This window comes from Enterobacter sp. SST3, assembly GCF_000286655.1.
GTDB classification, from domain to species: Bacteria; Pseudomonadota; Gammaproteobacteria; order Enterobacterales; family Enterobacteriaceae; genus Enterobacter; species Enterobacter roggenkampii.
Genome location: NZ_ALNS01000012.1, coordinates 225,774 through 330,471, shown reverse-complemented (window position 1 = coordinate 330,471; position 104,698 = coordinate 225,774). Strand labels below are relative to the sequence as shown.

The 104,698-nt window shown below is 55.0% G+C and carries 108 protein-coding genes and 1 tRNA gene (1 of these 109 running past the window's edge); 67 read left to right on the top strand and 42 right to left on the bottom strand.

Annotated features, from left to right (window positions below):
- Positions 1–53 precede the first annotated feature (53 nt).
- Positions 54–141 (bottom strand) — tRNA-Ser (locus B498_RS13620).
- Between the two features lie 232 nt (positions 142–373).
- On the opposite strand from B498_RS13620, the gene ghrA reads away from it, so the two are divergent.
- The 4 genes from ghrA to B498_RS13640 all read left to right on the top strand — a co-directional run bounded on the left by ghrA (position 374) and on the right by B498_RS13640 (position 3,289).
- The gene (ghrA, locus tag B498_RS13625; protein ID WP_008500851.1) at positions 374–1,312 is read left to right on the top strand and encodes a glyoxylate/hydroxypyruvate reductase GhrA; all 939 of its coding nucleotides are present in this window, start codon (positions 374–376) and stop codon (positions 1,310–1,312) included.
- Between the two features lie 84 nt (positions 1,313–1,396).
- Positions 1,397–2,134, top strand: coding sequence for a phosphatase (locus tag B498_RS13630; RefSeq protein WP_008500850.1), 738 nt, complete (start codon positions 1,397–1,399; stop codon positions 2,132–2,134).
- 21 nt (positions 2,135–2,155) lie between these two features.
- Entirely contained in the window at positions 2,156–2,710 is a 555-nt protein-coding gene (locus tag B498_RS13635; protein ID WP_008500849.1) for a molecular chaperone, read from the top strand.
- A 96-nt stretch (positions 2,711–2,806) separates the two neighbouring features.
- Positions 2,807–3,289: a DUF1097 domain-containing protein gene (locus B498_RS13640; protein WP_072205916.1), complete on the top strand. Its 483-nt coding sequence runs from the start codon at positions 2,807–2,809 to the stop codon at positions 3,287–3,289.
- Positions 3,290–3,332: 43 nt separating this feature from the next.
- Here B498_RS13640 and csgG read toward each other — a convergent pair whose 3' ends face one another.
- The 4 genes from csgG to csgD are packed head-to-tail and all read right to left on the bottom strand — an operon-like array spanning position 3,333 to position 5,674.
- Positions 3,333–4,166 carry a curli production assembly/transport protein CsgG gene (gene csgG, locus B498_RS13645; protein WP_008500847.1) on the bottom strand — a complete coding sequence of 278 codons (834 nt, stop codon included), beginning with the start codon at positions 4,164–4,166 and terminating at the stop codon, positions 3,333–3,335.
- 26 nt (positions 4,167–4,192) lie between these two features.
- The gene (csgF, locus tag B498_RS13650) at positions 4,193–4,606 is read right to left on the bottom strand and encodes a curli production assembly/transport protein CsgF (protein ID WP_008500846.1); all 414 of its coding nucleotides are present in this window, start codon (positions 4,604–4,606) and stop codon (positions 4,193–4,195) included.
- Between the two features lie 23 nt (positions 4,607–4,629).
- Positions 4,630–5,019, bottom strand: a complete 390-nt coding sequence (csgE, locus tag B498_RS13655; protein ID WP_008500845.1) for a curli production assembly/transport protein CsgE — start codon at positions 5,017–5,019, stop codon at positions 4,630–4,632.
- A 4-nt stretch (positions 5,020–5,023) separates the two neighbouring features.
- Positions 5,024–5,674, bottom strand: a complete 651-nt coding sequence (gene csgD, locus B498_RS13660) for a biofilm master transcriptional regulator CsgD (protein ID WP_021240790.1) — start codon at positions 5,672–5,674, stop codon at positions 5,024–5,026.
- Positions 5,675–6,438: 764 nt separating this feature from the next.
- Here csgD and csgB point away from each other — a divergent pair.
- The 5 genes from csgB to ymdB all read left to right on the top strand — a co-directional run bounded on the left by csgB (position 6,439) and on the right by ymdB (position 8,911).
- Complete coding sequence (gene csgB, locus B498_RS13665) at positions 6,439–6,894, top strand: curli minor subunit CsgB (RefSeq protein WP_008500843.1); 456 nt, start codon at positions 6,439–6,441, stop codon at positions 6,892–6,894.
- Positions 6,895–6,935: 41 nt separating this feature from the next.
- The gene (gene csgA / locus B498_RS13670) at positions 6,936–7,388 is read left to right on the top strand and encodes a curli major subunit CsgA (RefSeq protein WP_008500842.1); all 453 of its coding nucleotides are present in this window, start codon (positions 6,936–6,938) and stop codon (positions 7,386–7,388) included.
- A 61-nt stretch (positions 7,389–7,449) separates the two neighbouring features.
- Positions 7,450–7,782, top strand: coding sequence for a curli assembly chaperone CsgC (gene csgC / locus B498_RS13675; RefSeq protein WP_008500841.1), 333 nt, complete (start codon positions 7,450–7,452; stop codon positions 7,780–7,782).
- Between the two features lie 160 nt (positions 7,783–7,942).
- Positions 7,943–8,263: a type 1 fimbrial protein gene (locus tag B498_RS13680; protein ID WP_008500840.1), complete on the top strand. Its 321-nt coding sequence runs from the start codon at positions 7,943–7,945 to the stop codon at positions 8,261–8,263.
- 105 nt (positions 8,264–8,368) lie between these two features.
- Positions 8,369–8,911 (top strand): O-acetyl-ADP-ribose deacetylase, encoded by a 543-nt coding sequence (gene ymdB, locus B498_RS13685; protein WP_008500839.1) that lies wholly within the window; start codon positions 8,369–8,371, stop codon positions 8,909–8,911.
- Between the two features lie 35 nt (positions 8,912–8,946).
- On the opposite strand, the gene mdoC is transcribed toward ymdB, so the two are convergent.
- A complete protein-coding gene (gene mdoC, locus B498_RS13690) occupies positions 8,947–10,086 on the bottom strand; it encodes a glucans biosynthesis protein MdoC (protein WP_008500838.1) in 1,140 nt (379 codons plus the stop codon).
- Positions 10,087–10,340: 254 nt separating this feature from the next.
- Between mdoC and mdoG the strand changes: the two genes are divergently transcribed.
- From mdoG to B498_RS13705, 3 genes are all read left to right on the top strand, one after another.
- Positions 10,341–11,894, top strand: a complete 1,554-nt coding sequence (gene mdoG, locus B498_RS13695) for a glucans biosynthesis protein MdoG (RefSeq protein ID WP_021240787.1) — start codon at positions 10,341–10,343, stop codon at positions 11,892–11,894.
- Complete coding sequence (gene mdoH / locus B498_RS13700; RefSeq protein ID WP_008500836.1) at positions 11,887–14,415, top strand: glucans biosynthesis glucosyltransferase MdoH; 2,529 nt, start codon at positions 11,887–11,889, stop codon at positions 14,413–14,415. The genes mdoG and mdoH overlap by 8 nt, the downstream gene beginning before the upstream one ends.
- 84 nt (positions 14,416–14,499) lie before the next feature.
- Positions 14,500–14,727, top strand: coding sequence for a YceK/YidQ family lipoprotein (locus tag B498_RS13705; RefSeq protein WP_008500835.1), 228 nt, complete (start codon positions 14,500–14,502; stop codon positions 14,725–14,727).
- A 6-nt stretch (positions 14,728–14,733) separates the two neighbouring features.
- Here B498_RS13705 and B498_RS13710 read toward each other — a convergent pair whose 3' ends face one another.
- The 3 genes from B498_RS13710 to B498_RS13720 all read right to left on the bottom strand — a co-directional run bounded on the left by B498_RS13710 (position 14,734) and on the right by B498_RS13720 (position 17,492).
- Positions 14,734–15,108 carry a MysB family protein gene (locus B498_RS13710; RefSeq protein WP_008500834.1) on the bottom strand — a complete coding sequence of 125 codons (375 nt, stop codon included), beginning with the start codon at positions 15,106–15,108 and terminating at the stop codon, positions 14,734–14,736.
- 96 nt (positions 15,109–15,204) lie between these two features.
- On the bottom strand, positions 15,205–16,422 hold the full coding sequence (gene mdtG, locus B498_RS13715; protein WP_008500833.1) for a multidrug efflux MFS transporter MdtG: 1,218 nt from the start codon (positions 16,420–16,422) through the stop codon (positions 15,205–15,207).
- 143 nt (positions 16,423–16,565) lie between these two features.
- Complete coding sequence (locus B498_RS13720; RefSeq protein WP_008500832.1) at positions 16,566–17,492, bottom strand: Kdo(2)-lipid IV(A) acyltransferase; 927 nt, start codon at positions 17,490–17,492, stop codon at positions 16,566–16,568.
- A 221-nt stretch (positions 17,493–17,713) separates the two neighbouring features.
- On the opposite strand from B498_RS13720, the gene B498_RS13725 reads away from it, so the two are divergent.
- Positions 17,714–18,763 (top strand): rhodanese-related sulfurtransferase, encoded by a 1,050-nt coding sequence (locus B498_RS13725; protein ID WP_008500831.1) that lies wholly within the window; start codon positions 17,714–17,716, stop codon positions 18,761–18,763.
- A gap of 41 nt (positions 18,764–18,804) precedes the next feature.
- Here the strand turns inward: B498_RS13725 and B498_RS13730 are convergent, their stop codons facing one another.
- The 9 genes from B498_RS13730 to mdtH all read right to left on the bottom strand — a co-directional run bounded on the left by B498_RS13730 (position 18,805) and on the right by mdtH (position 25,484).
- Positions 18,805–19,383, bottom strand: a complete 579-nt coding sequence (locus tag B498_RS13730) for a YceI family protein (RefSeq protein WP_008500830.1) — start codon at positions 19,381–19,383, stop codon at positions 18,805–18,807.
- A gap of 1 nt (position 19,384) precedes the next feature.
- Positions 19,385–19,951: a cytochrome b gene (locus B498_RS13735; RefSeq protein WP_008500829.1), complete on the bottom strand. Its 567-nt coding sequence runs from the start codon at positions 19,949–19,951 to the stop codon at positions 19,385–19,387.
- Positions 19,952–20,159: 208 nt separating this feature from the next.
- Positions 20,160–20,273 carry a DUF2770 family protein gene (locus B498_RS0121380; protein WP_021240776.1) on the bottom strand — a complete coding sequence of 38 codons (114 nt, stop codon included), beginning with the start codon at positions 20,271–20,273 and terminating at the stop codon, positions 20,160–20,162.
- Between the two features lie 59 nt (positions 20,274–20,332).
- Positions 20,333–21,451: an N-methyl-L-tryptophan oxidase gene (gene solA / locus B498_RS13740; RefSeq protein ID WP_008500828.1), complete on the bottom strand. Its 1,119-nt coding sequence runs from the start codon at positions 21,449–21,451 to the stop codon at positions 20,333–20,335.
- Between the two features lie 117 nt (positions 21,452–21,568).
- Positions 21,569–21,823 carry a biofilm formation regulator BssS gene (gene bssS, locus B498_RS13745; protein WP_008500827.1) on the bottom strand — a complete coding sequence of 85 codons (255 nt, stop codon included), beginning with the start codon at positions 21,821–21,823 and terminating at the stop codon, positions 21,569–21,571.
- A 274-nt stretch (positions 21,824–22,097) separates the two neighbouring features.
- Positions 22,098–22,343, bottom strand: coding sequence for a DNA damage-inducible protein I (gene dinI / locus B498_RS13750; protein WP_008500826.1), 246 nt, complete (start codon positions 22,341–22,343; stop codon positions 22,098–22,100).
- 74 nt (positions 22,344–22,417) lie between these two features.
- Complete coding sequence (gene pyrC / locus B498_RS13755; RefSeq protein ID WP_008500825.1) at positions 22,418–23,464, bottom strand: dihydroorotase; 1,047 nt, start codon at positions 23,462–23,464, stop codon at positions 22,418–22,420.
- 127 nt (positions 23,465–23,591) lie between these two features.
- On the bottom strand, positions 23,592–24,152 hold the full coding sequence (locus tag B498_RS13760) for a lipoprotein (RefSeq protein ID WP_008500824.1): 561 nt from the start codon (positions 24,150–24,152) through the stop codon (positions 23,592–23,594).
- A gap of 123 nt (positions 24,153–24,275) precedes the next feature.
- Complete coding sequence (mdtH, locus tag B498_RS13765; RefSeq protein ID WP_008500823.1) at positions 24,276–25,484, bottom strand: multidrug efflux MFS transporter MdtH; 1,209 nt, start codon at positions 25,482–25,484, stop codon at positions 24,276–24,278.
- A gap of 236 nt (positions 25,485–25,720) precedes the next feature.
- Here mdtH and rimJ point away from each other — a divergent pair, with 236 nt between their 5' ends.
- From rimJ to murJ, 4 genes are all read left to right on the top strand, one after another.
- Complete coding sequence (gene rimJ / locus B498_RS13770) at positions 25,721–26,305, top strand: ribosomal protein S5-alanine N-acetyltransferase (RefSeq protein WP_008500822.1); 585 nt, start codon at positions 25,721–25,723, stop codon at positions 26,303–26,305.
- 9 nt (positions 26,306–26,314) lie between these two features.
- Positions 26,315–26,965: a YceH family protein gene (locus B498_RS13775; protein WP_008500821.1), complete on the top strand. Its 651-nt coding sequence runs from the start codon at positions 26,315–26,317 to the stop codon at positions 26,963–26,965.
- A 2-nt stretch (positions 26,966–26,967) separates the two neighbouring features.
- On the top strand, positions 26,968–27,891 hold the full coding sequence (locus B498_RS13780) for a Gfo/Idh/MocA family protein (protein ID WP_008500820.1): 924 nt from the start codon (positions 26,968–26,970) through the stop codon (positions 27,889–27,891).
- A 129-nt stretch (positions 27,892–28,020) separates the two neighbouring features.
- The gene (gene murJ / locus B498_RS13785; protein WP_008500819.1) at positions 28,021–29,556 is read left to right on the top strand and encodes a murein biosynthesis integral membrane protein MurJ; all 1,536 of its coding nucleotides are present in this window, start codon (positions 28,021–28,023) and stop codon (positions 29,554–29,556) included.
- Positions 29,557–29,615: 59 nt separating this feature from the next.
- Here murJ and flgN read toward each other — a convergent pair whose 3' ends face one another.
- The 3 genes from flgN to flgA all read right to left on the bottom strand — a co-directional run bounded on the left by flgN (position 29,616) and on the right by flgA (position 31,092).
- Complete coding sequence (gene flgN / locus B498_RS13790) at positions 29,616–30,041, bottom strand: flagella biosynthesis chaperone FlgN (RefSeq protein ID WP_008500818.1); 426 nt, start codon at positions 30,039–30,041, stop codon at positions 29,616–29,618.
- Between the two features lie 4 nt (positions 30,042–30,045).
- A complete protein-coding gene (gene flgM / locus B498_RS13795; RefSeq protein ID WP_008500817.1) occupies positions 30,046–30,339 on the bottom strand; it encodes a flagellar biosynthesis anti-sigma factor FlgM in 294 nt (97 codons plus the stop codon).
- A gap of 93 nt (positions 30,340–30,432) precedes the next feature.
- Positions 30,433–31,092, bottom strand: a complete 660-nt coding sequence (flgA, locus tag B498_RS13800) for a flagellar basal body P-ring formation chaperone FlgA (RefSeq protein WP_008500816.1) — start codon at positions 31,090–31,092, stop codon at positions 30,433–30,435.
- 157 nt (positions 31,093–31,249) lie between these two features.
- On the opposite strand from flgA, the gene flgB reads away from it, so the two are divergent.
- The 11 genes from flgB (at position 31,250) to flgL (ending at position 41,104) form a co-directional block, all read left to right on the top strand.
- The gene (flgB, locus tag B498_RS13805) at positions 31,250–31,666 is read left to right on the top strand and encodes a flagellar basal body rod protein FlgB (protein ID WP_008500815.1); all 417 of its coding nucleotides are present in this window, start codon (positions 31,250–31,252) and stop codon (positions 31,664–31,666) included.
- 3 nt (positions 31,667–31,669) lie between these two features.
- Positions 31,670–32,074, top strand: a complete 405-nt coding sequence (gene flgC, locus B498_RS13810; RefSeq protein ID WP_008500814.1) for a flagellar basal body rod protein FlgC — start codon at positions 31,670–31,672, stop codon at positions 32,072–32,074.
- Positions 32,075–32,085: 11 nt separating this feature from the next.
- The gene (gene flgD / locus B498_RS13815; protein ID WP_008500813.1) at positions 32,086–32,796 is read left to right on the top strand and encodes a flagellar hook assembly protein FlgD; all 711 of its coding nucleotides are present in this window, start codon (positions 32,086–32,088) and stop codon (positions 32,794–32,796) included.
- 26 nt (positions 32,797–32,822) lie between these two features.
- Positions 32,823–34,031, top strand: a complete 1,209-nt coding sequence (flgE, locus tag B498_RS13820; protein ID WP_008500812.1) for a flagellar hook protein FlgE — start codon at positions 32,823–32,825, stop codon at positions 34,029–34,031.
- A 20-nt stretch (positions 34,032–34,051) separates the two neighbouring features.
- Complete coding sequence (locus B498_RS13825) at positions 34,052–34,807, top strand: flagellar basal body rod protein FlgF (protein WP_008500811.1); 756 nt, start codon at positions 34,052–34,054, stop codon at positions 34,805–34,807.
- 11 nt (positions 34,808–34,818) lie between these two features.
- Complete coding sequence (flgG, locus tag B498_RS13830) at positions 34,819–35,601, top strand: flagellar basal-body rod protein FlgG (protein ID WP_008500810.1); 783 nt, start codon at positions 34,819–34,821, stop codon at positions 35,599–35,601.
- Between the two features lie 57 nt (positions 35,602–35,658).
- Entirely contained in the window at positions 35,659–36,357 is a 699-nt protein-coding gene (gene flgH / locus B498_RS13835) for a flagellar basal body L-ring protein FlgH (protein WP_008500809.1), read from the top strand.
- 12 nt (positions 36,358–36,369) lie between these two features.
- Complete coding sequence (locus B498_RS13840) at positions 36,370–37,467, top strand: flagellar basal body P-ring protein FlgI (RefSeq protein WP_008500808.1); 1,098 nt, start codon at positions 36,370–36,372, stop codon at positions 37,465–37,467.
- Positions 37,467–38,420, top strand: coding sequence for a flagellar assembly peptidoglycan hydrolase FlgJ (flgJ, locus tag B498_RS13845; RefSeq protein ID WP_008500807.1), 954 nt, complete (start codon positions 37,467–37,469; stop codon positions 38,418–38,420). The genes B498_RS13840 and flgJ overlap by 1 nt, the downstream gene beginning before the upstream one ends.
- Before the next feature lie 75 nt (positions 38,421–38,495).
- A complete protein-coding gene (gene flgK, locus B498_RS13850) occupies positions 38,496–40,136 on the top strand; it encodes a flagellar hook-associated protein FlgK (protein WP_008500806.1) in 1,641 nt (546 codons plus the stop codon).
- A gap of 14 nt (positions 40,137–40,150) precedes the next feature.
- On the top strand, positions 40,151–41,104 hold the full coding sequence (gene flgL / locus B498_RS13855) for a flagellar hook-associated protein FlgL (RefSeq protein WP_008500805.1): 954 nt from the start codon (positions 40,151–40,153) through the stop codon (positions 41,102–41,104).
- Positions 41,105–41,179: 75 nt separating this feature from the next.
- Here flgL and B498_RS13860 read toward each other — a convergent pair whose 3' ends face one another.
- Positions 41,180–42,394 carry an MFS transporter gene (locus B498_RS13860; protein ID WP_008500804.1) on the bottom strand — a complete coding sequence of 405 codons (1,215 nt, stop codon included), beginning with the start codon at positions 42,392–42,394 and terminating at the stop codon, positions 41,180–41,182.
- A 145-nt stretch (positions 42,395–42,539) separates the two neighbouring features.
- Here B498_RS13860 and B498_RS13865 point away from each other — a divergent pair, with 145 nt between their 5' ends.
- Complete coding sequence (locus B498_RS13865) at positions 42,540–43,442, top strand: LysR family transcriptional regulator (protein WP_008500803.1); 903 nt, start codon at positions 42,540–42,542, stop codon at positions 43,440–43,442.
- Between the two features lie 46 nt (positions 43,443–43,488).
- On the opposite strand, the gene rne is transcribed toward B498_RS13865, so the two are convergent.
- A complete protein-coding gene (gene rne / locus B498_RS13870; RefSeq protein ID WP_008500802.1) occupies positions 43,489–46,599 on the bottom strand; it encodes a ribonuclease E in 3,111 nt (1,036 codons plus the stop codon).
- A 572-nt stretch (positions 46,600–47,171) separates the two neighbouring features.
- Here rne and rluC point away from each other — a divergent pair.
- The gene (rluC, locus tag B498_RS13875) at positions 47,172–48,119 is read left to right on the top strand and encodes a 23S rRNA pseudouridine(955/2504/2580) synthase RluC (RefSeq protein WP_074166955.1); all 948 of its coding nucleotides are present in this window, start codon (positions 47,172–47,174) and stop codon (positions 48,117–48,119) included.
- A 76-nt stretch (positions 48,120–48,195) separates the two neighbouring features.
- On the opposite strand, the gene B498_RS13880 is transcribed toward rluC, so the two are convergent.
- Positions 48,196–48,780 carry a Maf family protein gene (locus B498_RS13880; RefSeq protein ID WP_032622831.1) on the bottom strand — a complete coding sequence of 195 codons (585 nt, stop codon included), beginning with the start codon at positions 48,778–48,780 and terminating at the stop codon, positions 48,196–48,198.
- Between the two features lie 140 nt (positions 48,781–48,920).
- On the opposite strand from B498_RS13880, the gene yceD reads away from it, so the two are divergent.
- The 22 genes from yceD (at position 48,921) to B498_RS13990 (ending at position 67,581) form a co-directional block, all read left to right on the top strand.
- Complete coding sequence (yceD, locus tag B498_RS13885) at positions 48,921–49,442, top strand: 23S rRNA accumulation protein YceD (RefSeq protein WP_008500799.1); 522 nt, start codon at positions 48,921–48,923, stop codon at positions 49,440–49,442.
- Positions 49,443–49,458: 16 nt separating this feature from the next.
- Entirely contained in the window at positions 49,459–49,632 is a 174-nt protein-coding gene (gene rpmF / locus B498_RS13890; protein ID WP_003857964.1) for a 50S ribosomal protein L32, read from the top strand.
- Positions 49,633–49,712: 80 nt separating this feature from the next.
- On the top strand, positions 49,713–50,747 hold the full coding sequence (gene plsX, locus B498_RS13895) for a phosphate acyltransferase PlsX (protein ID WP_021240758.1): 1,035 nt from the start codon (positions 49,713–49,715) through the stop codon (positions 50,745–50,747).
- Positions 50,748–50,753: 6 nt separating this feature from the next.
- On the top strand, positions 50,754–51,707 hold the full coding sequence (locus tag B498_RS13900) for a beta-ketoacyl-ACP synthase III (RefSeq protein WP_008500797.1): 954 nt from the start codon (positions 50,754–50,756) through the stop codon (positions 51,705–51,707).
- A 15-nt stretch (positions 51,708–51,722) separates the two neighbouring features.
- The gene (gene fabD, locus B498_RS13905; protein WP_008500796.1) at positions 51,723–52,652 is read left to right on the top strand and encodes an ACP S-malonyltransferase; all 930 of its coding nucleotides are present in this window, start codon (positions 51,723–51,725) and stop codon (positions 52,650–52,652) included.
- A 12-nt stretch (positions 52,653–52,664) separates the two neighbouring features.
- A complete protein-coding gene (gene fabG, locus B498_RS13910; protein ID WP_008500795.1) occupies positions 52,665–53,399 on the top strand; it encodes a 3-oxoacyl-ACP reductase FabG in 735 nt (244 codons plus the stop codon).
- A 154-nt stretch (positions 53,400–53,553) separates the two neighbouring features.
- Positions 53,554–53,790 (top strand): acyl carrier protein, encoded by a 237-nt coding sequence (acpP, locus tag B498_RS13915; protein ID WP_003857954.1) that lies wholly within the window; start codon positions 53,554–53,556, stop codon positions 53,788–53,790.
- A 91-nt stretch (positions 53,791–53,881) separates the two neighbouring features.
- Positions 53,882–55,123, top strand: a complete 1,242-nt coding sequence (gene fabF, locus B498_RS13920) for a beta-ketoacyl-ACP synthase II (protein ID WP_008500794.1) — start codon at positions 53,882–53,884, stop codon at positions 55,121–55,123.
- Positions 55,124–55,244: 121 nt separating this feature from the next.
- Positions 55,245–56,054, top strand: coding sequence for an aminodeoxychorismate lyase (pabC, locus tag B498_RS13925; protein WP_008500793.1), 810 nt, complete (start codon positions 55,245–55,247; stop codon positions 56,052–56,054).
- Positions 56,055–56,056: 2 nt separating this feature from the next.
- Positions 56,057–57,079, top strand: a complete 1,023-nt coding sequence (yceG, locus tag B498_RS13930) for a cell division protein YceG (RefSeq protein WP_008500792.1) — start codon at positions 56,057–56,059, stop codon at positions 57,077–57,079.
- Positions 57,069–57,710, top strand: a complete 642-nt coding sequence (gene tmk, locus B498_RS13935) for a dTMP kinase (RefSeq protein ID WP_008500791.1) — start codon at positions 57,069–57,071, stop codon at positions 57,708–57,710. Before yceG ends, tmk begins: the two co-directional genes overlap by 11 nt.
- On the top strand, positions 57,707–58,711 hold the full coding sequence (holB, locus tag B498_RS13940; RefSeq protein WP_008500790.1) for a DNA polymerase III subunit delta': 1,005 nt from the start codon (positions 57,707–57,709) through the stop codon (positions 58,709–58,711). The genes tmk and holB overlap by 4 nt, the downstream gene beginning before the upstream one ends.
- 10 nt (positions 58,712–58,721) lie before the next feature.
- Complete coding sequence (locus B498_RS13945) at positions 58,722–59,516, top strand: metal-dependent hydrolase (protein ID WP_008500789.1); 795 nt, start codon at positions 58,722–58,724, stop codon at positions 59,514–59,516.
- Between the two features lie 297 nt (positions 59,517–59,813).
- A complete protein-coding gene (gene ptsG / locus B498_RS13950) occupies positions 59,814–61,247 on the top strand; it encodes a PTS glucose transporter subunit IIBC (protein ID WP_008500788.1) in 1,434 nt (477 codons plus the stop codon).
- Between the two features lie 246 nt (positions 61,248–61,493).
- The gene (hinT, locus tag B498_RS13955) at positions 61,494–61,853 is read left to right on the top strand and encodes a purine nucleoside phosphoramidase (protein WP_008500786.1); all 360 of its coding nucleotides are present in this window, start codon (positions 61,494–61,496) and stop codon (positions 61,851–61,853) included.
- A gap of 1 nt (position 61,854) precedes the next feature.
- A complete protein-coding gene (locus B498_RS13960) occupies positions 61,855–62,229 on the top strand; it encodes a YcfL family protein (protein ID WP_008500785.1) in 375 nt (124 codons plus the stop codon).
- A gap of 10 nt (positions 62,230–62,239) precedes the next feature.
- Positions 62,240–62,887, top strand: a complete 648-nt coding sequence (gene lpoB / locus B498_RS13965) for a penicillin-binding protein activator LpoB (protein ID WP_008500784.1) — start codon at positions 62,240–62,242, stop codon at positions 62,885–62,887.
- A complete protein-coding gene (gene thiK, locus B498_RS13970; RefSeq protein ID WP_008500783.1) occupies positions 62,868–63,680 on the top strand; it encodes a thiamine kinase in 813 nt (270 codons plus the stop codon). Before lpoB ends, thiK begins: the two co-directional genes overlap by 20 nt.
- Before the next feature lie 23 nt (positions 63,681–63,703).
- Positions 63,704–64,729 carry a beta-N-acetylhexosaminidase gene (gene nagZ, locus B498_RS13975; RefSeq protein ID WP_032622858.1) on the top strand — a complete coding sequence of 342 codons (1,026 nt, stop codon included), beginning with the start codon at positions 63,704–63,706 and terminating at the stop codon, positions 64,727–64,729.
- A 34-nt stretch (positions 64,730–64,763) separates the two neighbouring features.
- Positions 64,764–65,306: an alpha/beta hydrolase YcfP gene (ycfP, locus tag B498_RS13980; RefSeq protein ID WP_008500781.1), complete on the top strand. Its 543-nt coding sequence runs from the start codon at positions 64,764–64,766 to the stop codon at positions 65,304–65,306.
- A 237-nt stretch (positions 65,307–65,543) separates the two neighbouring features.
- Complete coding sequence (locus tag B498_RS13985; protein ID WP_008500780.1) at positions 65,544–66,848, top strand: NAD(P)/FAD-dependent oxidoreductase; 1,305 nt, start codon at positions 65,544–65,546, stop codon at positions 66,846–66,848.
- A 193-nt stretch (positions 66,849–67,041) separates the two neighbouring features.
- Positions 67,042–67,581, top strand: coding sequence for a glycine zipper 2TM domain-containing protein (locus B498_RS13990; protein WP_008500779.1), 540 nt, complete (start codon positions 67,042–67,044; stop codon positions 67,579–67,581).
- Between the two features lie 60 nt (positions 67,582–67,641).
- On the opposite strand, the gene comR is transcribed toward B498_RS13990, so the two are convergent.
- Complete coding sequence (gene comR / locus B498_RS13995) at positions 67,642–68,277, bottom strand: TetR family copper-responsive transcriptional repressor ComR (RefSeq protein ID WP_008500778.1); 636 nt, start codon at positions 68,275–68,277, stop codon at positions 67,642–67,644.
- 244 nt (positions 68,278–68,521) lie between these two features.
- On the opposite strand from comR, the gene bhsA reads away from it, so the two are divergent.
- Positions 68,522–68,779: a multiple stress resistance protein BhsA gene (bhsA, locus tag B498_RS14000; RefSeq protein WP_008500777.1), complete on the top strand. Its 258-nt coding sequence runs from the start codon at positions 68,522–68,524 to the stop codon at positions 68,777–68,779.
- A 74-nt stretch (positions 68,780–68,853) separates the two neighbouring features.
- Here bhsA and ldtC read toward each other — a convergent pair whose 3' ends face one another.
- The 3 genes from ldtC to B498_RS14015 form a co-directional block, all read right to left on the bottom strand.
- Entirely contained in the window at positions 68,854–69,819 is a 966-nt protein-coding gene (ldtC, locus tag B498_RS14005) for a L,D-transpeptidase LdtC (RefSeq protein ID WP_025911795.1), read from the bottom strand.
- Between the two features lie 144 nt (positions 69,820–69,963).
- A complete protein-coding gene (mfd, locus tag B498_RS14010; protein ID WP_008500775.1) occupies positions 69,964–73,410 on the bottom strand; it encodes a transcription-repair coupling factor in 3,447 nt (1,148 codons plus the stop codon).
- 148 nt (positions 73,411–73,558) lie between these two features.
- Positions 73,559–74,632 carry an acyltransferase family protein gene (locus tag B498_RS14015; protein ID WP_008500774.1) on the bottom strand — a complete coding sequence of 358 codons (1,074 nt, stop codon included), beginning with the start codon at positions 74,630–74,632 and terminating at the stop codon, positions 73,559–73,561.
- 256 nt (positions 74,633–74,888) lie between these two features.
- Between B498_RS14015 and lolC the strand changes: the two genes are divergently transcribed.
- Genes lolC through cobB form a run of 5 tightly spaced genes read left to right on the top strand, consistent with a single transcriptional unit; the run spans position 74,889 to position 79,827 of the window.
- Positions 74,889–76,088 carry a lipoprotein-releasing ABC transporter permease subunit LolC gene (gene lolC / locus B498_RS14020; protein ID WP_025911790.1) on the top strand — a complete coding sequence of 400 codons (1,200 nt, stop codon included), beginning with the start codon at positions 74,889–74,891 and terminating at the stop codon, positions 76,086–76,088.
- Positions 76,081–76,782 (top strand): lipoprotein-releasing ABC transporter ATP-binding protein LolD, encoded by a 702-nt coding sequence (lolD, locus tag B498_RS14025; protein ID WP_008500772.1) that lies wholly within the window; start codon positions 76,081–76,083, stop codon positions 76,780–76,782. Before lolC ends, lolD begins: the two co-directional genes overlap by 8 nt.
- Positions 76,782–78,026: a lipoprotein-releasing ABC transporter permease subunit LolE gene (lolE, locus tag B498_RS14030; RefSeq protein WP_008500771.1), complete on the top strand. Its 1,245-nt coding sequence runs from the start codon at positions 76,782–76,784 to the stop codon at positions 78,024–78,026. The genes lolD and lolE overlap by 1 nt, the downstream gene beginning before the upstream one ends.
- Before the next feature lie 53 nt (positions 78,027–78,079).
- Complete coding sequence (gene nagK, locus B498_RS14035; RefSeq protein ID WP_008500770.1) at positions 78,080–78,991, top strand: N-acetylglucosamine kinase; 912 nt, start codon at positions 78,080–78,082, stop codon at positions 78,989–78,991.
- Positions 78,992–79,005: 14 nt separating this feature from the next.
- Positions 79,006–79,827, top strand: coding sequence for a Sir2 family NAD+-dependent deacetylase (gene cobB / locus B498_RS14040; RefSeq protein WP_008500769.1), 822 nt, complete (start codon positions 79,006–79,008; stop codon positions 79,825–79,827).
- Between the two features lie 45 nt (positions 79,828–79,872).
- On the opposite strand, the gene B498_RS14045 is transcribed toward cobB, so the two are convergent.
- A complete protein-coding gene (locus B498_RS14045; protein WP_008500768.1) occupies positions 79,873–81,804 on the bottom strand; it encodes a methyl-accepting chemotaxis protein in 1,932 nt (643 codons plus the stop codon).
- Positions 81,805–82,040: 236 nt separating this feature from the next.
- Here B498_RS14045 and B498_RS14050 point away from each other — a divergent pair, with 236 nt between their 5' ends.
- On the top strand, positions 82,041–83,270 hold the full coding sequence (locus tag B498_RS14050; protein WP_008500767.1) for an EAL and HDOD domain-containing protein: 1,230 nt from the start codon (positions 82,041–82,043) through the stop codon (positions 83,268–83,270).
- Positions 83,271–83,317: 47 nt separating this feature from the next.
- Here B498_RS14050 and potD read toward each other — a convergent pair whose 3' ends face one another.
- Genes potD through potA form a run of 4 tightly spaced genes read right to left on the bottom strand, consistent with a single transcriptional unit; the run spans position 83,318 to position 87,126 of the window.
- The gene (potD, locus tag B498_RS14055) at positions 83,318–84,352 is read right to left on the bottom strand and encodes a spermidine/putrescine ABC transporter substrate-binding protein PotD (RefSeq protein ID WP_008500766.1); all 1,035 of its coding nucleotides are present in this window, start codon (positions 84,350–84,352) and stop codon (positions 83,318–83,320) included.
- Complete coding sequence (potC, locus tag B498_RS14060; RefSeq protein ID WP_008500765.1) at positions 84,349–85,140, bottom strand: spermidine/putrescine ABC transporter permease PotC; 792 nt, start codon at positions 85,138–85,140, stop codon at positions 84,349–84,351. The genes potD and potC overlap by 4 nt, the downstream gene beginning before the upstream one ends.
- Positions 85,137–85,994 (bottom strand): spermidine/putrescine ABC transporter permease PotB, encoded by an 858-nt coding sequence (gene potB, locus B498_RS14065; RefSeq protein WP_008500764.1) that lies wholly within the window; start codon positions 85,992–85,994, stop codon positions 85,137–85,139. Before potB ends, potC begins: the two co-directional genes overlap by 4 nt.
- Positions 85,978–87,126, bottom strand: coding sequence for a spermidine/putrescine ABC transporter ATP-binding protein PotA (gene potA, locus B498_RS14070; RefSeq protein ID WP_192812204.1), 1,149 nt, complete (start codon positions 87,124–87,126; stop codon positions 85,978–85,980). The genes potB and potA overlap by 17 nt, the downstream gene beginning before the upstream one ends.
- A 237-nt stretch (positions 87,127–87,363) precedes the next feature.
- Here potA and pepT point away from each other — a divergent pair, with 237 nt between their 5' ends.
- Together pepT and B498_RS14080 are read left to right on the top strand one after the other, a co-directional pair.
- Complete coding sequence (gene pepT, locus B498_RS14075) at positions 87,364–88,587, top strand: peptidase T (protein ID WP_008500762.1); 1,224 nt, start codon at positions 87,364–87,366, stop codon at positions 88,585–88,587.
- A 50-nt stretch (positions 88,588–88,637) separates the two neighbouring features.
- On the top strand, positions 88,638–89,129 hold the full coding sequence (locus tag B498_RS14080) for an REP-associated tyrosine transposase (protein ID WP_008500761.1): 492 nt from the start codon (positions 88,638–88,640) through the stop codon (positions 89,127–89,129).
- A gap of 90 nt (positions 89,130–89,219) precedes the next feature.
- Here B498_RS14080 and B498_RS14085 read toward each other — a convergent pair whose 3' ends face one another.
- The 8 genes from B498_RS14085 to rluE form a co-directional block, all read right to left on the bottom strand.
- Positions 89,220–90,341 (bottom strand): cupin domain-containing protein, encoded by a 1,122-nt coding sequence (locus B498_RS14085; RefSeq protein ID WP_008500760.1) that lies wholly within the window; start codon positions 90,339–90,341, stop codon positions 89,220–89,222.
- Positions 90,342–90,432: 91 nt separating this feature from the next.
- Positions 90,433–91,896 carry a two-component system sensor histidine kinase PhoQ gene (gene phoQ / locus B498_RS14090; protein ID WP_008500759.1) on the bottom strand — a complete coding sequence of 488 codons (1,464 nt, stop codon included), beginning with the start codon at positions 91,894–91,896 and terminating at the stop codon, positions 90,433–90,435.
- Complete coding sequence (gene phoP / locus B498_RS14095; RefSeq protein ID WP_025911763.1) at positions 91,897–92,568, bottom strand: two-component system response regulator PhoP; 672 nt, start codon at positions 92,566–92,568, stop codon at positions 91,897–91,899.
- Between the two features lie 122 nt (positions 92,569–92,690).
- Entirely contained in the window at positions 92,691–94,061 is a 1,371-nt protein-coding gene (gene purB, locus B498_RS14100) for an adenylosuccinate lyase (RefSeq protein ID WP_008500757.1), read from the bottom strand.
- A gap of 19 nt (positions 94,062–94,080) precedes the next feature.
- Complete coding sequence (gene hflD, locus B498_RS14105) at positions 94,081–94,710, bottom strand: high frequency lysogenization protein HflD (RefSeq protein WP_008500756.1); 630 nt, start codon at positions 94,708–94,710, stop codon at positions 94,081–94,083.
- A 28-nt stretch (positions 94,711–94,738) separates the two neighbouring features.
- Positions 94,739–95,851: a tRNA 2-thiouridine(34) synthase MnmA gene (gene mnmA, locus B498_RS14110; RefSeq protein WP_021241033.1), complete on the bottom strand. Its 1,113-nt coding sequence runs from the start codon at positions 95,849–95,851 to the stop codon at positions 94,739–94,741.
- A 40-nt stretch (positions 95,852–95,891) separates the two neighbouring features.
- Complete coding sequence (locus B498_RS14115; protein ID WP_008500754.1) at positions 95,892–96,365, bottom strand: NUDIX hydrolase; 474 nt, start codon at positions 96,363–96,365, stop codon at positions 95,892–95,894.
- A gap of 9 nt (positions 96,366–96,374) precedes the next feature.
- Positions 96,375–97,028, bottom strand: coding sequence for a 23S rRNA pseudouridine(2457) synthase RluE (rluE, locus tag B498_RS14120; protein WP_008500753.1), 654 nt, complete (start codon positions 97,026–97,028; stop codon positions 96,375–96,377).
- Positions 97,029–97,145: 117 nt separating this feature from the next.
- Here rluE and icd point away from each other — a divergent pair, with 117 nt between their 5' ends.
- From icd to B498_RS14135, 3 genes are all read left to right on the top strand, one after another.
- Positions 97,146–98,396: an NADP-dependent isocitrate dehydrogenase gene (gene icd / locus B498_RS14125; protein WP_008500752.1), complete on the top strand. Its 1,251-nt coding sequence runs from the start codon at positions 97,146–97,148 to the stop codon at positions 98,394–98,396.
- Positions 98,397–98,473: 77 nt separating this feature from the next.
- Positions 98,474–98,821, top strand: coding sequence for a DUF1304 domain-containing protein (locus tag B498_RS14130; protein ID WP_008500751.1), 348 nt, complete (start codon positions 98,474–98,476; stop codon positions 98,819–98,821).
- Positions 98,822–98,895: 74 nt separating this feature from the next.
- Complete coding sequence (locus tag B498_RS14135; RefSeq protein ID WP_008500750.1) at positions 98,896–99,141, top strand: DUF2543 family protein; 246 nt, start codon at positions 98,896–98,898, stop codon at positions 99,139–99,141.
- Between the two features lie 290 nt (positions 99,142–99,431).
- Here the strand turns inward: B498_RS14135 and B498_RS14140 are convergent, their stop codons facing one another.
- Complete coding sequence (locus tag B498_RS14140) at positions 99,432–100,931, bottom strand: cyclic diguanylate phosphodiesterase (RefSeq protein WP_008500749.1); 1,500 nt, start codon at positions 100,929–100,931, stop codon at positions 99,432–99,434.
- A 236-nt stretch (positions 100,932–101,167) separates the two neighbouring features.
- Here B498_RS14140 and B498_RS14145 point away from each other — a divergent pair, with 236 nt between their 5' ends.
- The 3 genes from B498_RS14145 to B498_RS14155 all read left to right on the top strand — a co-directional run.
- Positions 101,168–102,688 carry a cyclic diguanylate phosphodiesterase gene (locus B498_RS14145; protein WP_008500748.1) on the top strand — a complete coding sequence of 507 codons (1,521 nt, stop codon included), beginning with the start codon at positions 101,168–101,170 and terminating at the stop codon, positions 102,686–102,688.
- Between the two features lie 168 nt (positions 102,689–102,856).
- Positions 102,857–104,341, top strand: coding sequence for a sensor domain-containing diguanylate cyclase (locus B498_RS14150; protein ID WP_232928408.1), 1,485 nt, complete (start codon positions 102,857–102,859; stop codon positions 104,339–104,341).
- Positions 104,342–104,624: 283 nt separating this feature from the next.
- On the top strand, positions 104,625–104,698 hold the 5' portion of the coding sequence (locus tag B498_RS14155; protein ID WP_008500746.1) for a GlsB/YeaQ/YmgE family stress response membrane protein. The gene runs 175 nt beyond the window's last position; 74 of the gene's 249 nt are visible here — the first part of the coding sequence; the start codon lies at positions 104,625–104,627; its stop codon lies beyond the right edge, outside the window.

Genomic DNA, 104,698 nt, shown 5'->3' with positions numbered 1-104,698 from the left:
CGTGCAATATGCGAAAAAAAGCCCGCATTTTCATGCGAGCTCTTCTTTAAATATGGCGGTGAGGGGGGGATTCGAACCCCCGATACGTTGCCGTATACACACTTTCCAGGCGTGCTCCTTCAGCCACTCGGACACCTCACCATATTGTCATCCCGTTGTTGACGGGACGGGCGCTAATGTAAGGAAAAGCCGAACTGCCGTCAACTCACTTTTTCAGTAAATTAGCGCGTTTAGACAAACTTCAGGCAACATGATTCTTAATTGTGCTGAAAGCGTCTTTTTTATCAGCAACACAGCCGCGCAATAAATTTGTTATGCTGACAACCTCGTTAAAAAGCAAAATAAATCAGCGTAATAAAAGGCAGGAATGACTATGGATATACTTTTCTATCACCCCACGTTTGAAACGGCCTACTGGATCGAGGCGCTCACGGCAGCTTTACCCGGCGCACGCGTTCGCGAGTGGAAGCGTGGAGATAACGAACATGCTGACTATGCGCTGGTCTGGCATCCGCCGGTAGAAATGCTCCAGGGCCGTAAGCTGAAGGCCGTTTTTGCCCTGGGGGCGGGCGTGGATTCCATTCTGAGCAAGCTGAAGGCGCACCCTGACATGCTGCCGGAAGCGATTCCCCTGTTCCGCCTGGAAGATACCGGCATGGGCCAGCAGATGCAGGAATATGCCGTCAGCCAGGTGCTGCACTGGTTCCGCCGCTTTGATGACTATCAGGCCTTTAAACAGCAGGCCCACTGGGAGCCGCTGCCGGATTACCGTCGCGAAGACTTTACCATCGGCATCCTCGGTGCGGGCGTGCTGGGCTCAAAAGTGGCTGAAGCTCTCGCTCCGTGGGGCTTCCCGCTGCGCTGCTGGAGCCGCAGCCGTAAGGACTATCCGGGCGTAGAGAGCTTTGCCGGAACGGATGAGCTTCCGGCCTTTCTGAACGGCACGCGCGTGCTGATCAACCTGCTGCCCAACACGGCGGAAACGGTAGGGATCATCAATGAAACCTTGCTCAACCAGTTAGCCGATCAGAGCTACCTGATGAACCTGGCGCGCGGGGTGCATCTGGTCGAGCCCGATCTGCTGAAGGCGCTGGACAGTGGAAAGCTAAAAGGCGCCATGCTGGATGTCTACAGCCGTGAGCCGCTGCCGGTGGAAAGCCCGCTGTGGGCACATCCGCGCGTGGCGATGACCCCGCACGTGGCCGCCGTGACGCGTCCGGCAGAAGCGGTGGCGTACATATCCCATACCATCAGCGAAATGGAGAAGGGTAACGCGGTCACCGGCCAGGTTGACAGACAGCGCGGCTACTGAGAGAAACCCGGCGTTCGCCGGGTTTTTGCTAATATTCGCCGCTGATAACTGCTATCCTTTGGAAAAACCGCAGAGGAGAGAGAGATGTATCCCGTTGACCTGCATATGCACACCGTCGCCAGTACCCACGCGTATAGCAACCTCCATGATTATATCGCCCAGGCGAAGCTGAAAGGCATTAAGCTGTTCGCGATCACCGATCATGGTCCGGACATGGCGGATGCGCCGCACTACTGGCATTTTGTGAATATGCGGATCTGGCCACGTCTGGTGGACGGCATTGGGATACTGCGCGGCATCGAGGCGAATATCAAAAATACCGACGGTGAGATCGACTGCACCGGGCCGATGCTGACGTCTCTGGATCTTATCCTCGCCGGTTTCCACGAGCCGGTTTTTGCACCTCAGGATAAAGAGACCAACACCGCGGCGATGATTGCCACCATTGCCAGCGGCAATGTGCACATTATCAGCCACCCCGGCAACCCGAAGTACCCGATTGATATTCAGGCTGTCGCGCAGGCGGCAGCGAAGCACCGCGTGGCGCTGGAGATTAACAACTCCTCCTTTGTTCACTCGCGCAAGGGCAGTGAAGCCAACTGCCGCGAAGTGGCCGCCGCCGTACGCGATGCGGGCGGCATGGTGGCGTTGGGTTCGGATTCCCATACCGCCTTTACGCTGGGTGATTTCAGCGAGTGCCTGAAAGTGCTCAATGACGTTAACTTCCCGGAAGCGCAAATCCTGAACGTGACTCCGCGCCGCATGCTCGATTTCCTCGAATCGCGCGGCATGGAGCCGATTGCCGAATTTGCCGATCTTTAATTGTGTAATGGAATAATAAAAATGAACGAGTTTTCCATCCTTTGCCGCGTGCTGGGTACGCTCTATTATCGCCAGCCGCAAGACCCGCTGTTGGTTCCGCTCTTTACGTTAATTCGTGAAGGTAAGCTGGCGGAGAACTGGCCGCTGGAACAGGATGATTTACTGGCGCGTCTGCAAAAAAGCTGCGACATGCAGCAGATTGCGACCGATTACAATGCGCTGTTCGTCGGCGATGAGTGCCGCGTTTCGCCATACCGTTCTGCCTGGCAGGAAGGGGCGACGGAAGCGGAAGTCCGTGCTTTCCTCTCCACGCGCGGTATGCCGCTGAGCGATACGCCTGCGGACCATATCGGTACGCTGCTGCTGGCCGCTTCCTGGATTGAAGATAACGCCGGGGATGATGAGAACGAAGCTATCGAAACGCTTTTCGAAACGTACCTGCTGCCGTGGGTCGGAACATTCCTTGGGAAAGTAGAAGCCCACGCCGCCTCGCCATTCTGGAGAACGCTGGCACCGCTGACCCGCGACGCAATTGCGGCGATGTGGGATGAGCTGGAAGAAGAGAACGGAGAGTGATTTAGATCACATAAATTCTGCAACGCCGCATTTCAATTTGCACATAATGTGCTTCTGATCGCATTTCCATGGTGCGCTTCTGCTAAGATGCGCGCCATGAACATATTACTTTGTATCGCAATAACAACGGGCATTCTCTCCGGGCTCTGGGGATGGGTGGCCGTGTCTCTCGGATTGCTCAGCTGGGCTGGATTCCTTGGCTGTACGGCCTATTTCGCCTGCCCGCAGGGGGGCGTCAAAGGGCTCTTTATCTCAGGCTGCACGCTGATGAGCGGGGTGATCTGGGCGCTGGTGATCATGAAAGGCAGCGCGCTGGCGCCGCATCTGGAGATGCTGGGGTACATCATGACGGGCGTTGTTGCCTTCCTGATGTGTATTCAGGCTAAGCATCTCCTGCTTTCGTTTGTGCCGGGCACCTTTATTGGGGCGTGCGCGACCTTTGCAGGGCAGGGTGACTGGAAGCTGGTCGTTCCTTCTCTGGCGCTGGGATTGCTGTTTGGCTATGCCATGAAAAACAGCGGTCTTTGGCTGGCGTCGCGGCGGGAAAAAGCGCAAGGCATCACGGCGGTGAGCGAATAAAAAAAGGCGAGATAATCATCTCGCCTTTTTTATGCGCTTCCTGTCAGGATTCCGGAGGGACTGACATATCGCGGTATTTCACCAGTATCGGGTTCTGCACGTCTGCTTTGTTTTGCAGATCCCACAGCCCGCGGTCAATACCGTCGTTGATTAAGAAGATCACGCCGGTTTCAATGGCCGACATCAGACACATCATGACCGGCTCGTTAGAGGTGTAGCCAATTTCACCCTCCAGCAAACGCTGGTAATCGATGAAGCGGAATACCCCTGCCTGAACTTCATAAGACAGGATGGTTTTGCTGGTGTTCACCGAAGAGAGCACTTCGCCTGTACTGACGTTGACCACACGCAGGTTAACGGCGATTTGGTCGAGCTGGTACTGGGTATCCGCACCGATACCGAAGTACCGCGCGCCCGCACCACCCGATTTAACGTTACTTTCGTAACCAATAATCGATCCTTCAATCATCACGTTCGCTGCCGCCAGAGATTCCAGAGGCGTGCGGTTATTGGCCGCGACGGTACCATTCTCCTGTGCGGCACGAATGATTTTCCGTTCATTCAACAGGTTCTGAAGACCCTGACGTTCCAGCGGAATAAACCAGCGCGAATCCTTGAGCGCGGTAACCAGCATCGCGGTGGCGCTTTGCGGCACGGCCGTGGAGAAGTTACTTGCCGGGTAAGGCTTAAATTGCCCGGTTTCATCCTGAATGTTGTATACGGAGACAAATATTTTCCCCGTTGGAGCAGGTAAATGCGTTAAATCACGATAACTCTGGGCCCGAGGCATTAATGTTGGTTTTGCAGCTTCTTTAGGTGGAGCAGTTAAACAACCGCTCAATAAGCACACTGCAACAAATATCAGGAAGCGCTGCATGATCGTTGTCCTTATTTAGCTATTGTTTAAAAGTCAGTTGAATTACTTTGTAGACCGGAAACCTGAATAGTGGAGATCCTTCCGGTTTTACGATCGGTCACGTTCAGCTGAAGCTGTCCATCGGTGTTGGCGATATCAACGATAAAATCGTTGGTCACCATCCGGCCAGGTTTGCCGGTATTAATGTTGGTCAGTAACCCGCCTAAAATCTGCGACTGGATAGCCTGAGTGAAGTTGTCCAGTGCGGATGGGGTATCAACGCTAAAATCCTTTAAGCTTGGGTCCTTATAGGAGTTTTGCGCCTGCGCTTCATTCAGCAGAAAGGCACCGTTGTTAGGGTTACCGCCAAAGTTAGGGTTACGGAACTGAAACGTCATATTTCCGGCCCAGCTTATAGGTGTTATTAGCATTATCGAAACAACTGCATATGCAATACGCATGACAGCCTCCGCATATCGGTTCGCTAGAACTCGTCTTTAGCTAAATCGCTGGTGCTTAATAGGGCTTTATCTATTTGCAGGCGATTAATAGCGTCTTCTGATTGGGCCAGTGCCAGGGCTACGTTTTTATCGAAGTCCATTTTAGTGGGGAATAAAAACGTTTGATAAATAACGTACTGATTGGCCGTTATTGTTATCCAACTTCCCCATCGTGCACTGGGCCGCTCGTTGATTGTTATATTTCCGGTATAAGTACTGTCCCATTTGTCACTGAAGGCTCGGTAAAAACTGTGCCCGACCGATGAGACAGTGTGGTCTGTTAACAATCCGGGAACTTCGACCTCGACGGCCTTCAGATTCCCGGCAGCGAGCAGGAAACTCGCTGCGGCGATCCAACTCAACGTGCGCTTCATGTGATTAACGCCTGAGGTTATCGTTTGCCCACGAAACCGCCTGAGTTCGGTTTTTTACAGCTATCTTCTTGAAAAGATTATAAAGGTGCGTCTTTACCGTATTTTCGCTGATAAATAACGAACGGGCGATTTCAATATTTGAAGCACCAATGCGTAACTTATTCAGGATCTCTTTCTCACGGTGCGTGAGCAGTGCTGACTCTGAGCTGTTATAGCGATAATTTCCAGAGTGCGTGATGAGGTAGCTGGCCAGCTTTTGCGAAAAATAGCACTCTCCGCGCAATATGCCTTGCAGACCCTCAACTACCCGGTCTTCTTCTTCCGTGACGTAGAACACGCCATTGATATGCGGCCAGCTTTCAATATCCCTGAAAGGATATTCATCAGGCGTATTCAATAATAGCACGCGGATATTATTGTTTTTTCTGCTTAAAATATCTTGCCAGTAATGGATGAGCTTTTTATCAGCTTCCATCATATCGAACAGAATGATGCTGCCAGGTGCAATATCATCAAAAGAACGTTGAATATTATGCAATTTCCCGTTCAGTGATAAAGATTGCTTTAAATGTTGTAATAACGCTGTCGCTTGCAAAGAAGGTTTTGTGATCAACAGTAATGTATGACCATGTAAACTATGGACTTCATTATACATGATGAAACCCCACTTTTTTTTTGGCACCTGGCAGCTGTCCTCCTGTTTAATAGAGGACACCAGAAGTACTGACAGATGTTGCACTGCTGTGTGTAGAATCAGACCATAACCTCCACGGGGAGGTAAATATAAAACCAATTTCGTACATCTAATTTCAATCTAGCTTTTACGAAGTTTAAAGCAAGTGTTAAACATGTAACCGAATGTAAAAATCAATATTAATTTGTGAAAATCACTTGTGATGAATGGCGGGAAATGATGAGAAAGTTGTACATCTAAATAGAGATGCACAGTTTTTAAAAATCATACAAATATTTATATGCTGTTGATTTTTAATTGTTTTTGATATTTTCCGCTAACGATAAAACAGTATGAGATACAGATTATTTCTAAGCCCATAAATGCGCGGTTGTCTGACTTAAGAAAACGGGCTTCGTGTCACGACTGTGAAAAAGTGTCCTTCTGCCGTTACGTTTAAACAACGCGAGAAGACGCGTGGACAGCCTTCGCCTCGTTGTACAACCTGATTGTTGGACAGGGGAAATAAAAAATATAAGCTGGCCTGAGTAAAGTGATTTTTGTCGTAAATTACGACTTTGTGGTGATCCGAAAAATAAAAATAAGCCGCGCGGGTGAGATATTTAAAATGTTTCAGCGGACATACTCTTCACCGTAACGACGCGTTAACACAATACGCATCGTTTTTACAAGTAACACGGTTATAGGTTATGGCGTGATTAAATAACCAGGTCCAGGGTGACAACATGAAATACACATCGTTATTTATGGTGTTTACATTACTGGGTGCGCCTGGATTTGTAACCGCAGCGAATTCAGATTTAGCCAATGCTGAATATAACTTTGCGGTTAACGAATTAAGTCTTTCATCACTCAATCAGGCAGCCATTATTGGTCAACAGGGTGTTTTTAATGACGCTCAGGTTCGCCAGGAAGGTTCAAAACTCTTGTCCATTGTTTCACAGGATGGGGCGGGCAACAGAGCAAGAGTTGATCAATCAGGGAGTTACAATATAGCCTGGATCGATCAGAGCGGTACCGCGAATGATGCAGGTATTACGCAAGAGGGATACGGTAATAGCGCGAAAATTATCCAGAAAGGGTCGGGTAATAGAGCAAATATTACGCAGTACGGTACGCAGAAAACCGCAGTTGTAGTGCAGAAACAGTCGCAAATGGCGATTAACGTTATTCAACATTAGCGCATTCGCGACGATTTTAATCAATCCGATGGGGGTTTACCATGAAATTTCTCAAAGTGGCAGCGCTTGCAGCAATCGTAGTTTCTGGTAGTGCTATGGCGGGTTCTATTAATCAGGGCGGCTGGGGTCATGGGCATGGTCATGGCGGATACAGTGGCCCAAATTCAACCCTGAATATTTATCAGGACGGTGGCGGTAACTCCGCGGTTGCTCTGCAGACAGACGCCAGAAATTCCGTGCTGAATATTACCCAGAAAGGTGGCGGTAACGGCGCTGACGTTGGTCAGGGTTCTGATGACAGTAAAATCAACCTGACCCAGAAAGGATTTGGCAACAGTGCAACACTGGATCAGTGGAACAGCAAAAAATCTGTTATGAACGTTAGCCAGTCCGGCGGCTTTAACGGCGCCCTCGTCGACCAGACTGCCTCTAACTCTACTGTCAACGTTACCCAGATTGGTTTTGGTAACCACGCGACAGCTCATCAGTACTGATACTGAAATCTGTGCTACAAAAAAACAGGGCTGATGCCCTGTTTTTTTTCGGGAGTTCATCATGAATACCTTAATTCTTCTTGCCGCGCTTTCCAGCCAGATAACTTTCAAAACGTCGCAGCAGGAAAATATGACCACCATTATTCCTCAGGTCACCCTGGCGCAGCCGTGTGATTGTCAGGTTCAGATTGTTTCCGTTCGGGAAGGGCAGGGGGGAAAAAGTTCGTCCCGACAGCAAAATACCCTTTTTATACCCGCTAATCAGACGATTGATTTAATGCGCCTGAGTTTAAATATTAATGCGGGAGACACGGTAAAAATCGTTGTCACCGTTTCAGACGGTAAATCGCTTCATTTATCACAGCAGTGGTCGCCAGCGGAACGTTCGCTTTAATCATTCATGAAATCAATGTGTTGCGAATGTGGCGGGTCTGTGCCGTTGAGCTATGCTGATATCAGGGATCAGGTCATTATGTTCCTTAACGTGAGACTTCGTTTGTCATAATGAAGTGCGTTTACCCCTCAAGGACGATTTTCATTGAGGAGTACCGATAATGAACCACTCTTTCGCTCGACTCGTGACGGGTCTGGGCCTGATTGTTTCTGTTTTTAGCCTCCCGGTTTATTCGGCTACCATTGTGAACGGTGGCGTTATTCATTTTCGCGGTGCCATTGTTGCAGACCCCTGTGAAGTTACGCCGCAGCAAAGACAGTTTGCTATGTCCTGTCCGGATAATAATCGTATGCAAACGCGCATGGTCAGTTATGAAGAGGCGCTTAATGGCAAAGTGTCCGATTCAGATCTGGTGTCGCTCCGCATGAAATACCTTAACCCTGAAAAAACGCTCGCGGTTGTCGAAATCCAGTATCGATAGCGTTCTCTCTTCCGCTTTGTGCGGAAGAGGATTTTTTCTGATAGTTTTTTCTCCCGGGCAGCCCTGCGATACACTTAATAAAAAGGCGGGTTGCAGAGGGGCTTTATGAAACCGCAAATTGAAGTTATTCATGGTGATATTACGACCATGCACGTCGACGTCATCGTCAATGCGGCCAATCCCTCCCTGATGGGGGGAGGCGGTGTGGACGGGGCTATCCACCGGGCTGCAGGACCGCAGCTGTTGGAAGCCTGCAAAACCGTACGGCAACAGCAGGGCGAATGTCCTCCCGGCCATGCGGTCATTACGCTTGCGGGCGATCTGCCTGCCAAAGCGGTGATCCACGCCGTAGGGCCTGTCTGGCACGGTGGCGATCGGCACGAGGCGAGTATTCTGGAAGAGGCTTACCGGAACTGTCTGCGGCTGGCTGCCGACAACGGCTATAAAACAATGGCATTCCCGGCCATCAGTACCGGGGTGTATGGCTATCCTAAGGCGGCTGCCGCTACGATCGCCGTCGACACCGTTTACCGCTATCTGTCGCTAAAGCCGATGCCTGAGAAAGTTATCTTTGTCTGTTTCGATGAAGAAACCACCCACCTTTATCAACGGTTGCTGACCCAGCGCGGGCAGGAACTGGACACCTGAAGCAAAACGCGGCGCACTGAGTGCGCCGCGGTTGTTTATGAGGCTTTTACCTGAGGTTTTCCTGAGAAGAGGAAACGGAGAAGCGGGATCCGCAGGTGGATTTCATAGAGCACGATCGCAATCCCCACGACAAACACCAGACCGGTAAAGAAACCCAGCGTGTTAGAGGCGATATGCGGGGTGATGTAAGCCCCGAAGAAGAGCGTGAGCGGGTGATGCACCAGATAAATAAACAGCGACGCATTCACGAAGTAGGTCACGCGGCTGGACTTAAAGTTCAGCAGGCGGTGGCCGAGCGCGAATACTACGTTCACCATCCATAAACCCAGCAGCATGGTGATCACGCTTTCCGTTTCGTACATCCAGGCGTCACCGCTCCCGTAGCGCTGGTTCAGCAGATAGGCCGCGAACGCGATGGCCGCACCTACAGCACACCACGGTGACGGGGTAGTAAACAGCGCTTTCAGCTTCGGGTAAATAAACGCCAGCGCGCCAATTAAAAAGAACGGAATGTAGAAAAGGGACTGCATCACCACAAAATTAAACAGGCCGTCGCTCAGTATCGGTGGATAGACGATAAACAGGATGCGTCTCACCGCGGCGTAAGCGATACCCAACAGCAAGAAGAGCACCGACAGCTTGCCCAGCGTAACGGTAGCGAAAAAGGCGTCAGCTCTCGAACTCAGGTGGTGACGCAGGCGGCTGAAAATGAACAGGCTCACCGTAGTGAGCACCACCAGGACCAGCAGGAACCACAGGTGAGACACCAGCTCCCAGACCAGCGTGTTGTACTTTTCATACAGCGACAGATTCGGCCAGTTTTCCGCTTTGCCTTTGACGTACTGCAGCATAATGAACTGAGGCAGCGTCAGCAGCGGAATCGCGGTCAGCATGGGGATCCCCACGCGCTCGACGCGCACCTTCCACCAGCGTTTAAGCGGGTATCGCAGAAACAGCATGTAAGAGAAATAGCCGGAGATGACAAAAAACACCTGCATACGGAAGGCGTGAATAAAGTCATTAAACAGCGTCAGCCACCAGGAGGGCATCTGGCTATTCACATGCCAGGTGTGGCTGGAGTAAATCAGTGATATGTGAAAAGGGATCCCCAATAGCATCAGCCATGCCCGGATCGAGTCGAGGAAATATTCACGTTCTGTTGGTGTTGTGCTCATATAACGTTGTGCATTCTCAGACTTTTCGTCTTATCCCTAAGACTCATAATGGTTACATTCGAAAGCAACCCTACACCAAGACCGACACCCTGTCTCCAGGATAAGCACGCAAAGTGAATAATGGGTTCTTTCATTTGCTTAATCCATGAGCCAGCAGCTGAACAAAGCAGTGATAATGTTGTCGGATTGCCTGAGTTTCCATTAAAATGGATCGGATCGATATAAGCACACAAAGGGGGAAGTGCTTACTTATTATGAAACATAAACCACAGATGATGAAAATGCGTTGGTTAGGTGCTGCAGTGGTGTTATCACTGTATACCTCATCGGCACTGGCCTTTAACATCGATGATGTCGCAAAACAGGCAAAATCGATGGCTGGCAAGAGCTACGAAGCGCCGAAAAGTAACTTGCCCTCCGTTTTCCGCGATATGAAATATGCGGACTATCAGCAGATCCAGTTCAATCACGACAAAGCCTACTGGAGCAACATCAAGACCCCGTTCAAGCTTGAGTTTTATCATCAGGGTATGTATTTCGACACGCCTGTTGCCATCAACGAAGTGACGGCCACAGCGGTACGTAAGATCAAATACAGCCCGGATTACTTCAATTTTGGCAATGTGCAACACGATAAAGATACGGTGAAAGACCTGGGCTTCGCAGGCTTTAAGGTGCTTTACCCGATCAACAGCAAAGATAAAAACGACGAAATCGTCAGCATGCTTGGTGCCAGCTATTTCCGCGTGATTGGCGCGGGGCAGGTATACGGGCTTTCTGCGCGCGGACTGGCGATTGATACCGCGCTGCCATCAGGTGAAGAATTCCCACGTTTCCGTGAGTTCTGGATTGAACGTCCAAAACCAACGGATAAACGTCTGACCATTTACGCGCTGCTGGATTCACCGCGTGCGACCGGCGCCTATCGCTTTGTGATTATGCCGGGTCGTGACACCGTGGTTGACGTGCAGTCCAAGGTTTACCTGCGTGATAAAGTGGGCAAACTGGGCGTTGCACCACTGACCAGCATGTTCCTGTTTGGGCCGAACCAGCCGTCTCCGGCCACTAACTTCCGCCCGGAACTGCACGACTCCAACGGTCTGTCTATTCATGCCGGTAACGGAGAGTGGATCTGGCGTCCGCTTAACAACCCGAAACATCTGGCGGTGAGCAGCTTCGCGATGGAAAACCCGCAAGGTTTTGGCCTGCTGCAGCGTGGCCGTCAGTTCTCCCGCTTTGAAGATTTGGACGACCGCTATGACCAGCGTCCAAGCGCCTGGGTCACGCCAAACGGTGACTGGGGTAAAGGTAAGGTTGAGCTGGTTGAGATTCCAACCAACGACGAAACCAACGATAACATCGTGGCTTACTGGACGCCGGATCAGCTGCCGGAAGCCGGTAAAGAGATGAACTTCAAGTACACCATCACCTTCAGCCGCGACGAAGATAAGCTGCATGCGCCGGATAACGCGTATGTGATGCAGACTCGCCGTTCAACGGGTGATGTGAAGCAGTCTAATCTTATCCGTCAGCCTGACGGTACCGTGGCCTTTGTCGTGGACTTTACAGGCCAGGATATGAAGAAACTGTCACCGGACACCGCCGTTGCCGCTCAGGCCAGCATCGGTGATAACGGTGAAATCGTTGAGAATACCGTGCGTTACAACCCGGTAACCAAAGGCTGGCGTCTGACCCTGCGCGTGAAAGTGAAAGATCCGAAACAGACCACTGAAATGCGTGCTGCGCTGGTCAGTAACGATCAGCCGCTGAGTGAAACCTGGAGCTATCAGCTACCTGCCAATGAATAATACATCTGAATATATTGATGCCATGCCGCTGACGGATATCGAAAAAGCGGCACTGCCTAAGAGCGACATCCGCGCGGTTCACACCGCGCTGGATGGTGAACATCGTCAGTTTTCCCGTGATGATGATACGCCGCTGGGGTCAGTAAAGGCACGTCTGGAGCAGGCCTGGCCGGACTCGCTGGCAGAAGGGCAGTTGATTAAAGACGACGAAGGGCGCGATCAGCTTCAGGCGATGCCGAAGGCCACGCGTTCCTCAATGTTCCCCGATCCGTGGCGCACCAACCCGGTGGGCCGCTTCTGGGATCGCCTGCGCGGGCGTGATGTGACGCCGCGCTATCTGTCACGCCTGACGAAAGAAGAGCAGGCTTCCGAACAGAAATGGCGTACCGTGGGGACCATCCGTCGCTACATCCTGCTGCTGTTGACGCTGGCGCAGACGGTCGTCGCGACCTGGTATATGAAAACCATCCTGCCGTATCAGGGCTGGGCGTTCATCAACCCGATGGACATGATGGGCCAGGATCTCTGGGTCTCCTTCATGCAGCTGCTGCCGTATATCCTGCAGAGCGGCATCCTTCTGCTGTTCGCGGTTCTCTTCTGCTGGGTCTCGGCCGGTTTCTGGACCGCGCTGATGGGCTTCCTGCAGCTGCTGATGGGGCGTGACAAATACAGCATTTCGGCGTCAACGGTCGGGGATGAACCCTTCAATCCTGAGCACCGTACCGCGCTGATTATGCCTATCTGTAACGAAGACGTTGACCGCGTGTTTGCGGGCCTGCGTGCCACCTGGGAGTCCGTGAAGGCGACCGGCAACGCGGAGCATTTTGACGTTTACATCCTGAGCGACAGTTACAACCCGGATATCTGCGTGGCAGAGCAAAAAGCGTGGATGGAGCTGATTGCAGAAGTGCAGGGCGAAGGGCAGATCTTCTACCGTCGCCGCCGCCGTCGTGTGAAGCGTAAAAGCGGTAACATCGATGACTTCTGCCGTCGCTGGGGTAACCAGTACAGCTACATGGTGGTGCTGGATGCTGACTCCGTCATGAGCGGTGACTGCCTGAGCGGTCTGGTGCGTCTGATGGAAGCCAACCCGAACGCGGGTATCATTCAGTCTTCGCCAAAAGCGTCGGGAATGGACACGCTCTATGCGCGCTGTCAGCAGTTCGCCACCCGTGTTTACGGGCCGCTGTTCACGGCAGGTCTGCACTTCTGGCAGCTGGGTGAATCCCACTACTGGGGTCACAACGCCATCATCCGCGTGAAGCCGTTCATTGAGCACTGTGCGCTGGCGCCGCTGCCGGGCGAGGGTTCGTTTGCCGGTTCTATTCTGTCACATGACTTCGTGGAAGCGGCGCTGATGCGTCGTGCTGGCTGGGGCGTCTGGATTGCCTACGACCTGCCGGGATCGTACGAAGAGCTGCCGCCGAACCTGCTGGACGAGCTCAAGCGTGACCGCCGCTGGTGTCACGGTAACCTGATGAACTTCCGCCTGTTCCTGGTGAAAGGGATGCACCCGGTTCACCGCGCGGTGTTCCTGACGGGCGTGATGTCTTATCTCTCCGCACCGCTGTGGTTTATGTTCCTTGCGCTCTCCACAGCGCTGCAGGTCGTCCATGCCCTGACGGAGCCGCAATACTTCCTGCAGCCGCGCCAGCTGTTCCCGGTGTGGCCGCAGTGGCGTCCGGAGCTGGCGATTGCGCTGTTTGCCTCCACCATGGTGCTGCTGTTCCTGCCTAAGCTGCTCAGCATTATCCTGATCTGGTGCAAAGGCTCGAAAGAGTACGGCGGTTTCTTCCGCGTGACCCTTTCACTGCTGCTGGAAGTGCTGTTCTCCGTGCTGCTGGCACCGGTGCGTATGCTGTTCCACACCGTTTTCGTGGTCAGTGCGTTCCTGGGCTGGGAAGTGGTCTGGAACTCACCGCAGCGTGATGACGACTCCACGCCGTGGAGCGAAGCCTTTATGCGCCATGGTTCTCAGCTGCTGCTGGGTCTGGTGTGGGCGGCCGGGATGGCGTGGCTGGATCTGCGCTTCCTGTTCTGGCTGGCGCCGATTGTCTTCTCGCTGATCCTGTCGCCGTTTGTCTCCGTGATCTCCAGCCGTTCGACGGTGGGGCTGCGGACCAAACGCTGGAAGCTGTTCCTGATCCCGGAAGAGTATTCCCCGCCGCAGGTGCTGGTGGATACCGATCGCTATCTCGAGCAGAACCGCAATCGCACCCTGGATGATGGCTTTATGCACGCCGTGTTTAACCCGTCATTCAACGCCCTGGCAACGGCAATGGCGACGGCGCGTCACCGCGCCAGCCAGGTGCTGGAGATTGCCCGCGATCGTCACGTTGAGCAGGCGCTGAACGAGACTCCGGAAAAACTCAACCGTGACCGTCGTCTGGTCCTGTTGAGCGACCCGGTTACGATGGCGCGTCTTCACTACCGCGTATGGTCCGCTCCGGAGAGATACTCTTCGTGGGTAAACTACTATAAAGAACTGAAGCTGAACCCGCTGGCGTTGAAGGCGAAGTAAGTGGTTAAGTAGAGCGGGTAAGCGAAGCGCCTCCCGCCAACTAAAATACCGGCATAATCGCCGGTATTTTTTTAGAGGTTACTCATGAGAATCATCATCGTCGTTCTGATGGCATGCCTGCTCAGCGGCTGCGGCAGTATCATCAGCCGCACCATTCCAGGGCAGGGCCACGGGAATCAGTATTACCCGGGCGTGAAATGGGATCTCCGTGACTCCGCATGGCGCTACCTCACCGTGCTGGATCTGCCATTCTCGCTAATTTTCGACACGCTGCTGCTGCCGATCGATGCCAGCCACGGCCCTTACGAGTAGCGTAAATTAACGCTCGTCCCACTCATCGGCTGCGGTTTGACCTTCTTCCGTATCCAGCGGTGGCTCGAGCTGAAATTCGCCCTCATCCCACTCGTGCAATGTGTTCTCTTCCAGCCATTCCTGCCGCAGTTCGATTTCATCATAGTCGCCATCAAAGACGGCCTGCGCACCTTCACCGCTCAGGACCGGCAGGCATTCCCCTTCTTCACCTTCATCGGCAAAGAATTCGGCCTGCCACATAATATCCCCATCCTGCAGAACGTATTTCTGGATATTAAGTTGTTGCACGTCAGCATCTTCTTCTTCAACGCCGGGGTTGTCGGCGAGGAACTCTTCACGAGCGGCATCAATAGCTTCTTCCAGCGTGGCGTACATGGTCATTGGTGTCTCCCTGTTTTCCAGAAGGTTTCAGGGAAAGAATAGCTTAATATCCGATTCTGCAAGTATGAATGCGAAAATAAGCGTCAGGCGTTCGTCTTATTCCGCCACTGGCCGTAGCGCGCGGGATAAACTGAACCACGAATAAATTGCATTAAACAGTACCACGCCCGCCGTCACGATAAAGACGGCGCGAAAACCGAAGCTGGCGGAGATGCTCGCCCCGAGAAGCGGTCCGGTGACGTTACCGATGTCGCGAAATGACTGGTTATAGCTGAAGACCCGCCCGGCAATCTGGTTCGTGGAGTTGTAAACCAGCAGGGTCTGTACGGCGGGCAGCAAGGCCCCGTCTGCGGCACCAAGCAAAAAGCGAAGTAAGCCCAGCTGCCACGGAGAGTGCACCATCGACATGGGGATCAGCAGCAGGACGGAGATCACCAGCGCACAGATCAGAATTTTTTCCGGACCGACGCGGTCCCCCAGTTTCCCCAGCCTCGGCGCGCTAAGCAGCGCCGCCACCCCGGGCACGGACGCAATCAGCCCGCTAATAAACGCGATATTGCTGACGTTGCCCGCCAGATCGCGAACGTACAGCGTGAGGATAGGGGCAATCGATCCGGTTGCGACCTGAATAATCAGGGTCGTCACGAACAGGCTCAGCACCAGTCTGGGATTTTTAAGCGAGGTCAGCACCTCCCTGGCGTGGAGCATCTCTTTCTTCGCAACGGGCGTGAAGTTTTCCCGTATACAGAGCAGGGTGACAACAAAGCACAGGAACAGCACGCAGGCGGTGATAAAGAACACCGGACGCAGGCCATAGCTATCGGCCATGAGTCCGCCGGCCAGTGGCCCCAACAGGGCACCGCTTACGCCGCCGGTTGAGAGTGTGCCCAGCGCCCAGCCGCTCTTATGGCGAGGAATTTGCGTGGCAATCAGGGCATTGGCATTGGGAATAAATCCTCCCAGCAAACCCAGCAACGCGCGCAAAATCAGGAACTGCCAGACGTTCTGCGCCACGCCCATCAGCGCCATGATAATGGCCATCCCCAGCGCCGAGCGCAGCAGCATGATTTTACGGCCCTTGCGGTCGGCAAGGCCGCCCCAGAAGGGCGAGGCTATCGCGGAGAACAGGAACGTGATGCTGAATACCAAGCCGGACCACATATTGAGCGCGCTATGGCCCGTCACGCCCAGCTGTTCGACGTAAAGCGGCAGAAAAGGCATGACCAGGCTAAACGCCGCGCCGGTGAGAAAACAGCCAAGCCACGCAATCGTGAGGTTACGCTTCCAGTTTATGGGGGCATCTGAAGGTGACATAACAATCCGCATAATGAGGTGCTGAGCACCTGAGGCAAGAAGTAATAAGCCTGCTAATTATGCGCCTGGGTTATGATTGCCGCAATGAGGGGGAGCTTTTAAAGCTAAAACAGGATGCGACCCTGGGGATCGCATCCTGAAAATCAATAGCGGGACGGCGTGCCTTTTGGCCGTGTTTTAAAGCGGCGGTGCAACCACATGTACTGCTCGGGTGCGAGCATGATGCATTTCTCTACGATACCGTTCATCCAGCGCGCGGTGGTTTCTGCATCGTCAAGCGGCGGCGCGAGTTCCGGTTCTAGCATCATCAACTCGTAGCCCGAACCGTCAGGCTTGCGGCGGGGAACAAAGGGTACGATGGCGGCTTTGGACATGCGCGCCAGCATCCAGGTGCCGGTGGTTGTGGCGGCCTCTTCAACGGCGAAGAAGGGGACAAAAACGCTGGCCTGTGGGCCATAGTCGTGGTCGGGGGCATACCAGACCACTTCGCCGGATTTCAGCGCACGGATCATTCCCTTCAGATCTTTACGGTCGATCATGCTTTTGTTGGAGCGCATGCGGCCATTGGTCTGGATTAAATCGATGACCGGGTTATCGTTAGGGCGATAAACGCCAATGCCGGGCGCCTGCATGCCGAACATACGCGCCCCGATTTCCAGCGTCAGAAAATGGACGCCGATCAGCAGAACGCCCGTCTGGTTGGCCTGAAGCGTATGTACAGGATCCATGCCGGTTCCCGTTACCTCGCTCCAGCGGGCCATGCGTTTGTCCGGCCAGAACCACGCCATGCCGGTTTCCATAAGGCCCATCCCAACGGATTCGAAGTTCTTCGCGACCATATTGTGACGCTCTGAGTCGCTCATCTGCGGAAAACACAGCTCAAGGTTGCGGTACGCGATTCTGGCGCGACGCTTCATGAATAGTTGTGCGAAACGGCCCAGAAATTTACCCAACCGAAAAATAACAGGGTAGGGAAGCTGTACCAGAAGCCATAAAAAGCCGATGCCAAGCCAGGTCAACCAATAGCGGGGATGCAAAAGGGCGGCAGTAAATTTTGGTAACTGGGTCATGTCTTTCCTGTGTTCAAACGTCCTGTTTCGCTAGTGTCTCATTTTTTGAGGCGTAGCCAAAATATCTGCTTTCGAAGCGTGCACGAATACAGCAATTGTTAATCCTGATTAATCAGGGTGTGTGAAATGTAGCGTAAATTGTGTGGATGTAAATTGGTTTTGTTTGCTATATGATGCCGACCGATTTTTCATTCTCTCTAACGACTCCAGGACTGTACACCATGCCAGTGTTACACAACCGCGTTTCGAACGAGATGTTAAAAGCGCGTATGTTGGCTGAAACCGAACCGCGCACAACCATCTCATTCTATAAATACTTCACGATCGACGATCCGCAGGCGACCCGAGATGCGCTTTATCAGGCGTTCACGGCGCTGAACGTCTTCGGCCGCGTCTACCTTGCCCGTGAAGGCATCAACGCGCAGATTAGCGTACCGGAAAGCAAAGTCAGCGCCTTCCGCGACGTACTTTATCAATTTGACCCGGCCCTTAACGGCTTACGCCTGAACATTGCCCTGGATGATGACGGGAAATCCTTCTGGGTGCTGCGCATGAAGGTGCGTGAACGCATCGTGGCGGACGGTATCGACGATCCTGAGTTTAACCCGGCGGACGTCGGTGAATACCTGAAGGCGGCGGAAGTGAATGCGATGCTGGACGATCCGGATGCCGTGTTCATCGATATGCGTAACCACTATGAGTATGAAGTGGGGCATTTCGAGAATGCGATGGAGATTCCGGCGGATACCTTCCGCGAGCAGCTGCCGAAAGCGGTTGAGATGATGCAGGAGCATAAAGATAAAAAGATCGTTATGTACTGCACCGGCGGTATCCGCTGTGAGAAAGCCAGCGCGTGGATGAAGCACAACGGCTTCAATAAAGTCTGGCACATTGAAGGCGGCATTATTGAGTACGCTCGCCGCGCTCGTGAACAGGGGTTGCCGGTACGCTTTATCGGGAAAAACTTTGTCTTTGACGAGCGTATGGGTGAACGTATTTCGGATGACGTCATCGCCCAGTGCCACCAGTGCGGCGCGCCGTGCGATACCCACACCAACTGCAAAAACGACGGTTGTCATCTGCTGTTCATTCAGTGCCCGGCCTGTGCCGAGAAGTTTAACGGTTGCTGTAGCGAGCTGTGCAGTGAAGAGAGCATCCTGCCGGAAGAAGAGCAGCGTCGCCGTCGCGCAGGACGTGAAAACGGCAACAAGATTTTCAATAAATCTCGCGGTCGTCTGAATACCAAACTGGGTATCCCTGACCCGGAATGATAATAACGCCCGGCACGGCAAAAGCCTGCCGGGCGACGTTATTATGATTTCTGCTGTACACCTTCAACGGAAATAATCAGCTCCACGTCCTGAGACGCCGGGCCTAAATCCGTTGTGATGTTAAAATCTTTCAGGTGAATTTTCCCTGCCGCTTCGAAGCCTGCGCGTTTACCGCCCCACGGATCGTCACCCTGGCCCAGTAATTTCGCATCAAGCGTGACCGGTTTGGTTACGCCGTTAAGCGTCAGGTTGCCGGTAATATTCAGCTTATCACCCTCTTTCTTCACCTCAGTAGAAGTGAAGGTCGCCTGCGGGAATTTCGCGACGTTGAGGAATTCCCCACTGCGCAGGTGTTTATCGCGCTCTGCGTGGTTCGTGTCGACGCTGTTTGTATTAATGGTCACATTGACTTTATCGGCTGCGGGATTTTTTTCGTCAAAGGTGAATGTGCCGTCAAAATCCTTAAAGGTGCCGTACAGCCAGCTATATCCCAGGTGCTGAATACGGAAATTAACGAAAGCGTGCTGGCCCTCTTTATCAATTTTATAATCCGCCGCCACGGCGGAGCCGGCGGTGAATAACAGAGAACCCAGTGCGATACCCAGCAGGTGTTTTTTCATTTTATGCTCCAGAGTCAACTGACGAGCGGCCAAGCATGCGCTTTAGCGTATCGTCTTTATCAATAAAATGGTGTTTGAGGGCGGCAAGCCCGTGCAGCACGGACAGAATCACCACGCTCCAGGCGAGCCAGAGGTGAACAACCCCCGCCGTGTCGGCCTGAGCGCCGGCATCGCTAAGGGTTGCCGGAACCTCGAACAGGCCAAAAACGTTAATCGGCTTACCGTCAGCCGTCGAAATGAGATAGCCGCTAATCAGGATGGCAAACAGCAGCGCATAAAGGGCAATATGCGCGGCGACTGCACTGATGCGGGTAAATTTGCTGTGAGTCTTTTGCGCGCCGGGCGGTGGGGAAATGTGCCGCCAGATAACGCGGAAAACCAGACCCAGCATCAGCAGGACACCAATGCTTTTATGCAATTCCGGCGCCTGGTGATACCAGCCATCGTAATAGCTGAGCGTGACCATCCAGAGTCCAAGTCCAAACATACCGTAGACGGCAAGAGCAAATATCCAGTGCAAACCTATGGATATTATTCCGTAGCGCCGGGAGGAGTTACGCCATTGCATCAGAATGTCCATTTTCAAATTAACCGGAAAGTAAAAATGAACGGGAAGGCGGGATATTGCAACTGAAATAATTGGCTATTGATTTTTATTTTATTTATTTCAGCAATTTTGAAAAGGATCGCTAACGCTAATTCAATCTCTTCGTGCAAGATGAAATTATAAGTTTCAATAAAGATAAAGTAATGTCAATTATTGTCAGTCTGGGTTTTCAGTAAAATACAATGTAAACAAAATCAATAATGGCCAGCAGCGCCCACAATAAGAGATAGAGCATAAAATGCTCGCGAATATTATTCATCAGAAAGCTAACGATCTTGCGCATAACGCCCCAACATGCGGTGTGAATGAAGCGGGCCCCGTGACCTCCGGAGCCCGTGCGGATTATCCGTTAAAACGCGAGAGGGAGAAGGGCGTCAGATCAAACTGCGGCGCAATGCCCTGGGCAAACTGCGCGGCGATTTCACCCAGCACGGAAGCAAACTTAAAGCCGTGGCCGCTCAGTCCGGTGATGAGCAGGGTGTTGTCATGCCCCGGCAGTGTATCAATGATAAAGTCTTCATCCGGCGTATTGTCGTAGGTACAGGCCGCGCCATACAGCAAGCCGCCAATGCCCGGAAGAATAGTGCGCAGGAACGAGAAGGCCTCTGAACCATCCTGTGGGAAGGCGCCGAAAGGTTTACGCTCTTCAGGGGAGGAGATCGCCTGGCCGCCGTTGTGTTTACCGATTTTCAGCGCGTCTTTTTCTGACGGGAAGCCGTAGAACTGGTCGCCGTTGGGTAATTCGCCGGTGAAGGCCGGGAATTTATTCTGGGCGCTGTAACGGCCATCCGACTGGAACCAGGAGAAGACCTTGCGCACCGGCTGGATCGGCAGATCGGGCAGCAGGCGGGTAACCCAGGTACCTGCGCTGACCAGCAGGCGGGACGCTGAATAATCGCCGTCAATAGTGGTGACCGTGACGCCATTATCATCATGGGTGATGGCCTCTACCGGACAGTTGAACAGCTGCGCGCAGCCTGCCTTCGCAGCAAGCTCGATCCAGGTTTTGATCGCCGTTTCGCAATGGAGCACCCCGGAGTGGGCTTCAAAGAGGCCAATATAATCGTCCGGGACGGTAATTTCGGGCCAGCGTGCGGTAATGCCCGTCGCGTCCAGCTTCTCAACGTCCAGATTAAACGCTTTCGCGCTGCGTTCGACGCCAGCGAGAAACGCAGAATGTGCCGGACCCAGGTTGATGACGCCCGTACGTTCGAAAATACGATCTTCGGTCTGTTTCGCCAGTTCATCCCACAGCGTCTGGGCGCGAAGCACCAGCGGAACGTAGCGTTCACCTTCACCGTACGCATGGCGGATGAGGCGGGTATCGCCGTGATGGCTGCCTTCCGCATGAGGAGGCAGATGGCTATCGATCATCAGAACCTTCAGACCAGCCTGTGTTGCGTAATAGCCTGCGGCAGATCCTACGGAGCCGCTGCCAATAATGATTAAGTCGTATCTCATATGCATCTCATAAACTGATGTTTTGTTAGCAGAGTAATTAACAACGCGGGGTTAGACAAGGGAGAAATAAATAAGGCACCGCGAGGGTGCCTGTAGAGAGAAAAGTGGGGCATAAGCTTAGTGCCGTTTATACTCATTTTCCTGGTAGTCGCCAGATTCTATTTTTGCAATACCTGCTTCTAAAATAGAAATAAACTGACGGGCGACGTCTGTTGTTAGCCACAGCGTCTGTCCAACTTCCGCTTCTTCACGGTTGAGTTGATTTGGGGTCTGGTAGTGCAAACGCAGCATCAGCGCATCGTAGCTATCTACGGTACTGATATCCCAGCCAACGAGTGGGTGGGTCTGGATGACTTCACTATTCTTTTCCATTATAACCCCCTTAATGCGTGTTAGAAGACAACGGCTTTGAGGTTCAATGCATGTTTTTCTGAAAGCAACTTCAGTATACCAAGTAATAAGGGTTCCGAAGGGAAAAATAAACAGGTGGCAACACATTTTTCTGCTTTTTAGGATTGTTCGAACAATAAAACACCATCTCGTTCACGATTTTTAAAGAAGATGCCGAATTATTTTGAACTTACAGGATTATGAGGCAATAAAAAGCCGGGGCGACCCGGCAAAAAAACACAATGAGGGAGCAGTGTTAATCCGTGATGAACCAGTCGTCAGCGCTTTCCCACGTTTCCTGGAGGATTTCGCTGATGCGATCTTTATCTTCTTTTGCGGCGCCAATGACGGAGAGGTTGTTCGCCGCGGCGTAACGTACCGTGACGGCACCCGCGTTGTCGGGAAAGGTGTTGTTAATACGACGGGATAATTCGCCTGCCAGTGCATCAAGCGCGCCGGCAGGCAGAACGGTAGTTTTGGCTATGGTGACTTCAATACGCATAAATGCCCCCTGTGTAATATACTGTTTATTTATACAGGTATATTATCAGTTTGACAACAAGGGGCACTGATTTTTTAACGTTTTACCGTCCAGCTTACGGTTTCACCCGCCAGGAAGGGAATCAGCGTGTCGTCCGTCAGGGCAATGGACTCCTCAACGTGGCTCGCTTTACGCTCCAGTTCGATGAAGGTGTCGTTGACCGGCAGGCCGTAGAAGCGCGGGCCGTTAAGGGAGCAGAATGCTTCGAAATGTTCCAGCCCGTTCATCTCTTCAAACACGGTTGCGTAGCTGGCAAGCGCCGTTGGGGCGTTGAAGCAGCCCGCGCAGCCGCAGCTCGCCTCTTTACGATGGCGGGCGTGAGGCGCGGAATCAGTACCGAGGAACGCGCGGGAGAACCCGCTGGCGACCAGCTCGCGCAGCGCCTGCTGGTGGATGTTGCGCTTAAGAATAGGCAGGCAGTAGAGGTGAGGGCGCACCCCGCCCACCAGCATGTGGTTACGGTTAAACATCAGGTGCTGTGGCGTAATGGTGGCGGCGATAAGATCGTTGCCGTCACGCACGTACTCTGCCGCGTCTTTGGTGGTGATATGCTCGAAGACCACCTTCAGCGCGGGCAGGCGCTGGCGCAAAGGCTCCATCACTGTCTCGATAAAACGAGCTTCGCGGTCGAAAATGTCAATCTCGGCATGCGTTACTTCGCCGTGAACCAGCAGCGGCATACCCAGTTTCTGCATGCGTTCCAGCACCGGCATAATGGCATCAATGCTGGTGACGCCGTGGCTGGAGTTGGTGGTGGCATTCGCCGGGTAGAGTTTCGCTGCCGTAAAGACGCCTTCGTTAAACCCGCGCTCCACTTCGTTCGGATCCAGTGAATCGGTCAGATAGCAGGTCATCAACGGGGTAAAATCGTGTCCCGCAGGAACGGCGTCGAGAATGCGCTGGCGATAGGCTATCGCGGCATCGACGGTGGTGACTGGTGGCACCAGGTTAGGCATGACAATCGCGCGGCCATAAATTTCGCTGGTATAAGGCACGACGGTTTTCAGCATATCGCCATCACGCAGATGGATATGCCAGTCGTCAGGGCGGCGGATTTTAAGAACCTGGGGTTGTGCAGTCATGGAAGCTCCGGCTTGTCAGGAATCAGTCATAAGGATGGCTGTTTTTGCCGGACACAAATCATAAGCGGAAACGTTTTCGTTTGCACACTTTTCCGTGAAAAAAAAGGGCGCCGCAGCGCCCGTCAGGTTAATCGGTGAAAGGAATGATAATTTCGCCCGGTTTCACCTCTATGCCTTTTGCGTATTTTTTCGCCAGAGCTTCACCCTTGCTTTTGTCTTCGCTTAAGACGTACGCGGGCTGCTGGTTAAAGTAATTCCGCAGCGACTGATTCAGATAGGGCATCAGGGTTTGCAGAACCGGCGCCATCTTGTCCGGAGACACCTTCGCGTCGACCACTTCCATCTCCTGCAGGAAAATCGCCCCTTTCTCTTTGTTGAAAACAGGCAGTGCCTTCAGCTTGAGCTTGATGTTGGCTTTCTGATTGCCAAAGAGGGAGGACATATCGAGGTCCGCATCACCGGCCAGGGTGACTTTGTTTGGCTCTTCACGTCCGATTTGACTGGTGAGGTTTGTGAGCACGATATGCGCATCGGCAAGACCCGGTACGCCAATGTCTTTCGAGAAATTGTTATGTTTTTCCAGCGCCTGATTAATTTCCTGTTCACTGACGGTGTATTGCGTGAGCTGGTTACAGCCAACCAGCAGGCCGCTGACAATCAATGCCGCGGCTAAGACAATTTTCTTCATAGTGTTCCTCAACGAAAAATCGGCGCTTCTGTCCTGTTACGCCAGTATGTCAGCGTGAATGGGCAGAAACCAGCAGAAAAAACTGAGAAGTGGGGCGGGAAGGGCTCCCGCCCGAGGGAAAGGCTACGCGCCGGGCTCGAGCATGCCGCTCGCGCTGCGTTTCTGGCTGAACTGCCACCACAGGGCGAGTAGCGTCATAAAGCCCACCACGCCCAGCATCATCCACGGAAGTTCAGGTTGATTTAACGCTTTGCCAGCATCAAACAACCAGCCGCCGCCGGCGTAACCTAATGCCCCGCCAAGCGCCAGCCCCAGTCGGCTGAACCCCATATAGCTGCCGCGTGCACGCGCATCCGCAAGCGAGGCGCTTAGCGTTTCGCGGGCAGGCTCGGCGATGATCGAGCCAATATAGAACGTGCAAATCAACGTAAACAGCTGCTGGAGCGTGTTCACCAGGCCGATCGGCATCATGCTCAGCGTCATCAGGAACAGTCCGGCCATCAGGCGATGCTCCAGGCGAAAACGCCGCTCGCTCCAGCGGGCAATCGGATAGAGGAGCGTTAACGACAGGCAGGCTTCGATGGCGTACATCCATTTCACCGCCGCAGGGGTACCTGCAATGTCGTTAACCATGATCGGCAGCATCAGCATGACCTGCACGGCCAGCATGTAATATCCCGTCAGGGTCAACACATAGGTGACAAAACGTTTGTCGCGCAGAACGCGGCCCAGCCCTTCCCGAACCGGCGCTTTCACCGTTGACAGTTTCCACGCCGGCAGGAACAGGCCATTAAACAGCGCGCACAGCATAAAGAGCACCGCCCCAGCCGCGCAGACCAGACGGAAGTCATACTGCAGCAGCCAGCTTCCCAGCAGGGCGCCGATAACCGCCCCGGCACTGTCCTGCATCATCAGAATCGAGAAGAAACGGCCGCGGTGCTGCGGGCGAATCAGCTTTACCACCAGCGCGGTGCGGGGCGGATCGAACAGCGTGCCCCCGATACCGGAGAGGAAACAGGAGAACCAGAGCAGCCAGGGCTCCTGGGCGACCGCCATCGTGGCAAACCCTGCCGCGCGCAGCAGCATACCGGTGACGATCATCGGTTTCGCGCCAAAGCGGTCGGCGATAGCCCCGCCAAAGACGCCCAGGCCCTGCTGGACAAACTGGCGTAGCCCCAGGGCAATGCCGACCATTAATGCCGCCCAGCCCATCTGATCGACAAAGCGGATCGAAATAAGCGGAAAAACGACAAAAAAGCCGAGCACGACCAGCATGTTATCGACGAGCAGGAAATATTTACCCAGGCTCCTGGCCTGTGATACGCGGGACATTTTCCCTCCAGGGAAAATAAGATGGTGAGCACGCTAACATTCTGCGGTGTCGCCGCGTTTTTTCCCACCCCTGCACGTGACAATATTTTTTTATCAAAAGGGTGCTTTGATAGAGAGTTCTCATCGAAAAATGTGAAAAGAGGTGAAAATGGTATGTCACTGTTTTCACAGACGGCGCAGGCGCAGGTATAGTAAAGCTAATGGGCAAGCTGAAGTGACGGGAAGGAGTGGTATCGATGTTTGGCTATCGCAGTAATGTGCCAAAAGTGCGTCTGACAACGGACAGGCTGGTCGTTCGTCTGGTGCATGAGCGTGATGCCTGGCGTCTGGCGGATTATTACGCCGAGAATCGCCAGTTTTTAAAACCCTGGGAACCCGTTCGGGATGAGAGCCATTGTTACCCTTCCGGCTGGCAGGCGCGCCTCAGCATGATTACGGAATTTCACAAGCAGGGCAGCGCGTTTTATTTCGCGCTGCTGGATCCTGAAGAGAAAGAGATTATCGGGATCGCCAATTTTTCAAACGTGGTGCGGGGATCGTTTCACGCCTGCTACCTGGGCTACTCCATCGGCCAGAAGTGGCAGGGGCAGGGGCTGATGTACGAGGCGCTGACGGTAGCGATCCGCTATATGCAACGCACCCAGCACATTCATCGCATTATGGCGAACTATATGCCGCATAACCAGCGCAGCGGAAATCTGCTGGCGCGTTTAGGGTTCGAGAAAGAGGGTTACGCCAAAGACTATCTGCTGATAGACGGAGAGTGGCGCGACCACGTTCTGACGGCATTAACCACCCGGGACTGGACTGCAGGTCGTTAAGGAGAAAAGATGAAGTATCAGCTAAACGGTACAGAAGCGCGCGTGATTGGGTGCTTACTCGAAAAACAGGTCACCACGCCGGAGCAGTATCCGCTGTCCGTCAACGCCGTGACCATGGCCTGCAACCAGAAAACCAACCGCGAGCCGGTGATGAACCTCAGCGAGCATGAGGTTCAGGACGTGCTGGATGCGCTGGTCAAACGCCACTATCTGCGCACCGTCAGCGGCTTCGGCAACCGCGTGACCAAATACGAACAGCGCTTCTGTAACTCTGAATTCGGTGACCTGAAGCTGAGCAGTGCGGAAGTGGCGGTCATCACCACGCTGTTGCTGCGCGGGGCGCAAACGCCGGGAGAACTGCGAACCCGCGCTTCCCGCATGCATGAGTTTAGCGACATGCAGGAGGTCGAGCAAACTCTGGAAGGGCTGGCCGCGCGTGAAGACGGTCCTTACGTGGTGCGTCTGGCGCGCGAGCCGGGCAAGCGTGAAAGCCGCTATATGCACCTGTTCAGCGGTGAAGTTGATAGTTCAGTTAAATCCAGCGCAACCGACATAACGGCCGTAGATGATGATTTGGTTGCCCGCGTAGCGGCGCTGGAAGAAGAGGTTGCCGGGCTGAAACAGCGTCTGGATGCCCTGCTGGCACATTTGGGAGACTGACGGTGAAAAAATTACGCATTGGCGTAGTAGGGCTGGGCGGTATTGCACAAAAAGCCTGGCTGCCGGTTCTGGGGGCAGCGACGGACTGGACGCTGCAAGGGGCATGGTCACCCACGCGCGAGAAGGCCGAGCGGATCTGCGAAGCCTGGCGTATGCCGTATGCGGCGTCGCTTCAGGATCTGGCCCGCGAGTGCGATGCGGTCTTTGTGCATACCTCAACGTCTACCCACTATCAGGTCGTGAGCGAGCTGCTCAATGCGGGCGTTCACGTTTGCGTGGATAAACCGCTGGCGGAAAATGTTCCGGACGCGGAACGCCTGATTGAGCTGGCGGCGCGTAAAAAACTGACGCTGATGGTCGGCTTCAACCGCCGCTTCGCGCCCCTTTACCAGCAGCTTAAGGCACAGTCGGGCACGTTTGCCTCGCTGCGGATGGATAAGCACCGCACGGACAGCATCGGGCCGAACGATTTGCGCTTCACGCTGCTGGATGATTATCTCCACGTTGTGGATACGGCGCTGTGGCTCGCCGGCAGCAACGCGCAGCTGCAAAGTGGCACGCTGCTCACGAACGAGCAGGGTGAAATGGTCTACGCAGAACACCATTTCGCGATTGACCATCTGCAGATCACGACCAGCATGCATCGTCGTGCCGGCAGCCAGCGAGAATGCGTCCAGGCCGTCACCGACGGGGCGTTGTACGACATTACCGACATGCGTGAATGGCGGGAAGAGAAGGGCAGCGGCGTGGTGACGCTCCCCGCGCCTGGCTGGCAGAGCACGCTTGAACAGCGCGGTTTTGCCGGTTGCGCCCGCCACTTCATCACCTGCGTGCAAAATCAGACGGTTCCTGAAACGTCCGGTGAGCAGGCCATCATCGCGCAGCGCATTGTGGAAAGGCTCTGGCGCGAGGCCATGAGTGAATAACTCGCTGTAACATCTGCGGATAGTAATTCGTTGAAATCCGGGTAGACTAAGCGCCGCTTGTAGGCTTTGCCGGGTGGCGCTTACGCTTGCCCGTCCTGGAAATCCGTATGGTTCTGGAAATTCACGTTAATGAACTTATTAAAATCGCTGGCGGCCGTCAGCTCGATGACCATGTTTTCCCGCGTGCTGGGTTTTGCGCGCGACGCCATTGTGGCAAGGGTATTTGGTGCAGGGATGGCCACGGACGCCTTTTTCGTCGCGTTCAAATTACCGAACCTGCTGCGTCGTATTTTTGCGGAGGGGGCGTTTTCTCAGGCATTCGTCCCGATCCTGGCGGAATATAAAAGCAAGCAGGGCGAGGACGCCACGCGCGTCTTTGTGTCTTATGTCTCCGGCCTGCTGACGCTGGCGCTGGCGGTGGTGACCGTCCTCGGGATGCTGGCCGCGCCCTGGGTCATTATGGTGACCGCGCCCGGCTTTGCCGATACGGCCGACAAGTTTGCTCTGACCTCGCAGCTTTTGCGCATTACCTTTCCCTATATTCTGCTGATCTCGCTGGCTTCGCTGGTGGGGGCGATCCTCAATACCTGGAACCGCTTCTCCGTTCCGGCGTTTGCGCCGACGTTTCTTAACGTCAGCATGATCGGCTTTGCCCTGTTCGCCGCCCCGCACTTCAACCCGCCGGTGCTGGCGCTGGCCTGGGCGGTCACCGTCGGCGGCGTGCTGCAGCTGGCGTATCAGCTGCCGCACCTGAAAAAAATCGGCATGCTGGTGCTGCCGCGCATCAACTTCAAAGATGCCGGGGCGATGCGCGTCATCAAGCAGATGGGGCCCGCCATTCTCGGCGTCTCCGTCAGCCAGATCTCGCTGATTATCAACACCATCTTTGCCTCGTTCCTGGTGTCCGGCTCGGTTTCCTGGATGTACTATGCCGACCGCCTGATGGAGTTTCCGTCCGGGGTGCTGGGCGTGGCGCTGGGGACCATCCTGCTGCCGTCGCTGTCGAAAAGTTTTGCCAGCGGCAATCATGATGAGTATTGCCGCCTGATGGACTGGGGCCTGCGTCTCTGCTTCCTGCTGGCCCTGCCAAGCGCGGTGGCGCTGGGTATTCTGGCCAAACCGCTGACGGTGTCGCTCTTCCAGTACGGGAAATTCACTGCCTTCGATGCCGCCATGACCCAGCGCGCGCTGATTGCCTACTCGGTGGGGCTGATGGGGCTGATCGTGGTGAAAGTGCTGGCGCCGGGCTTTTACTCGCGTCAGGACATTAAAACGCCGGTAAAAATTGCCATCGTGACGCTGATTATGACGCAGCTGATGAACCTGGCGTTTATTGGTCCGCTGAAACATGCCGGCCTGTCATTATCGATTGGTCTGGCGGCCTGTCTGAATGCCGGGCTGCTGTACTGGCAGCTGCGCAAGCAGGATATTTTCACGCCGCAGCCGGGTTGGGGCAGTTTCCTGGTGCGTCTGATCGTTGCGGTACTGGTGATGTCTGCCGCGCTGCTTGGCATGATGCACGTGATGCCGGAGTGGTCCCTGGGCACGATGCCTTATCGTCTGATGCGCCTGATGGCCGTGGTGTGCGTTGGTGTGGTGGCGTACTTTGCCACGCTCGCGGTGCTGGGTTTCAAAGTCAAAGAGTTTGCCCGCCGGACGGCATAAACGCCAAAAGGGGAGTTCACCTCATGGTGCTCCCCACTGCATGATGAGTCGCTTATGCGTCAAATCGAAATCTTTTTCACACCTGCAATACGCGCCGTCGCCGTCTGACCATCCGCACCGTACAGACCGGTTTCTTTATGCGGTTTCAACACCTCAAGCGCCTGCTGATTACGCTCAATCTGCCCTTCCAGTAGCCAGCCGTTATGCTGGTTAAGATCGCGCAGGTGCTGAGTTTTTTCGGTAATGGTCTGCCAGCGCTCAATAATATCGTCATTGGCGCTGCGCTTAGGATCTTGCTCAGCGCGTCGCTGTTGTTCCAGATAATCCAGCGTTGCCAGAAGCGAACTTTTGTCTTCAGTAATACGCTGCAGCGCGCTGCCGTTGATGTGACCGGAAGAGAGATGCTGCTGTTCAGCGTCCATTACCGTTTTCAGGTCGTTCAGGACAACCGTCATTTGATCCAGTATTTCTGACAGTCGACTCATACGGTTAGTTACTCTGTAAGAAACTCTGTGCTTCCTGAATCAGGGCGTCAGCGATTTTGCTGGTGTCCATTTTCAGCTCACCGTTACGAATAGCCGTTTTCAGCGCTTCAACACGTTCCATATTGATATCGTTGCTGCCCGGCTGCATCAGTTTTGCCTGCGCGTCGCTCAGGGTCACGCTGGTGCTGTTGGACGTTGACGGTTTCTCCAGACGCGTTTTCTGCGCCGTTGCGTCATTCGTTTCGCGAGGTTGTACAGCGCTTACCGGCTTCAGGGCTGATGTACGATCAATGCTCATAGTGTTGTCCTCATCGAGGGTTCGCGGCGTTTGCGCCTGACATCATCATTAGTGGAATATTTATCGGCACGCGCCGCGAAATCTTTAAAAAGATTATAGGTTAATCAGAATATTCCCATCAGCATCGACGGTTCCGCTCACCACCTGGCCTGAGGACATTCTGACGCGGGCGTTTTGCGCCACCGCGGCATTGTTCAACGCTTTCCCTTCACTGTTGATGCTAAAGCCATCTCCGTTGGCCACCACCATCACCTGTTGGCCTGCTTTTACCCGCCATGCCTGACGCAGCATGGAGAGCTGTATCGGCTGGCCTGGCGCGACGTCGCGCAGGCTGACGGCGTCCTGTGCCTGGTTAATATCCAGCATGGTGCGTGGCGGCAGCTGATCCAGACGGCCGCGCTTCAAGGTCACGCTGTTTGTCTGCAGTACGCTGCCGCGCGCAATGGGCACGGCGGCGACAACATAATTGCCCGTCGCCTGAACGGCAACCTGTAAATAGCGTTTTTCGTTGGCGCAGCGTGCCAGCACGTTCACATTCCCCCAGAGCTTTGTGAACCCTACCACGCTGAAGGACGGCTGGTCGCACGTCGGGTACAGATTCGGTGGCGTGCGCACGGTAACGGTCACGTCATCGCTAAAGCCTGCCAGTTTTTCGGCAAAAAAAGCCGTTAGCCGATCCTGTAACCCTTCAGCCTGCGCCAGAGGGCTTAACAGCAAGAGAGCCGCCACCAGACCACGTTTTAACGTTTGCATCGCAAGTTCCACCGTTTCCAGAGTTGAACGAATTCTACCTGTAGTGGTTTTGCATCAACGGAATAAATAGCGACGCATTTTGCGCTTATTCCGTCGATAGGGGAGACCGGGTGAGATTTAAGCTGTGAACTGAAATTTTGCCATCAGCGGAGGAGACATGCTCGATAAACTCGACGCCGCGTTACGTTTTCAGCAGGAAGCGCTCAACTTACGCGCCCAGCGGCAGGAGATTTTAGCCGCCAATATCGCTAACGCCGATACCCCGGGGTATCAGGCGCGCGATATTGATTTTTCCAGTGAACTCAAAAAGGTGATGGAGCGTGGACGTGCCGAAGGAACGGGTGTTGCACTTGCCATGACATCCTCTCGCCATATTCCTGCTCAGGCGATGACCGCGCCAGCGACCGATTTACTTTATCGCATTCCCGATCAGCCCTCACTCGACGGTAACACCGTGGATATGGACCGGGAGCGTACCCAGTTTGCCGACAACAGCCTGAAATACCAGACGGGCCTGACCGTTCTCGGCGGACAAATCAAAGGCATGATGAACGTCCTGCAGGGGGGGAACTGATAGATGGCCTTGCTGAATATTTTTGATATCGCCGGTTCGGCGTTAACCGCACAGTCCAAGCGCCTGAACGTGGCCGCCAGTAACCTCGCAAACGCCGACAGCGTCACCGGACCCGACGGCCAGCCTTATCGTGCCAAACAGGTTGTCTTTCAGGTCGATGCTGCGCCAGGCGCGGCGACGGGCGGCGTGAAGGTCTCGGATGTAGTGGAGAGCCAGGCCCCGGACAGACTGGTGTATGAGCCGGGTAACCCACTGGCGGATGCCAGCGGATACGTGAAGATGCCAAACGTGGATGTGGTGGGTGAGATGGTGAACTCCATGTCGGCTTCCCGTAGCTACCAGGCCAACGTCGAAGTGCTTAATACCGTGAAGAGCATGATGCTCAAAACACTCACTCTCGGCCAGTAAAGGAGACATGCATGTCCATCGCCGTAAATGTGAATGATCCGACGAACTCGGGTGTTAACAACACAAAGAGTACGACGGGTTCTAACTCCCTGACGGGGAGTAACGCCGCCGATCTTCAGGGCAGCTTTCTGACGCTGCTGGTGGCGCAGCTTAAGAACCAGGATCCCACTAACCCGATGCAGAACAACGAACTGACCACGCAGCTTGCGCAGATCAGCACCGTTAGCGGCATTGAGAAACTCAACACCACCCTTGGTTCCGTCTCTGGACAGATTAATAGCGCCCAGTCTCTGCAGGCGGCAAGCCTGATTGGCCACGGGGTGATGATCCCGGGAACCACGATTCTGGCAGGCACCAGCACTACCGAAGGCAACACCACAACGACCACAACGCCGTTTGGCGTTGAGCTGCAGCAGGCGGCTGACAAAGTGACGGCGACGATCACCGACTCAACCGGCGCCGTGGTTCGCACCATCGACATCGGCGAGCTGAAGGCGGGCGTTCACACCTTTACGTGGGATGGCAGCCTGACCGACGGCACGAAAGCGCCAAACGGTGCTTACAAAGTAGCGATCAGCGCCAGCAACGGGACGACCCAGCTGGTGGCGCAGCCGCTGCAGTTCGCGCTGGTCCAGGGCGTGATTAAAGGAAGCGACGGCAACAAACTGGATTTGGGAACCTCTGGTTCCACCACACTCGACGAAGTTCGGCAGATTATCTAAGCCTTAACACTTATCAGGAGTAAGTCATGGCCTTTTCTCAAGCGGTCAGCGGCCTGAATGCTGCGGCCACCAACCTGGACGTCATTGGCAACAACATCGCCAACTCCGCGACCTATGGTTTTAAATCCGGTTCTGCTTCCTTTGCAGACATGTTTGCCGGTTCCAAAGTCGGCCTGGGCGTGAAAGTTGCGGGCATCACTCAGGACTTTAGCGACGGCACCACCACCAACACCGGTCGCGGTCTGGACGTTGCCATCAGCCAGAACGGTTTCTTCCGTATGGTCGACTCCAACGGTTCTGTGTTCTACAGCCGTAACGGCCAGTTCAAGCTGGATGAAAACCGTAACCTGGTGAACATGCAGGGGATGCAGTTAACCGGGTATCCGGTTGCCGGGACGCCATCAACGGTTCAGACCGGGGCGAACCCACAGGTCATTAATATCCCAACCACGTTGATGGCCGCGAAGTCCACCACCACGGCTTCCCAGCAGATTAACCTGAATTCCACCGATACCGCGCCGACCACCGCCTTTGATCCGGCTAACCCGGACACGTACAACAAAAAAGGTACGGTGACCGTCTTTGATAGCCAGGGTAATGCGCACAACATGAACCTGTTTTATGTCAAAGATGCGACCCCGGCTAACTCCTGGAAAGTGTATGCCCAGGACGGTAGCGTCGCAGGCAGCACGGCGGCACTGGCCACCACGCTGACCTTCGATAATAACGGTACGCTGACCGGTGGTGGAAATATCAACATCACTACCGCGACCATCCCAGGTGCGACGCCAGCGACCTTCGCCATGAGTTTTGCTAACTCCATGCAGCAGAACACCGGTGCGAACAATATCGTCGCGACCAGCCAGAATGGTTTTAAACCAGGCGACCTGGTGAGCTACCAAATCAATGACGACGGCACTGTGGTCGGTAACTATTCCAACGAACAGACCCAGGTTCTGGGCCAGATCGTGCTGGCAAACTTCGCCAACAACGAAGGTCTGAAATCGGAAGGCGACAACGTCTGGTCTGCCACCCAGTCCTCCGGCGTGGCGCTGCTGGGTACTGCCGGAAGCGGTAACTTCGGCACGCTGACCAACGGTGCGCTGGAAGCCTCTAACGTCGATCTGAGCAAAGAGCTGGTGAACATGATCGTCGCGCAGCGTAACTATCAGTCGAACGCGCAGACCATCAAAACCCAGGACCAGATCCTCAACACGCTGGTTAACCTGCGTTAAGCGGCTAACAGGAAAGCGCAATGGATCACGCAATATATACCGCGATGGGCGCGGCAAGTCAGACGCTCAATCAGCAGGCCGTTACCGCCAGCAACCTGGCAAACGCCTCAACGCCGGGCTTTCGCGCGCAGCTTAATGCGCTGCGCGCGGTGCCGGTAGAAGGGCTTTCCCTGCCGACCCGTACGCTGGTGACGGCATCAACCCCTGGCGCCGATATGACGCCAGGGCAGATGGATTACACCTCACGCCCGCTGGACGTGGCTCTGCAGCAGGACGGCTGGCTGGCGGTGCAAACGGCGGACGGTAGCGAAGGCTATACCCGTAACGGGAACATCCAGGTGAGCGCGACGGGCCAGCTGACGATTCAGGGGCATCCGGTGATGGGGGAAGCGGGTCCGCTGACCGTACCGGAAGGCTCTGAGCTGACTATCGCTGCGGACGGCACCATTTCGGCGCTCAACCCTGGCGACCCGGCCAATACCGTTGCGCCCGTCGGTCGTCTGAAGCTGGTTAAGGCGGAAGGCAAAGAAGTGCAGCGTGGCGACGACGGTATGTTCCGTCTGACCCAGGCGGCGCAGGCGACGCGGGGTGCCACCTTACAGGCCGATCCGAGCATCCGCGTGATGTCCGGTGTTCTGGAAGGCAGTAACGTCAAGCCGGTCGAAGCCATGACCGACATGATCGCCAGCGCCCGTCGTTTTGAAATGCAGATGAAGATCATCAGCAGCGTCGATGAAAACGCGGGCAAGGCTAACCAACTTCTGGCTATGAGCTAACAGGATTCCTTATGATCAGTTCTTTATGGATCGCGAAAACTGGCCTGGACGCCCAGCAAACCAATATGGACGTGATTGCCAACAACCTGGCAAACGTGAGCACCAATGGTTTCAAGCGTCAACGCGCCGTTTTCGAAGATTTGCTTTATCAAACCATCCGCCAGCCGGGCGCGCAGTCTTCTGAACAGACGACGCTGCCATCGGGCCTGCAGATCGGTACTGGTGTTCGTCCGGTGGCGACTGAGCGTCTGCACAGCCAGGGCAACCTGTCTCAGACCAACAACAGCAAAGACGTGGCGATCAAAGGCCAGGGCTTCTTCCAGGTGCAGCTGCCTGACGGGACTTCTGCCTACACTCGCGACGGCTCGTTCCAGGTCGATCAGAACGGCCAGCTGGTGACGGCGGGCGGTTTCCAGGTTCAGCCTGCGATTACCATCCCGGCGAACGCCCTGAGCATTACCATCGGACGTGACGGTGTGGTCAGCGTAACCCAGCAGGGGCAGGCTGCGCCGGTTCAGGTTGGGCAGCTCAACCTGACCACCTTCATGAACGATACCGGTCTGGAAAGCATTGGTGAGAACCTCTACACCGAGACGCAATCCTCCGGTACGCCAAATGAGAGCACCCCGGGCCTGAACGGCGCGGGCCTGCTGTATCAGGGCTATGTTGAAACCTCCAACGTGAACGTGGCGGAAGAGCTGGTGAATATGATCCAGGTTCAGCGCGCGTATGAAATTAACAGTAAAGCAGTGTCGACGACCGACCAGATGCTGCAGAAACTGACGCAACTCTAAGGTGCAGCCCGGTGCGGTAAACGCCGCGCCGGCTCCCTGTTTTCGAAGATGAAGGCAATGCAAAAAAACGCGGCGTTTCGTTATCCGATACTGACTGTTCTGGCCGTCACCCTCAGCGGGTGTGCCTGGATCCCGTCTAAACCTTTGGTCCAGGGTGCGACGACTGCCCAACCCGTTCCTGGCCCTGCGCCAGTAGTCAACGGCTCCATTTTCCAGACCGCGCAGCCGATTAATTACGGCTATCAGCCGCTGTTTGAAGATCGCCGCCCGCGTAACGTCGGCGATACATTGACCATTGTGCTGCAGGAAAACGTCAGCGCGAGCAAGAGCTCGTCGGCGAACGCCAGCCGCGATGGCAAAACGAATTTTGGCTTCGATACCGTCCCGCGCTACCTGCAGGGACTGTTCGGCAACGCGCGTGCTGATGTCGATGCCTCTGGCGGCAACACCTTTAACGGTAAAGGTGGCGCGAACGCCAGCAACACCTTCAGCGGCACGCTGACGGTCACGGTTGACCAGGTACTGGTTAACGGCAACTTACACGTGGTGGGTGAAAAACAGATCGCCATCAACCAGGGCACTGAATTCATTCGCTTCTCGGGCGTGGTTAACCCTCGCACCATCAGCGGCACCAACACCGTTCCGTCCACCCAGGTGGCGGATGCGCGCATTGAGTACGTCGGTAACGGCTACATTAATGAAGCGCAGAATATGGGTTGGCTGCAGCGCTTCTTCCTTAACTTATCGCCGATGTAAGCGAGGTGACCCATGTTTAAATCGATCTTCGCCGTGGCGCTCGCGCTGGTGGCTACCTTTGCCCAGGCTGACCGTATTCGCGATCTCACCAGCGTACAGGGCGTGCGTGAAAACTCGCTGATTGGCTATGGCCTGGTGGTGGGGCTGGACGGTACCGGTGACCAGACGACCCAGACCCCCTTTACCACCCAAAGTCTGAACAACATGCTTTCCCAGCTCGGCATTACCGTGCCGGCGGGAACTAACATGCAGCTGAAAAACGTGGCGGCAGTAATGGTCACCGCGTCCTACCCGGCGTTTGCGCGTCAGGGACAGACCATTGACGTGGTGGTCTCCTCAATGGGTAACGCCAAAAGCCTGCGCGGCGGTACGCTGCTGATGACCCCGCTGAAAGGCGTCGACAGCCAGGTTTATGCGCTGGCGCAGGGGAACATTCTGGTCGGCGGTGCGGGTGCATCCGCAGGCGGAAGCAGCGTGCAGGTGAACCAGCTCAACGGCGGACGGATTACCAACGGGGCGATCATTGAGCGTGAACTGCCGACCCAGTTTGGCGCGGGCAACACCATCAACCTGCAGCTCAATAATGAAGACTTCACGATGGCGCAGCAGATTGCCGATACCATCAACCGCAGCCGCGGCTACGGTAATGCCACGGCACTCGATGCGCGCACCGTGCAGATCCGTACCTCTACCGGCAGCAGCAATCAGGTGCGCATGCTGGCCGATATCCAGAATATGGAAGTGAACGTTCCGGTCCAGGATGCGAAGGTGATCATCAACTCCCGTACCGGCTCGGTGGTGATGAACCGGGAAGTGTCGCTCGACAGCTGTGCCGTGGCGCAGGGGAACCTGTCGGTGACGGTGAACCGCTCCGCTAACGTCAGCCAGCCGGACACGCCGTTTGGCGGTGGTCAGACGGTGGTAACTCCGCAAACGCAGATTGATTTACGTCAGAGCGGTGGGTCTTTACAGAGCGTGCGCTCCAGCGCCAACCTGAACAGCGTGGTGCGCGCCCTGAACGCCCTGGGCGCAACGCCAATGGATCTGATGTCCATTCTGCAATCCATGCAAAGCGCGGGCTGCCTGCGCGCCAAACTGGAAATCATCTAATGCTGACCGATAGCAAACTGTTGACCAGTGCAGCCTGGGACGCCCAGTCGCTCAACGAACTGAAAACCAAAGCAGGCAAAGACCCGGCGGCGAATATCCGCCCGGTCGCCCGCCAGGTGGAAGGAATGTTTGTACAGATGATGCTGAAGAGCATGCGCGAAACCCTGCCGAAAGACGGGATGTTCAGCAGTGATTCAACGCGTCTCTACACCAGCATGTATGACCAGCAGATTGCGCAGCAGATGACCGCCGGGAAAGGCCTCGGTCTGGCTGACATGATTGTCAAGCAGACCGAAGCCGCGCAGGGCATTCAGCCTCAGGATCAGGCGCAGCAGGTGCCGATGAAGTTCGACCTGGAAACGGTGACCAGCTATCAGAACCAGGCTCTGACGCAAATGGTGCGTAAAGCCATGCCGAAAGCCACGGGCAGCGGCGATGAGCCGCTCTCCGGTGACAGCAAAGACTTCCTGGCGCAGCTTTCTCTGCCTGCGCGCCTTGCCAGCGAACAGAGCGGCGTGCCGCATCACCTGATTCTGGCGCAGGCCGCGCTGGAGTCGGGCTGGGGTCAGCGCCAGATCCGCAAGGAAAACGGCGAACCGAGCTTCAACATCTTCGGCGTGAAAGCCACCTCCAGCTGGAAGGGGCCAACTACGGAGATCACAACCACCGAATACGAGAACGGTGCGGCGGTGAAGGTCAAAGCCAAATTCCGCGTCTACAGCTCGTATCTGGAAGCCTTGTCCGATTATGTTGGCCTGCTGAGCCGAAATCCGCGCTATACCGCCGTGACGCAGGCGGCAACGGCGGAGCAGGGCGCTCAGGCGCTGCAAAACGCGGGCTACGCGACCGACCCGAACTATGCACGCAAGCTCACCAGCATGATCCAGCAGCTGAAATCCATGGGCGAGAAGGTCAGCAAAGCCTATAGCACAGATATTGAAAATCTGTTCTGAAAGTTCTCAAGTCCCGGTGGAGGTTGCCGATAACCTTCATCAGGACTCGTGTCTGAACGTATAAAAGGAACCCCCATGTCCAGTTTGATTAACAGCGCCATGAGTGGCCTCAGTGCTGCGCAGTCGGCACTCAATACCGTCAGTAATAATATTTCAAGCTATAACGTGGCAGGCTATACCCGCCAGACCACGGTGCTGGGCGCATCTAACAGCACGCTGACCGGCGGTGGCTGGGTGGGTAACGGGGTGTATGTCTCCGGTGTCCAGCGTGAGTATGACGCCTTCATCACCAATCAGCTGCGCGCCGCGCAGACGCAGAGCAGCGGCCTGACGACGCGCTATCAGCAGATGTCAAAAATCGACGATGTGCTCTCCGATACCACCAACTCGCTCTCCACCACGCTGCAGGACTTCTTCAAAAGCCTGCAAACGCTGGTGAGCAACGCGGAAGATCCGGCGGCGCGTCAGACGGTGCTGGGTAAAGCGGGCGGTCTGGTCAATCAGTTCAAAACCAACGATCAGTATCTTCGTGACCAGGATACGCAGGTGAATACCGCGATTAGCACCAGCGTTTCTCAGATCAACAACTATGCCAAACAGATTGCCAACCTGAACGATCAGATTTCCCGTCTGACCGGCGTCGGTGCGGGCGCATCGCCTAACGATCTGCTTGACCAGCGCGATCAGCTCGTCAATGAGCTGAACAAAATCGTCGGCGTGGAAGTGTCTGTTCAGGATAGCGGCACGTATAACATCTCTTTCGGCAACGGTTACAGCCTGGTACAGGGCAGCAAAGCCAACCAGCTGGCTGCCGTGAAGTCGAGTGCCGATCCGGCTCGTACTACCGTAGCCTATGTCGATGACGTGGCCGGGAACGTAGAGATCCCGGAAAAGATGATCACCACCGGTTCTTTGGGCGGTTTACTGACCTTCCGCACGGAAGATCTGGATAAAGCTCGTAACACCCTGAACCAGATGGCGCTGGCCTTTGCCGATTCGATGAACACGCAGCATGAAGCCGGCTTTGACGCTAACGGTGATGCGGGCGGTAAGCTGTTCAACTTTGGTTCTCCGGCGGTGCTGTCCAACAGCAAGAACGGCGGATCGGCGGTTGTTACGGCCTCTGTGACCGACAGCAAACAGGTCCAGGCGACAGACTATAAGCTGCAGTTCAACGGCACTGACTGGACGATCACCCGTACATCAGACAAAACCAGCTTTACGATGAGCCCGGATGCCAGCGGCAACCTGTCGTTTGATGGTCTTAACGTCAACGTGAGCGGCACGGCAAATACCAAAGACAGCTTTACCGTGAAGCCGGTTTCCGACGTCATCATGAACATGGATCTGGCGATCAGTGACGAGTCCAAACTGGCGATGGCGTCCGTGCAGAACGGCGGCGAAAGTGATAACCGTAATGGCCAGAAACTGCTTGATCTTCAAAACGCGAAAGTTGTGGGTGGGAATAAAACCTTTAACGATGCGTATGCCTCTCTCGTCAGTACAGTCGGTAGCTCAACGGCGTCACTGAAGGTGAGCAGCCAGACGAAAGCGAATGTGGAAACGCAGTTAATCAAGCAGCAGCAGACCATCTCTGGGGTAAACCTCGACGAAGAGTATGGCAATTTGCAGCGTTATCAGCAGTATTACCTGGCAAACGCCCAGGTTCTCCAGACTGCCAGTACGCTCTTCGATGCAATTATCAACATTCGTTAAGGTTGAGGTGAATAATGCGTATTAGCACCCAGATGATGTATGAGCAGAACATGCGCGGGATCACCGATTCCCAGAGCAGATGGCTGAGCTACGGTGAGCAGATGTCCACCGGTAAGCGCGTTAACCGTCCTTCGGACGATCCTATCGCCGCGTCGCAGGCCATCGTTCTGTCACAATCGCAGTCGCAAAACAGCCAGTTCGCGCTTGCACGTACCTTCGCCACGCAAAAAGTCTCGCTGGAAGATAACGTGTTAACGCAGGTGAACACCGCGCTCTCAAGCGTGCGCGAGAAGCTCGTTTATGCGTCGAACGGCACATTAAGCGATGACGACCGCCTTTCTCTGGCGACCGATATTCAGGGGATCCGCGATCAGCTTATGAACCTGGCCAACACGACGGATGGTAATGGTCGCTTTATCTTTGCGGGATACAAAACCGAGAGCGCACCGTTTGATGCGGCGACCGGGGATTATAACGGCGGCGCAGAAGCCATCACGCAGCAGGTTGATACGGCGCGAAATATGACCATTAGCCATACCGGGCAGCAGATTTTCGAAAGCATTACCAGTAATGCGGAAGAGCTGCCGGGCGGTGGATATGGCCAGACGAACATGTTCAAAATCCTGGATTCTGCCATCGCGTCGCTGAAGACGCCGATTGAGAACGATCCGGCTGCTGCAACGGCGCAAAGCCAGGTGATTGCCAATGCGCAAATCGGCATCAAAAACTCCCAGAACAATATCCTGACGGTCGTCGCGGATGTGGGCACCAAGATGAACGAGCTGGAAAAACTCGATACGCTGGGCGATGACCGCGCGCTGGGCCAGACCAAGCAGATGAGCGATCTGGTGGATGTCGACTGGAACGAAGCGATTTCTTCTTACACCATGCAGCAGGCGGCCTTGCAGGCGTCTTATAAAGCGTTTAGCGATATGCAGGGCATGTCTCTGTTCCAGCTGAACAAATAACATCTTGACCTCTTAGAACATGTCTTGAAACTGGGCATGTTTTGCTGCCCAATCCGTCTGGATTGGGCATTTTTTTTATGCGACTTCTGCCGTTACTGAGGCGACACGCGCGCTTTCTATCAGACGGATGACCAACGCAATGACGCCACAGACGGTGGCCAGTGCGACCACACCCGTCCAGCCAGCCAGCGAGTAGATATTGCTGCCTAACGCGGACCCCAGCGCCATCCCGATAAAGACGACCGTAAAGAGCAGGGCGTTGAGACGACCACGCGCCTGCGGTTCAAGGCTGTACACCAGGTTCTGATGGGCGACCAGGCTGGACTGCAGGCCCAGGTCGAACCCGACGGCAGAGATGGCGATCAGCATCAGCTGCCCATGAACGCCCAGCGCGGGCATCAGGAACATCAGGGCGAAAGAGACGGTCACAAGAACGGCACCAAGCTGCGTGACTTTTCCTGCCCCCAGTTTGTCCGCCAGACCCCCCGCCAGTGGGGCAGCTAACGCACCCGCGGCACCGGCAATACCAAAACCACCTGCGACGGCACTACCCAGGTGATAGCGTTCCAGCAGCATGACCGCAAGCGTTGACCAGAAGGCGCTAAAGGCAATCGACAGGAAACCCTGAGCCAGCGCCGCGCGGCGCAGCGCCGGGTAGCGACGCCACAGGTGTTCCATCGAGCGCATCAGCGCGGGGTAGCTCAGCGTGGAGTGAATGGCAAAACGGGGAAGTACAAACCACATCATTACCCCGATGAACGCAATGCTCGCCGCTGCCAGCTGGTACATGACGCGCCAGCCAAACGCTTCGCCCACCACGCCGCTCACGGTTCTGGATAATAAGATACCCATCAGCAGCCCGGTCATTACTGTACCTACGGTTTTTCCCTGTTTGCCTTCCGGCGCAAGAATGGCCGCGGCAGGGACGATATCCTGTGCCATGGTGGCGGCCATGCCGATAAGCAGGCTTGCCAGCAGCAGGGAATGGATCTGCCCGGTCAGGCTACAGCCGAGAAGAAACAGCGCCAGCGCCGCGCTTTTGATCAAAATTAACGTCCTGCGGTCGTGGCGATCGCCCAGAGGAAGCAGGAACAGGATGCCAAGCGCGTAGCCTGCCTGCGTTAATGTTGGCACCAGGCCCATACCTTCAATACTCAAATGCAGGTCGGCACCCATCAGCGGCAGCAGGGGCTGCGCGTAATAGATTGATGCCACGCTGAAGCCAGCCCCCAGAGCCAGCATAAAGATCACCCAGCGGCTTACAGCATGGGGAGTCGTTGTTGTGTTCATAAGTTGTTCCTCATTCATCGTGTGCGGCTATTTTTTATCAGTACGCCTTGCGACGGTAGCGGGCCCGGTGGTAAAACGCTTATACGTTGAACGTATAAATGAAAATGCGATGAAAAGAGCTGAGCGTATAGACAGGGTAGAGTTAATGCGGACGTTTGTCCGCATTGTCGAGGCGGGTTCGCTCTCAGCGGCGGCGCGGCAGCTGGCAACAACCCAGGCCACGGTAAGCCGACGGTTGCAGTCGCTTGAAACCATGCTGGGCGTGCGCCTGTTGTTGCGCACTACCCACACGACGCGGCTAACGGATGACGGCGAGCGCTGCTATCAGCACGCCCGTCGGGTGATTGACAGCTGGCTGGCGCTGGAGGATGAGGTGGGGCAGACGGAAGATGAGCCTGTAGGCGTGCTGCGGGTGCGGGCACCGCACGCGTTTGGTCAGGATCAGCTTCTGAAACCCGTAACCGAATTTTTGCAACGCTATCCGCAGCTTTCGATTGAGTGGATGCTCAACGATCGGTCGGCGGATTTCCTCGGCGACAACCTTGACTGTGCTATTCGGGTGGGCGTGGAGGTCGATCCGGCAACCGTATCCGTACTGCTGGCGGAGGTGCCGCGCTCGGTGGTGGCTTCTCCGGCACTGCTGGCCCGCTTTCCGGCGGTGAATACGCCGGAGGATTTGCAGCAGTTTCCCTGGATAGCCATCAGCTCTTTCTACCAGCGCCACGTGGAGCTTTTTCACGATGCCTCGTCCGCCACCGCGCGGATTGCTATTACGCCACGGCTCAGCACCGACAGCTTGTATGTCGCACGCAATACGGCACTTACCGGCCTTGGCGTGGCCGTGGTATCCAGCTGGACGGTACAGGACGATATTCGGGAAGGGCGGCTGGTGCATTTGCTGCCCGAGTGGCAGCCCGCGGCGCTACCGGTACATCTGGTTTATCCCTGGTCCCGTTATTATCCGGCACGCTTGCGGCGATTTCTGGAGTTGATGCGGCAGGTCATGCCGGAGGTGACCGGGATGAGAAAGCCTGTTCAGCAGCCATAAAAAAGCCGACCCAAGGGTCGGCTTTTTACTTCAGTGTCGTTTGTCGTTATTCGACAGACTGTGGACGCGTTGCCGGTGCAGTCGCCTGATGCGTTGCACTGTGACCACCGGCTGCGCCTTTACCTTCGAAGCTGAAGGCCGGGCGAACCCAGTCGCTGTGACGCGGCGCTTCAGGCACGTAATCCGGCGCCGGGGCGCGGGTCATTGGTGCTGTCGCTACGTGGGCAGCGGCTGGCGCAGAAACAACCGGCTCAGGCTTCACTTCTGGCGCTTTCGGCTCTTCAACAACCGGTTCAACCTGAATCTCAACGTCCTGAACGACCTCTTCAGCGGTGGTTTCGACGAGGGTTTCAGCGGCTTCTTCTACCGCGGCTACAGGTTCAGCCTCTTCAGCGATTTCCTCAGCCACCACGACATCTTCTTCAGCAATAAGCTGCGGTGCGGCATCAACCGGCGCGGCAATCACTTCCGGATGCGTGGTTTCGACGTCCGCGGCCTGAGGTGCTTCAGTTTCAACAACCTGAGGTTCAACCACGGTTGCCGTTTCAGTCACGACCTCTTCTACCGCTGCTACAGGTGCAATGACCTCTTCCGTTACCGGCTGTTCTTCAACAACCTGCTCCGGGCGAGCAACAGGGTAGCGGATCCAGACTTTGCCGGAAGCCATTTCTGGTGAAGCACAGGCAACGGTCAGCGGCATTGGAGACTGAGTCGGGTACCGCTCGTCACGATAGCGACGACGGCGCTGACCGCTGACGCGCAGATGACGTGGGGAACGACGTGAACGGCGCGGCATACCGGCGTTATCACGGTTTTCACCGTTTTCATCCTGCTCAATGTTGTTATCAACGACCGCTGGCAGGTCAACTTTTGCCAGCTGCGTACCGGTTGCGCTCTCGCGAGTTTCAACCGCAACGTTTGCTGTCTCTCCGGTTGCTTCAGAGGCGAAGCGGACTTTCTGAGCAAGCTGGCGCTGCTTACGGCGCGGCATGACCTGAGTACGTTCTTCCTGCTCGCCGTCCTGCTGCTCAACAGGCTCTTCGCGGTTCAGGTTTTTGACTTCCTGCTGTGCCTGACGCTTCTCGTCGTTACGACGACGGTTGCGTTCACGGCGCGGCTGCTGGTCGTCACGCTGTTTGCTCTTCTCAGACTCATCGCCCGCCTGCTGGCGAATTTCACGATCTTCAACATTCTGCTGCTGTTTCTCGCGACGGTTGCGACGGTTGTCTTCGCGTTGCTCACGGCCTTCGTTATTGTCAGAGCGGTTGTCACGACGCTCGTTGCGCTCATTACGATCGCTACGGTCATTACGGTCGCGGCGGTTGTTCTGACGCTTACGGCGGTCCTGCTGACGTTCAGGCTTGGCCGCTTTTGGCTCTTCTTTCGGCTGCTCTGGCTGAACTTCCTCGCCGGCAAACATCTTCTTCAGCGCGCCGAAGAAGCGGCTCAGCAGACCCGGCTGCGCTGGCTGTGCTTTCGCTGCCGTCGCTTCTGGTTTCTGCGCCGCAGGTTTGGCCGCTGGTTTTTCCAGGGCGGCTTCCGGTGGGGCTTCTGGCATGATGAAGGTCGCTAACGCAGGCTGCTCTGGCAGCTTACGCTCTGCTGGCTCGTCATCAGATGGCAGGGCCATCTCTTCTTCGTGCAGCTTCGGCAGCAGGTAGCTGAGCGTTGACGTCTCTTCACCTTTACGGACACGCAGCACGTGGTAGTGCGGGGTTTCCATCTGATCGTTTGGCACGATGATGCAGCGAACGCCGCCCTGACGCGCTTCAATGGCACTGACCGCAGCACGTTTTTCGTTCAACAGGTAGGACGCAATTGGCACAGGCACAATCGCGTGAACCTCTTTGGTATTCTCTTTCAGCGCTTCTTCTTCAATCAGACGCAGGATAGAGAGGGACAGCGACTCGTTATCACGCACGGTGCCGGTGCCGGAGCAGCGTGGGCAGACGTGATGGCTGGACTCACCCAGCGATGGGCTCAGACGCTGACGGGACATCTCCAGCAGGCCAAAGCGTGAGATATGGCTAATCTGAATACGCGCACGATCCTGACGCACCGCTTCGCGCAGACGGTTTTCTACCGCACGCTGGTGACGTACAGGGGTCATGTCGATGAAGTCGATAACAATCAGACCACCCAGGTCGCGCAGGCGGAGCTGGCGGGCGATTTCATCAGCGGCTTCAAGGTTGGTGTTGAAGGCTGTCTCTTCGATGTCGCCGCCGCGGGTTGCACGCGCGGAGTTGATGTCGATAGCGGTCAGCGCTTCAGTGGTATCGATAACGATAGAACCGCCGGATGGCAGACGCACTTCACGCTGGAAGGCGGACTCAATCTGGGATTCGATCTGATAGTGGCTGAACAGCGGGATTTCACCGGTGTAGAGCTTAATTTTGCTGGTGAAATCCGGACGGCCCAGCGCGGCGATGTGCTGGCGCGCCAGCTCAAGCACTTTCGGGTTATCGATCAGAATCTCACCGATGTCCTGACGCAGGTAGTCACGGAAGGCACGCACGATCACGTTGCTTTCCTGGTGGATCAGGAACGGAGCAGGGCGGCTTTCCGCTGCTTTCTGGATGGCTTCCCAGTGCTTCAGACGGAAGCTCAGGTCCCACTGCAGCGCTTCGGCGGATTTCCCGACGCCTGCGGTACGCACGATAAGCCCCATGCCGTCAGGCAGTTCAAGGCTTGCCAGCGCTTCTTTCAGCTCGGTACGGTCATCACCTTCGATACGGCGAGAGATACCACCCGCACGCGGGTTGTTTGGCATCAGCACCAGATAGCTCCCCGCCAGGCTGATAAAGGTTGTCAGTGCGGCACCTTTGTTGCCACGCTCTTCTTTATCAATCTGAACGATAACTTCCTGACCTTCACGCAGAACATCTTTGATGTTTGGGCGGCCATGTGCGTTGTAGTTTGCAGGGAAATATTCGCGGGCGATTTCTTTCAGAGGGAGGAAACCATGACGCTCAGCACCGTAATCGACAAATGCAGCTTCAAGGCTTGGTTCAATGCGGGTGATTTTGCCTTTGTAAATGTTCGCTTTTTTCTGTTCGTGTCCAGGACTTTCGATATCCAGATCGTACAGGCGCTGCCCATCCACAAGGGCGACACGCAACTCTTCTTGCTGAGTTGCGTTGATTAACATTCTTTTCATCGTAACTTACTCGTTATTCTTACATTGACGACAAAGCTGCGGGCAAGGTGACGCTTTCCGGGGTATGAACCGATGGCCTCGTGTCTGTTCACGTCGCCAACCTCACGGTTGTCGCTCGCTTAAGAGGCGCAGAGTGTCGGTTGCCTGTGTTTCATACGGAAACACAGCGCAATTATCAGGGGAATTGCCTGGGTAGAACTCTCCAGAGAACAATCCTTATACCGGGAAGTACTGCAACCCGCAGCCCGCTAACTGCCTGAAAGATCAATACGTCTTACGCCATTGCTGCGTGGATGATCGGTCAGACAAAATTGGTCATTCCGTCGACATCCTTACAAAACCCGGATTTAACGCGGAAAACGACCTCATTATTCCACTGCTCGCCGGGTTATAGCAAGATGACTTTTACCAATTATCACCCGGTTACTCACAGTTTCTTCACCTCAAGGTGGTGATTGGTTTAATAACCACCAAATCGATTGCGTGAAACGGGGCGCAGGCCGGATAAAAGTAAATATAAGCATAGAAAAATGAGTGGCGCTAATGGCAGACGATATTTAGAATCGCCAACCATGAAAACAGAGACTCCAGCCGTAAAAATGGTTGCCATCGCCGAAGATGAAGCGGGGCAACGTATCGATAACTTCTTGCGCACCCAGTTGAAAGGGGTGCCAAAGAGCATGATTTACCGCATCCTGCGTAAGGGCGAAGTGCGGGTGAACAAAAAACGCGTGAAGCCCGAGTACAAACTCGAGGCGGGCGATGAAGTGCGTATTCCGCCGGTGCGCGTGGCAGAGCGTGAAGAAGAGGCCGTTTCACCGAAGCTACAGAAAGTGGCGGCCCTGAGCGATGTCATCCTTTACGAAGATGACCACATTCTGGTGCTGAATAAACCGTCAGGAACGGCAGTCCATGGCGGTAGCGGCCTGAGCTTCGGCGTGATTGAAGGGCTCCGCGCCCTGCGCCCGGAAGCGCGCTTCCTTGAGCTGGTGCACCGTCTTGACCGTGACACTTCAGGCGTACTGCTGGTAGCGAAAAAACGTTCTGCGCTGCGTTCCCTGCATGAACAGCTGCGTGAAAAAGGGATGCAGAAAGACTACCTGGCGCTGGTTCGCGGCCAGTGGCAGTCCCATGTAAAAGTGGTGCAGGCGCCGCTGCTGAAGAACATTCTGCAAAGCGGCGAGCGTATTGTCCGCGTCAGCCAGGAAGGGAAACCCTCTGAGACGCGGTTTAAGGTTGAAGAGCGCTATGAGTTTGCCACGCTGGTGCGCTGCAGTCCGGTGACCGGTCGTACCCACCAGATCCGCGTACATACGCAGTTTGCAGGGCACCCCATCGCGTTTGATGACCGCTATGGCGACCGCGAGTTTGATAAGCAGCTGACGGGGACGGGGCTATCGCGTCTGTTCCTGCATGCGGCAGCGCTGAAATTTACCCACCCAAATACCGGTGAAGTCATCCGTATTGAAGCGCCGCTGGATGAGCAGTTGAAACGCTGCCTGAAGGTTCTGCGCGGCTGATTTTGCCCGGCGGCGCTGCGCTTGCACGGGCCTACGGTTTTGTAGGCCGGGTAAGCGCAGCGCCACCCGGCGAAGGTCACATCGTCAGCGGATTACACTCTTCTCGCCGTAACATCTGACACAAGGCAATCAGCGGTAACCCCACCAGGGTGTTCGGATCCCGACCGTCCAGCTTGTCGAACAGCGCAATCCCCAGCCCCTCACTTTTAAAGCTCCCCGCGCAGTTCAGCGGACGCTCACGACGCACATAATCCATAATCTCTTGCTCGCTGAGATGGCGGAAGTGTACGTCGAACGGCTCGCACTCCGTTTGCAGATGGCCTGACGCGGCGTTATAGAGGGCGAGGCCCGTATAGAAGGTCACGATAGTACCGCGCGCGCGCAGAAGCTGCTGGCAGGCATTTTCCTCTGTATGCGGCTTGCCGGTGATTTCGCCGTCCAGCACGCAAACCTGATCGGAGCCTATAATCAAATGCGAAGGATAGCGTGCGGCCAGCGACTGCGCCTTCTCCTTAGCAAGACGCGTCACCAGATGGCGCGGTGACTCGCCCGGCTGTGGCGTCTCATCCACGTCTGGTGCAGCGCATTCAAACGGGATCCCGAGCTTTTCCAGCAGCATTCGGCGGTAGGGAGACGTGGAAGCAAGGACGAGATTTGGCATATTTTTATCACCAGATATAGCGTATCGATGCCAGCCATTTTAAACTACAGGCCGCAATGTGTGCGAATAATTGGCAAAAGGCAGCTCTGGTTGCCTTTTTCTTTGACTCTATGACGTTACAAAGTTAATATGCGCGCCCTATGCAAAAGGTAAAATTACCCCTGACTCTTGATCCGGTACGTACGGCTCAAAAACGCCTCGATTACGAAGGTATCTATACTTCCGATCAGGCTAAGCGTATTGCCGAATCCGTAGTCAGTGTGGACAGTGATGTAGAATGCTCCATGTCGTTCGCTATCGACAACCAGCGCCTCGCCGTGTTAACCGGTGATGCAAAGGTGACGGTAACGCTCGAGTGTCAGCGTTGCGGGAAACCGTTTGTACAGCATGTTCACACAACGTATTGTTTCAGTCCGGTTCGTTCTGACGAACAGGCTGAAGCACTCCCGGAAGCGTATGAGCCGATTGAGGTTAACGAATTCGGTGAAATCGATCTTCTGGCTCTGGTTGAAGATGAAATCATCCTCTCCTTGCCAGTCGTTCCGGTGCATGATTCTGAACACTGTGAAGTGTCCGAGGCGGACATGGTCTTTGGGGAACTGCCTGATGAAGCGCAAAAACCAAACCCATTTGCCGTATTAGCCAGCTTAAAGCGTAAGTAATTGAGGAGTAAGGTCCATGGCCGTACAACAGAATAAACCAACCCGTTCCAAACGTGGCATGCGTCGTTCCCATGACGCGCTGACTGCAGTTACCAGCCTGTCTGTAGACAAGACTTCTGGTGAGAAACACCTGCGTCACCACATCACCGCTGACGGTTTCTACCGCGGCCGCAAGGTTATCACTAAGTAATCACGCGTCAGCGTGATTAGGCTTAGTGAGGAGCTCCCCGTGCAAACGGGGAACTTACCGAACCAGGCTGCGACGATACCTTGACACGTCTAACCCTGGCGTTAGATGTCATGGGGGGAGATTTTGGCCCTTCCGTGACAGTGCCTGCAGCATTGCAGGCACTGAATTCTAATTCGCAACTCACTCTTCTTTTAGTCGGCAATCCCGACGCAATCACGCCATTACTTGCAAAAGCTGACTTTGAACAACGTTCACGTCTGCAGATTATTCCTGCGCAGTCAGTTATTGCCAGTGATGCCCGACCCTCGCAGGCGATTCGCAATAGCCGCGGCAGCTCGATGCGGATAGCGCTGGAGCTGGTGAAAGAAGGACGAGCCCAGGCTTGCGTCAGCGCGGGTAATACCGGCGCGCTGATGGGGCTGGCGAAATTGTTGCTCAAACCGATTGACGGTATTGAGCGCCCGGCGCTGGTGACGGTGTTGCCGCATCAGCAGAAGGGCAAGACGGTGGTGCTTGATTTGGGCGCGAACGTCGATTGTGATAGTACAATGCTGGCTCAGTTTGCCGTAATGGGATCGGTGCTGGCAGAAGAAGTGGTCGGGATCAACACTCCCCGTGTTGCGTTACTGAACATTGGTGAAGAAGAGACCAAAGGCCTGGACAGCATTCGCGAAGCAGCTGAATTGCTCAAACAGGTTCCCTCCATCAACTATATTGGTTATCTCGAAGCCAATGAGTTGTTGACGGGTAAAACGGATGTTCTGGTCTGCGATGGCTTCACCGGAAACGTAACGTTGAAGACCATGGAAGGGGTCGTGCGGATGTTTCTTTCTCTGCTGAAATCACAGGGAGAGGGCAAAAAAAGCGCCTGGTGGCTGATTTTATTGAAGCGTTGGTTACAAAAGAGCCTGACGCGGCGATTCAGTCACCTCAACCCCGACCAGTATAATGGCGCCTGTCTGTTAGGATTGCGCGGCATCGTGATTAAGAGTCATGGCGCCGCCAATCAGCGAGCATTTTCTGTCGCCATTGAACAGGCAGTGCAGGCGGTGCAGCGACAAGTCCCTCAGCGGATTGCCGCTCGCCTGGAATCTGTATTAGCTAAAAGTGACTGAGCGTACATGTATACGAAGATTTTAGGTACCGGCAGCTACCTGCCAAAACAAGTGCGTACCAACGCCGATCTGGAAAAAATGGTAGATACGTCTGACGAGTGGATTGTCACGCGCACAGGTATCCGTGAACGTCGTATCGCCGCGCCAGACGAAACCGTGTCCACCATGGGTTACGAAGCCGCACAGCGTGCTATCGAGATGGCGGGCATTGATAAAGAACAGATCGGTTTGATCGTGGTGGCCACGACGTCTGCTACACATGCTTTCCCAAGCGCGGCATGCCAGGTGCAGAATATGCTCGGCATTAAAGGTTGCCCGGCGTTTGACGTTGCCGCTGCGTGCGCAGGTTTTACCTATGCGCTGAGCGTTGCCGATCAGTACGTGAAGTCCGGAGCCGTCAAATATGCGCTGGTGATCGGTGCTGACGTGCTGGCGCGTACCTGCGATCCAACCGATCGCGGAACGATCATTATTTTTGGTGATGGTGCGGGCGCGGTGCTGCTGGGGCAGTCCGAAGAGCCGGGTATCATCTCTACGCATCTGCATGCTGATGGCAGCTACGGTGAGCTTTTGACCCTGCCTAACGCCGATCGCGTTAATCCGGACAACTCGATTTACCTGACCATGGCAGGGAACGAGGTGTTCAAGGTGGCGGTGACTGAGCTTGCGCACATTGTTGATGAAACGCTGGAAGCGAATAACCTTGAGCGCTCCGCGCTCGACTGGCTGGTGCCGCATCAGGCGAACCTGCGTATCATCAGCGCGACCGCGAAAAAGCTGGGCATGTCGATGGATAACGTTGTGGTGACGCTGGATCGTCACGGCAACACCTCTGCGGCGTCAGTACCGTGCGCATTTGATGAAGCGGTACGCGACGGGCGAATCAAACGGGGCCAGCTGGTCTTGCTTGAAGCCTTCGGTGGCGGGTTCACCTGGGGTTCCGCGCTGGTTCGTTTCTAGGATAAGGAATAAAAAATGACGCAATTTGCTTTTGTGTTCCCGGGGCAGGGCTCTCAAACCGTTGGGATGTTGTCTGAAATGGCAGCACACTATCCGGTCATTGAAGAGACTTTCCGTGAAGCTTCTGATGCACTGGGTTATGATTTATGGGCGCTGACCCAGCAGGGCCCGGCCGAAGAACTGAACAAAACCTGGCAGACACAGCCAGCGCTGCTGACAGCGTCCGTTGCGCTGTGGCGTGTCTGGCAGCAGCAGGGCGGTAAAGCGCCAGCGCTGCTCGCGGGCCATAGTCTGGGTGAATACTCAGCGCTGGTCTGTGCCGGTGTGATCGCGTTTGCTGACGCCGTACGTCTGGTGGAACTGCGCGGTAAATTCATGCAGGAAGCGGTGCCAGAAGGCACAGGTGGCATGTCTGCTATCATCGGTCTGGATGATGCTGCGATTGCAAAAGCGTGTGAAGAATCTGCTGAAGGGCAGGTGGTTTCACCGGTTAACTTCAACTCGCCGGGCCAGGTGGTTATCGCTGGTCATAAAGAAGCGGTTGAGCGTGCTGGTGCTGCCTGTAAAGCTGCTGGCGCGAAACGCGCGCTGCCGCTGCCGGTCAGCGTGCCGTCCCACTGTGCGTTAATGAAGCCAGCCGCCGAGAAACTGGCGGTTGAGCTGGAAAAAATTACGTTTAACGCACCGACGATTGCCGTTGTGAACAACGTCGATGTGAAATGCGAAACCGCGCCGGAAGCTATCCGCGACGCACTGGTTCGCCAGCTCTACAGCCCGGTACAGTGGACCAAAACCGTTGAGTTTATGGCCGCTCAGGGCGTTGAGCATCTGTATGAAGTTGGCCCAGGGAAAGTCCTCACCGGTCTGACGAAACGTATTGTTGACACCCTGACAGCCTCGGCGATTAACGAGCCGGAAGCGATGTCAGCGGCACTCTCGCAATAAAAGAGGAATACCATGAGTTTTGAAGGAAAAATCGCCCTGGTGACTGGCGCAAGCCGCGGTATTGGGCGTGCAATTGCTGAAACACTGGTTGCGCGCGGCGCGAAGGTGATTGGTACAGCAACCAGCGAGAATGGCGCGCAGGCCATCAGCGAGTATCTGGGTGCGAACGGTAAAGGTCTGGTACTGAATGTGACCGAACCAGCATCTATCGAATCTGTTCTGGAAAATATTCGCGCAGAGTTTGGTGAAGTGGATATTCTGGTCAATAATGCCGGGATCACTCGCGACAACCTTCTGATGCGAATGAAAGATGACGAGTGGAACGATATTATCGAAACCAACCTGTCATCTGTATTCCGTCTGTCAAAAGCGGTAATGCGCGCTATGATGAAAAAGCGTCATGGTCGTATTATCACTGTTGGTTCTGTGGTTGGTACCATGGGAAATGCTGGTCAGGCTAACTACGCTGCGGCGAAAGCAGGTCTGATCGGTTTCAGTAAATCGCTGGCGCGTGAAGTCGCGTCCCGCGGGATTACTGTAAACGTTGTTGCTCCGGGCTTTATTGAAACGGACATGACGCGTGCGCTGACCGATGAGCAGCGTGCGGGTACACTGGCGGCAGTTCCGGCGGGTCGTCTTGGCGACCCTAAAGAAATCGCCAGTGCGGTTGCATTTTTAGCCTCTGACGAAGCGGGTTACATCACTGGTGAGACCCTCCACGTCAACGGCGGGATGTACATGGTTTAATCACGATCGAAAATATTTGCGTTATTAGGGCAAATGGCCTCAAAATAACGTAAAATCGTGGTAAGACCTGCCGGGATTTAGTTGCAAATTTTTCAACATTTTATACACTACGAAAACCATCGCGAAAGCGAGTTTTGATAGGAAATTTAAGAGTATGAGCACTATCGAAGAACGCGTTAAGAAAATTATCGGCGAACAGCTGGGCGTTAAGCAGGAAGAAGTTGTGAACTCCGCTTCCTTCGTTGAAGACCTGGGCGCAGATTCTCTTGACACCGTTGAGCTGGTAATGGCTCTGGAAGAAGAGTTTGATACTGAGATTCCGGACGAAGAAGCTGAGAAAATCACCACCGTTCAGGCTGCCATTGATTACATCAACGGCCACCAGGCGTAAGTGAACATCTCCAGGCGGTCATTCGACCGCCTGAGTTTTATCTTTTTTAGTCCCACGAATCTCTTTTTTTATCCCTCCCTGGAGGACAAACGTGTCTAAGCGTCGTGTAGTTGTGACCGGACTTGGCATGTTGTCTCCTGTCGGCAATACCGTAGAGTCCACCTGGAAAGCTCTCCTTGCCGGTCAGAGCGGCATCAGCCTAATCGACCATTTCGATACTAGCGCCTATGCAACGAAATTTGCTGGCTTAGTAAAGGATTTTAACTGTGAAGAGATCATCTCGCGCAAAGAACAGCGCAAGATGGATGCCTTCATTCAATATGGAATTGTCGCTGGCGTTCAGGCCATGCAGGATTCTGGCCTTGAGATTACGGAAGAGAACGCAACCCGTATCGGCGCTGCTATCGGCTCCGGGATTGGCGGTCTTGGCCTGATCGAGGAAAACCATACATCGCTGATGAATGGCGGACCGCGTAAGATCAGCCCGTTCTTCGTTCCGTCCACGATTGTTAACATGGTGGCAGGTCACCTGACCATTATGTTCGGCCTGCGTGGGCCAAGCATTTCTATCGCTACCGCGTGTACGTCTGGCGTGCATAACATCGGCCAGGCCGCGCGTATCATTGCGTACGGCGATGCAGATGCTATGGTTGCGGGCGGTGCTGAAAAAGCCAGTACCCCATTGGGTGTCGGTGGCTTTGGTGCAGCGCGTGCGCTTTCTACCCGTAACGATAATCCTCAGGCGGCGAGCCGTCCGTGGGATAAAGACCGCGATGGTTTCGTGTTGGGTGACGGCGCAGGTATGCTCGTGCTGGAAGAGTACGAACATGCGAAAAAACGCGGTGCGAAAATTTATGCTGAAGTCGTTGGCTTCGGTATGAGCAGCGATGCTTATCACATGACCTCTCCTCCGGAGAACGGTGCGGGTGCTGCGCTGGCGATGGAAAACGCGATCCGTGATGCGGGTATTACCCCAGCGCAGATTGGCTACGTTAACGCTCACGGTACCTCTACGCCAGCAGGCGACAAAGCTGAAGCGCAGGCTGTGAAGTCTATCTTCGGCGAGTCTGCCAGCCGCGTACTGGTTAGCTCCACGAAATCTATGACCGGTCACCTGCTGGGTGCTGCGGGTGCAGTAGAGTCCATCTACTCTATCCTTGCGCTGCGCGATCAGGCTGTTCCGCCAACCATCAACCTGGATAACCCGGATGAAGGTTGCGATCTGGACTTCGTTCCTCATGAAGCGCGCCAGGTTAGCGGTATGGAGTACACCCTGTGTAACTCCTTCGGCTTTGGCGGCACGAATGGTTCTCTGATCTTCAAAAAGGTTTGAGCCTGACGGCCCGAAAGCTATAAAAAAAGGTCCGCTTGCCGGGCCTTTTTTATTAAGCCTAATCTTCTTGTCGGTTGCATGGCATCCTGCCAGACTAAACGCCCACGCATAAGGAGCCACCATGTTTTTAATTAATGGCCTTGAGCAAGACACGCTGCCGGCAAGCGACAGGGCGACGCAGTTTGGTGATGGCTGCTTTACGACTGCGCGTATTCTGGAAGGCGACGTGTGCTTGCTTGATGCACACCTCCGCCGGTTACAAGACGCCTGCCAGACGTTACTGATCCCTTTTACGCAGTGGGAAATTCTAGAACATGAGATGCGTCAGCTGGCGTCAGGTAAAACCAGCGGTGTCTTAAAGGTTATCATTAGCCGAGGCAGCGGTGGGCGGGGGTACAGCGGTGCCGCCTGTCAGCATCCAACACGTATTCTCTCTGTTTCAGCTTATCCTGCTCACTATGCGCGCTGGCGTGAAGAGGGCGTGACGTTGACGCTGAGCCCGGTGCGGCTGGGGCGAAACCCGATGCTTGCCGGACTAAAACATCTTAACCGCCTTGAACAGGTGCTTATTCGTACTCATCTTGAACAGACGGACGCCGATGAGGCGCTAGTCCTTGACAGCGAAGGGTTCATTACGGAATGCTGTGCGGCTAATTTACTCTGGCGGAAGGGCCGTGAGGTCTTCACCCCTTCGCTGGCGCAGGCTGGCGTTAACGGCATCATGCGCCAGTTTTGTTTACAGCAGCTCGCACGTTCAGACTTTCGCATTGTCGAAGTTTGCGCAGGAGAAGACGCGCTACATACCGCCGATGAAGTCGTTATCTGCAATGCGTTGATGCCTGTTATCGCCGTCCGTGCGTATGACCAACAGCGCTGGTCTTCGCGCGAGCTGTTCCAGTTTTTAGCCCCGATATGTGAGCAAACCAGATAGTCATGAAGAAAATGTTGCGTTTTGTCCTTCTCCTTATTATTGCGCTGGGCATTGCTGGCGGAGCGGGAGTATGGAAAGTCCGCCAGCTGGCGAACAGTAAAATCTTGATTAAAGACGAGACGATTTTTACCCTGAAAGCCGGTACCGGGCGGATGGCGCTGGGCGAGCAGCTTTACGGGGATAAAATCATTAACCGTCCTCGTGTGTTCCAGTGGTTATTGCGTATTGAGCCTGACCTGTCTCACTTCAAGGCTGGTACCTACCGCTTTACGCCCGGCATGACAGTCAGAGAGATGCTGCAACTGCTGGAAAGCGGTAAAGAAGCCCAGTTCCCGCTGCGTTTTGTCGAAGGGATGCGCCTGAGCGATTACCTTAAACAGCTGCGCGATGCGCCGTATATCAAACATACCCTGAAAGATGACAGCTATCAGACGGTGGCCGACGTGCTTAAGTTTGAGCATCCTGAATGGGTGGAAGGCTGGTTCTGGCCGGATACCTGGATGTACACCGCAGGCACGACCGATGCGGCGATTCTGAAGCGGGCGCACAAAAAAATGGTCGCCGCCGTGGATGCCGCCTGGGAAGGGCGAATGGATGGTTTACCTTATAAAGATCAAAATCAGTTTGTTACCATGGCCTCGATTATCGAGAAAGAGACCGCCGTTGCTGCTGAACGCGATCGGGTGGCGTCAGTATTTATCAATCGTCTGCGCATTGGTATGCGCCTGCAAACCGACCCTACCGTCATATACGGCATGGGAGAGAACTATACGGGCAAGATTTCCAGAAAAGATCTGGAAACGCCAACGGCGTATAATACCTACGTGATTAGCGGTTTACCGCCTGGCCCGATTGCCACGCCGAGCGAGGCTTCTCTCAAAGCCGCCGCGCACCCGGCGAAAACACCGTATCTCTATTTTGTGGCTGATGGAAAAGGGGGGCATACCTTTAACACCAACCTTGCCAGCCACAATCGCTCCGTTCAGGATTATCTGAAGGCACTTAAGGAAAAAAATGCGCAGTAAATACATTGTCATTGAGGGACTCGAAGGGGCGGGTAAAACCACTGCCCGCAACGTAGTGGTGGACACGCTGAAATCGCTTGGCGTCGCCGACATGGTCTTCACCCGCGAGCCGGGCGGTACGCAACTTGCGGAGAAACTGCGCAGCCTGGTGCTGGATATTAAATCCGTTGGCGACGAAGTTATCACTGACAAAGCCGAAGTGTTGATGTTCTACGCGGCGCGCGTACAGCTGGTTGAGACGGTGATCAAACCCGCGTTGGCCGAGGGTAAATGGGTGATCGGCGATCGCCACGATCTGTCGACTCAGGCCTACCAGGGCGGGGGACGCGGTATTGACCAGACGATGCTGGCAACGCTGCGCGATGCCGTACTGGGTGATTTTCGCCCCGACCTGACGCTCTATCTGGATGTTACGCCGGAAGTGGGCCTCAAACGCGCCCGCGCGCGCGGCGAGCTGGACCGCATTGAACAAGAGTCCTTTGATTTCTTTAACCGCACCCGTGCGCGCTATCTTGAGCTGGCGGCACAGGATAGCGCTATTCGTACCATCGATGCGACGCAGTCGCTGGATGACGTCACGCACAACATCCAGCAGACCGTTACGCAGTGGGTACAGGAGCAGCAGGCATGAAGTGGTATCCATGGTTGCGTCCGCACTTTGAGCAGCTGATCGGCAGCTATCAGGCGGGGCGGGGGCATCATGCGTTACTGATTCAGGCATTGCCAGGGATGGGGGATGAGGCGCTAATTTATGCCCTCACCCGTTTTCTGATGTGCCAGCAGCCGGAAGGGCACAAAAGCTGTGGTAAGTGCCGCGGCTGCCAGCTGATGCAGGCGGGCACACATCCTGACTACTACACCCTTGAGCCTGAGAAGGGCAAGAGCGCGCTGGGTATTGATGCCGTGCGTGAAGTTAGTGAAAAATTGTACGAACATGCGCGTCTGGGTGGCGCTAAGGTCGTCTTGCTCAAAGACGCCACCCTGCTGACCGAGGCGGCGGCTAACGCCCTGCTTAAGACTCTTGAAGAGCCGCCGGAAAAAACGTGGTTTTTCCTCTCGTGCCGCGATCCGGGACGATTGCTGGCGACGTTGCGCAGCCGCTGCCGTCTTCATCACCTTGCGGTGCCTCAGGAATCATGGGCGCTGAGCTGGCTGGAGCGAGAGGTGACAACGTCACCTGAAAGTGCGCTGTCCGCCTTGCGCCTGAGTAGCGGCGCGCCCGCGGCGGCGCTGGCCTTGCTGCAACCTGACGTCTGGTCACAGCGAGAAGCGCTCTGCCGGGCCGTTGAAGCGGCGCTGAATAACAACGACTGGCTAAGCTTACTCCCGACACTTAACAGCGATAGTGCCGTTGAGCGTCTGCACTGGCTGGCCGCGTTGCTGCTGGATGCCCTTAAAATTCAGCAAGGGGCAACGCTGCTGACTAACCCTGACGCGTGGCCACTGGTGAGTACGCTGGCGAACCGCCTCTCCGGCGCGATTCTTCATGCGATGCTTCATGAAGTTTGCCAGAGCCGCGAACAGCTTTTAACCGTGACGGGTCTTAATCGCGAGCTTTTACTGACCGACCAGTTACTGCGTATTGAACATTACCTGCAACCCGGCGTCACACCGCCAGTTTCCCATCTCTGAGAGAGACATTATGTTTTTAGTCGACTCACACTGCCATCTTGATGGCCTGGATTATCAATCCCTGCATAAAAACGTGGATGACGTGCTGGAAAAAGCCGCTGCCCGCGATGTGAAATTCTGCCTTGCGGTGGCGACGACGCTGCCGGGTTATCGCACCATGCGTGAGCTGGTGGGCGTTCGCGACAACGTGGTGTTCTCCTGCGGCGTGCATCCGCTGAATCAGGACGAGGCGTATGACGTTGAGGAACTGCGCCGACTGGCAGCAGAAGAGGGCGTGGTGGCGATGGGGGAGACGGGCCTGGACTATTTTTACACGCCGGAAACGAAACCGCGGCAGCAGGAGTCCTTCCGCCATCATATCCGCATTGGCCGCGAACTGAACAAGCCGGTCATTGTGCATACCCGTGATGCGCGTGCCGATACCCTGGCGATCCTTCGGGAAGAAAACGTGACGGATTGCGGTGGCGTACTACACTGTTTCACAGAAGACAGAGAAACGGCGGGTAAACTGCTTGATTTAGGGTTTTATATTTCGTTTTCCGGGATCGTGACGTTCCGTAACGCTGAGCAGCTCCGGGATGCCGCGCGTTATGTTCCGCTCGATCGCATTCTGGTGGAGACAGACTCTCCGTATCTGGCCCCGGTACCGCATCGCGGTAAAGAGAACCAACCGGCGATGACGCGAGACGTGGCTGAGTACATGGCCGTACTGAAGGGGGTCAGCATCGAAGAGCTGGCCCGCGTGACCACGGAAAACTTCTCAACGCTGTTCCATATTGACCCCGCCCGCCTGCAATCTGTCTGATACACTTGTTTTTTTTAGGCTCGTAATTAATAAATAAAACGAGTAAAGTTCACCGCCTCATTTGGGGCGGTGAGGGTGTTTTTAGACACATCCGGACATGCTTTTTGTAAATAACTGAAAGTTTTTCGACCGCCTTAAGCTGAAACGTGATAGCCGTCAAACAAACTCAGAGGGAATTATTTTACTCTGTGTAATAAATAAAGGGCGCTTAGATGTCCTGTCCACGGCACGGTACTCCCCCCGGGCCAATGCGTGAAAGCGTAAAAAAAGCACAAATACTCAGGAGCACTCTCAATTATGTTTAAGAATGCATTTGCTAACCTGCAAAAGGTCGGTAAATCGCTGATGCTGCCAGTATCCGTACTGCCCATCGCAGGTATCCTGCTGGGTGTCGGTTCTGCTAACTTCAGCTGGCTGCCAGCCGTAGTGTCCCATGTGATGGCCGAAGCAGGCGGTTCTGTCTTTGCTAACATGCCACTGATCTTCGCGATCGGTGTGGCTCTGGGCTTCACCAATAACGACGGCGTATCTGCGCTGGCTGCAGTGGTTGCTTACGGCATCATGGTGAAAACCATGGCTGTGGTTGCGCCGCTGGTTCTGCATTTACCGGCAGAAGAGATCGCCGCGAAACACCTGGCGGACACCGGTGTTCTGGGCGGTATCATTTCCGGTGCGATTGCAGCGTACATGTTCAACCGCTTCTATCGCATCAAGCTGCCTGAGTACCTGGGCTTCTTCGCGGGCAAGCGTTTCGTTCCGATCATCTCTGGTCTGGCAGCGATTTTCACTGGCGTGATCCTGTCCTTCATCTGGCCACCAATCGGCTCCGCTATCCAGACCTTCTCTCAGTGGGCTGCTTACCAGAACCCGGTCGTGGCGTTTGGTATCTACGGCTTCATCGAGCGTTGCCTGGTGCCATTCGGTCTGCACCACATCTGGAACGTTCCATTCCAGATGCAGATTGGTGAATTCACCAACGCAGCAGGCCAGGTATTCCACGGCGATATCCCACGTTACATGGCGGGTGACCCAACTGCAGGTAAACTGTCTGGTGGCTTCCTGTTCAAAATGTACGGTCTGCCAGCAGCGGCGATTGCTATCTGGCACTCTGCTAAGCCAGAGAACCGTGCAAAAGTGGGCGGTATCATGATCTCCGCAGCGCTGACCTCGTTCCTGACCGGTATCACCGAGCCGATCGAGTTCTCCTTCATGTTCGTTGCGCCGATCCTGTACGTTATCCACGCGATTCTGGCGGGCCTGGCGTTCCCAATCTGTATTCTGCTGGGTATGCGTGACGGTACGTCCTTCTCTCACGGTCTGATCGACTTCATCGTTCTGTCCGGTAACAGCAGCAAACTGTGGCTGTTCCCAATCGTGGGTGCGTGCTATGCCGTTGTTTACTACACCATCTTCCGCGTGCTGATTAAAGCACTGGACCTGAAAACCCCAGGCCGTGAAGATGCGACAGAAGACAGCAAAGCGGGCGCGACCAGCGAAATGGCTCCGGCACTGGTTGCCGCGTTCGGCGGTAAAGAGAACATCACTAACCTGGACGCGTGTATCACTCGTCTGCGTGTGAGCGTTGCCGACGTCGCGAAAGTAGACCAGCCGGGTCTGAAAAAACTGGGCGCAGCGGGCGTGGTTGTTGCAGGTTCTGGTGTACAGGCAATTTTCGGTACGAAATCCGATAACCTGAAAACTGAAATGGATGAATACATCCGCAACAACTAAGCTGTGACCTGGGGAGACTAAGGCAGCCGAATGGCTGCCTTTTTTATTTCTGTCTTAAAAAAATGCAGCAGCACGCTTTAACGGTCACTCTTCGTTCAGCTGATGAACATTCAGGAAAGAAATCGAGGGAGGAGGTTGAAAGGACAGGAGAAACTCGCTCATACTCTTGAATTGTGTCACGCACTCAACCAGAGCGTGTGTTAACAGCAATTGCTCGCGCCAGATTAAACAAAAAAGGAAAAGGTCATGGCTGAAGAAACGATTTTCAGTAAAATTATCCGTCGCGAAATCCCGTCGGATATCGTCTATCAGGATGAACTGGTAACGGCTTTCCGGGATATTTCCCCTCAGGCCCCGACGCACGTCCTTATCATTCCCAATATTCTGATTCCGACCGTAAACGACGTAAAAACCGAGCATGAAGTGGCGTTAGGTCGTATGCTGACGGTGGCCGCGAAAATCGCTGAACAGGAAGGCATTGCAGAAGACGGTTACCGTCTGATCATGAACTGCAACCGTCATGGTGGCCAGGAAGTTTATCATATTCACATGCATCTGCTGGGTGGACGTCCTCTGGGGCCGATGCTGGCTCATAAAGGTCTTTGATATGCGTAAAGGGCGTATTGCAGCGCTGGTATTGACGATGATGATTGTGGGGTGCAGCTCGCGCCCGGCGATCCCCGTGAACGATGAACAGACGCTGGTGATGGAATCCTCCGTGCTTGCCGCGGGCATCACGGCGCAACAACCCGTGCTGACCATCAGTGAAATCAATTCCTCTGCCTCCTCTACGCTCTTTAATGAAAGACATGAACCCGTGACGGTCCACTACCGTTTTTTCTGGTATGACGTAAGAGGTCTTGAAATGCATCCGCTGGAGGCGCCGCGCAGCGTCACCATTCCGGCCAGATCGTCGGTAACGCTCTATGGCAGCGCCAACTATCTGGGTGCGCATAAGGTGAGACTTTATCTTTATCTCTAAGGGGTGAACCTTGATTAAAAACTTGAGCCGCTATGCGCTCGTGACAGCTTTCGCGCTGTTCCTGGCGGGGTGTGTGACCCGAACTGAACAGCCAGCGCCTGTGGAAGAGGCGAAACCGGGCACTGAACAGCCGACACAGCCAACGCAGCCGCAGCCAACCGTGCCGTCTGTGCCGTCTATTCCGTCACAGCCTGGCCCGATTGAGCATCCGGACCAGACGTCACAGCCCACGCCGCGCGTGCGCCATTACGACTGGAACGGCGCAATGCAGCCCATGGTCGGCAAAATGCTGCAGGCACAGGGCGTGACGGCAGGCAGCGTGTTGCTGGTTGATAGCGTGAACAACCGTACCAACGGTTCGCTGAACGCGGGCGAAGCGACGGAAACGCTGCGCAATGCGCTGGCAAACAACGGTAAGTTTACGCTGGTCTCGGCTCAGCAGCTCGCGGTAGCCAAACAGCAGCTGGGCCTGTCGCCGCAGGATAGTCTCGGCACACGCAGCAAGGCGATCGGCATTGCCCGTAACGTTGGCGCACAGTATGTGCTGTACTCTAACGCCACCGGTAACGTGAATACACCGGCCCTGCAGATGCAGCTGATGCTGGTTCAGACAGGCGAAATTATCTGGTCAGGTAAAGGTGCGGTTACGCAACAATGACAGCACGCGTGAAGAGATTCTGACGCGCTATTTTCCTCAGTACCGCCTTATCGCGCCGCAGGCCCACTCCGGGCTTGGCGGCGCGAGTTGCATTATTGCGCAGGGTGAGCAACGCCTGGTCTTGCGGCAACATCACGACCCCTATGCGCCTGCCTCCCATTTCCGTCGTCAGTTTCGCGCCCTGAGGCGTCTTCCGTCAGATCTCGTGCCTGCCCCCCGTTTTTTCAGAGAGAGCTGGATGGCCGTCGACTATCTGGACGGTGACGTGAAAAGCGCGCTGCCGGACACGCCGGCGCTCGTGGCAATGCTGTATCATCTGCACCGGCAGCCACGTCTGGGATGGCGAATCACGCTATACCCGCTGCTTGAACGCTACTGGCAGCAGGCCGCGCCTGACAGACGCACTCCAGTGTGGCTGGCACATCTCAAGCGGTTGCGTAAAGCAGGCGAGCCGCAGCCGATTCGGCTATCGCCGCTGCACATGGATGTTCATGCCGGAAATATTGTGCATACGGCAGAGGGCATCAGGCTCATCGACTGGGAATACGCCGGAGATGGCGATGTGGCGCTGGAGCTGGCAGCAGTCTGGACGGAGAGTGACGACGCGCGGCAGACGCTTATCAGGGACTACGCCGAGGTGGCGCACATTGACGCCGACGCGCTCAGGCGTCAGGTCAAACGCTGGCGGCCATGGGTTGTCATGTTAATGGCTGGCTGGTTTGAAATGCGCTATCAACGGTCAAGAGACAAACATTTTATTGCGCTGGCAGACGATGCCTGGCGTCAGTTATAAACGAAAGGATAAGAGAGGTGGATGTGGGTCCAGTCATGTTGGATGTAGAAGGGTTTGAACTGGATGCGGAGGAGCGTGAAATTCTGGCGCATCCGCTGGTGGGGGGCCTGATCCTGTTTACCCGCAACTATCACGATCCGGCGCAGCTGCGCGAGCTGGTGCGTCAGATCCGCGCCGCGTCGCGCAACCATCTGGTGGTCGCCGTCGATCAGGAAGGCGGACGCGTGCAGCGTTTTCGCGAAGGGTTTACCCGCCTGCCGGCGGCCCAGTCTTTTGCCGCGCTGCTCGGCACGGAAGAGGGCGGGAAACTGGCGCAGGAGGCCGGCTGGCTGATGGCCAGTGAAATGATTGCCATGGATATCGACATCAGTTTTGCCCCGGTTCTGGACGTGGGGCATATCAGCGCCGCCATTGGCGAGCGCTCGTACCATGACGATCCGCGCATTGCGCTGGCCATGGCGACCCACTTCATTGACGGCATGCACGATGCCGGGATGAAAACCACCGGGAAACACTTCCCTGGACACGGGGCGGTAACGGCGGACTCGCATAAAGAGACCCCGCGCGATCCGCGCCCGGAAGCGGAAATTCGCGCCAAAGATATGTCGGTGTTCAGGTCGCTTATCACCGACAACAAGCTGGATGCCATCATGCCTGCGCACGTGATTTACAGCGACGTTGATCCGCGTCCTGCCAGCGGCTCTCCGCACTGGCTGAAAACCGTTCTGCGTCAGGAGCTGGGCTTCAATGGCGTGATTTTCTCTGACGATCTATCAATGGAAGGGGCGGCGATTATGGGCAGTTACGCTGAACGCGGTCAGGCGTCGCTGGATGCAGGTTGCGATATGATCCTGGTCTGCAATAATCGTAAAGGTGCCGTTAGCGTGCTGGATAACCTGTCGCCGATCAATGCAGAGCGTGTTACACAATTGTATCATAAAGGTTCATTTAGCCGTCAGGAGCTGATGGATTCGGCGCGCTGGAAGACGGTCAACGCCCGGCTTGAAGACCTGAATGAGCGCTGGCAGGCACATAAAGCCAGCCTGTAAACCCCCCCGGAAGGCGTAGCGTGGTGAGAAGACGATGATCATCTATTTACACGGTTTTGACTCAAACAGTCCTGGTAATCATGAGAAGGTGCTGCAGCTGCAGTTTATCGATCCGGATGTCCGGTTGATCAGCTACAGCACGCGCCATCCGAAGCATGATATGCAGCACCTGCTCAAAGAGGTGGACAAGATGTTGCAGCTCAACGTCGACGATCGGCCGTTGATTTGCGGCGTGGGGCTGGGCGGCTACTGGGCAGAGCGGATTGGCTTCCTGTGTGACATCCGTCAGGTGGTATTCAATCCCAACCTTTTCCCGAACGAAAACATGGAAGGCAAAATCGACCGCCCGGAAGAGTATGTCGATATTGCGACCAAGTGCGTCAGCAATTTTCGGGAGAAAAACCGTGACCGCTGCCTGGTGATCCTGTCGCGTAACGATGAGGCGCTCAACAGCCACCGGGCAGCAGAACTGCTGCATCATTACTATGAAATTGTCTGGGACGAAGAACAGACCCACAAGTTTAAGAATATCTCCCCGCACCTCCAGCGCATCAAAGCCTTTAAAACGCTGGGCTAAACCACAGCCTGCCGCTTCAGAAACCCGGTCGCGAACGCGCACCGGGTTTCTTTTTGTCCAGAATTGTCTACTTTTAAGCCATCAAAACTTGATGCATATCAATTTTGGTATGACCAATGCGCCTGACGTGGTATTCTCAATGCACCTGAATGGTTTCAGTGCTGTAACCTGTTGTTAATTAAGGGTTATTTTTATAACTTTTAATTAACAATTGGTTAATAATTTGAGGGGGTCACGTTGACTACGCCATTGAAAAAGATAGTGATTGTAGGCGGTGGTGCTGGCGGGCTGGAGCTGGCGACACAGTTGGGTAAGAAGCTGGGGCGCGGTAAAAAAGCCAAAATCACGCTGGTGGATCGTAACCACAGCCACCTGTGGAAACCGCTGCTGCACGAAGTAGCGACCGGCTCTCTGGACGAGGGCGTGGACGCGCTCAGCTATCTGGCACACGCGCGCAACCATCATTTCCAGTTCCAGCTGGGCTCGGTGGTGGACATCAACCGTGAAAGCAAAACCATCACTCTGGCAGAACTGCGTGATGAAAAAGGGGAGCTGTTGGTTCCTGAGCGCAAGCTGCCGTACGACACCCTGGTCATGGCGCTGGGCAGTACCTCCAACGACTTCAACACGCCGGGTGTGAAAGAGCACTGTATCTTCCTCGATAACCCGCACCAGGCGCGTCGTTTCCATCAGGAAATGCTGAACCTGTTCCTGAAGTACACCAGCAATATGGGTGCGAACGGTAAGGTCAATATCGCCATTGTCGGCGGCGGTGCGACGGGCGTTGAGCTGTCCGCTGAGCTGCACAATGCTGTGAAGCAGCTGCACAGCTACGGTTACAAAGGGTTAACGAACGAAGCGCTGAACGTCACGCTGGTCGAAGCCGGTGAACGCATTCTGCCTGCGCTGCCTCCGCGTATTTCCGGTGCGGCGCACAATGAACTCACCAAGCTGGGCGTGCGGGTGCTGACGCAGACCATGGTGACCAGCGCCGACGAAGGCGGCCTGCACACCAAAGACGGCGAGTATATCAAAGCGGATCTGATGGTCTGGGCGGCAGGTATCAAAGCGCCTGACTTTATGAAAGATATCGGCGGCCTGGAAACCAACCGCATTAATCAGCTGGTCACGGAGCCAACGCTGCAAACCACGCGTGACCCTGAAATCTTTGCTATCGGTGACTGTGCCTCCTGCGCCCGTCCTGAAGGTGGATTCGTGCCGCCGCGCGCCCAGGCTGCACACCAGATGGCAAGCCTGGTCCTGCACAACATTCTGGCGCAGTACAAAGGTAAGCCAATGAAGGCCTATGTTTACAAAGACCACGGTTCTCTTGTGTCTCTGTCAAACTTCTCAACCGTCGGCAGCCTGATGGGCAACCTGATGCGCGGCTCGATGATGGTAGAAGGGCGCATTGCCCGCTTCGTGTACATCTCCCTGTACCGTATGCACCAGATTGCGCTGCACGGCTACTTCAAAACCGGGCTGATGATGCTGGTGGGCAGAATCAACCGCGTGATCCGTCCGCGTCTGAAGCTGCACTAATCTTTCACTCCCTCCGGGCTCTCCGGAGGGAGTTTTTAGCATTTCATGCTGTAGATCACAGTTTGACTGCTTAAGAGTTCTCCTAAATAGAATATATCTCCTCGCTATGCCCCTTTTTTGATCCTTTATCTGATTGGCGAAGCCGTGCCTCCATTGCAAAATTGTTACCAATAGCAACAAAGGAGGAAGTCCCGTGAATAAATCAATGTTGGCGGGTATAGGGATTGGCGTCGCGGCTGCGTTAGGTGTGGCTGCCGTTGCCAGTCTCAACGTATTAGACCGCGGCCCGCAGTATGCGCAGGTGGTTTCTGCTACACCGATTAAAGAAACGGTAAAAACGCCTCGTCAGGAGTGCCGCAATGTCTCCGTGACGCATCGTCGTCCGGTGCAGGATGAAAACCGTATCGCCGGTTCTGTTCTGGGTGCGGTAGCGGGTGGCGTGATTGGTCACCAGTTTGGCGGCGGCCGGGGTAAAGATGTGGCGACCGTGGTCGGCGCGCTGGGTGGCGGCTATGCCGGTAACCAGGTGCAGGGCGCGATGCAGGATAATGATACCTACACCACGACTCAGCAACGCTGCAAAACCGTCTATGACAAGTCGGAAAAAATGCTGGGTTATGACGTGACGTACAAAATTGGCGATCAGCAGGGCAAAATCCGCATGGATAAAGACCCGGGCACGCAAATTCCGCTCGATGGAAATGGCCAGCTGGTTCTGAATAACAAAGTGTAAAAAAGATGTTCTCTGAATTTAGCTCCTCATGCGCTCAGGCTGAGGAGCTTTTTTTTTGCTTCAGATTTTGAGTAGCTCAGGCCACAGCCGCAGCGTGGTGTCGCTAATATTCTGCAGTTTTTCCAGCGTTGCCCCTTCACGGGCGCTGATCGACATCCCCTGCAAAATACAGCTCAGGTATTGCGCCAGCAGCTGAGGGTTGCACTGTGCAGGGATTTCACCGCGCTGCTGCCGCTGAGCCAGAAAGGCGCTCAGCGTCTCCTCCTGCATGGCATGACGCGATTTCACCGTATTGGCAATCTCTTTCGAGGACGCCGCCAGGGTGGCAGAGGTGTTAATCATAAAGCAGCCCGCAGGCGTGTCCTTACTGGTGAAGCAGGTCGCGACGGCGGTGAAGTAATCCCGAAGCGCCTGTTCGACGCTTTTCTCTTCACAAAACAGCTGGGCTTCGTGTTTCGCCGCAAAGCGCGAAATGTATCTGTCCAGCACCGCCCTGAACAGCCCCTCTTTATTGGTAAATTCGGCATAGAGCGTCGGCGCTTTGGCGCCGGTGGCTTCTACCAGATCGGAAAGCGAGGTTGCTTCATACCCATGTTGCCAGAAGAGAGTCATGGCCTTATCAAGCGCTGCATCCCTGTCAAACACTTTTGGTCGGCCACGGCTTTTCTTTGCACAACTCGTGACGTCGGTTGTCATGTGCCGTTGGTCCTCTGTTGGTTTGTTGAATGACCATTATAAAAATAAACGCAAGTCACCACCAGCGCTGAATGCTTAAAAATAAATTAATCATATGAGTATGAAAAATAACGACTTTAAAATTAAGTTAACGACCATTATAAAATTATGTTGACGTGTGAGATGGATCACACTTATGATTTACCTATCGATCGTTAACTAAATAGCTAACGACCTCCAAATTCATCTGCTAAAGGTAAACATCATGAAAAACGTAAAAACCCTCATCGCTGCTGCTGTCCTGAGTTCACTCTCTTTCGCAAGCTTTGCGGCTGTACAGGTACAGTCCACCCCGGTCGATCAGCATAAAGTCGGGACGATCTCTGCCTCTGCCGGGACTAACCTGGGTTCACTGGAAGATCAGCTGGCGCAAAAAGCGCAAGAGATGGGTGCAAAATCTTACCGCATCACCTCTGTGACCGGTCCTAACACCCTGCACGGCACCGCCGTCATCTACAAATAAGCCGGGCATAAACCCTCATTTATGCCACTGCAATAAAAAACGCCCTGCTTAGCAGGGCGTTTTTTATTTATGATTTACATCGATTGCTGGATGACATCGTGATGCCGGGTGACATCGGTCGGCATGCCTGAGCGGGCCTCCATTGCGCGCTCCATCACCTCGCTGTTGGTATTCGCATTCGTTTTAAAGCTTACCATCGCGGCATTCAGGTTAATGGGCAGCGTCTGCGGGTCATCGCCAATGTTTTTCGATAGCGGCTGATGAATTTCAACCAGCCGCACGCCGCCCGGCTCCTCAGAAACCTTGATCGGCGTATTGATGATATTGACTTTGGTACCCGGCGTAACGACGTTAAACAGCGTTTTGATATCGTCATCGCGCAGACGAATGCAGCCGGAGCTGACGCGCATGCCGATGCCAAAGTCCGCATTCGTTCCGTGCAGCAGGTAAACGCCGCCGTAGGCCGCCAGACGGATCGCGTGGTGACCCATCGGGTTATCCGGGCCTGCTGGCACCACGGCTGGAAGATCGATGCCCTGAGCTTTATACCGGGCACGAATATTGGCCGTTGGTGTCCAGGTTGGATTCGCGCGTTTATCCGAGACGGTGGTGACCATCGTCGGCGTCAGGGTGTCGCCGCCCAGCTGACCAATACCAATCGGGTAGACGGTCACCTCATTTTTACCCGGCGGGTAATAGTACAGACGCAGCTCCGCCAGATTTATGACGATCCCCTCACGCGGAGCGTCCGGCAGGATAGTCTGTAACGGGATAGTCAATACGCTGCCCGCGCGCGGGACGTAGGGGTCGACGCCAGGGTTCGCCTGCAGCAGGGCCAGAAAACCAACGTTATATTTTTTGGCAATGGCTTCCAGCGAACCGCCATTATTTTCAACCACATGAAAGCGGTTTTCCCCCACCACCTTGCTGCCGGGCGGAGGAAGGGGCCAGGTATTTGCGCGAGCGGGAAGCGCAACCGCAACGGTGGCTGCCAGCGCAAACAGGGTTAACCAGCGAGTCATACGCGAAGAGATCATCACCATAGTCCATGTAAATGATAAGGTTATTGTTTTATAAGGCGTTAACGATAATTATGGCGAATGGGTGTGTCGGGAAGATCGGGTGAAGTGCAAAGAGTTTGTAAATTGTCCCCCGTTAGCGCTGGGCTAACGGGGGAAGGAGGGTCAGGCGATCGCGTTCTCTTCCAGCTGGCGCATAAAGTTACGCACCCAGTCCATGCGGGTTTTGCGCTCCGTCAGCTCCTGGGTAAATTTCAGACGCGTTGGGCCATCCAGACGGAAATGCTGCGGCTGTTTTTGCAGCAGACCGATGAGCCACATCGGGTTGACGTGGTTCTTCTCGGCGAACTCAATCACGCCGCCTTTTTCGTTGCCTTCAAGCTTGCGAATGCCCAGCTTCTGCGCCTGCTGGCGCAGGCGCGCGATATCCAGCAGATTTCGCGCCGCATCGGGCAGCAGACCAAAGCGGTCGATCAGCTCAACCTTAATCTCTTCCAGCTCGCTTTCCGTCTTCGCGCTGGCGATGCGCTTGTAGAACGACAGTCGGGTATTCACGTCCGGAATGAAATCATCCGGCAGCAGGGAAGGCATACGCAACTCGACCTCGGTCTGCTGGCTGGTGAGATCTTCCAGCGACGGCTCGCGCCCGGCCTTCAGGGCATCAACCGCGTTTTCCAGCAGTTCCATATAGAGCGAGAAGCCGATGGTCTCCATCGAGCCGCTCTGGTCCTCACCCAGCAGTTCACCGGCACCGCGGATCTCGAGATCGTGCGTGGCCAGCGCGAAGCCTGCGCCGAGGTCTTCCAGCGAGGCGATGGCTTCCAGACGCTTTTGCGCGTCGGTGGTCATCGCTTTTGGATGCGGCGTCAGCAGCCAGGCGTAGGCCTGATGGTGCGAACGCCCGACGCGGCCGCGCAGCTGGTGAAGCTGCGCCAGGCCAAAGTGATCCGCACGTTCAATGATGATGGTGTTCGCCGTCGGAATGTCGATCCCGGTTTCGATGATGGTGGTACACACCAGCACGTTAAAGCGCTGATGGTGGAAGTCGTTCATCACCCGTTCCAGCTCGCGCTCGCGCATCTGCCCGTGACCGATAGCAATGCGCGCTTCCGGCACCAGCTCCGCCAGCCTGTCGGCCGCTTTCTGGATGTTTTCCACGTCGTTGTACAGGTAATAGACCTGACCCCCGCGCAGCACTTCACGCAGAATGGCCTCACGCACCACCAGATTATCGTATTCGCGGACGAAGGTTTTTACCGCCAGACGGCGCGCCGGCGGCGTGGCAATAATCGACAGATCGCGCATGCCGCTCATCGCCATGTTCAGGGTTCTCGGGATTGGCGTCGCGGTCAGGGTCAGGATATCGACGTCGGCGCGCATCGCTTTGATGCGTTCCTTATGACGCACCCCGAAGCGGTGCTCTTCGTCGACGATCAGCAGCCCCAGATCTTTCCACTTCACGTCGCTTTGCAGCAGCTTGTGGGTACCGATCAGAATGTCAATTTTGCCTTCGCTTGCCTGCTCCAGGATCTGCGTCTGCTCTTTGGTGCTGCGAAAACGTGACAGCATCTCGATGCGTACCGGCCAGTTGGCGAAGCGGTCGCGGAAGTTGTCGAAATGCTGCTGAGCGAGCAGGGTGGTTGGCACCAGCACCGCCACCTGCTTGTTGTTTTCCACCGCAAGGAAGGCGGCGCGCATCGCCACTTCGGTTTTGCCGAAGCCGACGTCGCCGCACACTAAACGGTCCATCGCCAGCGGCTGGCACATGTCGCTCAGCACGGCGTTAATAGCCTGAGCCTGATCCGGCGTGGTTTCAAACGGGAAGCTGTCGCAGAAGAGCTGATACTGTTCCTTATCATGCTTAAAGGCGAAGCCCTCTTTGGCCGCGCGCTGGGCGTAGATATCCAGCAGCTCGGCGGCCACGTCACGCACTTTTTCCGCGGCCTTCTGGCGCGCGCGCGCCCAGGCATCGCCGCCCAGCTTGTGCAGCGGCGCGTTCTCTTCGGCACCGCCCGCGTAGCGGCTGATCAGATGCAGGGACGACACCGGGACATAGAGTTTGGCGTCGTTGGCGTAGGTCAGCATCAGGTATTCACCTTTAATGCCGCCCGCTTCCAGCGTGGTCATCCCCTGATAGCGTCCAACGCCATGCTCCAGGTGAACAATCGGCTGGCCCGGATGCAGTTCGGCCAGGTTGCGGATCAGCGTGTCCGGGTTGATGGTTCGACGGCTGTCCTGACGACGGCGCGCGACGCGCTCGCCCAGCAGGTCGCTTTCGCAAATCAGCGCCAGGTTGTTGAGCGTGTCGATGAACCCGTGCTCGGCGGCGCCAATCATCAGGTAACGGCCGTTTCCGGTCGCCTCGCTCAGGCGCAGGATGCGCTTCGGCGCCACCTTAATACGTCCCAGCAGCTCACCTAACGCTTCGCGACGGCCTTCACTCTCAACGGAGAACACCACCGGGCCGGTAAAGGACTCCAGGAACTTGCGCAGATTATCCAGCGGGGATTTCTGCTGCGCCTGGACGGCCAGGTCCGGCAGCGTCCGGAAGGCGAGGTTGGTGTTGGCGGCCCTATCGGCAAGCGAATCGGTTTTCAGCTGCATGCGCGGCCAGCGCTTCAGCTCGGCGTTGAGCTCGTCGGTACGCAGCCACAGCGCCTCCGGCGGCAGCAGCGGACGCATCGGGTCAACGCCCCGGTTTTCGAAGCGAGCACGGGTTTCGCTTTCAAAGCGGCTGGCGCTGGCGTCGATATCCCCGGTGTTAACAATCAGCGTATTCGCCGGGAAGTAGCTGAACAGGGCAGGCAACGGCTCGCTGAAGAACAGCGGCTGCCAGTATTCAATCCCGGCAGGCAGCGTGCCTTTGCTGACCTGTTGATAAATATGTTCCGCGTCGCGCTTCACCTCGAACTTATCGCGCCACTGGCTGCGGAACAGTTCGATAGCGGTTTTGTCCGTCGGGAACTCATGCGCGGGCAGTAAATTGATGGACTCCACTTCCTCCAGCGTGCGCTGCGTATCGGCGTCGAAGACGCGCAGGCTGTCGATTTCATCATCGAAAAAGTCCAGACGATACGGCTGGTCGCTGCCCATCGGGTAAAGGTCGAGCAGCGCGCCGCGGGTCGCATATTCCCCGTGCTCCATCACCTGATCGACGTGGCGATACCCGGCGCCGTCAAGCTGCGCCCGCAGGGCATCACGGGACAGGCGCTGACCTTTTTTCATTACCAGCGCGTGACCGTGCAGGTAGCTGTGCGGACAGACGCGTTGCATCAGGGTGTTTACCGGCACAATCAGCACGCCGCGCTGCATGGTCGGGAGTTGATACAGCGTCGACAGGCGCGAGGAGATGATCTCCTGGTGCGGAGAGAAGCTGTCATAGGGCAGCGTTTCCCAGTCGGCCAGGCTGAACACCAGATTATCGGTGAACTGGCGAATTTCATCGTGCAGGCGCAGGGCGTTTTGCATATCCGGGGCAACCAGGATCACCGGGCCAGGATGACGCTCAGCAATTTCCGCCACCAGCGTGGCGCACGCTGCGCCCGTGAGTTCACCCAGCTGGCGCTGGTCGCCCGCTTTGACAGGCAAGGAATAACGATAGTGTTCAGGCATGGCTATGTCAGAGTCTCTTATGGATATACCAACAGTATTGGGGCATATCACTGATACGCAATGTCTTTATTATCCTCGATCGTTTTACATAAGCAAATCGTAACCGCACGGCGGGGTTATACGCCCCCGAAAGGGGGCGGAGAGGGCATTAACGGGTGGTCGGCGAGAGCGTAAGCGTCGAAGGCGGAGAAAAGAAAATGTCCCCGAACAGCGCGGTGGAGAGTTTACGCACCCCCAGCCCGGCCAGGGTACAGATAAGCAGGCTGGCAAACGGGTAGACCAGAATTAAGGTGAGTTCAGCCCAGAGCGGCCAGTACGCGGCATTCATCTCGCCAATCAGGAACAGGCTAAAGGCCTCAATGAGGATGCGGTGGGTGGTATAAATCGCAATGGTATTGGAGCCAATCACGTTCAGCAGGTTGTCAGGGTGAACGGCATAGCGCTGCTCAACGCTGTAGAACAGCTTCATGATCAGCACAATCGACAGCAAGGAGAGCAGCAGCGGAACGTTAGCAAACAACAGCACCACGGAGACGGCGGCGAAAGCGCCCGTTGCCAGCCAGGTGCGGCGCAGGTTTAGATTTTTCATCCATGCCATCAGCTCAGCGCCATACCACGCCCCGAGGCTGTAGTAGATCATGTTGCGGACCACGCTGTTCATTCCCCACCACGGCAGCGGCAGGAAGTTGATCGCGATGCTTGCCAGCGCCAGCAGTCCCAGCATCGGCAGCTTCCAGCGGCTCAGCAGTTTACACAACGTGAAGTAGACCACCAGGGCATACAGATACCACAGGCTGGTGCTGGCGGTGAGCATCCCTTGCACAAATCCCAGGAGCGAATCGGCGTAGGCCGCGTTCGACGAGGTGGTAACCTCGCGATCGGGCGCCAGCCAGGCGTTCAGGTGGGTCAGCGCCTGCCATTGCAGAATCCCCCACAGCGCCAGAACCCAGACAATGCTCCAGATTCGCTTGTCGAGGCTGGTTCGCCAGTCCACCTCGTCAATATAACGACGGATCAGATAGCCGGAGATAAAGAAAAAGACCGGCATACGGAAGGGGGCGAGATAGAGATTAAAATAGATCCAGCATTTGGCGAGAAGGCCAGAGAGCGGGTGTTGCAGCCCGATCAGGTGCGGATAAAACGTGATAACTGAATGGTAGATAACCACCAGGCAGATACACAGCCCTTTTATCTGGTTAATCCATAATGCTTTTTGCTTCATTGTTCGCAACTACCTTATTGCCATAGACGAACGAGCAATTGTTGTTAAACGAAACCGGGCTGTAATGGGTAACAGTCTGTATCAGGAGGTTTTTCGGAAAAGGTGGAGGTTACGAGGTGCGGTTTCAGATATTAGTACCCTGATTTATCTGAATTTTTCGGAAAAATGATTACCAAAGCTTACGGTTTCAGTCATTTACGCTTAACGGATTCGCTTATATACTCGTGGGTCTGCTATCAGCAAACAGACGGACTTCATGTATCAACCTGTCGCACTCTTCATAGGCTTACGCTACATGCGTGGGCGCGCCGCGGACCGCTTCGGTCGCTTTGTCTCCTGGCTTTCGACTATTGGCATTACGCTTGGCGTGATGGCACTGGTGACGGTGCTTTCCGTCATGAATGGCTTCGAGCGCGAGCTGCAAAACAACATCCTGGGGCTGATGCCGCAGGCCGTACTCTCATCCACTAACGGTTCGGTTAACCCACAGCAGCTGCCGGAAAGCGCGGCGAAGTTACAGGGCGTCACGCGCGTTGCGCCACTGACCACCGGCGACGTGGTGCTGCAAAGCGCCCGCAGCGTGGCGGTCGGCGTGATGCTGGGTATTGACCCGGCACAAAAAGATCCGCTCACGCCGTATCTCGTTAACGTGAAGCAGACCGATCTGGAAGCCGGAAAATACAATGTGATTCTGGGTGAGCAGCTTGCCGGCCAGCTTGGCGTTAACCGCGGCGACCAGCTCCGCGTGATGGTGCCTTCAGCCAGCCAGTTTACGCCGATGGGGCGCCTGCCAAGCCAGCGCCTGTTCACCGTGATTGGGACCTTTGCCGCCAACAGCGAAGTCGATGGCTACCAGATGCTGGTTAACATTCAGGACGCGTCACGCCTGATGCGCTACCCGGCCGGCAATATCACCGGCTGGCGCCTGTGGCTCGACGCGCCGCTGAAGGTCGATACCCTCAGCCAGCAAAAATTGCCGGACGGCACCAAATGGCAGGACTGGCGCGAGCGTAAAGGCGAGCTGTTCCAGGCCGTGCGGATGGAGAAAAACATGATGGGGCTGCTGCTGAGCCTGATCGTCGCCGTGGCTGCTTTTAACATCATCACCTCGCTGGGGCTGATGGTGATGGAGAAGCAGGGCGAGGTCGCTATCCTGCAAACCCAGGGGCTGACGCCGCGGCAGATCATGGCCGTGTTTATGGTGCAGGGGGCCAGCGCCGGTATCATCGGCGCGCTGCTCGGGGCGGTGCTGGGTGCGCTGCTTGCCAGCCAGCTCAACAATTTAATGCCGATCATCGGCGCGCTGCTTGACGGCGCGGCGCTGCCGGTGGCCATCGAGCCGCTGCAGGTGGTCGGTATTGCGCTGGCCGCGATGGCCATTGCGCTGCTTTCTACGCTTTATCCTTCCTGGCGCGCTGCCGCCACTCAACCCGCTGAGGCTTTACGTTATGAATAAGATCCTGTTGCAATGCGACAACCTGTCCAAACGCTATCAGGAAGGCACTGTGCAAACCGACGTGCTGCACAATGTGAGCTTTAGCGTGGGCGAAGGCGAGATGATGGCGATTGTCGGCAGCTCCGGCTCGGGCAAAAGTACGCTGCTGCACCTGCTGGGCGGGCTGGATACCCCAACCAACGGCGACGTGATTTTCTCCGGCCAGCCGATGAGCAAAATGTCCTCAGCAGCGAAGGCCGAGCTGCGTAACCGCGAGCTGGGCTTTATCTACCAGTTCCACCACCTGCTGCCGGATTTCACGGCGCTGGAAAACGTGGCGATGCCGCTGCTGATTGGCAAAAAGAAACCGGCTGAGATTAACGCCCGCGCCAGCGACATGCTGAAAGCGGTAGGGCTGGGCCATCGCGGAAACCACCGTCCGTCGGAGCTGTCCGGCGGCGAGCGTCAGCGCGTGGCGATTGCCCGTGCGCTGGTCAACAATCCGCGTCTGGTGCTGGCGGATGAGCCTACCGGTAACCTGGACGCGCGCAACGCGGACAGTATTTTCCAGCTTCTGGGCGAGCTGAACGCCTCGCAGGGCACCGCGTTTCTGGTGGTGACCCACGATCTGCAGCTGGCAAAACGCATGGGGCGCCAGCTTGAGATGCGCGACGGTCATCTGAACGCGGAACTGACCCTGATGGGAGCAGAGTAATGGCGTCACCGTTATCGTTACTCATCGGTTTACGTTTTAGCCGCGGCCGCCGTCGCGGCGGCATGGTGTCGCTGATATCCGTTATCTCGACCATCGGTATTGCGCTGGGTGTGGCGGTGCTGATTGTGGGCTTAAGCGCCATGAACGGCTTCGAGCGCGAGCTGAATAACCGTATTCTGGCGGTCGTGCCGCACGGGGAGATCGAACCGGTTAACCAGCCGTGGACGAACTGGAGCGACGCCCTGAACAAAGTGGAAAAAGTGCCCGGCATCGCCGCGGCTGCGCCCTACATTAACTTTACCGGGCTGGTGGAGAGCGGGGTAAACCTGCGCGCCATCCAGGTGAAAGGGGTGAATCCGACGCAGGAAGCGCGCCTCAGCGCGCTGCCGAACTACGTGCAGAACGGCGCGTGGGCCAACTTCAAGGCGGGCGAGCAGCAGATCATCATGGGTAAAGGCGTTGCTGATGCCCTGAAGGTGAAGCAGGGCGACTGGGTGTCAATCATGATCCCGAATGCCAGCGCCGATCACAAACTGCAGCAGCCAAAGCGCGTGCGCCTGCACGTTACCGGTATTCTTCAGCTGAGCGGTCAGCTTGACCACAGCTTTGCGATGGTGCCGATGGAGGATGCACGCCAGTATCTCGACATGGGCGACAGCGTGACGGGCATTGCCATTAAGGTGAACGACGTCTTTAACGCTAACAAACTGGTGCGCGACGCGGGCAGCGTGACCAATAACTATGTCTACATCAAAAGCTGGATCGGCACTTACGGCTATATGTACCGTGATATCCAGATGATCCGCGCCATTATGTATCTGGCGATGGTGCTGGTGATCGGTGTCGCGTGCTTTAATATCGTCTCGACGCTGGTGATGGCGGTCAAAGACAAGAGCGGCGACATCGCCGTGCTGCGTACCCTTGGGGCAAAAGACGGTCTTATTCGCGCCATCTTCGTCTGGTACGGTTTGCTGGCGGGGCTGTTCGGCAGCCTGTGCGGCGTGGTGATTGGCGTGGTGGTTTCCCTGCAGCTAACGCCGATTATCAACGGGATTGAAAAGCTTATTGGTCACCAGTTCCTGTCGGGTGATATCTATTTTATTGACTTCCTGCCGTCTGAACTGCACTGGCTGGATGTTTTTTATGTGCTGCTTACAGCACTTTTACTGAGTCTGCTGGCAAGCTGGTATCCGGCGCGTCGCGCAAGCCGAATTGATCCGGCGAGGGTATTAAGTGGCCAGTAATTACGTCACGATCTAGCGGCTTTCGGGTCGCCAGATCGAAAGAGGAATGCGTTATGTATTATGGATTTGATATTGGCGGCACCAAGATTGCGCTCGGCGTGTTTGATAAAGACCTCAAACTGCAGTGGGAAACCCGCGTTCCCACGCCGCGCGGCAGCTACGACGAATTTTTAACCGCCATTGCCGCGCTGGTGGCGCAGGCTGATGAACGCTTTGGCGTGAAAGGCAGCGTCGGCATTGGTATTCCGGGCATGCCGGAAACCGACGACGGTACGCTTTACGCGGCCAACGTGCCTGCCGCCAGCGGTAAACCGCTGCGCGCCGATCTCTCCGCGCTCCTTGAACGCGACGTGCGTTTAGATAACGACGCCAACTGCTTTGCGCTCTCCGAAGCCTGGGATGATGAGTTCCGTCAATATCCGCTGGTGATGGGGCTGATCCTCGGTACCGGCGTCGGCGGAGGAATCGTCATCAACGGTAAGCCCATCACCGGCCGCAGCTACATCACCGGCGAGTTTGGTCATATCCGCCTGCCGGTGGATGCGCTGGAGGTCGTCGGCCGTGATTTCCCGCTGACCCGCTGCGGCTGCGGGCAGCACGGCTGTATTGAGAACTACCTGTCAGGCCGCGGGTTTGCATGGCTTTACGAACACTTCTATCATCAGAAACTTGAGGCCCCTCAAATCATTACCCTGTGGGAGCAAGGGGATGCGCAGGCGCGTGAGCACGTCGAGCGCTATCTGGATCTGCTGGCGGTGTGTCTGGGCAATATTCTCACCATCGTCGACCCGGATCTGCTGGTGATTGGGGGAGGGCTCTCAAACTTTACCGCGATTACGGAACGGTTGTCCGGGCGTTTGCCCCGACATTTATTGCCGGTTGCCCGCGTGCCGCGTATTGAACGCGCGCGAAACGGGGACGCAGGAGGCATGCGCGGAGCCGCATTCCTTCATCTCACCGATTAGTTTACGAGGTTTCTATGCTGTCGCGTCGCCAGGGTCGACTCAGCCGTTTTCGCAAAAATAAACGCCGCTTGCGTGAGCGCTTGCGCCAGCGGATCTTTTTCAGAGACAGAATGATGCCAGAAGCGATGGATAAACCCAGAGTGGTGGTGCTGACCGGGGCGGGGATCTCCGCCGAGTCAGGGATTCGAACCTTCCGCGCGGCGGACGGGCTGTGGGAAGAGCACCGCGTAGAGGATGTCGCCACGCCGGAAGGCTTTGCCCGCGACCCGGATCTCGTGCAGGCGTTTTACAACGCCCGCCGTCGTCAGCTTCAGCAGCCTGACGTCGCGCCGAATGCCGCGCATCTGGCGCTGGCGAAGCTGGAAGAGGCGCTGGGCGATCGTTTTCTGCTGGTGACGCAGAATATCGACAACCTTCACGAGCGGGCCGGCAACAGGAACATCATCCATATGCACGGTGAGCTGCTCAAGGTTCGCTGCGCCTGGAGCGGTCAGGTGCTGGACTGGAAAGAGGACGTGCTGCCGGAGGATAAGTGCCACTGCTGCCAGTTCCCGTCTCGCCTGCGTCCGCACGTGGTCTGGTTCGGCGAAATGCCGCTGGGAATGGATGAGATCTACAGCGCGCTGGCGATGGCCGACGTGTTTATCGCCATCGGCACATCCGGCCACGTTTACCCGGCGGCGGGGTTTGTCCACGAAGCGCGACTGCACGGCGCGCATACCGTTGAACTCAATCTTGAGCCAAGCCAGGTGGGCAGCGAGTTTGAAGAGAAACACTACGGTCTGGCAAGCACGGTTGTTCCGGAGTTTGTCGACAAGCTGCTGAAAGGTCTGTAACGCTCATGGCGTGAAAAGGCACCCGCTGGACGGGTGCCTTTTTATTTAAGAATGAAAGAAGGCCAGCGTCTTCTCCAGCGATTTAGCCTGCTCGTCCAGCGAGAGCGCCGCCGCAGAGATCTGCTGAACCAGAGAGGCATTCTGCTGGGTGGTGCTGTCCATCTGGTTGACGGCGGTACTGACCTGGCTAATCCCCCGATTCTGCTCGTCCAGCGCCTGAACAATGTCGTTGATGACCAGATGCACGTGCGACACCGCCTCAATCACCTGTTTCATCATTACGCCGGTCTCATTGACCAGCTCGACGCCTTTGCTGACGCGGCCTGAGGACTCGGCAATCAGCTGAGAGATTTCTTTGGCCGCGTTAGCGCTTCGCTGCGCAAGGTTGCGTACTTCACCTGCGACTACCGCGAAACCGCGTCCCTGTTCACCCGCGCGCGCCGCTTCAACGGCAGCATTCAGCGCCAGGATATTGGTCTGGAAGGCGATGCCATCGACGATACTGTTAATCTCACCGATCTTGCGCGCGCTCTCATCAATCTCGCCGATCACCACGACCACATCGTTCACCAGCGTTTCGCCATGCCCGGCAAGGCTCGCGGCGCGATCGGTCAGGGTGGTCGCCTTGTGGGCGTTGTCGGCATTGTTCTTCACCGTAACCGAAATCTCTTCCATGCTGGCAGCGGTTTCAACAATCGCCGCCGCCTGTTCCTCGGTACGCGAGGCGAGGTCAAGGTTGCCCGCCGAAATTTCGCTGGTCCCGCCGTGCACGGAGTGGCTGGCTTCGCTGATGTTGTCGACGATGCGCTTGAGCTGCGTCTGCATGGTGTGCAGGGCATAAAAAATGCTGTGGGTATCCCCGGATCGCACCGGGATGGTGTTGTTCAGATCCCCGCGGGCGACGGCCAGGGCGATCCCGGCGGCCTCGGAAGGTTCTCCCCCCACCGGACGATCAACCTTGCGGGTAAAGATCTGGGCCATCACCAGGCTAACCGCAACGATGCTTAACACCATCAGGACGATGGCCTTCAGTAAAAATGCGCGCGCTTCGGCCATCACTTCGCTGACCGGGGTGATGATGGCGAGTTTCCACGGCGTCTGGCTATTACCGACGGCGATCGCCTGCCAGGTGATAAACACCTCTTCTTTCAGCAGCGGATCGTTTACCCGAGTGACGCCATGTCCTGCAATGTGACCCGCGTAAGGCTTGCCTGCCGCACCTTTGTCCGGGCTGGACACCACGTTATTGCCCGCAGACAGGAGCAGGGCGTAGCCTGTGCCGTTCCACGGTTTAATGGCGCCAATCATGGACTGCAGCGTGGCGAGCGAGAAGTCAGAGGTGACTGAGCCCAGAAACTGACCGTCACGCATGATGGGGGCGGCAATTGAGGTGAGCATCACGTCCACGCCGTTGTAGGGGTAAATATAGGGTTCGATGATCACATCTTTATGCCGCTGTTTCGGCAACAGATAGTAATCACCGCTGCCGGGCGTTTCGATGTCCGTCAGCAGGTGCAATGTCGGTTTGCCAGTGGCATCGCGGTCGACGTAGCGGGCGTAGCGCCCGGCAGGATCTTCGCCGCTCTGACCGGCAAAGACGGCATCTTTATCGTCAAACGCGTTGGGCTCAAAGGCCATCGACATGGAGAGAAACGACGGGTGAGCCGAGAGGAAGTGGACGAGCAGCTGGTTCAGGCTCTGGCGGTCGGAAATGCCCGCTTCGCGTAGCGCGAGAGCGCTGTTGCCCATATCCCGGGCGGCAGTCAGGGCAGAATCCAGCTGTTTGCTGACCTGTAAAGCGTGTACCTCGGCTATCTGGCGAATATGGTTTTTGGCCAGCACCTCTTGCTGCGCCATCCATTGCCACATCATAAACCCGATCGTTGCCGTAAAGCCCACCGTCACGGTGAGGAAAATGGACAATAGCATCAACGTCTTGACTCTTATTTTTTGTCTTCGGACCATGGCGTCTTTCATTCTCATCTCCCGTAATGTCGTGCATGTCGGGCAGGCACAAAGTACTTATCGGATATTTCATCTCCTTTCTGTAGAGCGAAGGATATATTTAATTTAAATCCAGACGGTTAATTCCCGTTAATTAGTGTGGATGCTTTTATTTTGTGCATTCAATCAAAATAGTGCTCGATAAAACTCGTTATCGTCGTGTAGAAAGAGGATGCTAATAAATATAAAGTGGTAGAGGAGGATGGGATATGTACGGATTTATCGCGCGACAACCCATTTTTAACCCTGAAATGAATACCGTAGCCTATGAGCTGCTTTTCAGAGACGGGATGACAAATCGTTTTCCGGATGTGTCGGCAGAATATGCCACGTCCAGGATGATATCAGATCAGTTCTTATGTGTGCCGTCCCAGCGCATTGCCGGGGCACATACGTCGTTTATTAATTTCCCTTCAAGGATGGTTATTGACCGCAGTGGAGAAGCGCTTGATAAAGAGAGCGTGGTGATTGAAATCCTTGAAGATGCTGTGCCGGGGGCCGAACTGCTGCAGGCCGTCAGGGAGATGAATGCGCACGGCTATCAGTTTGCGCTTGATGATTTCACCCTTGCGCCAGAATGGGATGTTTTTTTACCCTATATTTCAATCCTGAAATTCGACGTCAGAAATTATACCTTAGCGCAAATTAAAGCGTATCTGAAAGTACGTAAACATCTGACCGGTCATATTAAATATCTTGCTGAAAAAATTGAGACTAAAGAGGAATTCAACCAATACAGAAACGAGGGATTTTCCCTTTTTCAGGGCTATTTTTTCTGCCGTCCGGAGGTCATTAAATATAAACGGCTGTCGCAAAATCAGCTGGCGATTTTTCGGCTGCAAATGGAGGTTGGACGCAATAAACCTGATTTTCGAATCATCGAGTCGTTGATAAAAACCGATCTCACGCTCTCTTATAAAATCATGCGCTATATGAAGCATACGGCGTTTAAGCATGTCGGCGCCTGTAATTTCAGTAAGTTAACCCTGAGCGAGGTGCTCAGGTATCTTGGCGAAAACCAGCTCCGACGGTTTGTTGCCGTCGTGGTCCTCGCCAGTGCGGGCAATGACACCGTCAGCGAACTTTACCCGCTGAGCATGATGCGCGGCAAATTCTGCGAACTGCTGGCTGAGACGATGAACGAACCTACTCTGGCTGAAAATGCGTTCATGTGCGGCCTGTTTTCTCTGCTCGATACCCTCCTGGAGCTTCCGATGGCAGAGCTGATGAAGCAAATTGCGGTGCCGCAGAGCGTGAGCAACGCGCTGTGCCACCAGGAGGGACGGTTAGCCGACATGATTAACCTCTGCCGTTACTATGAACAGCAGCGGTGGGACGAGGCGACCCGGGTTCGTCAGGCGCTGGGCCTGTCAGATGAAGAGGTGGTTGAGGCGATGCGAAAGGCGACGCTCTGGGCTGGAGAGAATACGGTCAGTTAATCCTTCCTCACGCCGCGCAGGCGGCGTGAGGAAGAGCGCGATACCGGTTAGCGGCCCGCTTTTAACTTCTGGTAATACTCTTCATAGAGGCGGCTGGCGTCGCCGACATCGTTCTGCCACTCACCTTTGCTGATGGTTTCCGCATCCGGGTAGAGCGACTTATCGTTAGCCACTTCAGGCTTCAGCAGCTTGCGTGCGGCCAGGTTTGGCGTCGGGTAGCCAATCGTCTCGGCAACCTGTTTCGCCACGTCCGGGCGCAGCAGGAAGTTAATCAGCTTCAGCGCCCCATCCACATTTTTCGCGTTAGCCGGAATGGAGAGGCTGTCCATCCAGAAGATCCCGCCTTCTTTTGGCCAGACTACCTCAAGCGGCGTACCGGCCTGGCGGGCCACATACGCGGAGCCGTTCCACACCATCCCCAGGTTTACTTCGCCTTCCATATACGGGTTTGCCGGGTTATCAGAGTTGAATGCCGCCACGTTAGGCATCAGCTTTTTCAGCTCGGCATATGCCGCTTCAATCTCTTTAGGATCCGTCGTGTTGCCAGAGTAGCCAAGCTTGCGCAGCGCCACCTGGAAGACTTCGCGCGCGTCGTCGGTCAACAGCAGGCTGCCTTTGTACTGCGGTTTCCACAGATCGGCCCAGCTTGTCACCGATTTCGGATCGACGGCCTCGCTGTTAACGCCAATCGCGGTTGCCCCCCAGATATACGGAATGGAGTAGTCGTTGTTTGGGTCAAACGGCTTGTTGAGCATCTCCGGATCGAGGTTTGAAAAATGAGTTAGCTTCGTTTTGTCGATCTTCTGGATCATGCCCTCTTTGCGCATTTTGTCGACAAAGTAGGTGGAAGGAACCACCAGATCGTACGCGCCATCTTTGTAGGTTTTGAGCTTGGCGTACATGGTTTCATTCGACTCGTAGGTCGAGTAGATCACCTTGATGCCCGTCTCCTTGGTGAACTGCTCCAGCAGGCCCGGCGGCACGTACTCGGTCCAGTTGTAGAAGTAGAGCGTTTTGCTGTCATCAGCGTGTGCGGCACCCATACCAAGCACCAGCGCCGCAGCGGCGAGCATTTTTTTCATTTCATTGTCCCCTGAGATTTTGTTTTATCACGAGCAATAACCTGGCTGGCGATCACCAGAACCAGCGAAAACACCAGCAGAATGGTCGCCAGCGCGTTCACCTCAGGTGAAACGCCGACTTTCACCATCGAATAAATTTTCAACGGCAGAATTTCATAGCTCGGCCCGGTCACGAAGGAGGAGACCACCACGTCATCCATCGAGAGGGTAAAGCTCAGCAGCCATCCGGCCGCCACGGCGGGCATCGCCAGCGGCAGGATGATTTTGCGCAGGATGGTCATTTCGCTGGCGCCCAGATCTTTCGCCGCCTCCAGCATGCGCACGTCGAACCCTTTCAGGCGCGCAAAGACGGTCACCACCACAAACGGCAGGCAGAAGGTGATATGGGAAAACAGCAGCGACCAGAAGCCAAGCTGTACGCCCAGCAGCATAAACAGCACCAGCAGCGAAATCGCCATCACGATGTCCGGCGACATCATCACCACAAACAGCATGCCGCTGACGAACGGCTTACCGCGAAAGCGATAGCGGTAGAGCGCCACGGCGGTCAGGGATCCAATCAGCGTGGCGAAGGTGGCGGAGAAGATCGCCATCGTCAGCGAGTGCTGCGCGGCCTGCAGCAGGCTGTCATTGTTCATCAGCAGGCTGTACCAGTCGGTGGTAAAGCCCTGCCAGTTAATCCCAAAGCGCGAGCTGTTAAACGAGTTCACGATCAAAATAATGATCGGGATATACAGGTAAGCGTAAATGGCGGTCATGAAACCGCCGCGAAGCAGTCGACCGATCATTCGAGTTCCACCTTCTTGTTCAGCAGCCGTGAGGCGCGCCAGTAAACCAGCAGCATCAGACCCATCACCACCGTCAATGTAATGCTGGTGGCGGAGCCGAACGGCCAGTCGCGAATGTTGAGGAACTGACTCTTGATCACATTCCCAATCAGCAGGTTTTTCGCGCCACCCATCAGGTCCGAAACGTAGAACAGACCCATGGCCGGAAGCATGACCAGCAGACAGCCCGCGATAATGCCGGGCATGGTCAGCGGAATGATAATGCGGATAAAGGTCTGGAACCTGTTGGCACCCAGATCTTTTGCCGCTTCCAGCAGCGGTTTATCCAGCTTCTCAATGCTGGAGTAGAGCGGCATCACCATAAACGGCAGCAGGATATAGACCAGACCCACAATCACCGCGCTCGGGGTAAACATGATGCGGATCGGCGTATCAATCACCCCCAGCCACAGCAGAAATTCATTGAGGTAGCCTTTGGTGCTGAGGAAGATTTTCAGCCCGTAGATGCGAATCAGCGAGTTGGTCCAGAACGGCACAATCAGCAGAAACAACAGCAGCGGACGCACCTTTTGCGGCAGACCCGCGAGGAACCATGCGAACGGATAACCCAGCACCAGGCAGGCAATGGTGGCAATCAGCGCCATATTGAGCGAATGCAGCAGCACGTCAAAATAGAGCGGATCGAGCAGGCGCGCGTAGTTGTCCAGCGTAAAAACCAGCGAAACGAAGTTTGCGTCGTCACGGGTCAGGAAGCTGGTGGCGATGATCATCAGGTTGGGTAAAAAGACAAACAACACAAGCCAACCGACGATCGTGGCAATCACCACATTCTGGAACTTACTTGTGTTCTTCATCAGCCAGTACAACCTCCCAGCTTTCTACCCAGTTGATAACCATTTTCTGGTCGAGAGAGTGGTCGAAGTCCGGGTCGTCCTCGTTAAAGAACTCGCTGACCATCACCATTTTGCCGTTCTCCAGCTCGACGACAGACTCCAGCGTCATCCCTTTGTAGTTGCGCTCGCGGATATAGCCGATTAACCCTTCGGCCTCGGTATTGCCGTGAATTTCATCGACGCGCAGATCTTCCGGGCGCAGCAGAACGTTGAGCTTTTGTCCCTTTTCGACGGGGAAATTCACCGTGATGGCGCACTCGCGTCCTTCGACGCACGCGCGAACGCGCTGGTCGTCCAGACGCTCAATCACCGTGGCGTTGAAGATATTGATCTCACCAATGAAGTTGGCGACAAACAGATTTTTCGGCTCTTCGTAGATTTCACGCGGCGTGCCGTCCTGCTCGATTTTGCCGTCGCGCATCACCACGATGCGGTCGGACATGGTCAGGGCTTCTTCCTGGTCGTGGGTGACGAAGACAAAGGTAATGCCGAGCTTGCGCTGCAGGGCTTTAAGCTCGTTCTGCATCTGCTTGCGCAGCTTGTAATCCAGCGCGGAGAGGGATTCATCCAGCAGGAGCAGACGCGGCTTGTTGACCACGGCGCGGGCGATGGCCACGCGCTGCTGCTGGCCGCCGGAAAGCTGATGCGGTTTTCGCTGGGCAAACGTCTCGAGCTGTACCATGCGCAGGGCTTCGGTGACGCGCGGTTCGATCTCACTCGCGGGGGTTTTTTGCATCCGCAGGCCAAACGCCACGTTTTCAAACACGGTCATGTGCGGGAAGAGGGCATAGCTCTGAAAGACAGTGTTGACGTGGCGGTCTTCAGCGGGAACCTGGGTGATGTCCTGGTTTTCAAGATGGATATGGCCGTTATCGACGCTTTCCAGCCCGGCGATAAGGCGCAGTACGGTGGTTTTGCCGCAGCCGGAGGGGCCAAGCAGCGTCAGAAACTCACCGTCATTGATGGTGAGAGTGAGGTCGGAAATGACGTCTTTGCCATCAAAACTTTTACGAATTCGTTCCAGTTGCACCAGCGGTGAACGTGAACGGGATTGTGTATTCAATTTTTGCGCTGTCCCATATAGACGCCTCAGGCAGCAGACTGAAGCGGGGTTTGTGTGTAACCACCTTGGTGACTCGTAATGAGGGCGGACATTCTACGGCAATCCCCCGCAATCGCCAATCCTTGTCACTGATTCATAAGCTACATTTACTAACGCATAACGATATAAACGGAAAATATTCTCGTTTGCGGGATAAAAGTGACCTGACGCAATATTTGCGTTTTGATGCTTATTGATAATGTTGTCACAAAAAGTGAGGGTGACTGCATGGATAAATTACTTGAGCGTTTTTTACAGTACGTTTCGCTGGATACCCAATCTAAGCCGGGTGTTCGCCAGGTGCCGAGCACCGAAGGCCAGTGGAAGCTATTAAACCTGCTTAAAGAGCAGCTTGACGCCATGGGGCTGGTCAACGTCACGTTAAGCGAGAAAGGCACTGTGATAGGAACGCTGCCGGCGAATGTCCCGGGCGACATTCCGGCGATTGGCTTTATCTCCCATGTCGACACCTCTCCGGATTTTAGCGGTAAACATGTGAACCCGCAGATTGTTGAAAACTACCGCGGCGGCGACATTGCGCTGGGCATTGGCGACGAAGTGCTCTCGCCCGTGATGTTCCCGGTGCTGCACCAGCTGCTCGGTCAGACGCTGATCACCACCGATGGTAAAACGCTGCTGGGGGCGGATGACAAAGCGGGCATCGCGGAGATCATGACGGCGCTGGCAGTGCTGAAGGGCAACGATATTCCGCACGGTGATATCCGCGTGGCCTTTACGCCGGATGAAGAGGTCGGCAAGGGCGCGAAGCACTTCGACGTGGACGCCTTTAACGCCCAGTGGGCCTACACCGTCGACGGTGGCGGCGTCGGTGAGCTGGAGTATGAAAACTTCAATGCCGCGTCAGTCACGATCAAAATTGTCGGCAACAACGTCCACCCAGGCTCTGCCAAAGGCGTCATGGTCAACGCGCTGTCGCTGGCGTCGCGAATTCACGCGGAAGTCCCGGCGGAAGAGAGCCCCGAACAGACCGAAGGGTATGAAGGTTTCTATCACCTGACCAGCATCAAAGGCACCGTGGACAGCGCGCAGATGCACTACATCATCCGCGATTTTGACCGTAAAGCCTTTGAGGCGCGCAAGCGTAAGATGATGGAGATCGCCAAGAAGGTGGGCAAGGGCCTGCATCCTGACTGCTATATCGAGCTCATCATCGAAGACAGCTATTACAATATGCGCGAGAAGGTGATGGCCCATCCGCATATTCTCGATATCGCCCAGCAGGCGATGCGCGACTGCGATATTGAACCGGTATTAAAACCGATTCGCGGCGGTACCGACGGTTCTCAGCTGTCGTTTATGGGACTACCGTGCCCGAACCTGTTTACCGGTGGCTATAACTACCACGGTAAACATGAGTTTGTGACGCTGGAAGGGATGGAAAAGGCGGTGAAGGTGATAGTGCGGATAGCTGAGTTGACCGCTAAACGCTAAAAAATGCCCGGTGGCGCTGCGCTTACCGGGCAATGAGGCAAGGAGTGCCCATGTCAAACTACCGTCGCCATTACGTCCCCGGTGGCACCTGGTTTTTCACCGTTAACCTGCAAAACCGTCAAAGCGATTTGCTTACCCGCCATATCGATAACCTGCGTTCCGCCACCTCAACGGTTAAGCGTGCGAAGCCCTTCACCATCAACGCGTGGGTTATTTTGCCTGAACATATGCACTGTATCTGGACCCTACCGGACGGGGACAGTGATTTTTCCGCCCGCTGGCGGGATATCAAAAAGACATTCAGCCGCAGCATCGACATGCGCTATATCTGGCAGCCACGATTCTGGGAGCACACTATCCGCAACGAAGAGGACTACCGGCGGCATGTGGATTACATTTATATCAATCCGCTGAAGCACGGCTATGTGGGTAAAGTCAGCGACTGGCCGTATTCAACGTTTCATCGGGACGTGGCTGAAGGGTTGTATCCGGTGGATTGGGCAGGAGAGATTGAGGATTTTGCCGCGGGGGAGCGGAAGTGAAAAGCCGGGTGGCGGCTACGCCTTACCCGGCCTACAAAAGCTCGATCCCATAGGCCCGGTAAGCGCAGCGCCACCGGGCACTAAAGCGACTCAGTCCTCAAAGAACCAGTACCCGCTGTTGACCAGTGCGGCCAGCATCGCGAGGAAGGACGGGTCTTCCAGCGCATCGCCAAAGGTATCAGCAGTCAGCACCAGATGGCTGGCAATCGCTTCCAGCGCCGGTCGGTGCGGAGAGTCCAGCTTCTCGCCGTTGACGAACACGTCCTCACCAATGCGCAGCACGCGCAACCCGCCCAGGCGCGTCAGCTTGTCGCCTTGCTGAAGCGCATCGTAAATCTCGTCCGCCTGATACGGCGGCTCCGGAGGCGCAACGTCCAGCTCGTGGCGGGACTGGCTAATAAACTCGCCAAACCACTGACGGAAATGTTCCGGCTCGTTGATCAGATCCAGCATCATGCCGCGCAGCTTATCCAGCTCCGCAGGCAGGATGTCTGCCGGGTGCTCACGCGCAGGCACGTCGGGATCGCTATAACGATAGCTGCCCAGCTCGCACTGCAGAACATAGTCGGCAAATCCGCTGATCATCTCGCGGCCGCTTGGCGCGCGGAACCCGACGGAGTAGTTGAGGGAATTCTCCAGGGAGTAACCTTCGTGAGGGAATCCCGGCGGGATGTAGAGAATATCACCCGGCTCCAGCTCTTCGTCGATAATCCCTTCAAACGGATCAACCTGAAGCAGGTCCGGATGCGGGCAGTGCTGCTTCATCGGCACTTTTTCGCCCACGCGCCAGCGGCGGCGGCCCGTACCCTGAATGATGAACACATCGTACTGGTCCAGATGCGGGCCTACGCCGCCGCCCGGCACGGAGAAGGAGATCATCAGATCGTCCATGCGCCAGTCGGGCAGGGCGCGGAACGGACGCATTAATGCGGCCGTTGGCTCGTGCCAGTGGTTGACCGCCTGTACCAGCAGCGACCAGTTGTTTTCACCGAGATGATCGTAGCTTTCGAAAGGACCGTGGCTAACCTGCCATTTCCCGTCCTGGTGGCTGACCAGGCGGCTGTCGACTTCGTTTTCCATGGCCAGACCGGCCAGCTCGTCAGGCGAGATAGGGTCGACAAAATTGCTGAACCCGCGTTTCAGAACGACCGGGCGTTTTTGCCAGTAACGTTCAATAAACTCGGGCCAGTTAAGCGTTAAGTGATAATCCATATTTTTTTATTCCGCAGGCTCTTACTGACTCGGATTATAAAGGAAGCTCAGCCCCCCGGCTGCGAGATCCTCGCATTTTTCACATAACGGGTTAACTATCGTTCGATGTGGGCTGCTGGCGACCAAAAATGACCTCCATTCGCGCGCCGCCCAGCAAACTTTCGCTGGTTTCGATTTTCCCGTCATACTGGTCGACAATCTCCCGGGCGACGGCTAATCCAACGCCCTGGCCAGGACGTAGCGTATCGGCGCGCTGACCGCGATCGAACACCACATCACGTTTATTGCGCGGGATCCCCGGGCCATCATCCTCCACGATGATATGCAGTTCGTTATCCGTCTGCCGCGCCGACACTTCCACGAACTCCAGACAGTATTTGCAGGCGTTATCCAGCAGGTTGCCCATCACTTCCATGAAGTCATTTTTTTCACCCACAAAGCTTATCTCTGGCGAGATATCGAGGCTGATATTCACCCCTTTACGCTGATACACCTTGTTGAGGGCGGACGTGAGGTTATCCAGAAGCGGGGCGACCGGATGCAGCTCGCGGCTCAGCAGGGCGCTGCCGGAACGCATGCTGGCGCGGTGGAGGTAATAGCCAATTTGCTGAGAAATACGGCTGATCTGCTCCAGCATCACCGGCTCGGCATCGTCGACGCTCAGCTTCGAACTGCGCATGGAACGCAGGGTGCTTTGCATCACCGCGAGCGGGGTTTTCAGGCTGTGGGTCAGATCGGTAAGCGTCGTACGGTATTTATCATAGCGTTCGCGTTCACTTTTCAGCAGGCGGTTGAGGTTTCGCACCAGGCTGGTGAGCTCGCGGGTGGTTTCCGGATTTAGCTTTTCGCGATGATGTTCTTCCAGCTCGCGAACCTCTTTCGCCAGTGATTCAATGGGGCGCAGGCTCCACCACGCCGCTATCCACAGCAGCGGGATCACCAGCAGCAGATTTGCCGCCAGAACGTAGATGAACCAGCTCCAGACCATATAAGAACGCTTCAGCTCGACCGGAATGGTGTCGATCACCACGATGGTCAGCTGCGGCATGTTTAGCGTCGCCGGATAAAGGTTAATCGCAACGGAGTGCGTCATCTCCGTTTCGGCGTCGTCGGCGCGGATCTCGTTCAGCTTTTGCTGCAGGGAACGATCTTCACGGATCAGCGAGCTGGTGGTGTTGAGATCGGCTTCAATTTCGTGAAACCCGTTGGTTTTAAGCCACTCCGGACGAATGCTTTTGACCAGCCACGGAATGTCGCGCTGCGCCCACAGCAGCTTTCCCTTTTCGTTGTAAATCAGGGCCAGGGTGGGGCTTTGCTGATTAAGGTTTTCCGGCATTTCGACGGTGATTCGGTTGTCTTCCCATTTCGCAAGGGTATAAAACAGATTGCTTTCGCCGCGTAAGAGACGAAAGGTCGTTTTATCGAAGCTGACGCTGTACCCCACCAGGGCGACCATGCCGTAGGAGAGCGACAGCACCAGCACCACCGCAGCCGTTGCCAGTAAAAAACGAACCCGCAGTGAGAGGGGCAGAAGATGACGCAAAATCCGTCTCATTTAGCGTAATTCAAACAGGTAGCCCTGACCGCGGACGGTGGTAATCACATCCTGCGGGTACTGGGCCTGAATTTTCTTACGCAGTCGTCCCATCAGCACGTCAATGGTATGGCTCTCGCGCAGTTCAGCGTCAGGGTAGAGCTGAAGCATTAAAGAATCTTTACTCACCACCTTGCCGCTGTTGCGGATCAGCGTTTCCATAATCGTATATTCGAATGCGGTCAGCTTGATGACTTCATCGTTAATTGAGAGCTCGCGGCGGGAGAGATCGACCTGGAAAGGCGGGATGGAAATAACCTGCGACGCCAGCCCGCTGTTGCGACGGAGCAGCGCCTGCATGCGGGCCGCCACCTCTTCAATATGGAACGGCTTAGTGACGTAATCATCTGCGCCCGCGCTGAGCACTTCAACTTTATCCTGCCAGCCTTCACGAGCGGTCAGCACCAGAACCGGCAGGGAAACATCGTGGCTGCGCCAGCGGCGAATCAACGACAGGCCGTCTTCGTCAGGCAACCCTAAATCGACAATGGCGATATCCGGCAGGTGTTCATTGAGATAATAATCGGCTTCTTTTGCATCTTCAGCATCGTCCACCTGATGTCCCATCTCCTGAAGCTGAACCTTCAGGTGATGGCGTAGCAATGCGTTATCCTCAACAACCAGTACGCGCATCATCTTTTCTCCCAGAATAAATAGTATGAATAGTTTAACGCTGATTATGTTGCTGTGGGGATAAACATTGAGTAAACCGGGGAAAAGCAACCCCCTTTCCGGGCGGAAAGGGGGAGAAGGGATTATTTCAGTTCGTCAACCATGGTGATGGCGCGGCCAATGTAGTTCGCCGGAGTCATCGCCTTCAGGCGGGTTTTCTCTTCTTCCGGCAGCGCCAGGCCGTCGATAAACTGCTTCATACCTTCGGCATCAACGCGTTTGCCGCGGGTCAGCTCTTTCAGCTTCTCGTACGGTTTTTCGATGCCGTAACGACGCATCACGGTCTGAATCGGCTCCGCCAGCACTTCCCAGTTGTGATCCAGTTCGTCCAGCAGACGATCGCGGTTCACTTCCAGCTTGCTCACGCCTTTCAGCGTGGACTGATACGCGATCAGCGCGTAGCCGATGCCCACGCCCAGGTTACGCAGTACGGTGGAGTCGGTCAGGTCGCGCTGCCAGCGGGATACCGGCAGTTTGCTCGCCATATGCTGCAGCACGGCGTTCGCCAGACCCAGGTTACCTTCGGAGTTTTCGAAGTCGATCGGGTTCACTTTGTGCGGCATGGTGGAAGAGCCGATTTCACCGGCGATGGTTTTCTGCTTGAAGTGGTTCAGGGCGATGTAGCCCCACACGTCACGATCGAAGTCGATCAGGATGGTGTTAAAGCGCGCGATGCAGTCAAACAGCTCCGCAATATAGTCGTGCGGCTCAATCTGGGTGGTGTACGGGTTCCACTGAATGCCCAGCGAGGTCACGAACTCTTCGCTGAACTGGTGCCAGTCCACTTCCGGATACGCGGCGATGTGGGCGTTATAGTTACCGACCGCGCCGTTGATTTTGCCCAGAATTTCAACCTGTTCCAGCTGACGGTACTGGCGCTCCATACGGTACGCGACGTTCGCCATCTCTTTACCCATCGTGGATGGGGTGGCTGGCTGGCCGTGGGTACGGGAGAGCAGCGGAATGTCGCGGTATTCCACGGACAGCGCTTTCACCGCGTCGATGATTTTACGCCAGTAAGGCAGCACCACCTCTTTGCGCGCGGTGGAGAGCATCAGCGCATGAGAGAGGTTGTTGATGTCTTCAGACGTACAGGCGAAGTGGATGAACTCAGACACGGCGTGCAGCGCAGGAACGCTTTCCACTTTCTCCTTCAGGAAGTACTCAACCGCCTTCACGTCGTGGTTGGTGGTGCGCTCAATGGTTTTAATGCGCGCGGCGTCTTGTTCGCTAAACTCGGCAACGATTTTATCAAGGTAATCGTTTGCCTTTTCGTCAAAAGCAGGAACTTCCTTGATTGCTGCCTGGGCGGCCAGCTTTTGCAGCCAGCGTACTTCAACCTGAACACGGAACTTCAGCAAACCATATTCGCTGAAGATCCCGCGCAGCGCGCTGACTTTATCGCCGTAGCGTCCATCGACAGGGGATACGGCGGTCAGTGAGGATAATTCCATAATTCGCAACTCCGGGAGGTTAACAATGAGCAAGAATTTGTTTTGCCTGAGTGGTCAGGCGATTACGAGAAAACATGAGCTGCAGGCGGCCACCGCCAACCTGGTGCCACAGCACGGCAGCGCGGATCCCTGCCAGCAGGGAGGCGCGTACTTTTGCCTGTACCTGCGGGCTTTGCAGCACGGCAGGGGAGCCGGTGACCTGAATCCGTGGGCCCAGCGGGCTGATGACGTCAACATAAATGCCGGCCATGGCGCTCAGCAGCGTGTCGGACTGCAGGTCAAAATGGTCAAGCTGACGCTGTAACCCGGCAATGCGATCGCCCAGGGTATTAAGCGCGCCTTTTGCTGCGCTCAGCTTACGCTCCAGCACCATCAGGCTCAACGTGTAGCGGGTCAGCTCTGCGTTTAACCCCTGACGGCTGCTGGCGTTAAGCACGCCAAGCAGGGTTTCAAGACCGAGACGAAGATTGGTTTCACTGCCACCGAACACGCCCAGGGTCGAACCGGGGTTGAGGTCGATAACGCTATTGAGTGAAACGTGCAGGGCATCAGCGTCGCAATGACCCTGATGCGCCAGCTGTTGCACCAGACGGGCTGACTGGCAAATTCCCGCCAGCGCCAGGGTGATGTCATAGTAGTTCTTCGCCACACGGTCTCCTTTATGTGTGCAAACGCTGTTAAACAGCGGGCAGCGGCAGGCGCTGTTCAATGATCCCGCCGCCCAGGCAGATTTCGCCGCTGTAGAAGACAGCGGACTGACCCGGGGTGACGGCGGCGACCGGCTCGTCGAAGCGCACGTCAATGCGGTCGTCATCAAGCGCGGTAACGGTGCAAGGAATATCGGTCTGACGGTAGCGTGTTTTCACCGTGCAGCGCAGCGTGCCTTTCAGCGGCTCACGATCGACCCAGTGCAGCTGCTGCGCGATCAGGCCAACGGACATCAGACGCGGATGGTCATGGCCCTGAGCAACAACCAGAATATTGTTTTCGACATCTTTGTCGACCACGTACCACGGATCTTCGCTACCTTCTTTCGTCCCGCCGATACCCAGGCCTTTACGCTGGCCTAAGGTGTGGTACATCAGCCCCTGATGCTGGCCAATCTCTTCCCCGTCGACGGTGACAATTTTACCCGGCTGTGCGGGCAGGTAACGTCCGAGGAAATCGCGGAATTTGCGCTCGCCGATGAAGCAGATACCCGTAGAGTCTTTTTTCTTCGCGGTGATCAGGTCCAGCTCTTCGGCGATTTTACGCACCTGCGGCTTTTCCAGCTCGCCGACCGGGAACAGGCTCTGGGCGATTTGCTCGTGGCTCAGCGTATAGAGGAAATAGCTTTGATCTTTGTTGCCGTCCAGACCGCGCAGCAGCTGGCTTTTACCATTGACGTCTGCGCGACGCACGTAGTGACCGGTCGCAATGTAGTCTGCGCCCAGATCTTCCGCGGCGAATTCCAGGAAGGCCTTAAATTTGATCTCTTTGTTGCACAGAATATCCGGGTTCGGCGTGCGGCCCGCTTTGTACTCTTCAAGGAACAGTTCAAACACGTTGTCCCAGTATTCTGCGGCAAAGTTAACGGTATGCAGTTCAATGCCGAGCTTATCGCACACGGCCTGCGCATCGGCGAGATCCGCTGCGGCAGTGCAGTATTCCTCGCCGTCATCTTCCTCCCAGTTCTTCATGAACAGGCCCTCCACCTTATAGCCCTGTTGCTGTAACAGGTAGGCGGAAACGGAGGAATCGACACCGCCGGACATGCCGACGATCACTTTTTTCTGGCTATTATCTGACATGGAATACTCACGACATTGAACTTCAAGGCGGCGTATTCTATCACGCCCCCCCACCATTGGCACCCTCTGTAAACGGCCAGTTAAATGCGCCGATGACATCCAGCGGCAAGCGTGCGCCTGACTGCCAGCAGCGGATGCTTTCCGCAACCAGCGGCGAGCGCAGGTTTGGCGCGTTCAGGATCTCGTCGGCGGTGACCCACAGGCAGCGATCGATATCGTCATCCTGCGGTTCAGTGGCGCACGTTTCGCTAAGCTCAACGGCAAACAAAAAACGCAGGAACGGTGTGCTGTCGGGCGCAATCCACTGGTGCATACGGATGAAGTGCTGGGGCTCGGCGTGAATACCGGTCTCTTCCCACAGCTCGCGTTTTGCCGCCTGCAGGAGGGTTTCATTGGCTTCAAGGTGCCCGGCAGGCTGATTCCACAGCGCTTTGCCGTTAATGCTCTCTTCGACAACAAGGAATTTCCCCCGGGCGTGGACCACGCAGGCTACCGTGACATGAGGTTTAAACATAGTGACTCCTTAAGAGGTAACGTCCCGCCATTCACCGTTTGCCAGCGTTTCCAGGGTGTAGTTACCCATGGCGTAACGAATCAGGCGCAGGGTGGGGAAGCCGACGTGTGCGGTCATGCGCCGAACCTGGCGGTTGCGGCCTTCATAAAGGGTGATTTTAAGCCAGCTTGTCGGAATCGATTTGCGTTCGCGGATAGGCGGGTTACGCGGCCACAGCCACTCCGGTTCATTCACGCGTTCAATACCTGCCGGCAGGGTGGGACCGTCGTTGAGCGTGACGCCTTTGCGCAATTTTTCCAGCGTCTCATCATCCGGCTCGCCTTCTACCTGGACGAAGTAAATTTTGCCGGTGCGTTTCCCCGGCTGTGTGAGTTTCGCCTGTAAGGCGCCATCGTTGGTCAAGACCAGCAGGCCTTCGCTGTCGCGGTCCAGACGCCCGGCCGCGTAGACCCCCTGAACCGGGATGTAGTCCTTAAGCGTGCTGCGCCCGGCTTCGTCGGTGAACTGCGGCAAAACATCGTAGGGTTTATTGAACAGAATCACCCGCTTTGGCTGGGTTTCTTGCGGTCGTCTGGCGGCTTGTCGCGAGCTGAATCGCTCAACCCGGTGTTTTGTAAAAGAAGTTTTCTTCATGGTATTTTCAGGCGTTATCAATTGCCGCATTATAGCCTAATAACGAAGACCTTTCATGGCGTCGGACAATCAGGTACTATCGAAGGGCTCATTACAATTTATTAACATAAGATCAGTAACAACCAGAAGCGCTCGAAGGAGAGGTTAATGGAAAGCAAAGTAGTTGTTCCGGCGGAAGGTAAAAAGATCACCCTGCAAAACGGCAAGATTAACGTTCCTCACAATCCGATCATTCCATTCATCGAAGGTGATGGTATCGGTGTAGACGTTACCCCGGCAATGCTGAAAGTGGTTGATGCCGCTGTTGAGAAAGCCTACAAAGGCGAGCGTAAAATTTCCTGGATGGAAATTTACACCGGTGAGAAATCGACGCAAGTTTATGGCCAGGACGTCTGGCTGCCAGCAGAAACGCTGGACCTGATCCGCGACTACCGCGTTGCTATCAAAGGCCCACTGACGACGCCAGTTGGCGGCGGTATCCGTTCCCTGAACGTGGCACTGCGTCAGGAGCTGGACCTGTACGTCTGTCTGCGTCCGGTTCGTTACTATCAGGGCACCCCAAGCCCGGTTAAGCATCCAGAACTGACCGACATGGTCATCTTCCGCGAAAACTCAGAAGACATCTACGCGGGTATCGAATGGAAAGCGGACTCTGCTGATGCAGAGAAAGTGATTAAATTCCTGCGCGAAGAGATGGGCGTGAAGAAAATTCGCTTCCCTGAGCATTGCGGTATCGGCATTAAGCCGTGCTCCGAAGAAGGGACCAAGCGTCTGGTGCGCGCGGCCATCGAATATGCGATCACCAACGACCGTGACTCTGTGACCCTGGTTCACAAAGGCAACATCATGAAGTTCACCGAAGGCGCGTTCAAAGACTGGGGCTACCAGTTGGCGAAAGAAGAGTTCGGCGGTGAGCTGATCGACGGCGGCCCATGGCAGAAGATCAAAAACCCGAACACCGGCAAAGAGATCATCATTAAAGATGTGATCGCCGATGCGTTCCTGCAGCAGATCCTGCTGCGTCCAGCGGAATACGACGTGATTGCCTGTATGAACCTGAACGGTGACTACATCTCTGACGCCCTGGCAGCTCAGGTTGGCGGTATCGGTATCGCCCCTGGCGCGAACATCGGTGACGAGTGCGCCCTGTTCGAAGCTACCCACGGTACTGCACCTAAATACGCAGGCCAGGACAAAGTGAACCCGGGCTCTATCATCCTCTCCGCAGAGATGATGCTGCGTCATATGGAATGGTTCGAAGCCGCAGACCTGATCGTTAAAGGTATGGAAGGCGCGATCAACGCGAAAACCGTAACTTACGATTTCGAACGTCTGATGGAAGGCGCTAAGCTGCTGAAATGCTCAGAGTTTGGCGACGCGATTATCGCGAACATGTAATCCAGATTCTGGGTTAAACAAGAGCGGGGGCCTGAGGGTTCCCGTTTTTTTTGCCTCTGCCCGCGGGAGACAACCCGATGTTAGCCACTGTCCTTATCACTGTCGTTGCACTTATTCATCTCTACATTCTTGTGCTGGAAATGTTCCTGTGGAATACCAAAACAGGGCACAAGGCCTTTAATCTGCGTCCTGATTTTGCACGCGACACCCGCGTGCTGGCGGCGAATCAGGGTCTGTATAACGGGTTCCTGGCGGCGGGCCTGCTGTGGAGCCTCTGGCTCGGCGAAAACGGGATTCAGGTGGCCATCTTCTTTCTGACCTGCGTGCTGATCGCCGGGCTTTTTGGCGCAGCCACCGCCAGCCGAAAAATTTTGTACGTTCAGGCCATTCCCGCGCTCGCTGCGCTGCTTGCGTTACTCATCTGAAGCAATGCTTTGGTTGAGATAATGTGTCCGATATACTCGTGACGTTACCTTTATTGACCAGAGACGAGACTGTTATGCACAACGATATCCCCCTGAAATATTATGATATTGCCGATGAGTACGCGACGGAGGCCGCAGAGCAAGTCGCGGAATCAGAGCGCGACGCGCTTGCACACTATTTCCAGCTGCTGCTTACCCGCTTAGCGAATAATGAGGAGATCAGCGAGGAAGCCCAGCAGGATATGGCCACAGAAGCCGGGATCCGTGCGGGTCGCATTGATGATGTTGCGAACTTCCTCAATCAGTGGGGAAATGAATAGCCTGCCTCAAAAACCGTTATGGTGATGCTTTGCGATACAGCTCAGCATCACGCTATCGGACCACATGCATTTTTTCCGCAGAATAGGCGAAGCGGGTTTATCGACAAGCAGCGCGAAAATAACGATCAGAAAAAAGAGTACTACTGGAAAAACTAAGGATAATTTCACGTTTTTAACCAAAATAAGAGTGTGCTTCAGGGTAATCTACCGTCTGAATATGACGACTATATGTTTTGGCGGAAAAAATGGAAACGTCCGAGTGTAAAAAAACGAGCAGGACAGGCTTCAGGTTAGGGGGCGACGCCGGTGAGTCGCTTCGCCAGCTCGCTCCGGGTGAGTGCTTTTGAAAAATACCATCCCTGGATCAGCGCGTCGGGATATCTGTTCGCAATAAAGCGATACTGAGTTTCATTTTCCACGCCCTCGAACACAAGGGTTTTATTCAACTTCGCGAGGGCATCGCTGAAGATAACAAAGATGTTTTGCTTATAATCTTCGCTGATGCCATCCACCAGCGATTTGTCAATTTTGATTTCATCATATTCAAGCTGCGACAGCCGCGCCAGATTTGAATTTTGCACGCCGAAATCATCGATTGAAATTTTAACGCCAAGCGATTTTAGTTCCTGGCAGAATCCCTCAAGGATATCCGCCGCGGAAACGGCTTTCTCAGAAAGCTCGACCTTCATCAGGGAAAGGGGAAGGTTGTTGACTAAGCACTCGCGACGCAAAATGTTAATAAACTGTCCGTCTTCAATTTCTTTCCGCCCAACGTTGATTGAAACGATCAGCTGATGCTTAATCGCCAGCGGGGCAATTTCTGAGAGAGATTTACCGATAACATTGCCATAATATCTTTTATACAGCCCGATTTTCTTAATTAATGGGATAAACAGCTCCGGCGAGACGTCTCCGTGTTTTTGATCGCGCCATCGCGACAGAACTTCCACGCCCACGATTTTTTGATCGCTAATGCGAATAATGGGCTGATAGTTAACGCTGAAGGTATTTGTTATCACGGCTTTGATTAGCGTACGTTCCAGCGAAAAACGGTCTTCATGGATACGGAAGACAAATAACGTTATCGCGGCCCAGATAAAGTAGAGAATGATCGCGAGAAACGTCAAGATAAACGGGGGTAACGAGGCCAGTCCCGCATCGTGATGTTTTACAATCACGCATAAATCCCACACGGCGCTGCACTGTGTAATGGTCAGGGTGAACAACGTGGAGTGCAGCCAGCTCCGCGCTCGCAGGTCGGGGGCAGCCGAAAAAAAGATCCGGCCAAAGTCCTTTGTGGTGGCACTCAGAGAATAGCTTGCGGTAACCGGGGTGAATTTATCGTAAGCATAGCGGGAGGTGAAGATAATAATATTATTATAAATGGCCGCATTGCCCGTGAAAAAGTCTTTTCTTGAAAACTGCGCGAGGAGAAAACCTCTCGGCGTTTTATGCAGTTCCGCAGGAAGTGGAACGGGCGTCGCGAGTTTACCCCAAAAAGCAGTACAGATAATTTTTCCTTTTTCAATAAAACCGATATCGCCGAAATAGAGGTTGTTAAGCTTTATTTGTCTGTAGCTATCAAGGCTGGTTTTATCACACCCCTGCGTCGTTATGCTTTTAAGGCCCAGCGCCACGTTTTGGGACAGGTCTTCGGAATAATGTAAAAGGGTCCGGGATATTTCAAGCTGTTTGGTTTTTTGCTGACCAAGGATAACCGCATTGACCGCATAAAGAGACAGGATGACCAGAAGCGTTGAAACGATCGCAACGGCAATGCGCTTTTTCATTTTCCGGTTATCCTGTCCGCTCCCTGAATTCATAAATCTTAACACAGCCTGGGCAAGGCACAAGCCTGATAGTCACGCCGAGTGAGCAAATTCGGGCGGGTGAACTCATACGAAAGCATCAGTTTTTTAAGACAATTCTCAGCTAAGCTATTTTCATTGCGATCGGCAACGTCAGGTAAACCACGGGTTCTTCTTTCAGATCCTTCATGCTTGTTTATTCTATTAAGGAAAACATCGTGCGCAACGTGATGATCCCTATTCTCAGTGCCCTGTTTCTTTTTCTGATCGGCATACTGATTATTAACTGGCAGTTATGGCAGATGGCGAAAATGAATAACGTTCATACCGCCACGGTAAGCACCCAGAAAATAGAAAGCATTTTGTCGGAAGCCGTCAGTGCGGCCAACACGGCGAAGCGCGTTGCGGAGCAGGGGTGTACCAGCAGCGGGCAGCTGGCGCTGGGGACAGAAGCTGCGCTAAAACCGCATCTGCGCGCCATCATGATCCAGCAGCAGGGGCAAATCATCTGTACATCCCTTCCGGGGAATGGCGTATTGATTGTTCATCCGGAGACGCTACCTGAAAAAGAATTAATGCTGCTCCCCGGTAATCGACTGGTGAACGGCATCCCGGTACTTGTCTTCCAGATGCCTATCGCGGGCGGGCGCATCATCGTCAGCGTCAGTGATGCGCATTTGCAGGACGTCATCGCGAATGCATCAAACAGCGTTGACCTGGGGTTGGTTGTCGGCGAAAGCATGTTTACGCGCAACGGTGATGTGACCGGATGGAAAGCGGCCTCGTGGACGGGTTCACTTACGGCATCTTCGCAATTCCCCTTTAGTCTGGCCTGGCAACCGCCTGCCTTTTTTAGCCTGACGCGGCTACTGCACCAGGGCTGGAGCCTGATACTGCTGATTCTCGCGCTATCCCTGGCGGTGGGCATTTTGATCCGCCGATACAAGGGAAAAAGCACCACCTTTGAAGACGATTTGCGTAAGGCCATTTTGCAGGGAGAGATCGTGCCTTACTACCAGCCGATCGTGAACGGGGACACCGGCGGGTTATACGGGGTTGAAGTCCTGGCAAGGTGGAAGCATCCAAAGTCTGGGTTTATCCCGCCGGATGTCTTTATTCCGATTGCTGAACGTAGCGGGTTGATTATTCCGCTGACCAAAGGCTTGATGGCGAAAGTGGTCACACAGCTTAAGCCGCTGTTGCCGAAGCTACCGGATGGGTTCCATATCGGAGTGAACATCAGCGCCAGACACATTGATGCCCCTTCTTTCCTCGGTGACTGTCGTCTCTTCGGCAAGGGGTTTCAGGGTAAAGCCGTGAAGCTGGTTCTCGAGGTGACCGAACGTGAACCGTTGATCGATAATCCTCATCTGGTGGAAAACCTCAACGCGCTGCATAACGCCGGTTTTGTCATTGCACTGGATGATTTTGGTACGGGGTATTCCGGGCTGTCATGTCTAAATGCGCTTGCCATAGATTATATTAAAATTGATAAAAGCTTTGTTAACCGGGTTTCTGAGGAGAAGGACTCAACGATCCTGCTGGACTGCGTTATTGACCTGGCGAAAAAACTCTCATTGCGTATCGTGGCCGAAGGTGTAGAAACGAAAGAGCAGCTGGAGTATCTCAACCGTAATGAAATTACCCTGTTGCAGGGGTATTATTTTGGTAAACCCGTCTCCTATATCGATTTTATTAAAGTCATTTTATCTAAGCCCAGGGAGGCCGTGATGCTGTAAAACGTCAGGCGCTGTAAAAAAAATCAGGAATAGAGCGGGTTGCCTGGCGGTGAAACACAAAATAAAGACGAGCTTCTGTTGTATGCTTAAGTGCAATTCATTTTCCTCTTATCCTGAGCTTTGTTACAGTGACAAGAGTTGTCAGCCAGGGATATCAGGCGTGATAAGGTGGAAAAGCTCGTGCATGTGAAAAATACTTTTTACACAACAACCATTACCGTCATCATTGTCTCATTGATCATCTCGCTGGCGCTTGCCGTCCAAATTGCCACGTCCAGACAGCAGTCAATCCAGCAAATTAATACCAGCGTCGCTAATCTTAGCCACACCCTGGATGTTTATACTGAAGGGATCATGCGCCAGAGTGAAATGTTAATTACTACCGTTTCCGACATAATCGAAATTTATGGCATGACCCCGCAGCAGGCGACCAATATTCAGCACATGATCCATAATCAGGATAACCTTCTTACCCAGATTAATAATGTGGTTGTTTACGATGCTCAGGGCGATATCTTCACCGCGCTGCATGAAAGTTTCACGGGACCACGCAAAGGCTCGGACAGAGAGTTTTTTATCTATCACCAGGAAAATAAAACTCAGCAGGTCTTTATTGGGGAGCCGGTGGTAAGCAGAACCAATGGCAAATGGGTTATCACCCTCAGTCGGCGCCTTGAAACCCAGTCCGGGGCATTTAACGGTGTCGTGGTGGTGACGCTGGGTATTGAAAATTTTCTGGCACTCTACGGGCAGATTAATATCGGTCACTCGGGCGTCATCGGCTTAACGACGCAATCAGGCGTGCTGCTGGTCCGTTATCCCTTTAAAAATACCTATATCGGCACGATTGTTTCTGATTCACCGCTCTTCAGGAAATATCTCAAAGTACAAAATACGGGGATAGCCAGCTCCATCTCACGGTTTGATAAAATCGAGCGCATCTATGCCTATGAGAAAAACAGACGCTACGGACTGGTCACCACAGTGGCCGTCAGCATTGATGAAGCTCTTGCACCCTGGCGCAAGCAGGCGATTCAGCTGGCGGTACTCATTTTCGTGTTTACGGCGATACTCATCGTGGCGTCGTACTTCCTGTATTCCGACCTGTCCCGAAAAACACGGGATAACAAAGCGCTGAAGATTATCGCTTCAGAAGATGCGTTGACCGGGCTTTACAACCGCCGCGTCTTTGATGAAAAAATCCTCTCGGAAATTGCTACGTGCGCCGCGCATGACGCGCCGATTTCGGTACTGATCGTGGACGTGGACTACTTCAAAAAATACAACGATAACTATGGTCATCCTGAAGGGGACCGGTGTCTGGCAATGCTCGGAAACAGCCTCAGGGAGAGCCTTACCCGTGATAATCAGCTTGTGGCGCGCTACGGCGGAGAGGAGTTTGCGCTGATATTGCCGGATACGGATATTCAGGAGGCACTTCGTCTGGCCCAGACGATTATTCGCAATGTGTTCTCGCTGCAAATCGCGCATGCCTTTAGCCCCTTCGGCCGGGTGACGGTAAGCGTCGGAATTTCCACCGCCCGTGCCGTCGACATCGCGGGCAGCCAGCAAAATATCATTATTGCCGCAGACCAGGCGCTCTATCAGGCGAAACGCGCGGGGCGTAACCGGTACGCGTTTGTTGGGGTATGAGCAAAAAAAAGCCCACTCAGGAGTGGGCAAGAAATACTGGAAGCAATGTGAGCAATGTCGTACTGAATACTTGAGTGTTTTTCTCAACTATTCAGTGTTGAGAAAGATAATCTTTCTCAACAAAAGATGCAACCCCACAGTTTCTGTGGCCCGTACATTTTTTTGATGAATAATTCCCCACTCTCTCATTGTGATGCTTATCACAAATTTCCTTTCTGGAATCCTGTGCTATCCTTTTTTGTGTCGTTGATTTAATGACAAAAACCATACAGAGAGGAAAGTTATGGGAATTTTATCCTGGATTATCTTTGGGCTTATTGCGGGTATTCTGGCGAAGTGGATCATGCCGGGCAAAGA

Bases quoted from the DNA above. Each gene is read 5' to 3' on its own strand.
- ghrA (WP_008500851.1), top strand. From the start codon at position 374: ATGGATATACTTTTCTATCACCCCACGTTTGAAACGGCCTACTGGATC.
- B498_RS13630 (WP_008500850.1), top strand. From the start codon at position 1,397: ATGTATCCCGTTGACCTGCATATGCACACCGTCGCCAGTACCCACGCG.
- B498_RS13635 (WP_008500849.1), top strand. From the start codon at position 2,156: ATGAACGAGTTTTCCATCCTTTGCCGCGTGCTGGGTACGCTCTATTAT.
- B498_RS13640 (WP_072205916.1), top strand. From the start codon at position 2,807: ATGAACATATTACTTTGTATCGCAATAACAACGGGCATTCTCTCCGGG.
- csgG (WP_008500847.1), bottom strand. From the start codon at position 4,166: ATGCAGCGCTTCCTGATATTTGTTGCAGTGTGCTTATTGAGCGGTTGT.
- csgF (WP_008500846.1), bottom strand. From the start codon at position 4,606: ATGCGTATTGCATATGCAGTTGTTTCGATAATGCTAATAACACCTATA.
- csgE (WP_008500845.1), bottom strand. From the start codon at position 5,019: ATGAAGCGCACGTTGAGTTGGATCGCCGCAGCGAGTTTCCTGCTCGCT.
- csgD (WP_021240790.1), bottom strand. From the start codon at position 5,674: ATGTATAATGAAGTCCATAGTTTACATGGTCATACATTACTGTTGATC.
- csgB (WP_008500843.1), top strand. From the start codon at position 6,439: ATGAAATACACATCGTTATTTATGGTGTTTACATTACTGGGTGCGCCT.
- csgA (WP_008500842.1), top strand. From the start codon at position 6,936: ATGAAATTTCTCAAAGTGGCAGCGCTTGCAGCAATCGTAGTTTCTGGT.
- csgC (WP_008500841.1), top strand. From the start codon at position 7,450: ATGAATACCTTAATTCTTCTTGCCGCGCTTTCCAGCCAGATAACTTTC.
- B498_RS13680 (WP_008500840.1), top strand. From the start codon at position 7,943: ATGAACCACTCTTTCGCTCGACTCGTGACGGGTCTGGGCCTGATTGTT.
- ymdB (WP_008500839.1), top strand. From the start codon at position 8,369: ATGAAACCGCAAATTGAAGTTATTCATGGTGATATTACGACCATGCAC.
- mdoC (WP_008500838.1), bottom strand. From the start codon at position 10,086: ATGAGCACAACACCAACAGAACGTGAATATTTCCTCGACTCGATCCGG.
- mdoG (WP_021240787.1), top strand. From the start codon at position 10,341: ATGAAACATAAACCACAGATGATGAAAATGCGTTGGTTAGGTGCTGCA.
- mdoH (WP_008500836.1), top strand. From the start codon at position 11,887: ATGAATAATACATCTGAATATATTGATGCCATGCCGCTGACGGATATC.
- B498_RS13705 (WP_008500835.1), top strand. From the start codon at position 14,500: ATGAGAATCATCATCGTCGTTCTGATGGCATGCCTGCTCAGCGGCTGC.
- B498_RS13710 (WP_008500834.1), bottom strand. From the start codon at position 15,108: ATGACCATGTACGCCACGCTGGAAGAAGCTATTGATGCCGCTCGTGAA.
- mdtG (WP_008500833.1), bottom strand. From the start codon at position 16,422: ATGTCACCTTCAGATGCCCCCATAAACTGGAAGCGTAACCTCACGATT.
- B498_RS13720 (WP_008500832.1), bottom strand. From the start codon at position 17,492: ATGACCCAGTTACCAAAATTTACTGCCGCCCTTTTGCATCCCCGCTAT.
- B498_RS13725 (WP_008500831.1), top strand. From the start codon at position 17,714: ATGCCAGTGTTACACAACCGCGTTTCGAACGAGATGTTAAAAGCGCGT.
- B498_RS13730 (WP_008500830.1), bottom strand. From the start codon at position 19,383: ATGAAAAAACACCTGCTGGGTATCGCACTGGGTTCTCTGTTATTCACC.
- B498_RS13735 (WP_008500829.1), bottom strand. From the start codon at position 19,951: ATGCAATGGCGTAACTCCTCCCGGCGCTACGGAATAATATCCATAGGT.
- B498_RS0121380 (WP_021240776.1), bottom strand. From the start codon at position 20,273: ATGCGCAAGATCGTTAGCTTTCTGATGAATAATATTCGCGAGCATTTT.
- solA (WP_008500828.1), bottom strand. From the start codon at position 21,451: ATGAGATACGACTTAATCATTATTGGCAGCGGCTCCGTAGGATCTGCC.
- bssS (WP_008500827.1), bottom strand. From the start codon at position 21,823: ATGGAAAAGAATAGTGAAGTCATCCAGACCCACCCACTCGTTGGCTGG.
- dinI (WP_008500826.1), bottom strand. From the start codon at position 22,343: ATGCGTATTGAAGTCACCATAGCCAAAACTACCGTTCTGCCTGCCGGC.
- pyrC (WP_008500825.1), bottom strand. From the start codon at position 23,464: ATGACTGCACAACCCCAGGTTCTTAAAATCCGCCGCCCTGACGACTGG.
- B498_RS13760 (WP_008500824.1), bottom strand. From the start codon at position 24,152: ATGAAGAAAATTGTCTTAGCCGCGGCATTGATTGTCAGCGGCCTGCTG.
- mdtH (WP_008500823.1), bottom strand. From the start codon at position 25,484: ATGTCCCGCGTATCACAGGCCAGGAGCCTGGGTAAATATTTCCTGCTC.
- rimJ (WP_008500822.1), top strand. From the start codon at position 25,721: ATGTTTGGCTATCGCAGTAATGTGCCAAAAGTGCGTCTGACAACGGAC.
- B498_RS13775 (WP_008500821.1), top strand. From the start codon at position 26,315: ATGAAGTATCAGCTAAACGGTACAGAAGCGCGCGTGATTGGGTGCTTA.
- murJ (WP_008500819.1), top strand. From the start codon at position 28,021: ATGAACTTATTAAAATCGCTGGCGGCCGTCAGCTCGATGACCATGTTT.
- flgN (WP_008500818.1), bottom strand. From the start codon at position 30,041: ATGAGTCGACTGTCAGAAATACTGGATCAAATGACGGTTGTCCTGAAC.
- flgM (WP_008500817.1), bottom strand. From the start codon at position 30,339: ATGAGCATTGATCGTACATCAGCCCTGAAGCCGGTAAGCGCTGTACAA.
- flgA (WP_008500816.1), bottom strand. From the start codon at position 31,092: ATGCAAACGTTAAAACGTGGTCTGGTGGCGGCTCTCTTGCTGTTAAGC.
- flgB (WP_008500815.1), top strand. From the start codon at position 31,250: ATGCTCGATAAACTCGACGCCGCGTTACGTTTTCAGCAGGAAGCGCTC.
- flgC (WP_008500814.1), top strand. From the start codon at position 31,670: ATGGCCTTGCTGAATATTTTTGATATCGCCGGTTCGGCGTTAACCGCA.
- flgD (WP_008500813.1), top strand. From the start codon at position 32,086: ATGTCCATCGCCGTAAATGTGAATGATCCGACGAACTCGGGTGTTAAC.
- flgE (WP_008500812.1), top strand. From the start codon at position 32,823: ATGGCCTTTTCTCAAGCGGTCAGCGGCCTGAATGCTGCGGCCACCAAC.
- B498_RS13825 (WP_008500811.1), top strand. From the start codon at position 34,052: ATGGATCACGCAATATATACCGCGATGGGCGCGGCAAGTCAGACGCTC.
- flgG (WP_008500810.1), top strand. From the start codon at position 34,819: ATGATCAGTTCTTTATGGATCGCGAAAACTGGCCTGGACGCCCAGCAA.
- flgH (WP_008500809.1), top strand. From the start codon at position 35,659: ATGCAAAAAAACGCGGCGTTTCGTTATCCGATACTGACTGTTCTGGCC.
- B498_RS13840 (WP_008500808.1), top strand. From the start codon at position 36,370: ATGTTTAAATCGATCTTCGCCGTGGCGCTCGCGCTGGTGGCTACCTTT.
- flgJ (WP_008500807.1), top strand. From the start codon at position 37,467: ATGCTGACCGATAGCAAACTGTTGACCAGTGCAGCCTGGGACGCCCAG.
- flgK (WP_008500806.1), top strand. From the start codon at position 38,496: ATGTCCAGTTTGATTAACAGCGCCATGAGTGGCCTCAGTGCTGCGCAG.
- flgL (WP_008500805.1), top strand. From the start codon at position 40,151: ATGCGTATTAGCACCCAGATGATGTATGAGCAGAACATGCGCGGGATC.
- B498_RS13860 (WP_008500804.1), bottom strand. From the start codon at position 42,394: ATGAACACAACAACGACTCCCCATGCTGTAAGCCGCTGGGTGATCTTT.
- B498_RS13865 (WP_008500803.1), top strand. From the start codon at position 42,540: ATGCGGACGTTTGTCCGCATTGTCGAGGCGGGTTCGCTCTCAGCGGCG.
- rne (WP_008500802.1), bottom strand. From the start codon at position 46,599: ATGAAAAGAATGTTAATCAACGCAACTCAGCAAGAAGAGTTGCGTGTC.
- rluC (WP_074166955.1), top strand. From the start codon at position 47,172: ATGAAAACAGAGACTCCAGCCGTAAAAATGGTTGCCATCGCCGAAGAT.
- B498_RS13880 (WP_032622831.1), bottom strand. From the start codon at position 48,780: ATGCCAAATCTCGTCCTTGCTTCCACGTCTCCCTACCGCCGAATGCTG.
- yceD (WP_008500799.1), top strand. From the start codon at position 48,921: ATGCAAAAGGTAAAATTACCCCTGACTCTTGATCCGGTACGTACGGCT.
- rpmF (WP_003857964.1), top strand. From the start codon at position 49,459: ATGGCCGTACAACAGAATAAACCAACCCGTTCCAAACGTGGCATGCGT.
- B498_RS13900 (WP_008500797.1), top strand. From the start codon at position 50,754: ATGTATACGAAGATTTTAGGTACCGGCAGCTACCTGCCAAAACAAGTG.
- fabD (WP_008500796.1), top strand. From the start codon at position 51,723: ATGACGCAATTTGCTTTTGTGTTCCCGGGGCAGGGCTCTCAAACCGTT.
- fabG (WP_008500795.1), top strand. From the start codon at position 52,665: ATGAGTTTTGAAGGAAAAATCGCCCTGGTGACTGGCGCAAGCCGCGGT.
- acpP (WP_003857954.1), top strand. From the start codon at position 53,554: ATGAGCACTATCGAAGAACGCGTTAAGAAAATTATCGGCGAACAGCTG.
- pabC (WP_008500793.1), top strand. From the start codon at position 55,245: ATGTTTTTAATTAATGGCCTTGAGCAAGACACGCTGCCGGCAAGCGAC.
- yceG (WP_008500792.1), top strand. From the start codon at position 56,057: ATGAAGAAAATGTTGCGTTTTGTCCTTCTCCTTATTATTGCGCTGGGC.
- tmk (WP_008500791.1), top strand. From the start codon at position 57,069: ATGCGCAGTAAATACATTGTCATTGAGGGACTCGAAGGGGCGGGTAAA.
- holB (WP_008500790.1), top strand. From the start codon at position 57,707: ATGAAGTGGTATCCATGGTTGCGTCCGCACTTTGAGCAGCTGATCGGC.
- B498_RS13945 (WP_008500789.1), top strand. From the start codon at position 58,722: ATGTTTTTAGTCGACTCACACTGCCATCTTGATGGCCTGGATTATCAA.
- ptsG (WP_008500788.1), top strand. From the start codon at position 59,814: ATGTTTAAGAATGCATTTGCTAACCTGCAAAAGGTCGGTAAATCGCTG.
- hinT (WP_008500786.1), top strand. From the start codon at position 61,494: ATGGCTGAAGAAACGATTTTCAGTAAAATTATCCGTCGCGAAATCCCG.
- B498_RS13960 (WP_008500785.1), top strand. From the start codon at position 61,855: ATGCGTAAAGGGCGTATTGCAGCGCTGGTATTGACGATGATGATTGTG.
- ycfP (WP_008500781.1), top strand. From the start codon at position 64,764: ATGATCATCTATTTACACGGTTTTGACTCAAACAGTCCTGGTAATCAT.
- comR (WP_008500778.1), bottom strand. From the start codon at position 68,277: ATGACAACCGACGTCACGAGTTGTGCAAAGAAAAGCCGTGGCCGACCA.
- bhsA (WP_008500777.1), top strand. From the start codon at position 68,522: ATGAAAAACGTAAAAACCCTCATCGCTGCTGCTGTCCTGAGTTCACTC.
- mfd (WP_008500775.1), bottom strand. From the start codon at position 73,410: ATGCCTGAACACTATCGTTATTCCTTGCCTGTCAAAGCGGGCGACCAG.
- B498_RS14015 (WP_008500774.1), bottom strand. From the start codon at position 74,632: ATGAAGCAAAAAGCATTATGGATTAACCAGATAAAAGGGCTGTGTATC.
- lolC (WP_025911790.1), top strand. From the start codon at position 74,889: ATGTATCAACCTGTCGCACTCTTCATAGGCTTACGCTACATGCGTGGG.
- lolD (WP_008500772.1), top strand. From the start codon at position 76,081: ATGAATAAGATCCTGTTGCAATGCGACAACCTGTCCAAACGCTATCAG.
- lolE (WP_008500771.1), top strand. From the start codon at position 76,782: ATGGCGTCACCGTTATCGTTACTCATCGGTTTACGTTTTAGCCGCGGC.
- nagK (WP_008500770.1), top strand. From the start codon at position 78,080: ATGTATTATGGATTTGATATTGGCGGCACCAAGATTGCGCTCGGCGTG.
- cobB (WP_008500769.1), top strand. From the start codon at position 79,006: ATGCTGTCGCGTCGCCAGGGTCGACTCAGCCGTTTTCGCAAAAATAAA.
- B498_RS14045 (WP_008500768.1), bottom strand. From the start codon at position 81,804: ATGAAAGACGCCATGGTCCGAAGACAAAAAATAAGAGTCAAGACGTTG.
- B498_RS14050 (WP_008500767.1), top strand. From the start codon at position 82,041: ATGTACGGATTTATCGCGCGACAACCCATTTTTAACCCTGAAATGAAT.
- potD (WP_008500766.1), bottom strand. From the start codon at position 84,352: ATGAAAAAAATGCTCGCCGCTGCGGCGCTGGTGCTTGGTATGGGTGCC.
- potC (WP_008500765.1), bottom strand. From the start codon at position 85,140: ATGATCGGTCGACTGCTTCGCGGCGGTTTCATGACCGCCATTTACGCT.
- potB (WP_008500764.1), bottom strand. From the start codon at position 85,994: ATGAAGAACACAAGTAAGTTCCAGAATGTGGTGATTGCCACGATCGTC.
- pepT (WP_008500762.1), top strand. From the start codon at position 87,364: ATGGATAAATTACTTGAGCGTTTTTTACAGTACGTTTCGCTGGATACC.
- B498_RS14080 (WP_008500761.1), top strand. From the start codon at position 88,638: ATGTCAAACTACCGTCGCCATTACGTCCCCGGTGGCACCTGGTTTTTC.
- B498_RS14085 (WP_008500760.1), bottom strand. From the start codon at position 90,341: ATGGATTATCACTTAACGCTTAACTGGCCCGAGTTTATTGAACGTTAC.
- phoQ (WP_008500759.1), bottom strand. From the start codon at position 91,896: ATGAGACGGATTTTGCGTCATCTTCTGCCCCTCTCACTGCGGGTTCGT.
- phoP (WP_025911763.1), bottom strand. From the start codon at position 92,568: ATGCGCGTACTGGTTGTTGAGGATAACGCATTGCTACGCCATCACCTG.
- purB (WP_008500757.1), bottom strand. From the start codon at position 94,061: ATGGAATTATCCTCACTGACCGCCGTATCCCCTGTCGATGGACGCTAC.
- mnmA (WP_021241033.1), bottom strand. From the start codon at position 95,851: ATGTCAGATAATAGCCAGAAAAAAGTGATCGTCGGCATGTCCGGCGGT.
- B498_RS14115 (WP_008500754.1), bottom strand. From the start codon at position 96,365: ATGTTTAAACCTCATGTCACGGTAGCCTGCGTGGTCCACGCCCGGGGG.
- rluE (WP_008500753.1), bottom strand. From the start codon at position 97,028: ATGCGGCAATTGATAACGCCTGAAAATACCATGAAGAAAACTTCTTTT.
- icd (WP_008500752.1), top strand. From the start codon at position 97,146: ATGGAAAGCAAAGTAGTTGTTCCGGCGGAAGGTAAAAAGATCACCCTG.
- B498_RS14130 (WP_008500751.1), top strand. From the start codon at position 98,474: ATGTTAGCCACTGTCCTTATCACTGTCGTTGCACTTATTCATCTCTAC.
- B498_RS14135 (WP_008500750.1), top strand. From the start codon at position 98,896: ATGCACAACGATATCCCCCTGAAATATTATGATATTGCCGATGAGTAC.
- B498_RS14140 (WP_008500749.1), bottom strand. From the start codon at position 100,931: ATGAAAAAGCGCATTGCCGTTGCGATCGTTTCAACGCTTCTGGTCATC.